At 71.3% G+C, this 114667-nt stretch carries 96 protein-coding genes, 1 tRNA gene and 1 pseudogene (1 of these 98 running past the window's edge); 40 read left to right on the top strand and 58 right to left on the bottom strand.

All coding sequences use genetic code 11. The features are described 5' to 3' along the window. Nucleotides 1-75: the beginning of a hypothetical protein gene (locus ACFYY1_RS14350; RefSeq protein WP_388584567.1), read on the bottom strand. 204 nt of this gene lie to the left of the window's left edge; only the first 75 of its 279 coding nucleotides appear in the window; the start codon lies at nt 73-75; its stop codon lies off the left edge, out of view. Between the two features lie 105 nt (nt 76-180). On the opposite strand from ACFYY1_RS14350, the gene ACFYY1_RS14345 reads away from it, so the two are divergent. Continuing rightward, a complete protein-coding gene (locus tag ACFYY1_RS14345) occupies nt 181-1281 on the top strand; it encodes a DUF5937 family protein (protein ID WP_388584726.1) in 1101 nt (366 codons plus the stop codon). Between the two features lie 27 nt (nt 1282-1308). Here the strand turns inward: ACFYY1_RS14345 and ACFYY1_RS14340 are convergent, their stop codons facing one another. After that, nucleotides 1309-1983, bottom strand: coding sequence for a response regulator (locus tag ACFYY1_RS14340; protein WP_388584566.1), 675 nt, complete (start codon nt 1981-1983; stop codon nt 1309-1311). 70 nt (nt 1984-2053) lie between these two features. Beyond that, entirely contained in the window at nt 2054-3256 is a 1203-nt protein-coding gene (locus tag ACFYY1_RS14335) for a sensor histidine kinase (protein ID WP_388584563.1), read from the bottom strand. 96 nt (nt 3257-3352) lie between these two features. Between ACFYY1_RS14335 and ACFYY1_RS14330 the strand changes: the two genes are divergently transcribed. Both ACFYY1_RS14330 and ACFYY1_RS14325 read left to right on the top strand, forming a co-directional pair. Beyond that, the gene (locus tag ACFYY1_RS14330) at nt 3353-4336 is read left to right on the top strand and encodes an SAM-dependent methyltransferase (RefSeq protein ID WP_388584561.1); all 984 of its coding nucleotides are present in this window, start codon (nt 3353-3355) and stop codon (nt 4334-4336) included. A gap of 140 nt (nt 4337-4476) precedes the next feature. Then, nucleotides 4477-5619: an NADH-quinone oxidoreductase subunit D gene (locus ACFYY1_RS14325; RefSeq protein ID WP_388584559.1), complete on the top strand. Its 1143-nt coding sequence runs from the start codon at nt 4477-4479 to the stop codon at nt 5617-5619. 42 nt (nt 5620-5661) lie between these two features. Here ACFYY1_RS14325 and ACFYY1_RS14320 read toward each other — a convergent pair whose 3' ends face one another. The 4 genes from ACFYY1_RS14320 to ACFYY1_RS14305 all read right to left on the bottom strand — a co-directional run bounded on the left by ACFYY1_RS14320 (nt 5662) and on the right by ACFYY1_RS14305 (nt 9245). After that, nucleotides 5662-6678: a hypothetical protein gene (locus tag ACFYY1_RS14320; protein ID WP_388584556.1), complete on the bottom strand. Its 1017-nt coding sequence runs from the start codon at nt 6676-6678 to the stop codon at nt 5662-5664. A gap of 94 nt (nt 6679-6772) precedes the next feature. Then, entirely contained in the window at nt 6773-7762 is a 990-nt protein-coding gene (locus ACFYY1_RS14315) for an ABC transporter substrate-binding protein (RefSeq protein ID WP_388584554.1), read from the bottom strand. A 94-nt stretch (nt 7763-7856) separates the two neighbouring features. Beyond that, nucleotides 7857-8531 (bottom strand): ABC transporter permease, encoded by a 675-nt coding sequence (locus tag ACFYY1_RS14310; protein ID WP_388584552.1) that lies wholly within the window; start codon nt 8529-8531, stop codon nt 7857-7859. 3 nt (nt 8532-8534) lie between these two features. Further along, entirely contained in the window at nt 8535-9245 is a 711-nt protein-coding gene (locus ACFYY1_RS14305) for an ABC transporter permease (protein WP_388584550.1), read from the bottom strand. A gap of 130 nt (nt 9246-9375) precedes the next feature. On the opposite strand from ACFYY1_RS14305, the gene ACFYY1_RS14300 reads away from it, so the two are divergent. Further along, on the top strand, nt 9376-10590 hold the full coding sequence (locus ACFYY1_RS14300; RefSeq protein ID WP_388584548.1) for an ABC transporter ATP-binding protein: 1215 nt from the start codon (nt 9376-9378) through the stop codon (nt 10588-10590). A gap of 20 nt (nt 10591-10610) precedes the next feature. Here the strand turns inward: ACFYY1_RS14300 and ACFYY1_RS14295 are convergent, their stop codons facing one another. After that, nucleotides 10611-11735, bottom strand: a complete 1125-nt coding sequence (locus tag ACFYY1_RS14295) for an alpha/beta hydrolase (protein ID WP_388584545.1) — start codon at nt 11733-11735, stop codon at nt 10611-10613. Nucleotides 11736-11872: 137 nt separating this feature from the next. Between ACFYY1_RS14295 and ACFYY1_RS14290 the strand changes: the two genes are divergently transcribed. The 6 genes from ACFYY1_RS14290 (at nt 11873) to ACFYY1_RS14265 (ending at nt 16818) form a co-directional block, all read left to right on the top strand. Further along, nucleotides 11873-13744 carry a phosphatidylglycerol lysyltransferase domain-containing protein gene (locus ACFYY1_RS14290; protein WP_388584542.1) on the top strand — a complete coding sequence of 624 codons (1872 nt, stop codon included), beginning with the start codon at nt 11873-11875 and terminating at the stop codon, nt 13742-13744. Between the two features lie 94 nt (nt 13745-13838). Beyond that, nucleotides 13839-14636, top strand: coding sequence for a dihydropteroate synthase (gene folP, locus ACFYY1_RS14285; protein ID WP_388584724.1), 798 nt, complete (start codon nt 13839-13841; stop codon nt 14634-14636). Then, on the top strand, nt 14633-15115 hold the full coding sequence (locus tag ACFYY1_RS14280) for a nuclear transport factor 2 family protein (protein ID WP_388584539.1): 483 nt from the start codon (nt 14633-14635) through the stop codon (nt 15113-15115). Before folP ends, ACFYY1_RS14280 begins: the two co-directional genes overlap by 4 nt. 201 nt (nt 15116-15316) lie before the next feature. Continuing rightward, entirely contained in the window at nt 15317-15676 is a 360-nt protein-coding gene (gene folB / locus ACFYY1_RS14275) for a dihydroneopterin aldolase (protein WP_266731883.1), read from the top strand. Next, nucleotides 15673-16284: a 2-amino-4-hydroxy-6-hydroxymethyldihydropteridine diphosphokinase gene (gene folK / locus ACFYY1_RS14270; RefSeq protein ID WP_388584536.1), complete on the top strand. Its 612-nt coding sequence runs from the start codon at nt 15673-15675 to the stop codon at nt 16282-16284. Before folB ends, folK begins: the two co-directional genes overlap by 4 nt. A 51-nt stretch (nt 16285-16335) precedes the next feature. Then, the gene (locus ACFYY1_RS14265) at nt 16336-16818 is read left to right on the top strand and encodes a DUF3180 domain-containing protein (protein WP_388584533.1); all 483 of its coding nucleotides are present in this window, start codon (nt 16336-16338) and stop codon (nt 16816-16818) included. Nucleotides 16819-16862: 44 nt separating this feature from the next. On the opposite strand, the gene folE is transcribed toward ACFYY1_RS14265, so the two are convergent. The 6 genes from folE to dacB form a co-directional block, all read right to left on the bottom strand. Then, nucleotides 16863-17468: a GTP cyclohydrolase I FolE gene (gene folE, locus ACFYY1_RS14260; RefSeq protein WP_388584530.1), complete on the bottom strand. Its 606-nt coding sequence runs from the start codon at nt 17466-17468 to the stop codon at nt 16863-16865. A 152-nt stretch (nt 17469-17620) separates the two neighbouring features. Further along, nucleotides 17621-19651, bottom strand: a complete 2031-nt coding sequence (gene ftsH, locus ACFYY1_RS14255; RefSeq protein ID WP_388584527.1) for an ATP-dependent zinc metalloprotease FtsH — start codon at nt 19649-19651, stop codon at nt 17621-17623. Nucleotides 19652-19879: 228 nt separating this feature from the next. Next, on the bottom strand, nt 19880-20419 hold the full coding sequence (hpt, locus tag ACFYY1_RS14250) for a hypoxanthine phosphoribosyltransferase (RefSeq protein WP_072487175.1): 540 nt from the start codon (nt 20417-20419) through the stop codon (nt 19880-19882). Nucleotides 20420-20519: 100 nt separating this feature from the next. Continuing rightward, nucleotides 20520-21602, bottom strand: coding sequence for a tRNA lysidine(34) synthetase TilS (gene tilS / locus ACFYY1_RS14245; RefSeq protein ID WP_388584524.1), 1083 nt, complete (start codon nt 21600-21602; stop codon nt 20520-20522). A gap of 199 nt (nt 21603-21801) precedes the next feature. Further along, nucleotides 21802-22935, bottom strand: a complete 1134-nt coding sequence (locus tag ACFYY1_RS14240) for a zinc-dependent metalloprotease (RefSeq protein ID WP_388584521.1) — start codon at nt 22933-22935, stop codon at nt 21802-21804. 49 nt (nt 22936-22984) lie between these two features. Continuing rightward, the gene (dacB, locus tag ACFYY1_RS14235; protein ID WP_388584518.1) at nt 22985-24490 is read right to left on the bottom strand and encodes a D-alanyl-D-alanine carboxypeptidase/D-alanyl-D-alanine-endopeptidase; all 1506 of its coding nucleotides are present in this window, start codon (nt 24488-24490) and stop codon (nt 22985-22987) included. 86 nt (nt 24491-24576) lie between these two features. On the opposite strand from dacB, the gene ACFYY1_RS14230 reads away from it, so the two are divergent. Continuing rightward, the gene (locus tag ACFYY1_RS14230; protein ID WP_031090989.1) at nt 24577-25071 is read left to right on the top strand and encodes an inorganic diphosphatase; all 495 of its coding nucleotides are present in this window, start codon (nt 24577-24579) and stop codon (nt 25069-25071) included. A 286-nt stretch (nt 25072-25357) separates the two neighbouring features. Then, a complete protein-coding gene (locus ACFYY1_RS14225; RefSeq protein ID WP_388584516.1) occupies nt 25358-27067 on the top strand; it encodes a threonine/serine exporter ThrE family protein in 1710 nt (569 codons plus the stop codon). 27 nt (nt 27068-27094) lie between these two features. Here the strand turns inward: ACFYY1_RS14225 and ACFYY1_RS14220 are convergent, their stop codons facing one another. Next, nucleotides 27095-27808, bottom strand: a complete 714-nt coding sequence (locus ACFYY1_RS14220; protein WP_388584513.1) for a DedA family protein — start codon at nt 27806-27808, stop codon at nt 27095-27097. A gap of 171 nt (nt 27809-27979) precedes the next feature. Between ACFYY1_RS14220 and ACFYY1_RS14215 the strand changes: the two genes are divergently transcribed. Continuing rightward, on the top strand, nt 27980-28345 hold the full coding sequence (locus tag ACFYY1_RS14215; RefSeq protein ID WP_383712496.1) for a YbjQ family protein: 366 nt from the start codon (nt 27980-27982) through the stop codon (nt 28343-28345). A 48-nt stretch (nt 28346-28393) separates the two neighbouring features. On the opposite strand, the gene ACFYY1_RS14210 is transcribed toward ACFYY1_RS14215, so the two are convergent. Further along, entirely contained in the window at nt 28394-29152 is a 759-nt protein-coding gene (locus tag ACFYY1_RS14210) for a MerR family transcriptional regulator (RefSeq protein ID WP_388584510.1), read from the bottom strand. 136 nt (nt 29153-29288) lie between these two features. On the opposite strand from ACFYY1_RS14210, the gene ACFYY1_RS14205 reads away from it, so the two are divergent. The 3 genes from ACFYY1_RS14205 (at nt 29289) to ACFYY1_RS14195 (ending at nt 32954) form a co-directional block, all read left to right on the top strand. After that, nucleotides 29289-30575, top strand: coding sequence for an ion channel protein (locus ACFYY1_RS14205; RefSeq protein ID WP_388584507.1), 1287 nt, complete (start codon nt 29289-29291; stop codon nt 30573-30575). Nucleotides 30576-30729: 154 nt separating this feature from the next. Beyond that, entirely contained in the window at nt 30730-31347 is a 618-nt protein-coding gene (gene wrbA / locus ACFYY1_RS14200; protein WP_388584505.1) for an NAD(P)H:quinone oxidoreductase, read from the top strand. Between the two features lie 182 nt (nt 31348-31529). Then, nucleotides 31530-32954 carry a glutamate decarboxylase gene (locus ACFYY1_RS14195; RefSeq protein ID WP_388584502.1) on the top strand — a complete coding sequence of 475 codons (1425 nt, stop codon included), beginning with the start codon at nt 31530-31532 and terminating at the stop codon, nt 32952-32954. A 73-nt stretch (nt 32955-33027) separates the two neighbouring features. On the opposite strand, the gene ACFYY1_RS14190 is transcribed toward ACFYY1_RS14195, so the two are convergent. The 4 genes from ACFYY1_RS14190 to ACFYY1_RS14175 all read right to left on the bottom strand — a co-directional run bounded on the left by ACFYY1_RS14190 (nt 33028) and on the right by ACFYY1_RS14175 (nt 36743). Then, a complete protein-coding gene (locus ACFYY1_RS14190) occupies nt 33028-33648 on the bottom strand; it encodes a PadR family transcriptional regulator (RefSeq protein WP_388584500.1) in 621 nt (206 codons plus the stop codon). A gap of 16 nt (nt 33649-33664) precedes the next feature. Further along, complete coding sequence (locus tag ACFYY1_RS14185; protein WP_388584497.1) at nt 33665-34216, bottom strand: DinB family protein; 552 nt, start codon at nt 34214-34216, stop codon at nt 33665-33667. Nucleotides 34217-34348: 132 nt separating this feature from the next. Then, a complete protein-coding gene (locus ACFYY1_RS14180) occupies nt 34349-35806 on the bottom strand; it encodes an aldehyde dehydrogenase family protein (protein ID WP_388584495.1) in 1458 nt (485 codons plus the stop codon). Between the two features lie 55 nt (nt 35807-35861). Continuing rightward, on the bottom strand, nt 35862-36743 hold the full coding sequence (locus tag ACFYY1_RS14175) for a helix-turn-helix domain-containing protein (protein ID WP_388584492.1): 882 nt from the start codon (nt 36741-36743) through the stop codon (nt 35862-35864). 326 nt (nt 36744-37069) lie between these two features. Between ACFYY1_RS14175 and ACFYY1_RS14170 the strand changes: the two genes are divergently transcribed. Continuing rightward, entirely contained in the window at nt 37070-37567 is a 498-nt protein-coding gene (locus ACFYY1_RS14170) for an ATP-binding protein (RefSeq protein WP_388584490.1), read from the top strand. 324 nt (nt 37568-37891) lie between these two features. On the opposite strand, the gene ACFYY1_RS14165 is transcribed toward ACFYY1_RS14170, so the two are convergent. Continuing rightward, the gene (locus ACFYY1_RS14165; protein WP_266690134.1) at nt 37892-38134 is read right to left on the bottom strand and encodes a DUF397 domain-containing protein; all 243 of its coding nucleotides are present in this window, start codon (nt 38132-38134) and stop codon (nt 37892-37894) included. Between the two features lie 265 nt (nt 38135-38399). Here ACFYY1_RS14165 and ACFYY1_RS14160 point away from each other — a divergent pair, with 265 nt between their 5' ends. Continuing rightward, the gene (locus ACFYY1_RS14160) at nt 38400-38888 is read left to right on the top strand and encodes a hypothetical protein (protein WP_388584487.1); all 489 of its coding nucleotides are present in this window, start codon (nt 38400-38402) and stop codon (nt 38886-38888) included. Nucleotides 38889-38904: 16 nt separating this feature from the next. Here the strand turns inward: ACFYY1_RS14160 and ACFYY1_RS14155 are convergent, their stop codons facing one another. Continuing rightward, nucleotides 38905-41082, bottom strand: a complete 2178-nt coding sequence (locus tag ACFYY1_RS14155; protein WP_388584485.1) for an FUSC family protein — start codon at nt 41080-41082, stop codon at nt 38905-38907. Between the two features lie 146 nt (nt 41083-41228). Continuing rightward, complete coding sequence (locus tag ACFYY1_RS14150; protein ID WP_388584482.1) at nt 41229-42419, bottom strand: DUF2786 domain-containing protein; 1191 nt, start codon at nt 42417-42419, stop codon at nt 41229-41231. 105 nt (nt 42420-42524) lie between these two features. Between ACFYY1_RS14150 and ACFYY1_RS14145 the strand changes: the two genes are divergently transcribed. The 6 genes from ACFYY1_RS14145 (at nt 42525) to ACFYY1_RS14120 (ending at nt 51566) form a co-directional block, all read left to right on the top strand. Further along, nucleotides 42525-43337, top strand: a complete 813-nt coding sequence (locus tag ACFYY1_RS14145) for an ABC transporter ATP-binding protein (protein WP_388584480.1) — start codon at nt 42525-42527, stop codon at nt 43335-43337. Further along, a complete protein-coding gene (locus tag ACFYY1_RS14140; RefSeq protein ID WP_388584477.1) occupies nt 43331-45490 on the top strand; it encodes an FtsX-like permease family protein in 2160 nt (719 codons plus the stop codon). Before ACFYY1_RS14145 ends, ACFYY1_RS14140 begins: the two co-directional genes overlap by 7 nt. A 220-nt stretch (nt 45491-45710) precedes the next feature. Further along, a complete protein-coding gene (locus ACFYY1_RS14135) occupies nt 45711-46715 on the top strand; it encodes a DUF1259 domain-containing protein (RefSeq protein WP_388584476.1) in 1005 nt (334 codons plus the stop codon). 210 nt (nt 46716-46925) lie between these two features. Beyond that, on the top strand, nt 46926-48131 hold the full coding sequence (locus ACFYY1_RS14130; RefSeq protein WP_388584474.1) for a cytochrome P450: 1206 nt from the start codon (nt 46926-46928) through the stop codon (nt 48129-48131). Nucleotides 48132-48701: 570 nt separating this feature from the next. Next, nucleotides 48702-49760: a type III polyketide synthase gene (locus ACFYY1_RS14125; RefSeq protein ID WP_388584472.1), complete on the top strand. Its 1059-nt coding sequence runs from the start codon at nt 48702-48704 to the stop codon at nt 49758-49760. A 108-nt stretch (nt 49761-49868) separates the two neighbouring features. Continuing rightward, complete coding sequence (locus tag ACFYY1_RS14120) at nt 49869-51566, top strand: bifunctional 3'-5' exonuclease/DNA polymerase (RefSeq protein WP_388584469.1); 1698 nt, start codon at nt 49869-49871, stop codon at nt 51564-51566. Here ACFYY1_RS14120 and ACFYY1_RS14115 read toward each other — a convergent pair. The 3 genes from ACFYY1_RS14115 to ACFYY1_RS14105 all read right to left on the bottom strand — a co-directional run bounded on the left by ACFYY1_RS14115 (nt 51529) and on the right by ACFYY1_RS14105 (nt 54305). Beyond that, a complete protein-coding gene (locus ACFYY1_RS14115; protein WP_388584466.1) occupies nt 51529-51741 on the bottom strand; it encodes a hypothetical protein in 213 nt (70 codons plus the stop codon). The two genes, ACFYY1_RS14120 and ACFYY1_RS14115, sit on opposite strands and share 38 nt — an antisense overlap. A 170-nt stretch (nt 51742-51911) precedes the next feature. Further along, a complete protein-coding gene (locus ACFYY1_RS14110; protein ID WP_388584463.1) occupies nt 51912-52745 on the bottom strand; it encodes a carbohydrate-binding protein in 834 nt (277 codons plus the stop codon). Between the two features lie 198 nt (nt 52746-52943). Continuing rightward, a complete protein-coding gene (locus ACFYY1_RS14105; protein ID WP_388584721.1) occupies nt 52944-54305 on the bottom strand; it encodes an alpha-lytic protease prodomain-containing protein in 1362 nt (453 codons plus the stop codon). 185 nt (nt 54306-54490) lie between these two features. Between ACFYY1_RS14105 and ACFYY1_RS14100 the strand changes: the two genes are divergently transcribed. After that, complete coding sequence (locus tag ACFYY1_RS14100; RefSeq protein ID WP_388584460.1) at nt 54491-55171, top strand: phosphotransferase; 681 nt, start codon at nt 54491-54493, stop codon at nt 55169-55171. 77 nt (nt 55172-55248) lie between these two features. Here the strand turns inward: ACFYY1_RS14100 and ACFYY1_RS14095 are convergent, their stop codons facing one another. The 3 genes from ACFYY1_RS14095 to ACFYY1_RS14085 all read right to left on the bottom strand — a co-directional run bounded on the left by ACFYY1_RS14095 (nt 55249) and on the right by ACFYY1_RS14085 (nt 58738). After that, the gene (locus ACFYY1_RS14095; protein ID WP_388584457.1) at nt 55249-56469 is read right to left on the bottom strand and encodes a serine hydrolase domain-containing protein; all 1221 of its coding nucleotides are present in this window, start codon (nt 56467-56469) and stop codon (nt 55249-55251) included. A 104-nt stretch (nt 56470-56573) separates the two neighbouring features. Then, a complete protein-coding gene (locus ACFYY1_RS14090) occupies nt 56574-57752 on the bottom strand; it encodes a winged helix DNA-binding domain-containing protein (protein ID WP_388584454.1) in 1179 nt (392 codons plus the stop codon). Next, nucleotides 57749-58738 carry a zinc-binding dehydrogenase gene (locus ACFYY1_RS14085; protein WP_388584452.1) on the bottom strand — a complete coding sequence of 330 codons (990 nt, stop codon included), beginning with the start codon at nt 58736-58738 and terminating at the stop codon, nt 57749-57751. Before ACFYY1_RS14085 ends, ACFYY1_RS14090 begins: the two co-directional genes overlap by 4 nt. A 96-nt stretch (nt 58739-58834) precedes the next feature. Between ACFYY1_RS14085 and ACFYY1_RS14080 the strand changes: the two genes are divergently transcribed. After that, nucleotides 58835-59791 (top strand): helix-turn-helix transcriptional regulator, encoded by a 957-nt coding sequence (locus ACFYY1_RS14080; RefSeq protein ID WP_388584450.1) that lies wholly within the window; start codon nt 58835-58837, stop codon nt 59789-59791. A 107-nt stretch (nt 59792-59898) separates the two neighbouring features. On the opposite strand, the gene ACFYY1_RS14075 is transcribed toward ACFYY1_RS14080, so the two are convergent. After that, a complete protein-coding gene (locus ACFYY1_RS14075) occupies nt 59899-60837 on the bottom strand; it encodes a helix-turn-helix transcriptional regulator (RefSeq protein WP_388584448.1) in 939 nt (312 codons plus the stop codon). Between the two features lie 127 nt (nt 60838-60964). On the opposite strand from ACFYY1_RS14075, the gene ACFYY1_RS14070 reads away from it, so the two are divergent. Beyond that, a complete protein-coding gene (locus ACFYY1_RS14070) occupies nt 60965-62449 on the top strand; it encodes an MFS transporter (RefSeq protein WP_388584445.1) in 1485 nt (494 codons plus the stop codon). A 176-nt stretch (nt 62450-62625) separates the two neighbouring features. Here ACFYY1_RS14070 and ACFYY1_RS14065 read toward each other — a convergent pair. The 11 genes from ACFYY1_RS14065 to ACFYY1_RS14015 all read right to left on the bottom strand — a co-directional run bounded on the left by ACFYY1_RS14065 (nt 62626) and on the right by ACFYY1_RS14015 (nt 79928). Then, a tRNA-Thr gene (locus ACFYY1_RS14065) sits at nt 62626-62702 on the bottom strand. Between the two features lie 130 nt (nt 62703-62832). After that, a complete protein-coding gene (locus ACFYY1_RS14060) occupies nt 62833-64377 on the bottom strand; it encodes an alpha/beta hydrolase (protein WP_388584442.1) in 1545 nt (514 codons plus the stop codon). Between the two features lie 170 nt (nt 64378-64547). After that, nucleotides 64548-65753 (bottom strand): DNA polymerase III subunit delta', encoded by a 1206-nt coding sequence (locus tag ACFYY1_RS14055; protein WP_388584439.1) that lies wholly within the window; start codon nt 65751-65753, stop codon nt 64548-64550. A 213-nt stretch (nt 65754-65966) separates the two neighbouring features. Beyond that, nucleotides 65967-69095 carry a dTMP kinase gene (gene tmk, locus ACFYY1_RS14050; RefSeq protein ID WP_388584437.1) on the bottom strand — a complete coding sequence of 1043 codons (3129 nt, stop codon included), beginning with the start codon at nt 69093-69095 and terminating at the stop codon, nt 65967-65969. 156 nt (nt 69096-69251) lie between these two features. Beyond that, complete coding sequence (gene topA / locus ACFYY1_RS14045) at nt 69252-72119, bottom strand: type I DNA topoisomerase (protein ID WP_388584433.1); 2868 nt, start codon at nt 72117-72119, stop codon at nt 69252-69254. A gap of 330 nt (nt 72120-72449) precedes the next feature. Beyond that, a complete protein-coding gene (locus tag ACFYY1_RS14040; protein WP_266731806.1) occupies nt 72450-72647 on the bottom strand; it encodes a hypothetical protein in 198 nt (65 codons plus the stop codon). 420 nt (nt 72648-73067) lie between these two features. Further along, a complete protein-coding gene (locus tag ACFYY1_RS14035) occupies nt 73068-74582 on the bottom strand; it encodes a methyltransferase (protein ID WP_388584430.1) in 1515 nt (504 codons plus the stop codon). A 99-nt stretch (nt 74583-74681) separates the two neighbouring features. Then, nucleotides 74682-75299 (bottom strand): small secreted protein, encoded by a 618-nt coding sequence (locus ACFYY1_RS14030; RefSeq protein WP_388584428.1) that lies wholly within the window; start codon nt 75297-75299, stop codon nt 74682-74684. 323 nt (nt 75300-75622) lie between these two features. Further along, nucleotides 75623-78088 (bottom strand): sodium-translocating pyrophosphatase, encoded by a 2466-nt coding sequence (locus ACFYY1_RS14025; RefSeq protein ID WP_388584425.1) that lies wholly within the window; start codon nt 78086-78088, stop codon nt 75623-75625. A gap of 367 nt (nt 78089-78455) precedes the next feature. Beyond that, complete coding sequence (locus ACFYY1_RS14020; protein WP_388584423.1) at nt 78456-78938, bottom strand: ATP-binding protein; 483 nt, start codon at nt 78936-78938, stop codon at nt 78456-78458. Nucleotides 78939-79574: 636 nt separating this feature from the next. Further along, the gene (locus tag ACFYY1_RS14015; protein WP_003967428.1) at nt 79575-79928 is read right to left on the bottom strand and encodes an STAS domain-containing protein; all 354 of its coding nucleotides are present in this window, start codon (nt 79926-79928) and stop codon (nt 79575-79577) included. Nucleotides 79929-80006: 78 nt separating this feature from the next. On the opposite strand from ACFYY1_RS14015, the gene ACFYY1_RS14010 reads away from it, so the two are divergent. Then, complete coding sequence (locus ACFYY1_RS14010; RefSeq protein WP_388584421.1) at nt 80007-82628, top strand: DEAD/DEAH box helicase; 2622 nt, start codon at nt 80007-80009, stop codon at nt 82626-82628. Nucleotides 82629-82668: 40 nt separating this feature from the next. On the opposite strand, the pseudogene ACFYY1_RS14005 reads toward ACFYY1_RS14010, so the two are convergent. The 7 genes and pseudogenes from ACFYY1_RS14005 to ssd form a co-directional block, all read right to left on the bottom strand. Next, nucleotides 82669-82890, bottom strand: a pseudogene (locus ACFYY1_RS14005) (Rv3654c family TadE-like protein); the annotation flags it as partial. Nucleotides 82891-83009: 119 nt separating this feature from the next. Continuing rightward, nucleotides 83010-83435, bottom strand: coding sequence for a TadE family type IV pilus minor pilin (locus ACFYY1_RS14000; RefSeq protein WP_388584420.1), 426 nt, complete (start codon nt 83433-83435; stop codon nt 83010-83012). Further along, nucleotides 83422-83622 (bottom strand): DUF4244 domain-containing protein, encoded by a 201-nt coding sequence (locus ACFYY1_RS13995; RefSeq protein ID WP_388584418.1) that lies wholly within the window; start codon nt 83620-83622, stop codon nt 83422-83424. Before ACFYY1_RS13995 ends, ACFYY1_RS14000 begins: the two co-directional genes overlap by 14 nt. Before the next feature lie 58 nt (nt 83623-83680). Beyond that, entirely contained in the window at nt 83681-84457 is a 777-nt protein-coding gene (locus tag ACFYY1_RS13990; protein ID WP_388584719.1) for a type II secretion system F family protein, read from the bottom strand. Nucleotides 84458-84501: 44 nt separating this feature from the next. Beyond that, nucleotides 84502-85365 (bottom strand): type II secretion system F family protein, encoded by an 864-nt coding sequence (locus ACFYY1_RS13985; RefSeq protein ID WP_388584417.1) that lies wholly within the window; start codon nt 85363-85365, stop codon nt 84502-84504. Between the two features lie 14 nt (nt 85366-85379). Continuing rightward, nucleotides 85380-86528 (bottom strand): TadA family conjugal transfer-associated ATPase, encoded by a 1149-nt coding sequence (locus tag ACFYY1_RS13980; RefSeq protein WP_388584415.1) that lies wholly within the window; start codon nt 86526-86528, stop codon nt 85380-85382. Further along, entirely contained in the window at nt 86525-87652 is a 1128-nt protein-coding gene (ssd, locus tag ACFYY1_RS13975; protein WP_388584412.1) for a septum site-determining protein Ssd, read from the bottom strand. Before ssd ends, ACFYY1_RS13980 begins: the two co-directional genes overlap by 4 nt. Before the next feature lie 499 nt (nt 87653-88151). Between ssd and ACFYY1_RS13970 the strand changes: the two genes are divergently transcribed. Beyond that, the gene (locus tag ACFYY1_RS13970) at nt 88152-88988 is read left to right on the top strand and encodes an HAD family hydrolase (protein ID WP_388584410.1); all 837 of its coding nucleotides are present in this window, start codon (nt 88152-88154) and stop codon (nt 88986-88988) included. 648 nt (nt 88989-89636) lie between these two features. Here ACFYY1_RS13970 and ACFYY1_RS13965 read toward each other — a convergent pair. Next, nucleotides 89637-90461, bottom strand: a complete 825-nt coding sequence (locus tag ACFYY1_RS13965) for an oxidoreductase (RefSeq protein ID WP_388584408.1) — start codon at nt 90459-90461, stop codon at nt 89637-89639. 102 nt (nt 90462-90563) lie between these two features. Between ACFYY1_RS13965 and ACFYY1_RS13960 the strand changes: the two genes are divergently transcribed. Continuing rightward, nucleotides 90564-91559, top strand: a complete 996-nt coding sequence (locus tag ACFYY1_RS13960; RefSeq protein ID WP_388584407.1) for an ATP-binding protein — start codon at nt 90564-90566, stop codon at nt 91557-91559. Between the two features lie 182 nt (nt 91560-91741). On the opposite strand, the gene ACFYY1_RS13955 is transcribed toward ACFYY1_RS13960, so the two are convergent. Continuing rightward, a complete protein-coding gene (locus ACFYY1_RS13955; RefSeq protein WP_388584406.1) occupies nt 91742-93184 on the bottom strand; it encodes a hypothetical protein in 1443 nt (480 codons plus the stop codon). Between the two features lie 285 nt (nt 93185-93469). Here ACFYY1_RS13955 and ACFYY1_RS13950 point away from each other — a divergent pair, with 285 nt between their 5' ends. The 6 genes from ACFYY1_RS13950 (at nt 93470) to ACFYY1_RS13925 (ending at nt 102197) form a co-directional block, all read left to right on the top strand. Then, nucleotides 93470-96283, top strand: a complete 2814-nt coding sequence (locus ACFYY1_RS13950) for a SulP family inorganic anion transporter (RefSeq protein ID WP_388584404.1) — start codon at nt 93470-93472, stop codon at nt 96281-96283. Nucleotides 96284-96492: 209 nt separating this feature from the next. Next, a complete protein-coding gene (gene acs, locus ACFYY1_RS13945; RefSeq protein ID WP_388584401.1) occupies nt 96493-98490 on the top strand; it encodes an acetate--CoA ligase in 1998 nt (665 codons plus the stop codon). A 231-nt stretch (nt 98491-98721) separates the two neighbouring features. Beyond that, nucleotides 98722-100128, top strand: coding sequence for a Na+/H+ antiporter NhaA (gene nhaA / locus ACFYY1_RS13940; RefSeq protein ID WP_388584399.1), 1407 nt, complete (start codon nt 98722-98724; stop codon nt 100126-100128). A 47-nt stretch (nt 100129-100175) separates the two neighbouring features. Continuing rightward, nucleotides 100176-100709 (top strand): phage holin family protein, encoded by a 534-nt coding sequence (locus ACFYY1_RS13935; RefSeq protein ID WP_388584397.1) that lies wholly within the window; start codon nt 100176-100178, stop codon nt 100707-100709. Next, nucleotides 100706-101887, top strand: a complete 1182-nt coding sequence (locus tag ACFYY1_RS13930; RefSeq protein WP_388584394.1) for an alpha/beta fold hydrolase — start codon at nt 100706-100708, stop codon at nt 101885-101887. The genes ACFYY1_RS13935 and ACFYY1_RS13930 overlap by 4 nt, the downstream gene beginning before the upstream one ends. A 106-nt stretch (nt 101888-101993) precedes the next feature. Beyond that, nucleotides 101994-102197, top strand: coding sequence for a hypothetical protein (locus tag ACFYY1_RS13925; protein WP_266915029.1), 204 nt, complete (start codon nt 101994-101996; stop codon nt 102195-102197). 66 nt (nt 102198-102263) lie between these two features. On the opposite strand, the gene ACFYY1_RS13920 is transcribed toward ACFYY1_RS13925, so the two are convergent. The 3 genes from ACFYY1_RS13920 to nth form a co-directional block, all read right to left on the bottom strand. Further along, on the bottom strand, nt 102264-103469 hold the full coding sequence (locus ACFYY1_RS13920; protein WP_388584391.1) for a MarP family serine protease: 1206 nt from the start codon (nt 103467-103469) through the stop codon (nt 102264-102266). An 88-nt stretch (nt 103470-103557) separates the two neighbouring features. Beyond that, nucleotides 103558-104361 carry an NUDIX hydrolase gene (locus ACFYY1_RS13915; protein ID WP_388584389.1) on the bottom strand — a complete coding sequence of 268 codons (804 nt, stop codon included), beginning with the start codon at nt 104359-104361 and terminating at the stop codon, nt 103558-103560. A gap of 107 nt (nt 104362-104468) precedes the next feature. Further along, nucleotides 104469-105323: an endonuclease III gene (gene nth / locus ACFYY1_RS13910; protein ID WP_388584717.1), complete on the bottom strand. Its 855-nt coding sequence runs from the start codon at nt 105321-105323 to the stop codon at nt 104469-104471. Between the two features lie 361 nt (nt 105324-105684). Between nth and ACFYY1_RS13905 the strand changes: the two genes are divergently transcribed. Then, complete coding sequence (locus ACFYY1_RS13905; protein ID WP_014046869.1) at nt 105685-106359, top strand: Crp/Fnr family transcriptional regulator; 675 nt, start codon at nt 105685-105687, stop codon at nt 106357-106359. A 69-nt stretch (nt 106360-106428) separates the two neighbouring features. On the opposite strand, the gene ACFYY1_RS13900 is transcribed toward ACFYY1_RS13905, so the two are convergent. From ACFYY1_RS13900 to ACFYY1_RS13885, 4 genes are all read right to left on the bottom strand, one after another. Continuing rightward, on the bottom strand, nt 106429-107259 hold the full coding sequence (locus tag ACFYY1_RS13900) for an MBL fold metallo-hydrolase (RefSeq protein WP_388584386.1): 831 nt from the start codon (nt 107257-107259) through the stop codon (nt 106429-106431). Continuing rightward, a complete protein-coding gene (locus ACFYY1_RS13895; RefSeq protein ID WP_388584384.1) occupies nt 107256-108230 on the bottom strand; it encodes an NUDIX hydrolase in 975 nt (324 codons plus the stop codon). The genes ACFYY1_RS13900 and ACFYY1_RS13895 overlap by 4 nt, the downstream gene beginning before the upstream one ends. Before the next feature lie 160 nt (nt 108231-108390). Then, nucleotides 108391-108861, bottom strand: a complete 471-nt coding sequence (locus ACFYY1_RS13890) for a RidA family protein (protein WP_114245273.1) — start codon at nt 108859-108861, stop codon at nt 108391-108393. Then, complete coding sequence (locus ACFYY1_RS13885) at nt 108861-109019, bottom strand: DUF4177 domain-containing protein (protein WP_003967454.1); 159 nt, start codon at nt 109017-109019, stop codon at nt 108861-108863. Before ACFYY1_RS13885 ends, ACFYY1_RS13890 begins: the two co-directional genes overlap by 1 nt. An 83-nt stretch (nt 109020-109102) precedes the next feature. Here ACFYY1_RS13885 and ACFYY1_RS13880 point away from each other — a divergent pair, with 83 nt between their 5' ends. Both ACFYY1_RS13880 and ACFYY1_RS13875 read left to right on the top strand, forming a co-directional pair. Further along, nucleotides 109103-110125, top strand: a complete 1023-nt coding sequence (locus tag ACFYY1_RS13880) for an ArsA family ATPase (protein ID WP_388584381.1) — start codon at nt 109103-109105, stop codon at nt 110123-110125. Beyond that, nucleotides 110122-111525 carry an ArsA family ATPase gene (locus tag ACFYY1_RS13875; RefSeq protein ID WP_388584379.1) on the top strand — a complete coding sequence of 468 codons (1404 nt, stop codon included), beginning with the start codon at nt 110122-110124 and terminating at the stop codon, nt 111523-111525. The genes ACFYY1_RS13880 and ACFYY1_RS13875 overlap by 4 nt, the downstream gene beginning before the upstream one ends. A 13-nt stretch (nt 111526-111538) precedes the next feature. On the opposite strand, the gene ACFYY1_RS13870 is transcribed toward ACFYY1_RS13875, so the two are convergent. Then, entirely contained in the window at nt 111539-111889 is a 351-nt protein-coding gene (locus ACFYY1_RS13870) for a WhiB family transcriptional regulator (RefSeq protein ID WP_176740522.1), read from the bottom strand. Between the two features lie 386 nt (nt 111890-112275). On the opposite strand from ACFYY1_RS13870, the gene ACFYY1_RS13865 reads away from it, so the two are divergent. Further along, nucleotides 112276-114522, top strand: a complete 2247-nt coding sequence (locus ACFYY1_RS13865; RefSeq protein WP_388584376.1) for a transglycosylase domain-containing protein — start codon at nt 112276-112278, stop codon at nt 114520-114522. Nucleotides 114523-114667 lie beyond the last annotated feature (145 nt).

Genomic DNA, 114667 nt, shown 5'->3' with positions numbered 1-114667 from the left:
CGGCAGCGGCGGCGGCACCTCGCCCCGCTGGGCCGCGCGATAGCTGTCGATCATGTGCTGCTGAATGGCGTCCATGGCCTCAGCGTGGGCCGCTCCCGGCGCCGCCCGCCCGCCGATTGACGACCACCGTCAAATGGCGCGATGCCTTTCGCGGGCACCCCGCACCATGGAGGGGTGAGCGTGCACATCGACATCGCCGGGCTGGCGCCCGACCGCATCGTCTTCGAGACGTCCCCCCTCGCCGAGCTGGGGCTGGCCCTGCATGCCCTCTCCGAGCCGGGGCACCACCCCGGCCTGCACGGCTGGGCGACGGCGACCGCCAGCGCACTGGAGCCGGACCTCGCCGACCGGCTGCACGAGGCCGACTTCCTGTGGCGCCACACCTTCTCGGACGTCTTCATGCCGTTCGCCGGAGTCCGCGGCGGCGACGGCAGGACGGGGTCCTGCCTCGCCGAGGACCTCGACATCCTCGACCGGCTCGACGACGAGCGGTTCGTCGCCGCCGCCCTGGAGTTCACCTGCACCAGCCTGTACGGGCTCGGCGCGCCCTCCCCGCTCACCGATCCGACGATGCGCACCCGGACCCTGGACATGGCGGCGGCGCGCGGCCCCCGGCAGGTGGATTTCGCCCAGCGGCTGCTGGCCGACCCGGCCCCGGTGCGGGCCTGGATACGGCGCCTGTTCGAGGACTGCGAGCGGGCGTTCTTCGCGGACACCTGGCGCCGGGTCCAGGTCCAGCTGGCCGCCGACGCCCGGCACAAGAACGACCTGCTGCGGCGCAAGGGGCTCGGCGAGGCGATGGCCGCGGTGTCCACGGCGCTGACCGTCGACGAGGCCGGGACCAGGATCAGCGCCGACAAGCTCACCGAGGGCCGCACCAGCGCCGTCGGCCCCGGGCTCACGCTCATCCCGTCCACCTTCGGCTGGCCCCACCTCAACCTGCTGCACGCACCGGGCTGGCGCCCGGTGATCCACTACCCGGTGCACCATCCCGAGCTGCCCTCCCCCGCCTCCGTGGAACTGCTCCAGCTGCGCATGGAGGCGCTGGCCCACCCGATGCGGATGCGGCTCTGCCGCCATCTCGCCCGCTCCCCGCACACCACCGGCCAGCTCGCCGACACGCACGGCATCACCGCGCCCGAGGTCTCCCGGCATCTCGCGGTGCTGAAGAAGGCGGGCCTGGTCACCACCCGGCGGCGCGGCCGGTACGTACTGCACCAGCTGGACCTGACCTCGGTGGCACGGCTCGGCAGCGACTTCCTGGAAGGCATCCTGCGCTGACCCGCCGCCGGGCCGCCCGGCCAGGGCTCAGACCGGCCCGCCGCCGGCCCGGACCAGCCCCGTCTCGTACGCGAGGACCACGACCTGTACCCGGTCGCGCAGGCTCAGCTTGGTGAGGATGCGGCCCACGTGCGTCTTCACGGTCGCCTCGGAGAGCACCAGGCGCGCCGCGATCTCCCCGTTCGACAGCCCCTGGGCGACCAGCAGCATCACCTCGCGTTCGCGTTCGGTGAGCCTGGCGATGTCCTTGTGCTGCGGTTCGCTCGTGCCGCTCGGCAGCATCGGGGAGAAGCGGTCGAGCAGCCTGCGGGTGGTGGACGGTGCGACGACGGCGTCGCCGCTGTGCACGGAGCGGATGGCGGCGAGCAGCTCGCCGGGCGGCACGTCCTTGAGCATGAAGCCGCTGGCCCCGGCCTTCAGCCCGGAGAAGGCGTACTCGTCGAGGTCGAACGTGGTCAGGATCAGCACCTTGGGCGCGTCCGGCTGCGCGCAGATGCGCCGGGTGGCCTCGACCCCGTCCAGCCTCGGCATCCGTACGTCCATCAGCACCACGTCGACGGCGGTGGAGCGGAGGTTCTCGATCGCCTCCGCGCCATCGCCCGCCTCGGCCACGACCTCCATGTCCGGCTGGGCGGCGAGCACCATCCGGAAGCCGGTGCGCAGCAGCATCTGGTCGTCGACGAGCATCACGCGGATGGCCATGAAATGTCCTGTTCTCCTGTCTAATCCGAACTACTGTCCGATCCGAACGGTCTGATCCGAACGAAAGGCCCTAGTGGGCCGGCTTGAGCGGCAGCAGCGCGCTGATCCGGAAGCCGCCGCCGGGACGCGGCCCGGCGTCCAGCGTGCCGCCGACCATGCCGACCCGCTCACGCATCCCGATCATTCCGTGGCCCGCGCCGTCGGCGCCGCCGTCCTCGTACAGTTCGTGCGCCGCGCCCCGCCCGTCGTCCTCGATCAGCAGTCCGAGCCCGTCGTCGAAGTAGACCAGACGCACGCTGGCCCCCGCGTCCGGACCGCCGTGCTTGCGGGTGTTGGTCAGGGCCTCCTGCACGATGCGGTACGCGGTCAGCTCGACCCCGCTGGGCAGCGGGCGCGGGGTGCCCTCGATCTTGAAGTCGACGGCCAGGCCGGCCTGCCTGACCTGGTCGATCAGGTCCTCGATCTGGTCCACGTCCGGCTGCGGGACGTACTCCCCGCTCTCCTGCGCGTCGCCCGTCCGCAGCACCCCGAGCAGCCGCCGCATCTCGGCGAGCGCCTGCCTGCCGGTGCTGGAGATGGTCTCCAGGGCCTGCTTGGCCTGGTCGGGGGCGGCGTCCATGACGTACGCCGCACCGTCGGCCTGCACCACCATCACCGACACGTTGTGCGCGACGACATCGTGGAGTTCACGTGCGATCCGGGCCCGCTCGGCCGCCACGGCCACCTTCGACTGCGCCTCGCGCTCCCGCTCCAGCCGGGCGGCGCGCTCCTCCAGCTGACTGAAGTAGGCGCGCCTGGTCCGCATCGAGTCGCCCAGCACCCAGGCCAGCACGAACGGCACGGTCAGCACGATGACGACGAAGGTCTGCTGGGCCCAGCCGCCCTGCGGCGCCTCCTCCTGCCAGCGCAGCTTGGACAGACCCGCCGCGCCCAGGCTGCAGACCAGCGCGAGCCGGGACGCCCAGCGCTCCCCGACGGTGGCCACGGTGAAGACGATCACCAGCATGGCGAAGTTCATGACACCGGGGCCGACCCCGGTGACCAGTTGCGCCACGCCCATCGCGATGGCGAGCAGCAGCATCTTCTCCGGCACGCGCCGGCGCAGCGCGACGACGACGCAGAGGCCGAGGGCGATCGGAACAGCGGCGGCGCGCCCCGCCCCGATGCCCGGGGCACCCACCATGGACATGCCGGAGAGCCCGAGGAGGACGACGGCCCAGAAGCAGTCGACGCCCGTCGGGTGTCTGCGGATGAAGTCGTAGAGGCGCTGCACGTAACCCAGCGTAGGGACAGGCGAGGGTCGCCCGGGTCAGCCGAAGGGCCGATCCGGCTCCGGGGACCGTACTCCCCAAGGTGGAGACTTGGACAGGTGACGGATGAGTGGCGTGGGTGGCAGGTGGCGGCAGAGACCGCTTTGTACGGGGACGGGGGGTTCTACCGGAGCCCCGAGGGGCCGGCGGGCCACTTCCGTACCTCTGTCCACGCGTCCCCGCTGTTCGCCGCCGCCGTCGCCCGGCTGCTGGTCGAAACGGCCCGGGAGCTGGACACCGGCTCGGTCGACCTGGTGGACGTGGGCGCCGGCCGGGGCGAGTTGCTGACGGGAGTGCTGGCGGCGCTGCCGGCCGCGGGCGGCGACGGCCTCGCCGTACGGGCGTACGCCGTGGAGCTCGCCGCCCGTCCGCCCGGTCTGGATTCCCGGATCGAGTGGTGCGCCGAGCCGCCGCCGCGCACGTACGGCCTGCTGTTCGCCAACGAGTGGCTGGACAACGTACCGACCGATGTCGCCGAGACCGATGCGGACGGCGTCGACCGGTACGTCCTGGTCCGGGACCGGGACGGTGCGGAGCGGCTGGGCGAGCCGGTGAGCGGGGCGGACGCCGAGTGGCTGCGCCGCTGGTGGCCGTCGGCCGGTCCGGGCGGCCGCGCGGAGATCGGCCGCCCCCGCGACGATGCCTGGGCGCGGGCGGTGGCCACGCTGGCCGGGGGGCTCGCCGTGGCGGTGGACTACGCCCATGTGCGCGACGCACGGCCCCCGTTCGGCACCCTGACCGGCTTCCGGGAAGGCCGCGAGGTCCGGCCGGTGCCGGACGGCAGCTGCGACCTCACCTCGCACGTGGCGCTGGACTCCTGCGCGGTGGCCGGGTCCTTCGCCGGTGCGCCGCCGCCCGAGCTGCTGAGCCAGCGCGAGGCGCTGCACCGCCTCGGCGTCGGCGGCGAACGCCCGCCCCTGGCCCTGGCGTCGACCGACCCGGCCGGCTACGTACGGGCGCTCGCCTCGGCGGGCGAGGCGGCGGAGCTGACGGCCCGCGGCGGCCTCGGCGACTTCGGCTGGCTGATGCAGCGAAGAGGCTGAGAACCGGCCGCCGGGCGACCGGGGACGGGGCCCGTGGACAGCCCGCCTGGCGACCAGGGGCGGAGTCCGGGGACAGCCCGCCGGGCGACGGGAGCGGGGTCCGGGGCCGGGCCCTGGTGCGTTCGCGCGATACTGGCCGCATGACGGAGACGACGGTCGGCATCGGCGGCGCGGCGGAGAGCACCGACATGGTGCTCAACATCGGCCCGCAGCACCCCTCCACCCACGGCGTGCTCCGACTGCGCATCGTCCTGGACGGCGAACGCATCCAGCACGCCGAGCCGGTCATCGGCTACATGCACCGGGGCGCCGAGAAACTGTTCGAGGCCCGCGACTACCGGCAGATCGTGATGCTCGCCAACCGCCACGACTGGCTCTCGGCGTTCTCCAACGAGCTGGGCGTCGTGATGGCCGTGGAGCGCATGCTCGGCATGGAGGTGCCGGAGCGCGCGGTCTGGACCCGCACCCTGCTCGCCGAGCTGAACCGGGTCCTGAACCATCTGATGTTCCTCGGTTCGTACCCGCTCGAACTCGGCGGGATCACCCCGGTGTTCTACGCCTTCCGCGAGCGCGAGGAGCTCCAGGCCGTGATGGAGGAGGTCTCCGGCGGCCGGATGCACTACATGTTCAATCGCGTCGGCGGCCTCAAGGAGGACCTTCCGGCCGGATGGCTCGGACGGGCCCGGGACGCCATCGCCTCGGTCCGGTCCCGGATGGACGTCTACGACGACCTGGTGCTCGGCAACGAGATCTTCCGGGGCCGCACCCGCGGCGTGGGCGTGCTGTCCGCCGGGACCGTGCACGCGTACGGGGTGTCCGGGCCGATCGCCCGCGCCTCGGGCGTCGATTTCGATCTGCGGCGCGACGAGCCGTATCTCGCGTACGGGGAACTCCAGGACACCCTGAAGGTGGTCACCCGCACCGAGGGCGACTGCCTGGCCCGCTTCGAGTGCCTGCTGGAGCAGACGCACAACGCCCTGGACCTCGCGGACACCTGCCTGGACCGGATGGCCGGCCTGGCCCCCGGCCCGATCAACCAGCGGCTGCCCAAGGTCCTGAAGGCCCCCGAGGGCCACACCTACGCCTGGACCGAGAACCCGCTCGGCATCAACGGCTACTACCTGGTGTCCAAGGGCGAGAAGACCCCGTACCGGCTGAAGCTCCGCTCCGCCTCGTACAACAACATCCAGGCGCTCACCGAGCTGCTGCCGGGCACGCTGGTCGCCGACATGGTCGCGATCCTGGGCTCGCTCTTCTTCGTCGTCGGCGACATCGACAAGTAGCCGGCGGGCGGCCCCCGGGGGGCCCCGGGGGCCGCCGCCTGCCTACGAGATCGCGCTGCGCAGCTCCACCATGTCCAGCTGCTCGGTGTCGTCGTGCGCGGTCAGGTCGATGACCTCGCCGACGGCCCGGTTCTCGGCCTTGCCCGTGCGGTGCGCGGCCAGTGCCTCCTCGCCCACCACGTCGGCGAGGTCCTCGTTCTGCACGGACTCGATCGCGGCGCGCGCCGCCTTCTGCGTCCCGAAGAAGTCGAAACTGCCCTGCGGCACCGGTTGGCGGCGGGAGGCCGTGTACGGGGCGACGGCGGTGGCGGCCGGTGCGGTGCGTGCCGGGGGCAGCGCGGCGGACGGGCGGGGCGCGGGCAGCGGGGTCGGCGGGCGCAGGTGCTGCGCGCCGGTCCGGTCCTCGGCCGCGGCGTGCCTGCCCCGCTGGTCCTCCGCCTCCTGGGACCGCTCGGCGAGATCACGCTTCCTGGCCTGCTCGGCGGTGCGCCGCGCCTCCTGGAGCGCCCCGTTGCGGGAGAGGTCCTCCAGCGCCTGGGCGGCCCGCAGATAGGCGGCGGGCGTCGGGGTGCTGCGCGCGGCGGGCAGTTCCCGGGGTGTGGCGGCGGCTTCGAGCGCGAGCTGCCTGCGGCCCTCCAGCGCGCTGGCCCGCTCGGTCTCGGCGGTGGCGTACCGGCGCAGCAGCGCGGCGTGCTCGCCGCGCAGGTTGGCGAGCTCCACGCGCTTGCGGCGCAGCTTCGTCTCCAGCCGGGTGCGCAGCTCCCGCGACTCCTCCAGGTCGGACTCCAGCTCGGCGATCCGCTCCTCGGCCCGCCACTCGTCGCCGGCGCGGGCCCGTGTCAGCTCCGCGACCCGGCGGCCGGCTTCCCGGTCCCAGCTGCGCATCAGATACGCACCGGTCACGGCGGCGGCTGCCGCGGCGGCCGCCAGACCGCGCAGGACCAGGGGTTCGGCGAGCAGCCAGGTGCTTCCGGCACAGAGGACCGAGACTCCGACGACTGCCGACGGCGGAAGGATTCTGTGCAGAGGTGGCGAATGGCGATGACGTCCACGTGGCATGGCCTGAAATTTACCGTGTGTACGGGGCACTTGGGGGGCCGCCCGGCAATCTGTTCCCTCCCGGTTACCTGACGGCCCCCATTCCCCCCGATTCCTACTTCTCGATGAGGCTCTTCGAGCGCAGATAGTCCTTGGCCACATCCGCGGGCTTTGCGCGCTCCGCGTCGACCTTGCGGTTCAGTTCCGCCAGATCTTCGGTGGTGAGCGCCTTGGTGAGCTTGCCGAGCGCGTCGGCAATGTCCTGCGAACCGGCGTCCTCGGCATTGACGACCGGCAGCACGTTGTCGGCGTTCTGGAGCTTCTTGTCGTCCTCCAGGAACACCAGGCCATAGCTGTCCAGCACCGCGTCCGTGGTGGTGGTGAGGACCAGCTGGTCCTTGCCGTCCTTGACCGCCTGCTTGGACTGCGGCGTACCGACTCCCTTGGGGTCGATTCCGGTGACGTCGATGCCGTACGTCTTCTTCAGACCGGGTGCGCAGAACGGCCGCACCTCGCACTCGTCACCCGCCGCGATCTTCACCGCGACCTTCGACCTGCCGAGGTCCGAAAGGGTCTTGAGCTTGTTCTTCGCGGCGAATTCCTTCGTCACCGCGAAGGCGTTCTGGTCGACGGCCGCACCCGCCGGGAGCACCTTCAGTCCGCGCGGAGCGGCGAGCTTCTCCAGCGCGGCGACCGTGGCCGCCGCGTCACCGGAGGCGACCGGCGCCTTCTCGGCCTTCTTCGCGCCGTTCACCTTGGCATTGAGGAATTCGGCGATCGTCGCGGCGTATTCGGGGACGACATCGATCTCGCCCTTCTCCAGGGACGGCTCGTACAGTTCCCGGTTCGCCACCGTGGTGATCGAGGTGCGGTATCCGGCGTCGCCCAGGACCTGCGCGTACAGCTCCGCGAGCACCTTGGACTCGGTGAAGGAGGCCGCGCCGACGACGAGCGACCCCTTCTTGCCGGAGCCCGAGCCGCCGGCGGATGCCGAGCCCGCCCTGTCCTTGTCCTTCTCCAGGCTGTCGCCGCCGCAGGCGGCGAGCGAGCCGGCCAGCGCGACCATGCCGATGACCGCGCCGGCCATACGCGAGGTCTTGCTCATTGTTGTTCTCCGTCCACAGCAACAGGTCTGAAATCTGAATGGGATGGGATCCGGGAATCGGGGACCGGAGGCTCCGCCCGGCCGTCACGCGCCGTCAGGCCGTCCGGCGGCGGCGCAGCGGTGACAGCAGCCGGTCCAGGCCCACCAGCACCGCCTCCACCAGCAGCGCGAGCACGGCGACCAGCACCGCCCCCGCGACCACCTGCGGTGTGTCGTACGTGTTGAACCCGGCGGTGATGATCCGGCCGAGGCCGCCCTGGCCGACCATCGCGGCGATCGTCGCCGTGGCGACCACCTGGACCGCGGCGGAGCGCAGCCCGGTCATGATCATCGGGTAGGCCAGCGGCAGCTCGACCCGCACGAAGAGCTGCCGGCCGGACATCCCCATGCCGCGCGCCGCCTCCGTCACCGACCGGTCGACCTCCGTCATCCCGACGTAGGCGTTGGTCAGCAGCGGCGGCACGGCGAACAGCACCAGCGCGATGACCGTCGGCACGTATCCGGCGTTGCGCAGCGGCGAGACCATGAAGAGGGCCAGCACCGCGAAGACCGGGACCGCCCGCCCCACGTTGGAGAGGTTGACCGCCAGCGCGCCCCCCTTCCCGATGTGACCGAGGTACAGCGCGACCGGCAGCGCGATCGCGCACGCCAGGGCGAGCGCGACGCCGCTGACGTACAGATGCTCGGCCAGCCGGTGGGCCGCCCCGCTCTCCCCCGACCAGTTCGCGCCGGTGGTGAGCCAGGTCCAGGCCTCGCCGAGAACTCCCATGGGTCAGACCGCCTTCGCCACGGTGTCCACGCCCGGATGCGCGGCGCGTATGCGGGTCCAGGGGGTCAACAGCCGCTGCACACCGAGCAGCAGCAGATCCGCGACGACCGCGAGCAGCACGCACAGGACCGAGGCCGTGAGCACCTGGGCCTTGAAGAAGCTGGGGAGCGCGTCGCCTATGAGATTGCCGAGGCCGCCCCTGCCGATGATCGAGCCGACCGTCGTCAGCGCGATCGTCGACACCGTGGCGATCCGCACGCCCGCCATCAACGCGGGCATCGCCAGCGGCAGTTCGACCTCCCACAGCAGCCGGACCGGCCCGTACCCCATCCCCTTCGCGGCTTCCTTCGCCTCCCGGGGAACGGCTTCGAGGCCCGCCAGGATGTTCCGCACGAGGATGGTCAGCGAATACAGCACCAGACCGGTGACCACCAGCGCGGCGGAGAGCCCGAACAGCGGCAGCAGCAGCGAGAACATGGCGAGCGAGGGCACGGTGTAGAGCACCGTGGTCAGCCCGAGCACCGGCCCGGCGAACCGGCGGCCGCGGCGTGCGAGCAGCGCCAGCGGAAAGGCCACCAGGAGTCCGATCACCACCGATACCGCGGTGATCCAGATGTGCTGGACCGTCGCATCGGTCAACTCCTGGCTGCGGGAACGCAGATACTCCCCGCAGATCCAGTCGTTCGTCACCAGGCAGTTCTGTCCCGCGGCCATCCGTCCCCACCTCCCGGTCAGCGTCTCGTACGTATGTATGGGCGACCCTATCCTCGACCACTGACAATCGCGGGGGCCGTTGTATTTCAGCAACACGTCCTTCACAGAACACGCGTCACAATGGGGAACCATGATCCGTTTCGAGCACGTCACCAAGCGGTACGCGGACGGCACCACCGCCGTCGACGACCTTTCCTTCGAGGTCGCCGAGGGTGAACTGGTCACGCTCGTCGGACCGTCGGGGTGCGGCAAGACGACCACCATGAAGATGGTGAACCGGCTGATCGAACCGACCGAGGGGCGGATATTCCTCGACGGGGACGACATATCCGCCATCGACCCCGTCCGACTGCGCCGCCGTATCGGATATGTGATCCAGCAGGTGGGGCTCTTCCCGCACCGTACGGTCCTGGAGAACACCGCGACCGTTCCTCATCTCCTGGGCTGGAAACGGGGAAAGGGGCGTGAACGCGCGGCGGAACTCCTCGACCTTGTCGGACTTGATCCTTCCGTTTATGGCGACCGCTATCCGGAACAGCTCTCCGGCGGTCAGCGCCAACGCGTCGGGGTGGCAAGGGCACTTGCCGCGGACCCGCCGGTCCTGCTGATGGACGAGCCTTTCGGCGCGGTCGACCCGGTCGTCCGTGAACGGCTGCAGAACGAATTCCTGAAACTTCAGGAACAGGTCCGTAAAACCGTCCTGTTCGTCACGCACGACATCGAGGAGGCCGTCCGGCTCGGCGACCGGATCGCCGTCTACGGGCAGGGCTCCATCGAGCAGTTCGACTCCCCGGCCACCGTGCTCGGCGCGCCCGCCACCCCGTACGTCGCGGACTTCGTCGGCGCCGACCGCGGCCTCAAGCGGCTCTCCGTCACCCCCGTCGAGGAGGGCGACCTCGACCAGCCGCCCGTCGTCCACCTCGACGACTCCCTGGCCGCGGCGACCGAGCGGCTGCGGGCCGAAGGCGCGCGCTGGGCCGTCGTGCTGGACGGCCAGGACAATCTGCACGGCTGGATCCCGGCCGGCGGATCCGGAGCCGGAGCCGAGGCCGGATCCGGAGCCCGCGCCGGCGGCACGGTGCGCGCGCACGCCCGCCGGATGGAGGCGTGGCTGCCCGTCGGCGCCCCGCTCAAGCAGGCGTTCGCCACCATGCTCCAGCACGACGCGGGCTGGATCGCCGTCATCGACGCAGAGTCCACCGGCCGGTTCCTCGGCGTGCTCACCCCGGCCCGGCTGCACGAGGCGCTGCGCCGCTCGATCGACGCGGACGCCCAGGACGTACCGCGCACCGAGGCGGCGGTCGAGACCGTGGCGAGCGTCGACAGGACGACCACCACCGGGTAGGGCCCGCGGCGGGCCCCGGGTCAGTTCTCGCTGAGCCGGCTGCTCATCCAGTCCAGCGCCGAAGGGATCTCCCGCCGCCAGGTGTTGAAGTTGTGCCCGCCGCTGTCGAGCACGATCGAGGAGACCTGGGCGGGCGACTTCACCTTGGAGATGAACCGCTGCGTGGAGCGGTAGTTCCCCTCGCCCTGCCGGGACGTCGTGACCAGGAAGGACGCGTCGGGCTGTTTCGGCAGGTGGTCCAGGGTCCACATCAGATCGGCCCGGTTGCGGGCCTGCTGGTCGCCCTGGAACAGGTCACCGGTCGTCGGGTCCTCGGCCGCCTCGTAGTACGCGGAGAGCCCGACGCTCGCGGTGAACCGGTCCGGGTGGTGGAGGCCGATCTTCAACGCGCAGTAACCGCCGGTCGAATTGCCCATGATCCCCCAGTTGTGGGCCAGTCTGCCGACCCGGTACACGTCCGAGACCACGTCCGGCAGATCCTCCGCGAGGAACGTCTCGGTCTGCGGCCCGCCCTTGATGTCCACGCACTCGGTGTCCCGCGGCGGCGCCAGCGTCGGCCGCAGCATCACCAGGATCATCGGCTGCGCCTTGCCCGCCTTCACCCGGTCGTGCGCCGTCCGCGGATAGTCGAGGCCCTTCAGGAGGTTCTCCGGGATGCCCGGGTAGCCGGTGAGGACCACCACGGCGGGGAACTTCCGGTGCGCGAACGCCGGCTGGAAGTACTCGGGCGGGAGGTACACGTACGCCGAGCTCTCGATCCCCGAGCGCCGGCCCGAGATCACGACCTTGTCGATCCGCCCGCTCTTCGCCGGCCGCGAGGCGCCCGGCACGTCCGGCAGCTGCATCCCGACCCGGACGATGTTCTTGGCCGCCAGCGTCCCGGCCGCGTGGTCCGTGACGACGCCCAGGTCCTGCTTCCGGCCGAACAGGTCGGCCCACGACCCGTAGAAGAGGAAGGAGTTGTTGGCCAGCAGACCGACCGAGGAGAAGACCATCACCTGGGTCACCAGCAGCAGGCCGACCCTGCCCAGCACCGCGCGCACGCTGCGACGGGCCAGCCGGGGCCAGAGCCAGATCGTGGCGGCGAAGGACACCACGGCCAGCCCGATGACCAGGCCCAGGAACACATTGCCGGTAAGGCCCATGGGGTGAGCTTTCTTGTCTGGAAATTTCCGGTTCTCGGGTGAACCCCGGCTCCGGAAGCCTCGTCCTACAGGGCGCACATCGTCCGGAGGGCCACGGCCGAAGGACTCAAGAATCTCTCGCGGAACCACGGGAAGCGATGTCTGTCACGCTAGATGGGGATAATTCGGGATCGGTTCCGGGCCCTGTACGCAAGTTCGCGCGCGGTCCGAGCACCGTACGCAAGCTGGTACGCGGCCCGCGCCCCGAATCCGTGCCGACGCTGGTCGGTACCGCCTGCACCGTCGTCGGTCTGATCGATGTCGCCGCAGGCGTCTTCCCGCGCTTCCGGCACAGCCGGATGCACACCCTCGCCGAGGTACTGCCCGGCGCCCTCGGGCCGTTCGCCGCCGCGCTCTCGCTGAGCGCGGGCGTCCTGCTGCTGCTGCTCGCCCACGGCCTCAAGCGGCGCAAGCGGCGGGCCTGGCGGGCCGCCGTCGTCCTGCTGCCGGCCGGTGCGCTGGCGCAGTTCACCTACCGGCACTCGGTCATCGGCACACTCGTCTCGCTGGTGCTCTGCCTGCTGCTGGTCCGCAACCGCGGCGAGTTCGCCGCCCTCCCCGATCCCAGGAGCCGCTGGCGGGCGCTGGCCAACTTCGTGCTCCTCGGCGCGGGTTCGCTGGCCCTCGGACTCGTCGTCGTCAGCGCGCACCCCGGCCGGGTGGTCGGGAGCCCCAGCATCGCCGACCGGCTCCAGCACGTGCTGTACGGAATGCTCGGCTTCGAGGGGCCCGTCGAGTACGCCGGCGACACCTCCTGGACCGTGGCGTACTCCCTCGGCGCCCTCGGTCTGCTCACCGCCGTCACCACCATCTACCTCGCCTTCCGCCCCGAGCACCCGGCGGCCCGCCTCACCGAGGACGACGAGGTCCGGCTGCGCGCCCTGCTGGAGAAGCACGGCGGCCGCGACTCGCTCGGCCACTTCGCGCTCCGCCGCGACAAGGGCGTCGTCTTCTCCCCCAGCGGCAAGGCCGCCGTCTGCTACCGCGTGGTGTCCGGGGTGATGCTGGCCAGCGGCGACCCGATCGGCGACGTGGAGGCATGGCCGGGCGCCATCGAACGGTTCATGGACGAGGCCAGGGCCCACTCCTGGACCCCGGCCGTGATGGGCTGCAGCGAGACCGGCGGCGAGGTCTGGACCCGCGAGACCGGGCTCGACGCCCTGGAACTGGGCGACGAGGCGGTGGTGGACGTCGCGGATTTCTCGCTCGCCGGGCGCGCGATGCGCAACGTACGCCAGATGGTGAAGCGCATTGAACGGCTCGGCTACGAGACCCGGGTCCGGCGCGTGAGCGAGATCGGCGAAGCCGAACTGGCCCGCATCCGCCGCGCCGCCGACGACTGGCGCGGCACCGACAACGAGCGCGGCTTCTCCATGGCGCTGGGCCGGATCGGCGACCCGGCCGACGGGGACTGCGTCGTCGCCACCGCCCACAAGGCCGACGAGCACGCCGACGACTCCCCCTACGGCGACCTGAAGGCCGTGCTCCACTTCGTCCCGTGGGGCCACGACGGCATGTCCCTCGACCTGATGCGCCGCGACCGCTCCGCCGACCCCGGCATGAACGAACTGCTGATCGTCGCCGCCCTCCAGGCGGCCCCCCGGCTCTGCGTCGAGCGCGTCTCGCTGAACTTCGCGATGTTCCGCTCGGCACTCGCCCGGGGCGAGAAGCTGGGCGCCGGACCGGTGCTGCGGACCTGGCGCGGGCTGCTGATCTTCCTCTCGCGCTGGTTCCAGATCGAGTCGCTGTACAAGTTCAACGCCAAGTTCCGCCCCCGCTGGGAGCCCCGCTTCGTCGTCTACCGCACCGCCCGCGACCTGCCCCGCATCTCCCTCGCCGCCATGCAGGCGGAGGGCTTCGTGAGCCTGGCGCTCCCCCGCCCCTTCGCCCGCCGCTTCCCGGCCCCCCGGCCCCGCCCCTGCGCCCACACCGGGGCGCCGGGCGGGGAGCGGCACGCGCGCGCGGCGTAGCTCCGCTCCGTACGGGGCCTACGCTGGTCGCATGAGTACGTTGCGCGGACGAGGTACGGTCCAGGGCCTTCCGGAGTGGGACCGCTGCGCGGTCATGGGTGTCGTGAACGTGACCCCGGACTCCTTCTCCGACGGAGGCCGCTGGTTCGACACCACGGCCGCGGTCAAACACGGCCTCGACCTGGTGGCCCGGGGCGCCGACCTGATCGACGTCGGCGGCGAGTCGACCCGCCCCGGCGCCAGCCGGGTGGACGCGTCGGAGGAGCTGCGGCGCGTGGTCCCGGTGGTCAAGGGCCTGGCCTCCGAAGGGGTCACGGTCTCCGTGGACACCATGCGGGCCCGGGTCGCCGAGGAGGCGGTCGCGGCCGGAGCCGTCCTGGTCAACGACGTGAGCGGCGGCCTCGCCGACCCCGACATGGTCCGGGTCGTCGCCGCGGCCGACGCCCCCTTCGTGGTGATGCACTGGCGCGGCTTCAGCGAGTCCATGAACAGCCGGGCGGTGTACGGGGACGTCGTCGCCGAGGTCGTCGCCGAACTGAGGGAACGGATGGACGCCGTGGTCGCGGGCGGCATCGCCCCGGAACGGATCGTGATCGACCCCGGTCTCGGCTTCGCCAAGGACGCCGCCCACGACCTCGCCCTGGTCGCCCACCTCGACGAGCTGCGCTCCCTGGGCCGCCCGCTGCTGGTCGCCGCCTCCCGCAAGCGCTTCCTCGGCCACGTACTGGCCGGCGAGGGCGCCGCACCGCCGCCCGCCCGCGAACGCGACGCCGCCACCGCGGCGATCTCCGCCCTCTCCGCCCACGCGGGCGCCTGGGCCGTCCGGGTCCACGAGGTACGGGCCACGGCCGACGCCGTACGGGTCGCCCGCGCCGTCGAGGGAGCCGCGTGAGCGGGCCCCGCGACGAACACGCGGAGGCGGCCGCCGACATCGCGGCCGTCGAGCAGGCCAACACGGCCTTCTACGAGGCGATGGAACGCGGCGACCTGGAGGAGCTCTCGGGGCTCTGGCTGCCGGGCGAGGACCTCACCGTCTCCTGCGTCCACCCGGGCTGGCCGGTGCTGACCGGCCGCGGGGAGGTGCTGCGCAGTTACGCGCTGATCATGGCGAACACCGAGTACATCCAGTTCTTCCTGACCGACGTCGGGGTCTCGATGACCGGTGACACGGCCCTGGTGACCTGCACGGAGAACATCCTCAGCGGCGGCCCGGCACAGGACGGCAACGCGCTCGGCCCGCTGGTCGGCCAACTCGTCGTGGCCACCAATGTGTTCCGGCGCACACCCGACGGCTGGAAGCTCTGGTCCCACCACGGCTCGCCCGTACTGACCGAAACCGGTGACGAAGAGGACGAAGAGACCCCCTCCTGACCTGCCGACCGGGCGGTCGCGCCCCCGGACGGGGTTGGAACGGGGCGATGCGGGTATACGCGGCTACCAGTCCGTGAGGCCGCGTCCACGGCCCCCGCGGGCGAGCACTGTCGGTGCTCGCAGGTAGATTCGAAAGAGAGCACCTCGCCGTCCGCACGCGGCCCCGTGTCTCTACGACCAACGACAGCAGGAGTGATTCGCGTGGATCGTGTCGCGCTGCGCGGCCTCAAGGCCCGTGGGCACCATGGCGTCTTTCCCAAGGAACGGGAAGAGGGCCAGACCTTCATCGTGGACCTGGTGCTCGGCCTGGACACCCGCCCCGCGGCAGCCTCCGACGACCTGACGAAGACCGTGCACTACGGCGTCGTCGCGGAGGAAGTCGTCGAAGTGGTGCAGGGCGACCCCGTCGACCTGATCGAGACGCTCGCGGAGCGCATCGCCCAGCAGTGCCTCAAGCACGAAGGAGTCCAGGAGGTGGAGGTCGTGGTGCACAAGCCGGATGCGCCGATCACCGTCCCCTTCGACGATGTGACCATCACCATCACCCGGAGCCGAGTATGACCGCATTTTCCACCGAAGGGCAGAGCGACCCGACCGTCCAGCCGGTGCCCGCCTCCGTGGTCGAGCAGGTCGACGCCGCGGACGTCACCCTCTCCAACCCCAAGCGTGCCGTGATCTCCCTGGGATCCAACCTCGGCAACCGCCTGGAGACCCTCCAGGGCGCCATCGACGCGCTGGAGGACACCCCCGGCCTGCGGGTCAAGGCCGTCTCCCCGGTGTACGAGACGGAGCCCTGGGGCGTCGCCCCCGGCTCCCAGCCCTCGTACTTCAACGCGGTGATCGTCGTGAAGACGACACTCCCCCCGTCCTCCCTCCTGGAGCGCGGCCAGGCCGTCGAGGAGGCCTTCGACCGGGTCCGCGAGGAGCGCTGGGGCCCGCGCACCATAGACGTCGACATCGTGGCGTACGCGGACGTCGTCTCCGACGACCCGGTGCTCACCCTCCCCCACCCCAGGGCCCATGAGCGGTCCTTCGTCCTCGCCCCGTGGCACGACGTCGACCCCGGGGCCCAGCTGCCCGGCGCCGGTCCCGTCGCGGAGCTGCTGGCCGGAGTCGGCCGGGACGGCGTGCTGCTCCGCCCCGATCTGGAACTCCGCCTGCCCGAGTAGTCGTTAGGCTCGACGGAAACTGACCACTGGCGGCGAAGGGCGGATCACTCGGTGAAGCAACTCAGGCTCGGGGTACTGGCCGGCCTCTTCGCCGCTGCCGGGGTGCTCTCCTGGGGCGGCGCCCGCCTCTGGGACTCCCTGGGCAGCCTGCCGAGCGTGCCCCTCGCCGCGCCGATCGTGCTCGCGGTGATCGCCGTCATCCTGCTGGCGACGGCGCTCTCCGTCCGTTCCCGGCTGCGCGCCCAGCGCGAGCGCCGGCCGGGAGCCAAGGGCATCGAGCCGCTGATGGCGGCCCGTGCGGTCGTCTTCGGCCAGGCCAGCGCCCTGGTCGTCTCCCTGGTCGCCGGCATGTACGGCGGCATCGGCGTCTTCCTGCTCGGCTCCCTCGACATCCCGGCCCGCCGCGACCAGGCCATCTACGCGGGCTTCGCCGTCCTGGCAGGCATCGCCGTGGTCGCCGCGGCCCTCTGGCTGGAGCGCATCTGCAAGCTCCCGGACGACGAGGACAACGACAGGAGCTCGGCGGCCGCGTAGGGCCACCGAGCTCCTGTGGTGAGGCTGCTTCCGGCCCGGTCCGGTCAGCGCGCCATGATCAGGCTCATCGCCTCGGCACGCGTCGCCGAGTCACGGAGCTGTCCGCGCACCGCCGAGGTCAGCGTCTTGGCCCCGGGCTTGCGGATCCCGCGCATCGACATGCACATGTGCTCGCACTCGATGACCACGATGACCCCGCGCGGCTCCAGGATCTCCATCAGGGACTCGGCGATCTGCGTGGTCAGCCGCTCCTGGACCTGCGGGCGGCGGGCGTAGACGTCGACCAGCCGGGCCAGCTTGGAAAGACCGGTGATCTTGCCGGTGGTCGCCGGGATGTACCCGACGTGCGCGACGCCCCTGAACGGCACCAGGTGATGTTCACAGGTGCTGAACACTTCGATGTCCTTGACCAGCACCATCTCGTCGTGACCGAGGTCGAACGTGGTCGTCAGGACATCCTCGGGCTCCTGGTGGAGGCCGGCGAATATCTCCTTGTACGCCCGTGCCACCCGCCCCGGCGTCTCGCGCAGTCCCTCGCGGTCCGGGTCCTCGCCCACCGCGATGAGGAGTTCGCGTACGGCGGCCTCGGCCCGCTTCTCGTCGAAGTCGCCGATCGGCCCCTGGCCGTCCAGCGTCACCGGGTCGGTCATCTGTGCCTCGTTCCTCTGAGCTGTCACCCGCGCCATACCTCCGCACGGGCGTACGAAAAAGCCGCGCCCCCACAGGCTAGAACCTGTGGGGGCGCGGCTTCCATTCCGGGCCCGGCACGACCCCGTGAAAGGGGCCACACCGGGGAACGGCATCAGCTCTCGGGCTGGTCCTCCGGGACGACCTCGGTGGCCGGGACGGTGTCCGTGGGGACGGCCGTTCCGTTCGCCGTGGTGGCGCCGTTGGTGAGGGCGAGCTCCTTCGGCGAGAGCACCGGGGGCCGCGTCGAAGGCGTGCGCCGGGCCGAACCGGTCCACGCCGGACGGGACGGGCGCTTCACGATCGGGGCGAAGATCTCGGCGATCTCCTCCTTGCCGAGCGTCTCCTTCTCCAGGAGCTGGAGCACCAGGTTGTCCAGGACGTCGCGGTTCTCGACGAGGATCTCCCACGCGTCGTTGTGGGCGGTCTCGATGAGCTTCTTGACCTCCTCGTCGACCAGGGCCGCGACCTCTTCCGAGTAGTCGCGCTGGTGGCCCATCTCCCGGCCCACGAAGGGCTCGGTGTTGTCGCCGCCGAACTTGATCGCGCCGAGCCGCTCCGTCATGCCGTACTGCGTGACCATCGCGCGGGCCGTTGCGGTGGCCTTCTCGATGTCGTTGGCGGCGCCGGTGGTCGGGTCGTGGAAGACCAGCTCCTCGGCCGCGCGCCCGCCCAGCATGTAGGCCAGCTGGTCGAGCATCTCGTTGCGCGTCGTGGAGTACTTGTCCTCCTCCGGGAGCACCATCGTGTAACCGAGGGCGCGGCCGCGGGAGAGGATCGTGATCTTGTGGACCGGGTCCGCCTGGGGGGAAGCCGCCGCGACCAGGGCGTGTCCGCCCTCGTGGTACGCGGTGATCTTCTTCTCCTTCTCGGACATGATCCGGGTCCGCTTCTGCGGGCCCGCCACGACGCGGTCGATGGCCTCGTCGAGCATCTTGTTGTCGATCAGCTTCAGATTGCCGCGCGCCGTGAGGAGCGCCGCTTCGTTCAGCACGTTCGACAGGTCGGCACCGGTGAAGCCGGGCGTACGACGGGCGACGGCGCCGAGATCGACGTCCTTCGCGACCGGCTTGCCCTTCTGGTGCACCTTGAGGATCTCCAGGCGGCCCTGCATGTCCGGCCGGTCGACCGCGATCTGCCGGTCGAAGCGGCCCGGACGCAGCAGCGCCGGGTCGAGGATGTCCGGCCGGTTCGTGGCGGCGATCAGGATGACGCCGCCCTTCACGTCGAAGCCGTCCATCTCGACGAGCAGCTGGTTCAGCGTCTGCTCGCGCTCGTCGTGCCCGCCGCCCATTCCGGCACCGCGGTGCCGGCCGACGGCGTCGATCTCGTCGACGAAGACGATCGCCGGGGCGTTCGCCTTGGCCTGCTCGAAGAGGTCACGGACCCGGCTGGCACCGACACCGACGAACATCTCGACGAAGTCGGAACCGGAGATCGAGTAGAACGGGACGCCCGCCTCGCCGGCGACGGCGCGCGCGAGCAGCGTCTTGCCCGTACCGGGAGGCCCGTACAGCAGGACGCCCTTGGGAATCTTCGCGCCGACGGCCTGGAACTTCGCCGGCTCCTGGAGGAACTCCTTGATCTCCTGGAGCTCCTCGACGGCCTCGTCCGACCCCGCCACATCGGCGAACGTCGTCTTCGGCGTGTCCTTGGTGATCAGCTTGGCCTTGGACTTCCCGAACTGCATGACCCGGGAGCCGCCGCCCTGCATCTGATTCATCAGGAACAGGAAGACGACCACGATCAGGACGAACGGCAGCAGCGAGAGGAGGATCGAGATGAACGGGGACTGCTTGGACGGCGAGACCGTGTAGCCCTCGTCGATCTTGCCGCTCTCGAACTTCTGCTGCAGCGTGTCCGCGATCTGGACACCCTGGTTGCCGATGTAGCTCGCCTGGAACTTGGTGCCGGACTCGCCCGAGAGCTTCTGGCCCTTCTTCAACTCGATCTTGATGATCTGTTCGTCACCGGTGGTCAGCTTGGCCTGCGCCACCTGGTCCTTGCTGATCGCCTGGATCACCTTGCCGGTGTCCACCGATTTGTAGCCGCCCGACGAGCCGACGACTGTCATCAACACGACCACGGCGAGGACGGCCAGCACGATCCACATGACCGGCCCACGGAAGTATCGCTTCACGTCCATCCATACGGGGCGAATCCGCCCCGTCCCTCCTGCCCGTAGGTAAATGCTGCTGTGAGAAAAGACTGTTCTTCGGACGGTACCCCAGCATTGTCACCCGCGACTGCCGGGGACGTCTGTCAAAACCCGCCTTCGAAGGCTCAACGGCGGGAATCCCGTGAAAGGTTCCCGCCGTCGGCTCCGGTCGGTACGGGCACCGCCGGGGCCGGGCGAAAGGGCGCCGGGCGGAGGTCAGCCCCCGTAGACGTGCGGGGCGAGGGTGCCGACGAAGGGGAGGTTGCGGTACTTCTCGGCGTAGTCGAGCCCGTAGCCGACGACGAATTCGTTGGGGATGTCGAAACCGACCCACTTGCAGTCGAGCGCGACCTTGGCCGCGTCCGGCTTGCGCAGGAGGGTGCAGATCTCCAGGGAGGCGGGCTCGCGCGAGCCGAGGTTCGACATGAGCCACGACAGCGTCAGGCCCGAGTCGATGATGTCCTCGACGATCAGGACGTGCTTGCCCTTGATGTCGGTGTCCAGGTCCTTCAGGATCCGGACCACTCCGGAGGACTGGGTGCCGGCGCCGTACGACGAGACGGCCATCCAGTCCATGGTGACGGGGGTGGACAGCGCGCGCGCCAGGTCCGCCATCACCATCACTGCACCCTTGAGGACGCCGACGATGAGCAGGTCCTTGCCCGCGTACTCCGCGTCGATCTTCGCGGCCAGCTCGACGAGCTTCGCGTCGATCTCTTCCTTGGTGAGGAGCACCGACTGAAGGTCGGTGCCCATGTCCTTCTCGTTCACCCGCGTCTCTTTCTCTGCCTGCCGGGTCCGGGGTGTTGCCCCCGCACCTGCGCGGCCGCTCGCCTGCGTGTCAGCCGCTTGTGCTTCAGCTCTGCCGAATGACCAGTCTGCCACCCTGCCGCATGGCTTCGACGCGTCCGGGCAGGTTGATGGCGCGCTGGCCGCGCCATCCGGTGATCAGACGGTCGACTTCCTCGATGTGCCGGGCGAAGAGCGAACCGGCTGGGGAACCGGCCTCCATGGCGGCCCGGCGCAGGACCCGGCGGCGTACGGCGGGCGGCAGCGCGAACAGCTTGGCGCACTCCAGACGGCCCGCGTCGTCCCGCGCGGCGCGGTCGGCCTCGGCGGCCCAGGTGTCCAGCGCGTCGGCGTCGTCGCGGGAGAGCTGGGCGGTACGGGCCAGGGCCTCGACGACCCCTTTGCCCAGCGCCTTCTCCAGGGCGGGCAGGCCCTCGTGGCGCAGCCGGGAGCGGGTGTAGGCGGGGTCGATGTTGTGCGGGTCGTCCCAGACGGGCAGCGACTGGACGAGGCACGCCTTGCGGGCGGTCTGCCGGTCGAGCTGGAGGAAGGGGCGGCGGTAGCGGCCGGCCGGTCCGGACGCGGCGGCCATGCCGGAGAGCGAGCGGATGCCGGAGCCGCGGGCGAGGCCTAGCAGCACCGTCTCCGCCTGGTCGTCACGGGTGTGCCCGAGCAGGACGGCGGCGGCGCCGTGCCGCTCCGCCGCCGCGTCCAGGGCGGCGTAGCGGGCGTCCCGGGCCGCGGCCTCGGGGCCGCCTTCGTGGCCGACCCGCACGGCGACGGACTCGACCGGGTCGAGGTGCAGGTCGGTGAGGCGGTCCACGACCTCGGCGGCCCGGATGTCGGAGCCGTCCTGGAGGCCGTGGTCGACGGTGATTCCGCCGGCCCGGACGGCGAGTTTGCGGGCCTCGAAGGCGAGGGCCGAGGCGAGGGCCATGGAGTCGGCGCCGCCGGAGCAGGCCACCAGCACCAGTGGGGTGTCGGGGCGCTCGGGGAGTGCGGCGCGCTGCCTGCCCGCACCGGCTTCGGCGAGCTCGGGGTGCGGGGTGCGCCGGGAGAGGTCGGCGCTTCGGATGTGATCGGTGAGTACGTCGTGGAGTACGCGGCGGACCGCCAGGCGTATCGCCGCGACCGCAGGATGGGGACCCATGTCCGGTGCCCTTCATGGAGTTCGGTGAGGTGCCTCGGAGCGGCGGACGGGAAAGTGTGCCGTCACTCAGAGTGCGTCGATGGTGACAGAGGCAAGCCGTCCATCGAGCATTGCACGCCTTCCCATGCCCCTACGGTCCCTCGGATGGGTGATTACCGGCGCGTTCTCATCCTGCCGTCCGCCGTCGGACTGCCCATGATCAGGACTCTGCCCTACGGTGCACCCTCGCGATCCAGTCCGCGGGCTTCGCGATCTCCGCCTTGGTGGGCAGGGTGTTCGGCGAGGTCCAGACCCGGTTGAAGCCGTCCATGCCGACCTCGTCGACCACGGCCCGGACGAACCGTTCGCCGTCGCGGTACTGGCGCAGTTTGGCGTCGAGGCCGAGGAGCTTGCGCAGCGCCTGGTCGAGGCGGCCGGCGCCGCGCGCCCTGCGCTGCTGGAACTTCTCGCGGATCTCGCCGACGGAGGAGACCACCTCGGGGCCGACGCCGTCCATCACGTAGTCGGCGTGGCCTTCGAGCAGGGACATCACGGCGGTGAGCCGGCCGAGGATCTCGCGCTGGGAAGGCGTCTGGACGAGTTCGACCAGGCTGCGGCCGCCGTCCTCGCCCTCCTCGCCCTCGGGGCGCCCCCCGGCCAGGGACTGGGCGGCCTCGCGGAGCCGTTCCAGCACGGTCATCGGGTCGACGTCGGTCTCGTCGAGGAATGACTGGATCTCGCCCTGGAGGTGGTCGCGGAGCCAGGGCACACCGGTGAACTGGGTGCGGTGGGTCTCCTCGTGGAGCGCGACCCAGAGCCGGAAGTCGTGCGGGTCGACCTCCAGTTCACGCTCGACGTGGACGATGTTCGGGGCGACGAGCAGCAGCCTGCCGCCGCCGTCGGCCGAGGCCGGGAGCTCGCGGGTGGCCGGGGCGAACGTCTCGTACTGGCCGAGGACCCGGGAGGCCAGGAACGACAGCAGCATCCCGACCTCGACGCCGGTGACCTTGCCGCCGACGGCGCCGAGCACCGCGCCGCCGGGGCCGCCCGGGCGCCGGTCCTGCATCTTCCCGAGCAGCGGGCGGAGCAGTTCGCGGAAGCCCGCGACATTGGCCTTGATCCAGCCGGCCCGGTCCACGACCAGGACCGGGGTGTCCTCCGGCCGGGTCCCCTCCGGGATCATCCGGGTGAAGGAACGGACGTGCTCCTCCGCGGCCTTGGCATGCCGGCGCAGCTCCGCGACGACTTCGCGGGCCTCCTCGCGGCTGATCTCCGGCCCCGGCCGCACAAGTCGGGTCGCGGTCGCGACCGCGAGATTCCAGTCGACCATCTCGGCACCACCGATGCTCGTCATGCGTCAACCGTACGTGCTCGGGTCGGTCCGCGGTGTGGTGTTGACCGGCTCAGCGGGGGACGGTGCTCAGGGCTGTGGCAAGGGTGTCGAGGGCGGACTGGGCTTCGGACGGGGAGGTCGTGCCGGAGGCCAGGAAGGCGAAGGCAAGCAGCCGGCCCTGGCGGTCGACGACCGTTCCCGCGAGGGTGTTCACGCCGGTGAGGGTGCCGGTCTTGGCGCGGATCAGGCCGGTGCCCGCGGACTTCCCGGCGAAGCGGTCGCTGAGCGTGCCGCTGAAACCGGCGACCGGGAGGCCGGTGAGGACCGGGCGGAGTTCGGGGTGGTCGGGGTCGGCCGCGCGGGCGAGGAGGCCGGCCAGCAGTCCGGCGGTGACCTTGTCCTTGCGGTTCAGTCCGCTGCCGTCGGCGAGGTCGGCGCCCTTCAGCGGCAGGCCGAGCTTCTTGAGCTGTGCGGTGACGGCCCGTCGGCCGCCCGCGAAGTCGGCCGGTTCGCCGGCGGCGAGGGCGGTCTGCCTGGCGAGTGCTTCGGCGATGTCGTTGTCACTGTTGGTCAGGGCCCGTTCGACCAGAGCGGAGAGCGGGACGGAGCGGTGTTCGGCGACCTTCCGGGACCCGGCGGCCGGGCGGCCGTGCTTCGGCTTCGCCGCGGTGTCGATCCCGGCGTCGTGGAGCAGCCTCGCGAAGGTGCGGGCGGTGTCCCCGGCCGGGTCGTCGCTGCGCGGGGCGGGTCCGCTGTCGGAGTCGTCGAGCCTGCCCTCGTCGGTCATCAGGGCGCTGACGGGCGCGATGTTCTCGTTGGGGCCGATCGGGTGCCTGGCCGGCCCGGAGTAGCGGGAGGTGTCGTACGTGAGGCGGGCCTTGCCGATGCCGTGGTCCTTCAGGGCGCGGGCGGTGTCGGTGGCCAGCCGGCGCAGGGCGGCCTTGTCGAGGGTGGGGTCGCCGCCGCCGACCAGGGTGATGGACCGGAGGTCGGCGGACGCCCGGACCTCGGTGGCGATGCGGTGGTCGGGGCCGAGGGCGCCGAGGGCAGCGACCGCGGTGGCGATCTTGACGGTGGAGGCGGGCGTCATGGGGGTGCCGGCGCCCTGGCCGTACAGCCGCTCGCCGCTGGCGGTGTCGATGACGACGGCGGCGCGCCGGTCGCCCAGTGCGGAGTCCTTCAGCAGCGGGCCGAGGGTGGCGCGGAGGGCGCCGGCCGCGCCGTTCGGGGTGGTGCGGGCGTCCGGGGCGGCGTTGTCGACGGCGGCGGAGAGGGCGGCCAGAACGGCCGGGGCGCTGGGCGCGGGGGCCGGTCCGGCCGGTGCGGCGGGCTCGTGATGTGCGCCACCTGTACGGTTCCGGGCGGCGGCCCAGTCGATCTCGGCCTTACGCTGACCCGAGTCCCAGGGGCCGGCGGCGAGGACGGCGCCGGCTGCGAGCGCCAGGCCGAGGCCGGCGGAGACGACGGTGAACTGTCGGTCGTTCAGTCCCTTCAACCTGATCACGGCGGCCCGCAGGGCGCGCCTGCTCAGCTTGTCCAGCGGGTTGACCGACGGTCTTTTCACCGGCTCGTCCACCGTTGACCAGCCCCTTTCGCGAGCACACATCTGCGTGGGGGACACTTAATCACCAGTCGTATGTGTTGATCATGGAGGAGCCACCCGTGGAGTTCGACGTCGTTATCGAGATCCCGAAGGGTTCGCGGAACAAGTACGAGGTGGACCACGAGACCGGTCGGATCCGCCTGGACCGTCGACTCTTCACCTCGACCAGCTACCCGGCGGACTACGGCTTCGTCGAGAACACCCTCGGCGAGGACGGCGACCCGCTGGACGCGCTGGTCATCCTGGAGGAGCCGACCTTCCCCGGCTGCCTCATCAAGTGCCGCGCCATCGGCATGTTCCGGATGACGGACGAGGCCGGCGGCGACGACAAGCTGCTGTGCGTGCCGGCCTCCGACCCCCGGGTGGAGCACCTGCGCGACATCCACCACGTGTCGGAGTTCGACCGCCTGGAGATCCAGCACTTCTTCGAGGTCTACAAGGACCTGGAGCCCGGCAAGTCGGTCGAGGGCGCCGACTGGGTCGGCCGCGCCGAGGCCGAGGCCGAGATCGAGGCCTCCTACAAGCGCCTTGAGGCGCAGGGCGGCGCGCACTGACCCGAGGGTCGTGGCCGGATTCCGGCCGAGGTACGTGACACGGTTCCGTTTCCACGGTTCCGGGCCGGGAACGGGCGGTACTCCTCATCGCGGAGTGCCGCCCGTTCCGCGTGTCCGCCGCAGTCCGTGCGGCGCCTGCTCCGCGTCTCCACCGCGATCCGTGCGGCGCCCGTTCCGCGTGTCCGCCGCGATCCGTGCGGAGCCCTCCTGGCGTCCGGGCCGCCTCCCGTGGCCATACTGGGCACAGGTGCGGCCGACGGCGCGCAGCCGAGAGGAGCGAGGTCGAGTGGTGGCGGAACAGGGCGGTCCGGAGGACCAGAAGCCCCAGTCCGACGAGGCGCGCAGCGCCTTCACCCCGCCGGCCGGGGTGGACCGGCGCGCGTCCGCGCCCGACGACGACCACCCGACGTCGGAATTCGCCGTTCCGGCCGGCCTGACGACCGAGCCCCAGGGGTCGGGAACGGGTTCCGCTTCGGGCTCCGCCCCGGGGTCCGGTTCGGGTTCGGAGACGATCGGTTCGGCCTTCGCCCCGCCGCGCACCTACAGCGCCCAGCACTCGCCGCCCGCCTTCACCCCGGCCCACGGCAGCCCGATGATCCGGCTGACCAAGGAAGCCCCCTGGCAGGACCGGATGCGCACGATGCTGCGGATGCCGGTCGCCGAGCGCCCGGCGCCCGAGACGGTGCAGAAGGCCGACGAGGTGGGGCCCGCGGTACCCCGCGTGCTCGACCTGACGCTGCGTATCGGGGAGCTGCTGCTGGCGGGCGGCGAGGGCGCCGAGGACGTCGAGGCGGCCATGTTCGCGGTGACCCGCAGCTACGGCCTGGACCGCTGCGAGCCCACGGTCACCTTCACCCTGCTGTCCATCTCGCACCAGCCGTCGCTGGTCGACGACCCGGTGACGTCGAGCCGTACCGTACGCCGCCGCGCCACCGACTACACCCGGCTGGCCGCCGTCTTCCGGCTCATAGACGACATCACCACCGAGGACGTCGAGGTCTCGCTGGAGGAGGCCTACCGGCGGCTGGCGGAGATCCGGCGCAACCGCCATCCGTACTCCGGCTGGGTGCTGACGCTGGCCGCCGGCGGGCTCGCCGGGGCGGCGTCGGTGCTGCTCGGCGGCGGTGCGCTGGTGTTCGTGGTGGCGGCGGTCGGCGCGATGCTCGGCGACCGGCTCGCCTGGCTCTGTGCCGGGCGTGGGCTGCCGGAGTTCTACCAGTTCGTGGCCGCGGCGATGCCGCCGGCCGCGCTGGGGGTGGCGCTGACCCTGACCCACTGGTCGGACCTGCAGCCGTCCGCGGTCATCACCGGTGGGCTGTTCGCGCTGCTGCCGGGGCGGGCCCTGGTGGCGGGGGTGCAGGACGGGCTGACCGGTTTCTACATCACCGCGGCCGCGCGGCTGCTCGAAGTCATGTACCTGTTCATCGGCATCGTCGTCGGTGTGCTGCTGGTGCTCTATCTGGGGCTCCAGCTGGGCGCCCAGCTGAACCCCGAGGCCAGGTTCGTCGCCCCTGACCGGCCGGTGGTGCAGATCCTGGCGTCGATGGCGCTCTGTTTCGCCTTCGCGATCCTGCTCCAGCAGGACCGGTCCACGGTGCTGGCGGTGACCCTCAACGGCGGTGTGGCCTGGGTGATCTACGGGGCGATGGCCCGCACCGGCAACATCTCGCCGGTGGCGGCGACGGCGACGGCGGCCGGTCTGGTGGGGCTGTTCGGGCAGCTGCTCTCGCGCTACCGGTACACCTCGTCGCTGCCGTTCATCACGGCGGCGATCGGCCCGCTGCTGCCCGGTTCTGCCACGTACTTCGGTCTGCTGGCCGTGGCGCAGGGGCGGGTGAACGCCGGGCTCGCCTCGCTGTCGACCGCGGTGGCCACGGCGCTGGCCATCGCGATCGGGGTGAACCTGGGGAGCGAGATCTCCCGGCTGTTCATGCGGGTGCCGGGTGCGGTCGGCGGGGCGGGCCGCCGCGCGGCCAAACGGACGCGCGGCTTCTGATCCCCTGCCCCGCGGCCGGGGCGGGCGTCAGCGCTTGGCGTGCCGGCCGCGCTGGCCCTGGGACGGGGTGCCCCCGGCGGACGGGCCGTGGCCCTCGCCGCTGCCGGACGCCGCTTCCTTCTTCGACTTGGAGCGGGCCCGCAGGAACTCGATCGCGATCGGCAGCACCGAGATGAGCACGATCAGGATGAGCATCGCCTCGATGTTCTCGTGGACGAAGTCGATCTTGCCGAGGGCCGAGCCGAGCAGCGTGACACCGACGCCCCAGAGGATTCCGCCGACGATGTTGAACACGATGAACGAGCGGTAGTTCATCCGGCTCACACCGGCGATGATCGGCGTGAACGTACGCACCACGGGCACGAAGCGGGCCAGGATCAGCGACTTCGGGCCGTACTTCTCGAAGAAGTCGTGCGCCTTCTCGACGTTCTCCTGCTTGAACAGGCGGGAGTCGGGGCGATTGAAGAGCGAGGGGCCGACCTTGCGGCCGAAGAGATAGCCCACCTGGTCGCCGATGATCGCCGCCAGCGCCACCAGGAGGCAGACCAGCCAGAGCGGGGTCTTCAGCTGGCCGGTGGTCACCAGCAGACCTGTGGTGAACAGGAGCGAGTCGCCGGGGAGGAAGAAGCCGATCAGCAGTCCGGACTCGGCGAACACGATGAGGAGGACGCCGGGAAGCCCGAAGGTGTTGATCAGATAATCCGGGTCCAGCCAGCTCGGGCCGAGCGCAAGCGTATTCAAGGGTCCGGGGCTCCTGGATCGATCGATGGCGGCTGCGTGGCCGCCCCAAGCTATCAACGCAGGATGACGCCCCCGGGTTCCAGATGGCCCCCACGAGGACAACCACCGGCCCGGCCGGGGATGCACACCGGGCCAACCGGGACAAAGCTGACCCCCAGGAGGTGCCACACGATGGGCATTGAGGATTACGGCGGCGGGCAGACGGAACGGTCGGACGTGCTGATCGTCACGACGAACGACGTACCGGGCCACCAGGTGACGCAGGTGATCGGGGAGGTGTTCGGCCTCACCGTGCGATCCCGCCATCTGGGCAGCCAGATCGGCGCCGGGCTGAAGTCCATGATCGGCGGCGAGCTGAAGGGGCTGACCAAGACGCTCGTCGAGACCCGCAACCAGGCGATGGAGCGGCTCGTCGAGCAGGCGAAGGCCCGGGGCGCCAACGCGGTGCTGATGATGCGCTTCGACGTGACCGAGGCGGCCGACGTGGGCACGGAGGTGTGCGCGTACGGAACCGCGGTCGTGATCAGCCGGAGCTGAGCGGGCACGGCACGGGGCGGGGCACCTCCGCCCCGTGCCGCGTGGCGGTCACCCCAGGCGCCGGGCGTTGGCCTCGATCGCGTCCCGCAGGTGCTCGGCCAGGCCCGGCCGCATCGAGTCGTAGTACGCGCGGAACCGCTCGTCGGACACGTACATCTCGCCGAGCCCCCGGTGCATCTCGGCGGAGCACTCGTAGAACCACTTGCCGATGTGGCGCCGGTGGGCCTCGGCCAGCTCCATCGCCCGCTCACCGGTGGCCGGCTCCCCGGCCTCCATCAGCGCTTGGTACGCGGCGGTCCATTCGGCGACCTCCGCCTGCATCCGCTTCCAGTCGTCCTTGGTGTAGCGGGCGGCCCGGCGCTGCGACTCGGCGTACAGGTCGGTGCCGCCCCAGCGGCGTTCGGCCTCCTCGGCGTGCGCCTCGGGGTCCTTGCCCCCGAAGACCTCGAACTTCTCCTCGGGCGTGAGGTTGATGCCCATCTTCCGTGCCTCCATTGCTGTTTCGACGGCGTCGGCCATCCTTCTCAGCTCGGCGATCCGATCGGAGAGCAGCCGGTGCCGGCGCCGCAGGTGCTCCTGCGGGTCCGCCCGCGGATCGTCGAGCAGTACCGCGATCTCGTCGAGCGGGAAGCCGAGTTCCCGGTAGAACAGGATCTGCTGGAGCCGGTCGAGATCGCCGTCGTCGTAGCGGCGGTGCCCGGCCCGGCTGCGCGCGCTGGGCGAGAGCAGTCCGATGCCGTCGTAGTGGTGCAGGGTGCGCACCGTGACTCCGGCGAATCCGGCGACCTGTCCCACGGAGTAGTCCATGGCTCCTTCGTTCCCTTCTCCGATCGGGTACGTCCCGAGCCTGGGTCCTGACGTGACGTGAGGTGCAAGCCCGAATTGCCGCCACTCCGGCACCACCAGAAGGGTTATGTAACTTTTACGCCGTTATGGTGATCCGGTGGCCACCGAATCCTCCACCCTCGCCGGATCCGCCCCCGAACCCACCCCCGTACAGCGGCTGCTGCCCGTCATCGTGCCCGCACTGGCCGTCGGCATCCTCTCCGCCCTCGTCCTGCTCGGCATCAGCCTGCTCGCCGAGAAGCTTCAGGGCGTGCTCTGGGAGACGCTCCCCGACGCGCTCTCCGTCGGCCGCTACTCCGCGCTCTGGATGATCGTGATGCTCACCGCGAGCGGGCTGGCGGTCGGCCTGCTCGTCCGGGCGGTACCCGGTCACGCGGGCCCCGATCCGGCGACCACCGGGCTGGTCGATCCGCCGCTGCCGCCGCTCGTGGTGCCGGGGCTGCTGCTCGTCACGGCCCTCACCCTGGCGGGCGGGGTCAGCCTCGGTCCGGAGAATCCGATCACGGCCGCCAACATCGCGCTGGCCTGCTGGCTCGGCCGCCGTCTCATGCCCGGCACACCGGTGGCACTCTGGCTCTCGCTCGCCGCGGCCGGCACCATCGGGGCGCTCTTCGGCACCCCGGTCGCCGCCGCGCTGATCCTCACCGAGACCCTCGCCTCGCGCGCCGAACCGGGCGCGCTCTGGGACCGACTCTTCGGCCCGCTCGCGGCGGGCACCGCGGGCGCGCTCACCATGACGCTGCTGGCCCACCCCAGCTTCGACCTGGCGCTGCCGGACTACGCCCGGCCGCACTGGAGCGACCTGCTCCCCTCCGTCGTCATCGCCCTGGCGGGGGCGGTGCTCGGCATGCTGATGGTGTACGCGTTCCCGTACGCGCACCGGCTCTTCAGGGCCCTGCGGCACCCGGTCCTGGCGCTGACCGCGGGCGGGCTGCTGCTCGGCCTGCTGGGTGCGCTGGGCGGCCCTCTCACCCTGTTCAAGGGGCTCGACGAGGTGAAGGAGCTCGCCGCCGACCCGGGTGGCCGGTCGGCCTGGCAGTTCGCGCTCATGGCCCTGGTGAAGGCGGCCGCGCTGGTGATCGCGGCGAGCTGCGGCTTCCGGGGCGGGCGGATCTTCCCCGCCGTCTTCGTGGGCGTCGCGCTGGGGCTCTGCGCCCACGCCCTGGTCACCTCGGTGCCGGTGGCGCTGGCGGTGACCTGCGGGGTGCTGGGGGTGCTGCTGGCGATCACCCGGCAGGGCTGGCTGAGCCTGTTCACCGCCGCGGTACTGGTCGGCGACGCGGCCGTGCTGCCGATCCTGTGCATCGCCTCGCTGCCGGCCTGGCTGCTGGTGACCGGGCGGCCGCAGATGCAGCTGCACGAGGACGGCACGCCGCTGAAGTGAGCCGTCGGCGGCGAGGCGGACCACGGGGTGCGCGCCCGAAGCGCCGAATGCCCGTCTCTTCCGTATCGTCACCTCCGTACGCATTCGCCCCGCAGGGCCCCTGCCCGCAGGGTCCGTACGGATGCGTCCCGTCAGCTTGCCGGAGGTTCGCGCAATGCCCACGCCCGTCAACGTCGCCGTCATCTACTACTCGGCGACCGGAACCGTCGCCACGATCGCCAAGGCCATCGCGCAGTACGCCGAGAAGGCCGGTGCCGAGGTGCGGCTGCGCAAGGCCGGTGAGCTCGCCCCGCAGGCGGCCATCGACTCCAACCCGGCCTGGGCGGCCAACGCGAAGGCCACCGCCGACATCGCCCAGGTCTCGCCCGACGACGTGATCTGGGCGGACGCCGTGATCCTCGGTACGCCGACCCGGTTCGGCAACGTGAGCGCCCAGCTCAAGCAGTTCCTCGACACCCTCGGCGGCCACTGGCAGGCGGGTCACCTCGCGGACAAGGTCTACAGCGGCTTCACCTCCACCAGCACCACGCACGGCGGCCAGGAGTCCACGCTGCTCGCGCTCTACAACACGGTCCACCACTTCGGCGGCATCCTGGTCGCCCCCGGCTACACGGACCCGTCGAAGTTCGTCGACGGCAACCCGTACGGCACCTCGCACGTGGCCGGCCAGGGCGACATCCCGGTCGGCGAGCAGACCCTGACCGCCGCCCGGGTCCAGGCCGAACGGGTCGTGAAGTTCACCCGGGCCATCAAGGACGGCCTCGCCTCCTAGGGCCTCTCGTTCGGATCATGCCGGGCTCGCGGGGTCTGGCACGCCCGCTCGCCGCGTTGTCGTCACTCGCCGACGCGCCGCGTCGACTCCCTCCTCCGCCTTGCGATCGCACGCACCAGACCCCGCTCCCTGATCCGGCCTGATCCAAACGAAAGACCCGAGAGCTGAAAGGGCTGCCGCCGATGCCTCTCCACAAGGGCTCGTCCCAGAAGACGGAACCGTCCGAAGCACGCCGAAAACTCGCCCTCAACCCGTTCTACGGCGAAGCCGACCCGGTCGCCGGCATGGAGTCGGCGCCGCCCCGGCACCGGCTGCCCGACGGGCCGATGCCGCCGTCGACCGCGTACGGCCTGGTCCACGACGAGCTGATGCTCGACGGCAACTCACGGCTCAACCTCGCCACGTTCGTCACCACCTGGATGGAGCCCCAGGCCGGGGTGCTGATGGGCGAGTGCCGCGACAAGAACATGATCGACAAGGACGAGTACCCGCGCACGGCCGAGCTGGAGCGGCGCTGCGTGGCGATGCTCGCCGATCTCTGGAACGCCCCCGATCCCGCGGCGGTCGTGGGCTGTTCGACGACCGGCTCCAGCGAGGCCTGCATGCTCGCCGGGCTGGCGCTGAAGCGCCGCTGGGCGGCCCGGAACTCCGACCGCTATCCGGCGTCCGCCCGGCCGAACCTGGTCATGGGCATCAATGTGCAGGTCTGCTGGGACAAGTTCTGCAACTTCTGGGAGGTCGAACCCCGGCTGGTCCCGATGGAGGGCGAGCGCTTCCACCTCGACCCGCAGGCCGCGGCCGACCTCTGCGACGAGAACACCATCGGCGTCGTCGGCATCCTCGGCTCCACCTTCGACGGTTCGTACGAGCCGATCGCGGAGCTGTGCGCGGCACTGGACGCCCTCCAGGAACGCACCGGCCTCGACATCCCCGTCCACGTGGACGGGGCCTCCGGGGCGATGGTGGCACCGTTCCTGGACGAGGACCTGGTGTGGGACTTCCGGCAGCCGAGGGTGGCATCCGTCAACACCTCCGGGCACAAGTACGGCCTGGTCTACCCGGGCGTCGGCTGGGTGCTGTGGCGCACGCCCGCCGACCTGCCCGAGGAGCTGGTCTTCCGGGTCAACTACCTGGGCGGCGACATGCCGACCTTCGCGCTGAACTTCTCCCGGCCGGGTGCGCAGGTGGTGGCGCAGTACTACACCTTCCTGCGGCTGGGCCGGGAGGGCTACCGGGCCGTCCAGCAGGCGTCCCGGGACGTGGCCTGCGGGCTCGCGAAACGGATCGAGGAGATCGGCGACTTCCGGCTCCTCACCCGGGGCGACCAGCTGCCCGTCCTCGCGCTGACGACCGCACCGGACGTGGATGCCTTCGACGTCTTCGACGTGTCGCGGCGGCTGCGCGAACAGGGCTGGCGGGTACCGGCGTACACGTTCCCGGCCAACCGGCAGGACCTGTCGGTGCTGCGGGTGGTGTGCCGCAACGGTTTCTCGTCGGACCTCGCCGAACTGCTGCTGGAGGACCTCGGACTGATCCTTCCCGACCTGCGCCGCCAGGCGCATCCGATGAGCCGCGACCGGCAGATGGCGACCTCGTTCCACCACTGAGACGCCACCGCGCCGCCGGGCGGGGTCGGTGCCCGCTCGCCGGGCGGGGTCGGTCCCCGGTCGCCGGGCGGGGTCAGCGGCCCGTCGCGTAAGGGTTCTCCTGCCCTTCGGCGAGCACCCCGACGAAGGGCTCGCCCTCCCCCGCGAAGGTGTACGCCCCGCCCTCGATACGGGCGATCAGCCCGCGCGTCCACTCGGCCCCGGCGTCCGCCGAGTGGACCCACATGTTCATGATCTCGCCGATGTGGCCGATCGACTCGGGCCCCGCCTCCGGCGTGTAGTACTCCGTGACCGTGGCCCGCCACGCCTCAAGGCCGGCCACCCGCTCCCTGAGCAGCGCGACCGCCTCGGCCCGCTCCAGGTCGACCATGCCGCCGAGGGCCGCCGACAGCACGTCCGGCTTCTGGTCGTACGAGGTCAGCGCCGCGCGCAGCAGCGTGAAGTACTCCTCGTGGCCCCGCTCCGTGATCTCGTACTCGGTACGGGGCGGGCCGCCCGCCGTGCTCGGCGCGGTCTCGTGGGCGAGCAGCAGCCCCTGCTTCGCCATCTGCTTCAGCGCGTGGTAGACCGAGCCGGGCTTGGCGTTGGACCACTCGTGCGCGCCCCAGTACTCCAGGTCGTTGCGGACCTGGTAGCCGTGCGCCCGGCCGTGCTGGCGCACGGCGCACAGGACCAGCAGCCGGATCGCGGACATCTCACGCCCCTTCTACTCAACTTTGATTAGAGTAGCCCCCCGCCTCGGCGACCAGCGCCAGCGCGGTGCGGCCGTCCAGCGACTCCCGGATGATGTCGGCGTGCCCGGCGTGCCGGGCGATCTCCTCCACGAGATGGGCCAGCACCCACCGCATCGAGACCTGCCCGTCCTTCGGGAACCAGGGCGCCTCGGGCAGCGGGAAGGTGTCGCCCAGGTCGGGCACCGAGCGGATGAACTTCTCGGTCTCGGCCGCGACGCCGTCCCAGAACTCCAGCATCTGCTCCACCGTCTCGTCGCCGACGAGCCGGAAGCTGTCCGCCCAGGTCTCCTGGGTGCGGGCGTTCTCGTTCGGCCGCTGCTGGGCCATCCGCAGCCAGTTCAGCTCGGTCTCGGCGACATGCTTGAGCAGCCCGGACAGGGAGAGTTCGCTGGCGCTGGGGCGGCTCGCCGCCTGCTCCTCGGTCAGCCCGAGCAGCGAGCGCCGGACCGCACCGCGCTGGGCCTCGACGAAGGAGAGGAGCATGCCGCGCTCGTCGCCGGGAGCTTCTGCGGGAACGTGAGTGACCATGGTGTCCGCCTCGATGATCCGTGCCGGTTTCTTCCTGACACCGACCAAGCTACGGACCCTTGCGGTCAACTACGGTCCTCAACCCGCAGCGTTCAGAGGCGGTATCTCGGAGGCGGCATTCAGAGGCGGTATTCAGAAGGGGAACTCGCTCCGGCCGTGCTGGATCGAGATCCACTTCTGGGTGGTGAAGGCGTCGACGGTCGCCTCGCCGTTCAGCCGGCCGAGCCCGGAGGACTTCTCGCCGCCGAACGCCACCAGCGGATCGTCCTGGATGGTCGAGTCGTTGACGTGGAACATCCCGCTGACGACGCGCCGCGCGAACCGCACCCCGCGTTCGGTGCTGCGGGTGTGCACGGCGCCGCTCAGCCCGTACGGGGTGTCGTTGGCGATGCGTACGGCCTCGTCCTCGCCGTCGAACGCCATCAGCAGCGCCACCGGGCCGAATATCTCCTGGGACAGCAGCGGGGAGCCGTCGGGGAGCCCGGCGAGCACGGTCGGCTCCACGAGGTTGCCCCGGGTGCGGCCCCGGACCAATGCGGTGGCCCCTTCGGCGATCGCCTGGTCGACCAGGGCGGTCAGGGCGTCGGCCTGGAAGGTGTTGATGACCGGGCCGATCCGGGTCTCCGGTTCACGCGGGTCACCGGTCCTCAGCGCGGCCACCGCGGCGGTGAACCTCTCCGTGAACTCCCGCTCGACGCGGCGGTCCACCAGGATCCGGTTGGCGGCCATGCAGACCTGCCCCTGGTAGACGAAGCGGCTGTGCACGGCGGCCTCGACCGCGTAGTCGATGTCCGCGTCCTCCAGCACCACCAGGGCGCTGTTGCCGCTGAGTTCGAGGATCGTCCGTTTGAAGTGCCCGGCCGCGACGGCGCCGACATGGCGGCCGACCCGGTCCGAGCCCGCGAAGGAGATCACCTTGGGCACGGGGTGCTCGATGAACGCGTCACCGATCTCGGCGACATCGGTGATCACGACGTTCAGCAGTCCGGCGGGCAGTCCGGCGTCCTCGAAGATCTTCGCGATCAGCGTGCCGCCGACGACCGGGGCGTTCTGGTTGGGCTTGACGACGACCGCGTTGCCGAGCGCGAGGGCCGGTGCGACGGACTTCATCGCCACCAGGAAGGGGAAGTTGAAGGGGCTGATCACGCCGACGACGCCGACGGGCAGGCGGTAGAGGCGGTTCTCCTTGCCGTCCGCCAGGGCGGACAGCAGGGTGCCCGGCGGACGCAGCGCCCGGCGGATCGCGTCGCGCAGAAATTCCTCGGCGACCCGGACCTCGTACTCCGCCTTGACCCGGGTGCCACCGAGTTCGTCGATGATCGCGTCGACTATTTCCTCGTGCAGTTCGCCGGTGATGCGCAGCGCGCGTTCCAGGATTTCGCGGCGCTCGTACGGTCCGGTGGTGGCCCAGGTCCGCTGGGCGCGCTCCGCGGCGCGGTAGGCCAGATCGATCTCCTGCGCGGTGGCAATGGTGATCGCGGCGAGTTTCTCCCCGTTGTAGGGGTTGAAATCGATGATGTCCCACGAGCCGGTTCCGGTCCGCCACTCACCGTCGATGTATTGGTCGGCCAGCTCGTAGAAGAAGGACATGCAGATCCCTTGATTCAGGTGCAGACTCCCGTCGAACCGTCATCGTACTGACAAGTCAGGTGAGTTGGAGTAGACCACGGAGCAGATCGCGGCTCTCCTCGGGCCCCGGGCTGTCCTCGTGGAGCCGCGCCATGGCCTTTTCGTACTGCGCGACTTCTTCGGCCTTGTCCAGATAGAGCGCACTTGTCAGCTGCTCCAAATAGACAATGTCCGACAGATCGGATTCCGGGAATCGCAGCATCGTAAAAGAACCGCTCTCGCCGGCATGCCCGCCAAAACTGAAGGGCATCACTTGGAGAGTGACGTTGGGCTGCTCCGACATTTCGATCAGATGCCGCAATTGCCCACGCATCACTTCGCGGTCACCGTAGGGCCGGCGCAGCGCGGCCTCGTCCAGTACGGCATGGAGATGGGGTGCGCGTTCGGAGACGAGGGCCTTCTGGCGTTCCAGCCGCAGCGCGACCCGGCGGTCGATCTCGACGGCGGGCGCGGCGCCCATGCCCCGGGTGACGACCGCGTGCGCGTACGCCTCGGTCTGCAACAGGCCGTGGACGAACTGGACTTCGTACACCCGGATGAGTGAGGCCGCTCCCTCCAGTCCGATGTACGTCTGGAACCAGCCGGGCAGCACATCTCCGTAACTGTGCCACCAGCCCGCCACGTTGGCCTCCCGGGCCAGACCGAGCAGAGCGTCCCGCTCCGCCTCGTCCGTGACTCCGTAGAGCGTGAGCAGGTCCTCGACATCCCTGGCCTTGAAGCTCACCCGTCCCAACTCCATGCGGCTGATCTTCGATTCGGAGGCCCGGATGGAGTAGCCGGCCGCCTCACGGGTGATGCCGCGCGAGTCGCGCAGCCGCCTGAGCTGCGAGCCCAGCAGGATGCGCCGCACCACAGATCCACTCGACTCGCCTGCCGCCACTGGCCCGGTCCTCCCCATCGCTTCCCTGGCATCGGGGCTCCCCCCGACCCCAAGTGCCGGATTCTGCCATCAAAACGCTTCAGCCCGTACTCATTCGATTACGGAAATGAGAAGCCTTCCAGAGAGCTGTGAAAATACATGCAGGAAGAAATGACCAAGAACCGGCACGGGGTCGGACAGGTCAGGCGCGTGCACGTGCATCTGCCCTTGCATCCGCCCGACGCATTGGGAACCATGGGGCTCGCGCACCTGCGTGCTCGTTCGTGTTGTGCCGCTGTACCCCCGCAGTACTGATACAGCCGCGAATCCCGGGAGTGCCTCGCATGGGGACGAATGGATCGACGATGCTCGAGCCGTTACGGCAGGGGCTTCCCCCCATCGATCCCTCAGCCGTCTCCGGTTCGGCCACCTGCACACTGCCCGCCCGCTACGAAGCCGTGGGCGGGGCAAGGCGGTTCACCCGGACGACACTGAACGGATGGGGCCTGGCCGAGCGTTTCGACGACGTCGCGCTGGTGGTCTCCGAACTCGTCACCAACGCCCTGCGCCACGCCCTGCCTTCGGACAGCTCCGCACCGGAGCCCCAGGACCCGCCGGTACGGCTGCACTTGATGCGCTGGAGCTCGCGGCTGGTGTGCGCGGTGCGCGATCCCAGCCGGGAGAGTCCGGTCGCCTCCGAGGCGCCGGACTGCGCGGAATCCGGCCGCGGGCTCTTCCTCGTGGAGTCCTTCAGCGACTCCTGGGGCTGGCACCCCACCCCGGAGCCGGAGAACCCGAACGCCCCGGCGGCATCGCGCGGCAAGGTGGTCTGGGCGATGTTCCGGCTCACCGACGGCATGTGACCCGCCCGGCCGCGAGCAGCGGCCGGCGGTCCGGGCCGGACACCGGCCTGCGGGAAGCGGTCAGCCGCCCGCCGCGAGGCGGTCGGTCACGCGCTGCGCGCTGGAGGGTCACCCGCTGCGAGGCGGTTGGCCGCCTGCCGCAAGGTGACCGGCTGCCTGTCGCAAGGCGGTCGGCTGCCTGACGCGAGGTGACCGGTCGCCTGCCGCAAGGTGACCGGCTGTCTGTCGCAAGGCGGTTGGCCGTCTGTCGCAAGGTGATCGGCTGTCTGTCGCAAGGCGGTCGGCTGCCTGACGCGAGGTGGCCGGTCGCCTGCTGCGAGGTGATCAGCCGCCCGCTACGAGGTGGTCGAACTCCCCGTCCTTCACCCCGAGCAGCAGTGCCTCTATCTCGGCCGGCGTATAGACCAGCGCCGGCCCGTCGGGGTGGCGAGAATTCCGCATCGCCACATCTCCGTCGGGCAGTTTCGCGAACTCCACGCAGGAACCCTGGGAGTTGCTGTGTCTGCTCTTCTGCCAGACGACTCCGCGGAGCTCTGTGGCCGCCATGCCGTTGTACACGTGGTGCACAGGACGCTCCCCGAGTTGCAAGGTGCAAGTGTCAACTGTCTCGGATCATAGCTCTGTTCAAATATCCCTGCATGCGCAGATGCATGTGCGGATGCACGTGCACGCGGGGTGTTCTCGCGATTACAGCTTTACTCCGATCCTTACTCCGTATGGACAGACGCACGGAACGCCGTTTCGGCTCCGTCTACCCCCGGTCGAGCTCTCCATCCCGGCGGAACGCGCTGATAACTTGGCCCGGTCTTTCGTCGACAAGGGGGAATTGCAGATGCGTGGAGTCGTACGGACCGGTGCGGTGGTCGCCGCCGGAATCCTCTGCACCGCGGCACTGACCGGCTGCGGCAGCGACAGCGAGAAGAGCGACGAGCGGGGCGGCTCCACCGCCTCGGACCAGCCCGGCCGCCAGGCCGACGACGACAGCGGGGCCGCGACCGACGCCGCCGCACTGGAAGGCGGTTGGGCCGGAAAGACCGACGGCAAGGCGGTCGTCCTGTCGGTGTCGTCGGGGAAGGCCGCGCTGGTCACCGAACAGCATGCCTGCACGGGCACCGTGCAGGACGCGGGCAAGGTGACGCTCACGCTGAAGTGCGTCGACGGCGGCGACGACCGCACCTCGGGGTCCGTCGACTCCAACGACGGCAAGACCGTCGTGGTGTCCTGGGACAGCGGGGTCAAGGACACCCTGGCCAAGACCGACCCGGGTGCCCTGCCGTCCGGCCTGCCGGACCTGGCCGACCTGCCGACCACGGCCCCCTGACGGCCGCCGGCCGGCCTCAATCCGCCTTGCCTCCAGGCGATTTCGGCTTCGGCCCGGACCCGGACCTGCCGTCCAGCCCCCGGGAGAACTCCTCCAGGGCTTCGAGGAGCAGGTGGGCCCCTTCCCGTACGAAGGGGTCCGCCTCGCCCTCGTCCGTGCGCTGCCTCGCGTCCCACTCCGCCAGCGCCTCGCGCACCTCGGTCCAGTCCGGCACCCGCCGCTCCCGCACCGCCTTCGCCCCCTGTTCGGTGGCCCGGCGGAGCGCCTCGGCCAGGCGTGCCGCGTCCGGTACGGGGGTGGCTCCGCCGCCCGGGAGGTGGGCCTCCAGCAGCATCGCGGCCCGGCCCAGCTGGGTGAGCGCGTGCTGGGTTTCGTCGGCTGCGGAGCGCGAGAGGCCGCGGTTGCGCACCGGTTCGTGCTGGGCGGTGGTCAGCGCCTCCTGCCAGGCGACCCGGGCCTCACGGGTGTCGAGCAGCGCGGTTCGCACGTCGTCGTGGCCGCGCTCGGCCGGTTCGGCGTACTGGTCGACGACCGAGGCGGCGTAACGCCCGTCCGCCTTCAGCCAGTCGCCGAGCCTGCCGCGGAGCCTCGGGGTCTCCCAGGCCGGATAGAGGGCGTACGAGGTCATCGCGAGGAGGCCGCCCGCGAGGGTGAGGACGACGCGTTCGAGCACGGTCTGCGACCAGTCGTCGCCCGCCATGCCGAGCAGGAAGACGACGTACGCCGAGACGCAGGCCTGGCCGACCACGTACCCCGTGCCCATCAGCAGGTACATCAGCAGGGCGCAGAGCACGGAGAGCACCGCGGCCGTGGTCACCCCGGGGTGGGCGGTCTGCACGATCGCGGTGGCGAGCGAGACGCCGACGATCGTGCCGCCGAACCGGGCCACGGACCGCGCGTACGTCTGGGAGAACTCCGGCCGCATGACCATGACGGCGGCCATCGGCGCCCAGTAGCCGTGGCCGAACGGCAGCACGGTGCCGATGAGATAGCCGCCGGCCGCGACGACGGAGACCCGGACGGCGTGCCGCAGGATCGGTGAACCCGGGCGCAGCTCCGCGCGCATCGCGGCCAGGACGGCGGGGACCAGCCGGAGCAGGGTGGGACGGCGGCGGTGCGGGGCGACGGGAGTAGGGGCGGGGGTTCCGTCCGCGGGTGCCTTGATGGCCTCGGCGGCCTCCTCGGCCTTGGCGTCCTGCTCCTTCGTGCCTTCGCCCTCGGCCGTCTCGATGACGTCGGAGAGCAGTACGCCGAGCCGGTCGGCGGCGCGGAGCGGTGGGCCGGTGAGGAGCGTTCCGGTGTCCGGGGTCTTCAGCGCGGCGACGGCGGACGGGGCGAGCTCGACCGGGTTGCCGTGGCGGATCGCGCGGGCCGCCGAGTCGAGCACCGATCCGGCGGCGGCGAGCAGCTCGCGGACGCGCTCCCGTTCCGGCCCCTCGGACGGCACCCCCAGGGACGGGTCGGCGAGCGAGGCGAGCACCGGCCTGATCCGTTCGGCGACCCCTCGGGAGCCCCGCAGCTCGGGCGGCCGGCGGCGGGCCTGGCGCGGGGTGACCGCGGCCGCGTTGCGGGCCGTCATCAACGGCACCGGGTCGAACGGGGCGAGCGGGTCGTGGCGCAGCCGGCGGGCGTAGTCGGCCTCGGCGGCCAGCGCGTCGGCGAGGGCGTCACGCTGGGCGCCCCATCTGCGTACCGGGAACAGGACGATCAGCGCCGCCTGCACGATCCCGCCGAACAGGATCATCACGGCGTGCACGGCCGAGTTGGCGACGGAGGTGGGCAGGGTGACCGTGACCAGCATGATCGCCACGTTCGACGCCGCGATGATGCCGGCGGTCGGGCCCGCCGCCCAGGCCAGGCCCGCGACGAAGGTCCAGAGCACCAGCAGGGCGAGGAACAGCACGAGCCGGGAGCCGGTGAGATAGCCGAGGAACGTCGACACGGCGAGGCTCGCCCCGGAGACCAGGGCGAGGACGGGCCGGGGGCGCCAGCTGCGCTGGAAGGTGGCGATGGCCGCCTGGAACGCGCCGAACGCGGAGCTCGCGGCGACCACCGGCCCGAAGAGCGCGAGGCTGATCCCGATGACGAGGGCGAGACCGGCCGCGCCCCGGATCGCGATGAGCGGTTCGAGACGCCGCCGCTCGATCGACAGCCCCGAGCGGGCGGTCTCCTTCAGCGCCCGGAGCCAGCTCATGCCCAGAGCCTAGCCGGAATTACCGTTTCGCCCGAGTTGTCTTGAAGTTGGCTCACGAGGTGCCGTCTGCCGCCGCCCGCGTCCGCCGGGGCGGCGCCGGCCACCGGTGTCCGCGTCCGCGTCCACGTCCGCCGGAGGGGAGTCTCCTACCGCCCCCCGTTTCCGCCGCGCAGCTCCGGACCCTTCCCGCCCATCCGTGCCCGGTCCGCCGCGGCCGTGCCATGGGTCCAGCCGTCCAGGTCGGTGGCGCCCCGGACCCGGGTGGTCGTGGTCTCGGGGAACATCCGCTCGGCGGTGTCCGTGACGGCCATGTCGCGGGCGGCGAGGACCGGGAGGAGATCCGGGCCGCCGGCCCCCTCCGGTCCGGCCCCGGTGCCGGTACCGGCCTCGGCGGTGACCCGGGCGGTGTCGGCGGCGAGCCTGCTGCCCAGCCGCTGGGCGTACGCCATCAGGAAGGACTGCCGGAACGTCTTGGTCCGCTTGCGTCCGCCGGCCCGCTGGCCCGCCTCCGCCTTCGTCATCGCCACCGTGCCCTGGACCAGCAGGGAGGTGTACAGCAGTTCCACCGCGTCCAGGTCCGGCTCGAACCCGACCACCGTGGAGAAGCCGAGGTCGCTGTTCCACACCGCACGGCAGCGGTTCGCGGCGGCGACCGCGTCGAGCAGGATCGCCTTCGCCGTCTCGTACGGCGCGTCGACCCCGATCCGGCACGCCCCCGGCGCCTCCTTGCTGTGCGTACGGGCGGCGAGCAGGGCCTCGTCGATGGAGTGCCGGGCCATCAGCTCCTGCGCCTTGGTGGTGAGGGCCTCCGCCTCCTCGGGAAAACCGGTCGCCTCCGCCTTGGCGAGCAGGGCGCGGATCCGGGTCAGCATCCGGGGTTCGTCGTGCGCCGGCGGCAGGTGGAGGCCGTGCGGGGAGGCGCCGGGCGGGGGCCCGACCGGTTCGATCGCGGGGAGCCGGAGCAGCAGCCGGTACAGGCCGAGGACGGCGGACGCGTAGGAGAAACGGTCCGGACGGTTACGGGGCGGGGCGTCCGGGAGCCCGTCGAGCTGGGCACGCCAGCGCGGCGGCAGCCGCTCGTACCGCGCGGTCTCCGAGACGATCAGCCCGGCGGCCAGGCAGGCCGCCGTCTCGTCGAGCTCGTGGCGGACCAGACGTACGACATCGGCGGGCTGCCAGCCGCGCTCCCAGGCCCGGCGGACGAACTCCTCGCCGCGCCGGAACAGTTCCGCGTCGGCCGCCGGATCGGCGGCGAGGAGGGAGGCGCCGGCGTCGAGACCGGCGTCGCCGTCCGAGTAGAGGGCTGCCGCGAATGCCTGGTCGGTCACCGGTTCCATGAGGTCAGGGTAGGCAGGGCGGTGCGGCGGGGTATGCCTGGCCCTACCCCGTGGACGGGCTCTGGTGGTCGTGATCGCGGGGTGCGGAAACGGTTCGATCGACGTATGACTTCCTCCCGTGCATCCGTCGCTCCCGCCGCTGCCGCGAGTGCGAGTGCCGCCGACGCCGTACGGCTCCGCTCCGTGCGCCGCGCCTACGGTGCGGCCGACGCCCTCGGCCCCGTCGACCTCGGCGTCCGCACCGGCACCTTCACCGCCGTCATGGGCCCGTCCGGTTCCGGCAAGTCCACGCTGCTGCACTGCGCGGCCGGGCTCGACCGGCCGACGTCCGGCACCGTCGAGGTGGGCGGGGTGGAGCTGACCGGGCTGAGCGAGCGCCGGCTGACGCTGCTGCGCCGGGACCGGATCGGCTTCGTCTTCCAGGCGTTCAATCTGCTCCCCTCGCTGACCGCCGCCCAGAACGTCGCGCTGCCGCTGCGGCTCGCGGGCCGACGCCCCTCCCGTACCGAGGTACGGGACGCCCTGGCCCGGGTCGGTCTCGCGGACCGGGCGGGGCACCGGCCCGCCGAGCTGTCCGGCGGCCAGCAGCAGCGGGTGGCCCTGGCACGGGCCCTGATCACCCGGCCCGCGGTGCTCTTCGGCGACGAGCCGACCGGCGCGCTGGACACCGCGACGAGCCAGGAGGTGATGGGGATGCTGCGGGAACTGGTGGACCTGGCGGGGCAGACGATCGTGATGGTCACCCATGACCCGGTGGCCGCGGCGTACGCGGACCGGGTGGTCTTCCTGGTCGACGGGCGGGTGGCGGACGATCTGACCGGCCTCGACGCCGGGCGGATCGCGGCCCGGATGGCGGCGGGGCACCGCGCCGCCGGTGGACGGACCGTCGCGGCCCACGTCCGGGAGGCGTCGTGCTGACCGTCGCCCTGGCCTCCCTGCGCACCCGCTGGACCGCGCTGACCGGCACCTTCGTCGCACTCGCGCTGGGCGTGGGGCTGGTCGCGGCCATGGGCCTCGGCCTCGCCTCGACCTTCGGCGCCCCGGACCGGCCACCGCAGCGCTTCGCCGCGTCACCGGTGGTGGTGAGGGGCGACGACACCCTGACCGTGCCGGTGCGGCGCGGACCGTCCACAGGCAGCGCGAGCCGGAAGCTCGCCCATCCACACCCTGTGGATATCGAACTCCTGCGCGAGCTCCGGGCGCTCGGCCCGGTGACCCGGGACGACGGGAAAGAAGCCGTAGACGCTGGGCGCGGACCCGACGCCGTGGGGGTGGACGCGCCCGTCGCCGAGGTGCGCCGGGTGGTCGGCGACCGCGCCCTGGTCCTCACCGGGGACGACCGGCGCCGGGCCGACCCGGCCACCGAGCGGGACGCCGAGGGGCTGCTGACCGCGAACGTGCTGCTCGGCACCGCGGGCGGCCTCACCGCCTTCGTCTCGGTCTTCGTCGTCGCGTCGACGTTCGCCTTCGCGGTGGCGCTGCGCCGGCGCGAGTTCGGTCTGCTGCGCATGGCGGGCGCCACGCCGGGCCAGTTGCGGCGGCTGCTGCTGACGGAGGCCGCCGTGGTCGGCACCCTGGCCTCCGCCGCCGGGTGCGCGCTGGGCGGTCTGGGCGCACCGCTGCTCGCCGGGCTGCTCGTCGACGAGGGGATGGCGCCGTCCTGGTTCGTCGTCCGCCCGGCCGCCTGGCCGCTGCACACCGCCTTCTGGACCGGGCAGGCGGTGTCCCTCGCCGGGGTCTGGGCCGCCTCGCGGCGGGCGGGCCGGACCGGCCCCGCCGAGGCGCTGCGCGAGGCCGATGTGGACACGGGGGTGCTCCCGCCGGTCCGCCGGCTGCTGGGCTTCGCCCTGCTCGCGGTGGCCGCGTTCCTGATGGCGCGGGCCCTCGCCACCGACCCGTCCGCACTGCTGAAGCGGAAGACGTACATCACGCAGCCGATGGTCCTGATCACGGCCGTCGCCCTGCTCTCGCCGCTGCTCCTGCGCCTGCCGGCCCGGCTGGTCCGGCTGCCGGGGGCGACCGGGATGCTGGTGGCCGCGAACACCTCGGCGGCGCTGCGGCGTACGGCGGCGGTGGCCGCTCCGGTGCTGATCACCGTGGCACTGGCGGGTGCGGTGGCCGGCTCCGCGATGACGGGTCCGGCGGCGAAGGCGGCGGAGGCGCGCGAGCACACCCGGGCCGATCTGGTCGTGACGGGCGAGGAGCTGAGGCCCCGTCCGGTACCCGGCGCCACGCTGTCCGCCTCCGCCCCGACCGCCGTGTACACGCTTGAGGAGGGCACCGCCCTCGTCGCCTCGGAGGCCCGTGCGGTGGACGACGCGAGGGCGCTGGCCCGGGTCGGGCGGCTGCCGGTGGTGGCGGGCGACATCGCGGACCTGGACGACGGCTCGATCGTGGTGAACGAGGAGTGGGCCCAGCACACGGTGGGCTCGACGGTACGGGTGTGGCTCGGCGACGGGCGCCCCGCCTCCTTGCGGATCGCGGCAGTGCTGGCCCTCGGCACGGGGAACAACGGCGCCTATGTGACCAGGGCGAACGCCCCGGCGGCGGCCGTGGACCGGATCGACGTACGGCTCTCGCCGGGCGCCGACCGGGCGTTCGTCGAGGCACGGTTGCGCGGAACGGGCGGCACGGTGCGGTCCACGGAGCAGTGGCTGGACGCGACGTATCCGGGCGCCGGTCCGCAGACCAGGACCGGGCTGGTCGTGATCCTGGGGATCGCGCTGGTCTACACCCTGATCGCGCTGGCAAACACCCTGCTGATGGCGGGGTCCGTACGGTCCTCGGAGCTTGACGCGCTCCGGCTGGCCGGCGCCACCCGGCCGCGGGTCCTCGCGGTGGTGGCCGGGGAGACCCTGTTCGCGGTCGGGCTCGGGGCGCTGCTCGGCCTGGCCGTGGCCGGGGTGCACCTGGCGGGCCTGGCCGCCGCGCTGGCCTCGGTGTCGGCGCCGGTCGTGGTGTCGGTGCCGTGGGCGCTGATGGGCGGTGCGGCGGGGGCGTGCGCGCTGGTCGCGGTGGGGGCGGCGCTGCTGCCGGAGGCGGTGCGGCGCCGCTCGCCGAGGACGGGCTGAGGCGGTGGGGAGGTCGCGGTGGGGTGCGGTGCGGCCCGGCTCGCCGGGGTGGGCTGAGGCGCGGGGCGCTCGTGGTGCCCGGCCGCCTGCTCCGGGCCCGTCCGGACACCGCGTCTAGTCCATCCAGCCCCACCCGCTGACGATGTATCCGTTTTCATCCTTTCATCATGATTTCGCATGCTTTCATCTCGCCATGAAAGCGACCGATGGAGGCGATCGGATGATGACCGGAGACCGACAGCAGGGCCCGGACGCACGGGCCGTCACGTCACGGCGGCGCCTGCTGGCAGCCGTCGCGCTCGCGCCGGTACTGACCGCGGCGACCCCGGGCGTGGCCCGCGCCCTGCCCGCCGGAACGACCTGGCCGGGGCACGGACGGCGGATCAGGCCGGTACCGACCGCCCTGGACGACTGGGCGGACGTGGCGAAGGCGCTGGGCCGGGGCGGCAACATGCTGCGCGACACGACGTACCACACGGGCTTCCCCCGGCGGGATCTCCTGGTGGTCTCCGACGGCGTCGTCGTCACCCCCGGGCTGGCGCTGGGCACCCACGTGGCCTTCGTCCGCTACGCCGACGGCTCCACGATGGTCATGGGCGACGTGGTGGTCACCGAGGACGAGCTCCAGCACGTGACCGACGCGTGGCAGGCGCACGGGATCGAGCAGACCGCGCTCCACAAGCACCTGCTCTCCCAGACCCCCGACCTCTGGTGGACCCATGTCCACGGCCACGGCCACGACGCGGTGGCCCTGGCCCGCGGGCTGCGCGCCGGGTTCGACCGCACCGGCACCCCGCCCCCGGAGCAGCCGCTGCCGCCGGCCCCGGTCGACCTGGACATCGCCGGGATGGAGGCGGTGCTGGGCGCCAAGGGGTCCACCGAGGACGGGCTCTACAAGGTCCTCTTCGTCCGCCGCGAGACCATCGCGGACGGCCATCTGATCCTGCCGCCCGGCCTGGGGTCGACCAGCGCATTCAACTTCCAGCCGCTGGGCGGCGGCCGGGCCGCGCTCAGCGGCGACTGCGCCATGCGCGCCGACGAGGTTCCGCACGTACTGAAGGCGCTGCGGCGCGGCGGGATCAAGCTCGTCGAACTGCACAACCACCATCTGTCGGAGGACCCCCGCCTGTTCTTCACCCACTTCTGGGCGGTGGGCGACGGCGTCGCGCTCGCCCGCGCGCTGCGCTCCGCGGTGGACGCCACCGACGTCGTACCGGGCGGCTGACACCGGCCGCGATCCGGTCCGGCCACCGCCCCTTCCGCCGGTCGCCGGACCGGATTGCGCCGGTCCAGCGACCGGCGTCGTCCGATCCGTTCTGCATATGGACCAATCGGACCGGAGCGGCGCGTGGCCCGGCGGGCGACCGGGCACCCATGTCCCGTCCAAGCCCGCGATCGCGTGGACCACCCGTCAGATCCCCGTCTGGAGCTCCGCATGGAACCAGTAGCCGGCGCACGGCACTGCCCGTTCGACTACGCCGAGGCCCTCGAATTCGACCCGGTGCTCAGGCACTTGATGACCGAAGAGCCCGTCTCCCGCATCCGTCTCCCGCACGGCGACGGCGATGCGTGGCTCGTCACCGGCTACGACGACGTGCGTACGGTGACCACCGACCGACGCTTCAGCCGCTCCGCCATCATCGGCCGGAACTTCCCGCGCATGACCCCCGAACCGATCGTCCAGGACGAGGCGATCAACGTCATGGACCCGCCGGGCAGCAGCCGTCTGCGCAGCCTGATCTCCAAGGGCTTCGCCCCCCGCCACCTGGAGCGCATGCGGGTACGCACGCAGCATGTGGTCGACGAGCTGCTGGACCGCATGGAGGAGCACGGCGCCCCGGCCGACCTGTTCGAGCATCTGGCCGCGCCGCTGCCCCTGATCACCATCTGCGAGGTCCTCGACATCCCGGACGCCGACCAGGCACAACTGCGCGCCCACGCCCGGACGATGATGGACACCACCGTCGACAACAAGGACGCGGCGATCCGGTCCAAGGCCGAACTCCGCGGCTACTTCGAAGAGTTGACCGCCGAACGGCGCGCCAACCCGGGCGACGACCTGATCAGCGCGCTGGCCACCGCCCGCGACGGGGACGAGCTCCTCGACGACCAGGAACTGGCCGTCATGGCCATGGTCCTGCTGATCACCGGCCAGGACACCACCACGTACGAGATCGGGAACATCGCCTACACGCTGCTCACCAGGCCCGACGAGCTCGCCATGGTGCGCGACCGTCCCGAGATGCTCCCGCAGGCCATCGAGGAGCTGCTGCGCTTCATCCCCTTCCGCAAGGGCGTCGGCATCCCCCGGGTCGCCCTGGAGGACGTGGAGCTGAGCGGCGTACGGATCCGGGAAGGGGACATCGTGCACGTCTCCTATCTGACGGCCAACCGCGACGGCCGGAAGTTCGACCGCCCCGACGAGCTGGACCTGGAGCGCCAGGGGCCGTCCCACATGACCTTCGGGTGGGGCGGGCACCACTGCCTCGGTGCCCCGCTCGCGGCCACCGAGCTCCAGATCGCCATCGGGACGCTGCTGAAGCGCTTCCCCGCGCTGAAACTGGCGGCTCCGGCCGAGGAGGTGCGCTGGAACAGGACGTCGATCTGGCGCTATCCCCTCGAACTGCCCGTCACCTGGTGAGCGGGCGCCCCGGTAGCCGTCATCGATGATGCGTCGGCCCCCGGCGGGCGGCAACCCGGACAGTTCCGGGGCCCGCCCGGGGGCGACCCGTACGACTCCGGGGATCCGGGACTCCGGGGGCTCCGGCGTACGCCCCCGCCCGCTCTCCGTCCACAGGCACCGCGCCCACCCGCCGCACGGCCCTCGCCCACCCGACGCCAGGCCCTTGCCCACTCCTCCGCAGAGCCCCGGCCCACTCCTCCGCACGGCCCTCGCCCACTCCTCCGCAGGGCCCGCGCGGCGCTTCGGCGTGCGCTCGGCGTGCGGCCCCGATCCACCTGCCGTAGCGTGTTCCCGACGGCCACCCAAGCCGTGGCGGATCCGCTTCCGCCCACGAACGGCTAGAACGTCAGTCTTCGACGGTCGGCCCGTCCGCGCCCGTTCCAGGGGTACCTGACCCGGCGCCGGATCACCCGTGTCCGCATCCGCGCGACGCCGCGCGTGCGGCACCGTGGTGGCCGCCTCCGGCCGGGATGCCCCGGAACCCTTCGGGCCCGGCCGTGTTGGACCATGCCCGCTAGGAGGAGTTCCATGGCGGTTCTCTGCAAGCCGGCCATCGCGGTTCCCGAGTACGTCATCACCAACGAGGAAACCCTTGAGCTGGCACAACGGTTGCACGGCGACCACCCGCAGATCGACCTGGTCCTTCGTCTGATCGAACACACCGGGGTGCAGAAACGGCATCTGATCCAGCCGATCGACAAGGTGCTGCAGCACCCGGGCTTCGACGCCCGCAGCATCACCTACGAGGAACACACCAAGGCCCGCGTTCCGGCAGTGGTGCGCCAGGCGCTCGAACAGGCCGAACTGGAGCCGCAGCAGATCGACTTGATCGTCTACGTCTCCTGCACCGGCTTCATGATGCCGCCGCCGACCGCGTGGCTCATCGGCGAGCTGGGCTTCCGTCCGGAGACCCGGCAGCTGCCGATCGCCCAGCTCGGCTGCGCCGCGGGCGGCGCGGCGGTCAACCGGGCCCATGACTTCTGCACGGCGTACCCCGACGCCAATGTGCTGATCGTGGCCTGCGAGTTCTGCTCGCTCTGCTACCAGCCCACCGACCTGGGCGTGGGATCGCTGCTGTCCAACGGGCTGTTCGGCGACGGCATAGCCGCCGTCGTGCTCCGCGGCAACGGGGGCACCGGGGTCCGCCTGGAGCGCAACGGCTCGTTCGTCATCCCGGCCACCGAGGACTGGATCTCCTACGCGGTCCGGTCCACCGGGTTCCACTTCCAGCTCGACAAGCGGGTGCCCGGAACCATGGAGCCCCTCGCACCGGCCCTGGAAGCGGTCGCCGAGGAGCACCAGTGGAACGCGGGCAAGATGGACTTCTACATCATCCACGCGGGCGGCCCGCGCATCCTGGACGACCTGAGCCACTTCCTGGACGTGCCGCCCGAGGCGTTCCGCTTCAGCCGCGCCACGCTCACCGAGTACGGCAACATAGCCAGCGCCGTGGTGCTCGACGCCCTCGGCCGCATGTTCGACGAGGCATCGACCCTCGACGGGCAGCGCGGTCTGATGGCCGGCTTCGGCCCCGGCATCACCGCCGAGATCTCGTTGGGCACCTGGACCAGCGAGTCCGAGTCCTGACGCCGTCCGTTCCCCCGGTCCCGGTGCCGTTCCCGGCACCCGCGGACCGGGGGACACGCACCGTCCGCCGACCGTCCGTTGTCAGTGCCCGGTGCCAGAATCGAAGGCATGACCGAACGGTGGGCTCTGGCCATGACGGAGACCGGCGGCGCCCTCCTCGCCCCGCTGGCCCCCACCGGCCTGCCCGCCGGCCCGGTCGTGGCCGAACCCGACCTGGTGGCGGCGGTCCGCTCCCGCCCGGACGTCACCCGCTGGGTGTGGCGGTCCACCGCCGAGATCTACCCGCGGCTGCTCGCGGCCGGCGTCCCCGTGGACCGTTGTTACGACATCGAGGTCGCCGAATCCCTCCTCCTCGCCCATGAGGGCCGGCTCGGCGAGCCCCGCTCCGCGGCCGCCGCCCACGCCCGCCTGCGGGGCGCCCCCGTGCCACCCGATCCCCCGGCCCGCTCCGCGGAGCCCGGCTCGCAGTCCTCGCTCTTCGAGCCCCGCTCCGGCACACAGCTCCCCTTCGAGGACCTGCTCCAGGTGTACGCCGACCAGCTCCGCCGGCACGACGCCACCTCGCACCCGGGCAGGATGCGCCTGCTCACGGCCGCCGAGTCGGCCGGCATGCTGGTCGCCGCGGAGATGAACCGGTCCGGCCTCCCCTGGCGCGCCGACGTCCACCGCGAGGTGCTGGACGAACTGCTCGGCGAGCGTTACGCGGGCGGCGGCGAGCCCCGCAGACTGGCCGAGCTGACCGACGAGGTGTCGGCCGCCTTCGGCAGAAGGGTCCGCCCCGATCTCCCCGCCGATGTGGTCAAGGCGTTCGCGCAGGCCGGGATCAAGGTGAAGTCCACCCGCCGCTGGGAGCTGGAGGGGCTGGACCACCCGGCGGTGGAGCCCCTCATCCAGTACAAGAAGCTGTACCGGATCTGGACGGCGCACGGCTGGAGCTGGCTCCAGGACTGGGTGCGCGACGGCCGCTTCCGCCCCGAGTACCTGCCGGGCGGCACGGTCAGCGGCCGCTGGACGACCAACGGCGGCGGGGCGCTCCAGATCCCCAAGGTGATCCGCCGGGCGGTCGTCGCCGACGAGGGCTGGCGCCTGGTCGTCGCGGACGCCGACCAGATGGAGCCCCGGGTGCTCGCCGCGATCTCCCGCGACCGCGGTCTGATGGAGGTGGCCGGCCATGACGGCGACCTGTACACGGCGCTGTCGGACCGGGCGTTCCACGGCGACCGGGACCACGCCAAGCTCGCGCTGCTGGGCGCGGTCTACGGCCAGACCTCGGGCGACGGCCTGAAGAACCTGGCCGCCCTGCGCCGGAGGTTCCCGCTGGCCGTGGCCTATGTCGACGATGCCGCGAAGGCGGGCGAGGAAGGCCGCCTCGTACGGACGTGGCTGGGCCGGACCAGTCCTCCCGCGGCCGGGAGCGGGGCGGACGAGGAGGCCGGCATCCCGCAGGAGAGCCCCGACCCGCCCCCCGCCGACGGCGGCGGGTTCACCCCTGGTTACGCGTCGTCGAACGCCCGCGCCCGGGGCCGCTTCACCCGCAACTTCGTGGTGCAGGGCAGCGCCGCCGACTGGGCTCTGCTGCTCCTGGCCGCCCTGCGCCGGTCGCTCGCCTCGGCCGGTCTCCGGGCGGAGCTGGTCTTCTTCCAGCACGACGAGGTGATCGTGCACTGCCCGCGGGAGGAGGCCCGGACGGTGGTGGAGGCGATCCGGGCGGCCGGTGAGCTGGCCGGACGGACCGCCTTCGGTGAGACACCGGTGCGTTTCCCTTTCACTACGGCGGTGGTGGAGCGCTATTCGGACGCGAAGTAGTACCGGGGCCGGTACCGCGAGCCGGGCCGGGGCCCTCGTCGAAGCCTGCCAGCCCGCCGTCGTAGTGCGCCGGACGCAGATGCTGACGCCGGTGCCGGGCATTGAGCAGATGGATGACGAACGCTGCGATCGCGATCATCGCGAGAACGACGACGACGGTGACCAGGGTTTCCATACGTTACCGGCCCCCTTCGATGCGCAGGCCGACCCGAACGGCTCACCGGGAGCCGTACGCATCCAGGCTACTCCGCCACGCGGAACGCGCCCACGGGGAAGAACCCCCGGGGGCGCGCCCGCGCGGCGGCGTACGTCCGCCGTGCCGCGTGTCCGCCTGCGTTCGCGTGTCTACCCGCGTTCCCACAGCGCGGGGACGTTCGGCGGTTCCCAGCCGGCCATCGCCGAGTGCGCCTGCAGACAGCGGTACGCGACCCCGCCGTACGTGACGCGGTCTCCCGCGCTGTAGAGCGTTCCGGCCGCCCAGGTGGAGCCGGGCGGGTCGGTCGGCGGATCGGTGGGCGGATCGGTCGGGCCCTGGTCGACGTCGAGGACGAAGTCGAACGTGCCCTCCCGCCCCGAGCCGATCTCCCGGACGTTCATCAGGAGCGCCGGGTCGAAGATCGAGTCGGTGTTGTTGCGCGGTTCGTCGGGGAAGTACAGCTGCGTGGTCAGGATGCCCGAGCCGGGCGCCTGGACCTTGACGTGGATGTGGCGCGTGCGCCCCGGGTACAGCCCCGGCACGATCGTGGTCAGGCTGAAGGCCCCCGACTGGTCGGTGAACTGGTGCCCGCGGAAGGCGAATCCGCTCATGTCGTACGCGCCGTTGGTGTCGGCCTGCCAGAAGTCCAGCAGCGTTCCGGGGATGGGCTTGCAGGCCCGCCCGAAGACATAGCCGCTCACGGTCAGCGGCACGCCGGGCGTGCTGCCGGTCACCAGGCTGGTGCGGAGCGGGGAGTTGGGCTTGAAGTAGGGCCCCTCGATCTGCTCGTGGGTCGGGCCGTCGCCGTCGTCGCAGTTCGGTGTGAGGGCCGGCGGCCGGCCACCGGAGCCGGCGTCGCGGGCCAGCGCGACGCCGCCGCCCGCGAGCAGCGGAACGGTCCCGGCGACGAGCGCCGCCTTGAGCAGGGTCTTGCGGCTCATCCGGCGGTCGCCGCCGGGGCCTTCGGTCGGTTCTGGGGTCATGGCTGATTCCTCGGGGTGGGGGAAGGGCACGTGCATGACACGGAGCGGGGGCGGGAGACGCGCGCCGCCCGGCCGGGAGGCGTGGAGTTGAGGCCGGGCGGGCGCGGTATGCGTGGCGGCCCCGCCGGAGCCGCCGGGCCGGCCGTGGATCACGGACCTGCCGGGATCACGGGACGGCCGGGGCTGCGCGGAGGGCTGTCAGACGCGCTGCCAGAGAGCCGGCACGTTCGGCGGCGTCCAGCCGGGCTGCGCCTGATGCGGCTGGAGGCAGCGGTAGCTGTCGGAGCCGTACGTCACGACATCGCCCGCCGCGTACGTCGTACCGGCCGCCCAGGTGCCGCCCGGCTCGGTCGGCGGATCGGTGGGCGGGTCGGTCGGGGTGCCGCTGGTGACCAGGGTGAGTCCGTACGCCTGGAGCGCCGGGTTCACCGGCTGGAAGTACGTCGTACCGCCCTGGGAGCAGTTGCCGGAGCCGCCGGAGGTGACGCCCTGCGCCTGGCTGCCCGAGATGAACGAACCGCCGGAGTCACCGGGTTCGGCGCACACGTTGGTGCGGGTGACACCGGAGACGGTGCCCTCCTGGTAGGTGACGCTGGTGTTGCGCTGCTGGACCGTCCCGCAGTGCCAGCCGGTCGTCGAGCCGGAGCGGCAGACCGACGAACCCTCCAGCGCCTCGGTGGATCCCGTGACCGTCACATCGCCGTTGCCGTACCCGTTCACCAGGGCGCGCGGCGTCCAGCTGGTGTTGGTGGCGACCCAGGAGTAGTCGCGACCGGGGAAGGTGGAGCCCTGGAAGGAGCCCTGCGCCTGCTGGTTGTACCCGCTGGTGCTGACCCCGGGCGTTCCGCAGTGGCCGGCGCTGACGAAGCCGGACTGGCTGCTGCCGCGCTTGACGGGGAAACCTATGGAGCAGCGCCCCGAACCGTTCATGTAGTAGGCGTCACCGCCCCGGAGATCGGCGAACGTACGGGGCCGCTCAGCCGACTGACGCACCGTCACTACATCGCGTGACACCCCCGCGTCCGCGAGGAACCGGTCGGCGGCGGCGGTACGGGCGGCCTGCACGACGACCCGGTTGGTGGCCACGTCGACGTACCAGACGGGCACGCCTGTGGGGGCCTTGCGCAGCGCCACCCGGTCCAACGCGACCTTGGCGGCGTCGAGTTCGGCCTGGCCGTGCTCGACGATCACCGGCCGGGCACCGGCCTCGCGGATCCGGGCGGCGTCCGCGGCGTCGGTGGTGGCCACGGTCAGGGCCGCGTCGGCACCGCTCACCCTGGCCCCGGCGAAGTCCGCGCCGAGGGAGTGCCGCAGCCCGGCGGCGACGGCCGCCGCCCGGCTCTCGTGACCGATCCGGTCGCGCGCCTCGTCGGCGGTCAGTCCGAGGTCGCGCTGCATGGCCTTCAGCAGACCGGGCGAGAGCTGCCCGGTCCACGTGGCGGTGGGGGTGCGGAGCTGAGGGGCCGGATCGGCGGACGCGCTGCCGGTCAGACCGGCCAGCGCGAGCGCGCCGACGGCCACGGTGGCGGTACACGCGGCCAGGGCACGTCTGCGGAGCATGGAGCTCTCCACGGAACTCTCCTTGACTTCGGGGGAATTGACGTCAAGGTAGCCGCGTACACGTCATCCCCAGGAGATCCCGTCCGCCCCCTCACTTCGCGTTATGGGGCCCCTGACCGGCGCTGTCGGCCCCGTATCGCCCACCGCGCCCCCACACCAGGCGTCCGCCCCCGTAGGTTCGCCTCATGCGAATTGGTGAGCTACTGGGTGCGGGACGGTCCGCCGATGTGTACGCACTCGACGAGAAGTGGGTCCTGCGCCGTTACCGCGACGGCATGGACGCCACCCACGAGTGGATGGTCATGTCCTACCTGGGCGCGCACGGCTTCCCGGTCCCCCGCCTGGGCCCCCGGAACGCGAAGACGCCCCCCTGCGACCTGATGCTGCAACGCCTCACCGGCCCGACGATGCTGGACTCCATGCTGGCCGGTGAGCTGCCGACGGCCGAGGCGGCGGCCATGCTGGCCGGCCTCCTCGCCGAACTCCACACCGTCCCGGCCCGGCTCTCCCCGGACCCCGAGGACCGGATCCTCCACCTGGACCTGCACCCCGACAACGTGATGCTGACGGACCGGGGTCCGGTGGTGATCGACTGGGGCAACACCCAGGAGGGCGTCCCGGCCGCGGACCGGGCCATGTCGTCCCTGATCCTGGCCCAGGTGGCGGTCGACCCCCGCTCCCCCGCGTCGGCCGACGCCCGCTCCCTGCTGGAAGCCCTGCTGCCGCACCTCTCCGCGTCCGGCGGCATCCCGGCCCGCCACCTGGCCGAGGCCGCCTCGCGACGCACCGCCAACCCGACGATGAGCCCGCACGAGGTGGCCCTCATCGGCGCGGCCACCACCCTGATCACGGAGCTGACGGCCTGAGAACCGCCCCCGCCGCCCGGCTCACTTCGCCCGCCTCACTCCGCCCGGCTCACTTCGCCCGGCCTGCTTCGCCCGGCCTATTTCGCGGCGGGCTGGGCCGGCAGCGAATAGACGTGCTGCGGGGTCACGACACGGGTGATCGCCTCACCGAAGAGGGTGCTCGGCTCCGAACCCCGGTGATCGGTGTCCGTGTTGAGGAGCACGACCAGGGTCGCCTTCGCCTCCGGCAGGTAGACGACCAGGGCTTCGTACCCCGGCAGCGAGCCGTTGTGCCCGATCCAGCCGTGGGCGTCGAAGATGCCCAGGCCGTAGCCGGTGTCCGGCAGACCGCTGGGGGCCGTCCGCAGCCGCTCGGCCTGGGTGGCCGGGCTGAGCAGCGTGCCGGTGGCGAGCACCCGGGCCCAGATCCGCAGGTCCCGCTGGTCGGAGATCGCGCCTCCGGCGGCCCAGGCCCAGGAGGGGTCCCAGTACGTGGCGTTCTCGGTCCTGCCGGTCGCCGTCTGGTCGGTGTACCCCTGGGCGTGCGGGGCGGGGAACGCCGCGGTCCGGGGCAGGAACGTGTGGTTCATGCCCGCCGGTTCGAAGACGTTCCGTTCGAGATAGTCCGCCAGCGAGCGGCCGCTCACCTTCTCCACCACGAGCCCCAGCAGAATCGCGTTGGTGTTGGAGTACTCGAACTTCTCGCCCGGCTGGAACTGCAAGGGGTGCCTGAAGGAGTAGTCCAGCAGCTCCTGCGGTGTGAAGTGCCGTTGCGGATCGCTCGTCAGCGCCTTGAAGAAGCCGGGATCCATGGAGTAGTTGAAGAGCCCGCTGCGCATCCCCGCCAGCTCGCGCAAGGTGATCCGGTCCCCGCCGGGGACCCCCTTCACGTACTTCCCGATCGGATCGTCCAGCCCGACCTCGCCCCGGTCGACCAGGGTGAGTAGCGCCGTCACCGTGAACGTCTTGGTCACGCTGCCGACCCGCATGTTGAGGCCGGTCGACATGGGTGCCCCCGAACTCTTGTCGGCGACCCCGAAGGCCCGGACGTAGCTCCCCTTCCCCGGAACCCACAGCCCGACCGAGACACCGGGCACCCGCGCATCGCGCATGACCTGCTGGACCGCCCGGTCCAGCTGCCCGGCCACGGCGGGGGTGAGCGGCGGAAATTCCTCGGAGGGCGACGCGGACGACACGGACACGGAGGGTGACGGAGTCTCCTCCGGCCAGGCACTCCCCACCGGCACCGTGACAACCAGCAACCCTGCCGCCACCACGGCTGCGGCCCCCCTGCGCGGTCGGACGTGCGAACGCGTCATGGGCCGACTCCCGTCACGAGAGAACAGAACTCCACAAGCAGCGTAGGCCCGCGGCGGCGGGGACGCACGGACGGAGGCCACCGCCACCGCATCGCAGGCGCGTCTCAGGACGACCGGCTCCCCACCGCCTCGCCGCAGTGCACCGCCGTGCCTCCCACGAACGGCAGCAGCCGCTCCGCCTCCTCCTCCAGGGCCGCCCGGTCGGTCGCGGACAGCGGCCGGAGCGGAGCGAGCCGCAGCGTGCCCGCGTCGAGGGACCACGTTCCGTGCACCCGGCCATCGACCAGGAAGGCCGGCCGCACCCGCGCCTGGCCGGGCATCACATGTGCGCGGTCCTCGTCGCCGATGACCCGGGTGCGGTCGGCATGGCCGAGCAGGACGTTGTCGAAGGCCGGCAGCAGCCGCACCGGGGCGGGGGTTTCGGGGTCGGGCAGCTCCGCGTCGGCCAGATCGAACAGCTCCCGGCCGTCGGGGTCCCGGTGACGGCGTAGTTCGCCGTCCATCTCCGCGACGACCTCGCCCAGGCGGGTCAGCCCGCACCATGCCTGTACGTCCTTCACCCCGGCCGGGCCGAAGCCGGCCAGATAGCGGCGGATCAGCCCCTTCGCCGCTTCCCGGGCGGAAGTGGCGGAAGCCTCAGAAGCCTCAGAAGCCGCGGAAGCCGCCGTCGCCGTGGCCACCGGCGTCGCCACGGCCACCATCGGCCGGCCCAGCCAGACCTCGGCGGGCGTGACGGAGACCGCCGACCGGTTGCCCCAGGAGCCCCACGCGCCGGTGGCCGCGCCATGGACGAGCGGGGTGCTCAGCTCCACCTGCCCGGCCAGGATCCGCCCGTCGCGGCCCGGATGGCGTTCGGCCAGCCGCCGGGCCAGCTCCTTGCGCGACAGGGTTCCGCCCGCCAGCAGGCCGAGCGCCTCGGCCACCAGGGACGCCGGGTCCAGGCCGGAGCTGTTCCGGGTGAAGTGCGGCGAGGCGGCGGTGCGGTCGAGCACGGGCTGCAGCAGCGGCCGCAGCCGACGGAAGTCTTCGGCCGTGGCGAGGTGCTGGGTGGAGCGGAGCAGTCCGGAGCGGACCACCTGCCGGTCCTCCAGCAACGCGGTGAGCTGCGGCTGCGTGAAGCCGTGGATCCTGCTCCACAGCCCCACGTAGGCCCAGTTGGGCTCCTGCGCCTGGAGCGCGACCAGCCGTCCGATCACCTCCAGCACGGTGCGATCGGTACGGGCCAGCAGGAACTGGCGGTCCATCAACGCCCGGTTCAGGGCCCGGAGGGAGAGCGTGGTCACGACAGCCGCACCGACACATTGCCCCGGTAGGCACCCTGGAGCAGGGCCAGGAACGCCGCCGGCACGTCCTCGATCCCGCCCTCGACCACCGTCTGCGGGTAGACGAACCGGCCCGCGTCCAGCCAGGTACGGAAGTGCTCCCGCCAGGCCGCGATCTGATCGGGCGTGTGGTGGCAGGAGAACGGCAGCAGCTCCACGCCCCTGGCCTCGGCCGCCGCGCCGTCCGGCTTCGGGAAGCGCTCCGCCGCGTCACCGAGCTGGCTCGACAGCGAGCCGCACAGCGCGAACCGCGCCCCGGGCCGGGCCGCCCGCAACGCGGCGTCGTACTGCTCGCCGCCCACGACGTCGAAGAACACCGTGATGCCGTCGGGCGCGAGCTCCCTCAGCCGGTCCGCCGGGGAGCCGTCGTGGTAGTCGAACGCCGCGTCGTAACCGAGCTCGTTCACCAGGTAGTCGGCCTTCTCCGGGCTCCCGGCGCTGCCGATCACCCGCGCCGCCCCGAGACACCTGGCGATCTGCCCGGCCAGCGAGCCGACCCCGCCCGCCGCCCCGGAGACGAACACCACGTCGCCCTCGCCCACGCCCGCCACGTCGGCCATCCCGTAGTACGCGGTCGGCCCCTGGCCGAGGTGGTGGCCGGGGTCGGGGAAGAGCCCGCGGTCGAGCTTGACGTACCCGGCGGCCGGACCCGCCGAGTACTCGCTCCAGCCGGTCATCGACTGGACCAGGTCACCGACCGCGAGCTCGGGGCTGTCGGACCGGACGACCGTGCCGATGGCGGCGACCCCCACCCGCCGGCCGGGCTCCCAGGCGGGCACCGGGATGGTGCAGTCGGCCCGCATCAGCTCCAGATACGTCGCGGCGAGCCCCACCTGATCGGTCCGCACCAGGACCTCGCCGTCCACCTCCGTCTTGGCGACGGTGAAGTGCCCGGCGTTGGGGGCGCCGGTGATCTGAGCTGTCAGCTGGATCTCACGGGTGATCATTTCCTGGTCCTCACGTCGGTCCGGTTCGGCCTTCGGAATCGACCCTAGAAACCCTTCCGGCCACTTTCCGTCCTGAACCCGGGAGAGGATCCCGGCATGGCGAACACCAGCTCACGGACGCTCAGACTGCTCTCGCTGCTGCAGACCCACCGCCACTGGCCCGGCCTCGAACTGGCCGGCCGGCTCGGGGTGTCCGAGCGGACCCTGCGCCGCGACATCGACCGGCTGCGCGAGCTCGGCTACCCGGTCAGCGCCGCCCGGGGCACGGACGGCGGCTACCAGCTCGCCCCCGGCGCCGTACTGCCGCCGCTGCTGCTGGACGACGAGGAGGCGGTGGCTCTCGCCGTCGGCATCGGCGACGCCGCACGGAGCGGGATCGCGGGGATGGAGGAGGCGTCCCTGCGGGCGCTGACCAAGGTGGTACGGGTCCTGCCGCCCCGGCTGCGGGCCAGGGTGGACGCCCTGGGAGCGATGACCGTCTCCGCCTCCGCGCCCGGTCCGGTCGTCGCGGCAGGGGTGCTCACCACGATCGCCCAGGCCTGCCGGGACGAGGAACGACTGCGGTTCGGTTATACGGCCAGAGGCTCGGCACCGACCGAACGCGAGGTCGAGCCGCACCGCGTAGTCGCCGACGCCGGCCGCTGGTACCTGGTCGCCTACGACCTGCACCGGCACGACTGGCGCAGCTTCCGCCTCGACCGGCTGACCGGCCCGACGGCGACCGGCACCCGCTTCCGGCCCCGCCCGCTCCCGGCCGATGACGCCGCGGCCTTCGTCCGGACGACGAACGGCGCCCCCGCCCCGTACCGGGTCGAGGTCCTGGTCCACGCGCCCGCCGAACGGATCCGGCGGACGGTAGGGCAGTGGGGCACGATCGAGCCGCTCGACGACACCAGTTGCCGCCTCACCCTGTCCTCCACCTCCCTCGACTGGCCGGCCCAGGCCCTGGGCAACATGGGAGCCGAGTTCGAGGTCCTCGGGCCACCGGAGTTCATCGCACACGTCCACGAATGGGGCGCCCGCTTCCTCCGGGCCACCCACCCGCGCCCGTAGGCCGGGGCGGTGTCCGGGGAACGCCCGCGGACCCCGCACTCGGCGGCGCGGGCCCCGTCGGCCTGCGAGATCATCTCGGCCGGAGCCGGACGGTGCCGCCGAGGGCGTCAACGAGCGGGCTGCCGGCCGCCACCGGTGCGAGCGCCTCGCCTCAGCATTTCCGCGGGGCCCAGTTCCCTGTAGCGTGCGACGAGTTCGCCGAGACGTCGCTCGGTGGTTTCGTCCACGGGCGTATGAACGCACATCCTGGTGTCGGGCGCGGCCGCCACCGCAAACGCGGTCGCTGTCACTCCGAGCAGGTCGCCGTCGACCGTCCAGAACGACTTGCGGCGGGTGTCCGATGCGGCGACCTCGTGTCTGGCCCACATCTCCGCGAAGCGTGAACTGGCCGCGGAGAGCTGCTGGACGAAGCCGGTCCAGTGCGGGTCGCCCAGTCGGCGGCCCGACTCGGCCCGCAGCTGAGCGACCATGAACGCGGTCTCCTGCTCCCATGCGACGAGCGGTTGCAAATGCTCGTCGACAGTGAACAGATGCCACAGGATGTTCCGTTCCTGCGGGGGCCTCAGCACGATCGCCGGATCGAGCGCGGCGTACGCCTCGTTGAAGGCGACCACGTCATAGCGAGCACTCACGATGCTCGCCGGAAACGGGGTCAAGGCATCCAGGATGATCTGATTCTCCGGCGTCCGAAGATGCCTGGCCGATGAATCCACGGGCACCCCGGGGACGTCGGCCAGCCGATACAGATGCTCTCGCTCCGTCCGGTCGAGCCGCAGTGTGCGGGCAATGGCGCCGAGCACCTGGACGCTGGGGTTGATCCGTCGTCCTTGCTCCAGCCAGGTGTACCAGGCGACCCCGATCCCGGACAGCTGTGCAACCTCCTCACGGCGCAACCCCGGTGTGCGGCGCCGGGTTCCGGGGTCGAGACCCACGTCATCAGGGGTGATGCGTTCGCGACGGAGTCTGAGGAAGGCGCCCAGTTCGGCGCGCCGTCGAACCTCGCTGCCACTGGGGTCGTCGCCGACGCCACTGCCGGGACTGTTCACGGGGTGAGGGTCTCGGGGAGTCACCGCCTCAGTCTGGCGGAGGCCCTCGCGACGTAGCCGGATACCCCCAGTACCGGGACAACTGGATATCTGGTACCCCGACAGGGCTGCCGAAACCATGGGCCGCATGAGTGAGACGACAGAGAACCGGCCGGTCACCGCGCCACCGACCGCGACCGTCCCGAAGGCCGCGGAGCCCGCGGAGCCCACGGAGCCCGCTGCGGAGCGGCGCCACAACAACCTGATCCTGGTGGTCATGCTGGGCGCGGTCTTCATGGCTCTGCTCGACTCGACCATCGTCAACGTCGCGACCCCGACCATCCGCGCCGACCTCGACACCACCGGCTCGGCGCTCCAGCTGATCGTCGCCGGCTACACGATCGCGTATGCAACGCTTCTGGTGACCGGCGCCCGTTTCGGTGCGCGCAACGGGTATCGGACTGTCTTTCTGTTCGGGTTGCTCACCTTCACCGCGGCCTCGCTCGCCTGCGGTCTGGCGCCCGGCTCGGCGGTGCTGATCTGTGCCCGAGTGGTGCAGGGCGTCGGCGCCGCGATGCTGATGCCACAGATCTACAGCCTGATTCAGCTCAGGTTCCAGGGAGCCGCCCGAGCCCGGGCGCTGAGCCTGTACGCGGCGACCATCGGCCTCGGTGTGGTGGTCGGTCAGGTCGCCGGCGGACTGTTGGTCAGCGCGGACCTGTTCGGCAGCGGCTGGCGCCCGGTGTTCCTGATCAATGTGCCGATCGGTGTGGTGCTGATGTCCGCCGGGTTGCGGCTGCTGCCGCAGGGCAAACCGACAACCCCCAAGGGCTTGGACGTCCCCGGCCTGATCACGCTCAGCGCGACGCTGCTCCTGCTGGTCGTGCCCTTGGTCATGGGACACGACCAGCACTGGCCGCTGTGGACGCGGATCTCCCTCGTGGCGTCGGTCCCGATGCTCCTCGTGTTCGCCCGGGTCGAGCGCGCGGCCGCCGCCCGCGGCGGCGCGCCCTTGGTGCCCGGCAGGGTGTTGAAGACGCCCGGTCTGCTGCCCGGGGCCTCCTCCCTGTTCTTCGCGATGGCCGGTTACGCGGGTTTCCTCTTCTCCTTCTCCCAGCACATGCAGTCGGGGCTCGGTGAGTCCGCGACACGTACCGGCCTGACCTTCGCGCCGCTGGCCATCGGTGTCGCAACCGGCAGCCTCACCTGGCAGAAGGTGCCGGAGCGGCTGCACCGGACGATGATCGCCACCGCCTGCGTGGTCGCGGCCGTCGGGCATATGGGCATCGGCTTCACCATGCGCTCCGGCGGGCATGACGGCGTCGTGCTGTCGGTGCTGCAGCTCGTCGTCGGCATCGGCATGGGATACGTCACCAGCCCGCTGCTGACGGTGTCCTTGGCCAAGGTCGCCCCGGCGGACGCGGCGGACGCCAGCGGAGTGATGACCACCGCAGCCCAGATCGCCCAGGTGCTCGGCATCGCCGCCTACGGCAGTGTGTATCTGAGCGCCGCCGACAACAGCACGACGAACCCGTCGGCACACGCCTTCTTCGTGACCGCGATGCTCGTGGTGACCGGGGCCTTGATCAGCGGCCTCGCCGCACTGAAGCTGCCGCGCACACAGCGCACCTGACGGCCGTCGAGATCCGGAAACCGGCTCGCCCAGCGCCCCGGGACGACCAGCTCCGTACGTCCCCCGGCGGGGCTGGTCCCTTCGTCAGAGGCGGTTCGCCAAGCCCACGCCGCACACGCCCCAAGGCCAGGAAAACAAAGAAACCGCAGGTCGGATAATCGACCTGCGGTTTCCCATGGAGCCGCCTTCGGGATTCGAACCCGAGACCTACGCATTACGAGTGCGTTGCTCTGGCCAACTGAGCTAAGGCGGCGCGCCCTGTCGCACCATGGTGCGATCAGCAGCGTCGCCAAGTCTACACAGTTTCCGGGGGTGCTCCGTACCAGCCTCTCCCTGAGCCGTTTTCGCAGGTCAGTGGCGGGGCCGGGGGCGAGGTGGGGTGGTCAGGAGCACTTCTTGTCCTCGGCGGGCGGGGTGCCTTCCAGGAGATAGGTGTTGATCGCGGTGTCGATGCAGCCGCTGCCGCGGCCGTACGCCGTGTGGCCGTCGCCCTGATAGGTGAGAAGGGTGCCGGAGGAGAGCTGGTCGGCGAGGGACTCGGCCCACTTGTACGGGGTGGCGGGGTCGCGGGTCGTGCCGACCACGACGATCGGGGCGGCGCCCTTCGCCTCGATGCGGTGGGGGGTGCCGGTGGGCGGGACCGGCCAGTCGGCGCAGTTCAGGGCGGCCCAGGCGAAGGCCTTGCCGAAGACCGGGGAAGCCTTCTCGAAGCTGGGAACGGCCCGGGTGACGGCCTCGGCGTCGGCGAAGGCGGGCGGCTGGTCCAGGCAGTTCACGGCGGCGTTGGCGAACATGAGGTTGGCGTACGTGCCGTTCGGCTGGCGCTCGTAGTAGCTGTCCGACAGGGCCAGGAGGCCGGATCCGTCGCCCTTCTGGGCGCCGGCGAGGGCCTCGCGGAGCTGGGGCCAGGCCGACTCGTCGTACATGGCGGCGATGACCCCGGTGGTGCCCAGGGATTCGGTGAGCCTGCGGGAGTCACCGGTGGCGATGGGCCGGGCGTCGAGGTCCGCGAAGAGCCGCTTCAGGCGGGTGGCCGCATCTGCGGTCGAGGTGGTGCCGAGCGGGCAGTCCGCCTTCTTCACGCAGTCGGCGGCGAAGGCCTGGAACGCGGTCTCGAAGCCCGCGGTCTGGTCGCGGTTCAGCTCGACGGCGTCCAGCGAGGGGTCCATCGCACCGTCGAGGACCAGACGGCCGACCCGGGCGGGGAAGAGCCCCGCGTACGTCGCTCCGAGGAAGGTGCCGTACGACGCCCCGACGTAGTTCAACTTCTCGTCGCCGAGCAGGGCTCGCAGCATGTCCATGTCGCGGGCGGTCTCGACGGTGGAGACATGGGGCAAAATCTCGCCGGAGCGCTCCTCGCAGCCGCTCGCGAACTGCTGGAACGCGCCGCCCAGCTCGGTGACCTCGGCCGCGTCGTCCGGGGTCTGGTCGACCTGGGTGTAGTTGTCCATCTGCGGACCGGTGAGGCATACGACGGGCTCGCTGCGGGCCACCCCGCGCGGGTCGATGGCGACCATGTCGTACCGGGCCCGGACCTGGGCCGGGTAGCCGACGCCCGCGTAACTCTGCAGGTATTCGATCGCGGAACCGCCGGGTCCGCCCGGGTTCACCAGGAGAGAACCGATCCGCTCACCGGGGCCGGTGGCCTTCTTGCGGGAGACGGCCAGCCTGATGTCGCCACTGTCCGGATTCCTGTAGTCCAGCGGGGCCGTCATCGTGGTGCACTGGAAGCCCTCGACGCCGCAGTCCCGCCACTTCAGCTGCTGCGCGTAGTACGGCTTGAGCGCTTCGGGGACGGCCGACGCGGACGCCGCGGGCGCTGTGGACGGCGAGGCGCTCGTCGAACTGCCGCTGGTGCAGCCGGAGATGAGAAGGCCGGCCGCGCCGAGCGTGGTGGCGAGGATACGGAGCGAGCGCCTGGTGTTCATCCTCGGAGCGTAGCCGTCCTGTGCCGACTCGCCCGATTCGCTCCCCGGACGAGTGAACGCACGATCATGAATGAGCGATCGTGAACGAAGGATGGGGCCGGTGGGTGCGGATGCGTTCGGGCGGACCGGGGCGGCGCCCATGGGTGGGCAGCCGCGCCCCCGCCATGGCGTCAGCCCGCGCGCAGGGCCATCGTCATCGCCTCCACCGCGAGCAGCGGCGCCACATTGCGGTCCAGCGCCCGGCGGCAGGCGATCACCGCCTCTATCCGGCGCAGGGTGCGCTCGGGTGTGGAGGAGCGGGCGATCCGGTCGAGCGCGTCCTCCGCGTCCGCGTTGGCGATGGCGATCCGCGAGCCCAGCTGGATGGCCAGGACGTCGCGGTAGAAGCCGGTCAGATCGGTGAGCGCCAGATCGAGGCTGTCGCGCTGCGTACGCGTCTTGCGGCGCTTCTGCCGGTCCTCCAGCTCCTTCATCACCCCTGCGGTGCCACGCGGCAGCCGTCCTCCGGCGGCGGCGCCGAGCGCGGCCTTCATCTCTTCCGTCTCCTTGGCGTCGACCTCCTCGGAGACCTGCTTGGCGTCGTCGGTGGCGGTGTCGATCAGCTCCTGGGCGGCCTTGAGGCAGCCCCCGATGTCCTCGACCCGCAACGGGAGCTTGAGCACGGCGGCACGGCGCGAGCGGGCCCGCTCGTCGGTGGCGAGGCGGCGGGCCCTGCCGATGTGGCCCTGCGTGGCCCGGGCGGCGGACGCGGCCCGCTCCGGGTCGATGCCGTCGCGTCTGATCAGTACGTCGGCGACCGCGTCGACCGGGGGCGTACGCAGCGTGAGGTGACGGCAGCGGGAGCGGATGGTGGGCAGCACGTCTTCGAGGGAGGGCGCGCAGAGCAGCCACACCGTACGGGGCGCGGGCTCCTCGACCGCCTTCAGCAGCACGTTCCCCGCGCCTTCGGTGAGGCGGTCGGCGTCCTCCAGGACGATGACCTGCCAGCGGCCGACGGCCGGGGAGAGCTGGGCGCGGCGGACCAGCTCGCGGGTCTCCTTCACACCGATGGAGAGCAGATCCGTACGGACCACCTCGACGTCGGCGTGCGTACCGATGAGGCTGGTGTGGCAGCCGTCGCAGAAGCCGCAGCCTGGTGCTCCGCCCAGGGCGCGATCGGGGCTGGTGCACTGGAGGGCGGCGGCGAAGGCCCTGGCGGCGGTGGAACGGCCCGAGCCCGGGGGCCCCGTGAACAGCCAGGCGTGGGTCATCTTCGACCCCGGGGGGACCGGCTCCCCCGCCGCCTGGGCGGTGACCAGCTCATCGGCGTCGCGGGCGGCGGCGCCGAGCTGCTCCTGCACCCGGTCCTGGCCGACCAGGTCGTCCCATACGGTCATGCGTCACCGCCCTTCCTGCTCGTCGCTGCTTGTTGTCGCCGGCCGCTTCGTTGCCGGTGGCTCTGGTGCCGGTGGCTTTGGTGCCGGTCGCTGCTCGTCGATCCGGATTCCACGATCGACTCCCATTGTGGGGGACGGGTCTGACAATCCCGGCAACAAGGCATCCCGGCCGCCGGGACGGGGCACGACACCCCGCCCGGCGGCCGGCCCGGATCAGCGGCGCGGGCGGCGTCCCCGGCCCGAGCGGCCCGGGCCCTCGTCGTCCTGCTGGTCGCGGTGATCGCCCAGCAGCTCGTCCGCCAGCGTCGGCAGATCGTCCAGCGGGGTCTCCTCGGCCCAGTCGGGACGAGGACGCCGGCCGGAGCGCTCCCGGTGCTCCGGGGGCTGCTGGTCCTCCCAGCCGCCGACCTGCGGGAGCTCGCGGGTGCGCTCGTTCTCGCTCTCCGGCGCGGAGCCCGCCGGGCGCTCGTCACGGAAGATGCCCCGCGGAATACGGTCCGCCGGATTCGTCTCCCGTACCGGGGGAAGAACCGTCGTCTCGTCGGCGGCACCCGCCGCGCCGGGACGGTCGGAACGGCCCGGACGGTCGTGGACCTTGGGGATCATCGCCGTCTCGGCCTCGTCCGAAGAGGAGGACGAGCTGTCCGGAGCGGGCACCTGCTGCGTCACGTCGTTCGGGTTGACGATCGGCGTCGGCACCGTGATCTCGTTCTCCGGCACGGACGCCGCAGCGGCCGCCTCCGCACGGGCCTTCTCCGCCGCCGCGGCGGCCTCGGCCTCCGCACGCCTGCGGGCCTCCTCGGCACGCAGCAGCGCCTCTTCGGCCTTGCGCTGCTTCTCCAGCCGCAGCGCCTCTGCCTCCTTGCGCAGCCGCGCCTCCTCCTCGGCCTGCCTGCGCAGCCTGGCCTGCTCGGCCTCGCGGGCGGCTTCCTCGGCCTCCCGCCGGACCCGCTCCTCCTCGGCCACCCGGCGCGCTTCCTCGGCCCGCTGCCGGGCCTCCTCCGCCTGGCGTTCGGCCTCGCGCCGGCGTGCTTCCTCCAGCTCGCGGGCCTTGCGCTCCTCCTCCTCGGCACGGAGCTTGGCGAGCTGTTCCTGCCGCTCGCGCTCCAGCCGCTCCTCCTCGGCCTTGCGGGCCGCCTCTTCCTCGGCCTTGCGCCTGGCCTCCTCCTCGGCGGCCTTGCGCGCCTCCTCCTGGGCCTTGATCTCGGCCTCGGAGAGCGGAAGGAGCCGGTCGAGCCGGTGCCGTACGACCGTGGTGATCGACTCCGGGTCCTGGCCCGCGTCCACGACCAGGTAGCGGGTCGGGTCGGCCGCGGCCAGGGTCAGGAAGCCGGACCGGACCCGGGCGTGGAACTCCGGCGGCTCGGACTCCAGCCGGTCGGGGGCCTCGGTGAACCGTTCCCGCGCGGTCTCCGGGTCGACGTCCAGCAGCACCGTCAGGTGCGGGACGAGGCCGCTCGTCGCCCAGCGCGAGATCCGGGCGATCTCGGTCGGGGAGAGGTCGCGGCCCGCGCCCTGGTAGGCGACGGACGAGTCGATGTAGCGGTCGGAGATGACGATCGCACCCCGCTCCAGCGCCGGGCGGACGACCGAGTCGACGTGCTCGGCGCGGTCGGCGGCGTACAGCAGCGCCTCGGCCCGGTTGGACAGCCCGGCCGACGAGACGTCGAGCAGGATCGAGCGCAGCCGCTTGCCGACCGGCGTCGCGCCCGGCTCGCGGGTGACGACGACCTCGTGGCCCTTGGCGCGGATCCAGTCGGCGAGCGCCTCGACCTGGGTGGACTTGCCCGCGCCGTCGCCGCCCTCCAGGGCGATGAAGAAGCCGGTCGCGGCGGGGGCGACCGCCGGGTCGCCGCCGCGCAGCGCCTCGCGCAGATCGCGGCGCAGCGGCACCCCGGAGCGGTCGTCCGTCTTCGCGAGGACGATCACGGCGACCGGCAGCAGCAGCGCGCCGATCAGCATCAGCGTGAAGGCCGCTCCACCGTGCTCGAAGACGAAGTCGCCCGAGCCCACCCGGTGGGCGCCGATCGCGGCGGCCAGCAGCGGGCCCGCGAGCGCGCCGAGCGCGATGAGGACCCGTACGACGGCCTGGAGGTGCTCGGTGGTCCTGGCCCGGCGGAACTCCTCGGTCTCCTGGTCGACCAGGACATGACCGGTGTGAGCGGCGACGCCCGCGGCGTAACCGGCGAGCACCGCGATCATCAGCACGGTCGCCGTGTCCGGCACGAGGCCCATGGCGAGCAGTGCGAGGCCGGTGACGGCGGTGGCCAGCGAGAGCAGCCGGCGCCGCGACAGGGTGGGCAGCACCTTCTCCGCGGTCCGGATGCCGACCCCGGTGGCGCCGGTCAGGCCGAGGATCAGCAGTGCGAAGGTGGCGGGTCCGCCGCCCAGGTCGGCGGCGTGCAGCACCGAGACGGCGGCGGCCGCGGCGATGGCCCCGGCGACGGCGGCCGACGCTGCGACGACCAGCGGGACGGATCCGGTGCGGCCCTTGTCGGGTCCGCTGCCGGTCGACGGCCGTCGCAGGCCCTCCAGCGGCGAGCGCGGGCGCGGGGTCTGCGTACCGGGCAGTGCCAGGAAGTACAGGGTGGAGATCGACGCCGAGAAGAGCCCGGCCGCGACGTACGAGCCGAGGGCCGCCTGGTGGATCGAGAACCATTCCAGGCCCGAGCCCAGCAGGTTGCCGACGAGGGTGGCGATCAGCAGGACGGCCGCCGCCAGCGGGATCGCGGCGAAGTCGGTACGGACGGAGAGCCGGCGCAGTGTGTCGAGGTGGTCGGGCAGCGGGCGTACCGCCGCGCCCTCGGGGGGCGGGGCGGGCAGCAGCGCGGGGGCGGCGCCGTCCTTGGCGACCGTCCACAGGCGCTCGGCCGCGCCGACGACGAAGACGGTGATGAGGATCATCATGAGTGCCTTGTCGGGCATCCAGTCGATCCACAGCGGCGCGACGACCAGCAGCGCGAGCCGCAGCCCGTCCGTCCCGATCATCAGCCACCGCCGGTCCAGCGGTCCGCCGGGCGCGGTGAGCGTCGTCAGCGGCCCCAGGAGTACGGCTCCGAAAAGCAGGGTGGCAAGGATCCGGGCACCGAACACCGCGGCGACGGCAAAGGCCGCCCCTCGGTACCCGGTCCCGAATGAGCCCTCAAGGACCGCCGCTTGCAGCGACATCAGCACCAGCACGAGAAGGGCGAGTGCATCGCCGGTACTGCCGACGAGCTGCGCGCTCCACAACCGCTTCAGCGGGGGAACACGCAACAGGGCTCGTACGGCGCGCTCGCGTGAGTCTGCGGCAAGTGTGTCGGAGGTGGGGCTCACGACCGTTGGCTGCTCGGCTCGCGTCATCCGCCCAGCCTATCCGGAGCGGCGGGGTCCCCGGGGGCCCCGTCCGAACATATGGGCGCCCGAGCCGTTCCGGTGCTTCCGGCCCACCCCACCGGGAACCCGTGCGAACGCCGAAGGGGCCGGACGATCCGGCCCCCAGGCGTACGACAGGAGCGCTCAGTCCTCCACGGACGCCGCGGCCGTCTTCTTCGCCGTGGTCGTCTTCTTGGCGGTCGTCGTCTTCGCCGCCGTCGTCTTCTTCGCCGCGGTCTTCTTGGCGGTCGCCGTGGTCTTCTTGGCGGCCGTCTTCTTCGCGGTCGCCTTCTTGGCCGGGGCCTTCTTGGCGGGGGCCTTCTTCGCCGTCTTCTTCTTGGCGGGTCCCTTGGCGCGCTTCTCGGCGAGCAGCTCGTAGCCGCGCTCCGGCGTGATGTCCTCGACGCTGTCGGCGGTGCGCAGTGTCGCGTTGGTCTCGCCGTCGGTCACGTACGCGCCGAAGCGGCCGTCCTTGACCACGACCGGAGCCCCGCTCACCGGGTCCGTGCCCAGCTCCTTCAGCGGCGGCTTGGCCGCGGCCCGGCCGCGCTGCTTGGGCTGGGCGTAGATCGCGAGGGCCTCTTCGAGCGTGATGTCGAAGAGCTGGTCCTCGGAGGTGAGCGAACGCGAGTCCGTGCCCTTCTTCAGGTACGGGCCGTAGCGGCCGTTCTGCGCGGTGATCTCGACGCCCTCGGCGTCCTCGCCGACGACGCGCGGCAGCGACATCAGCTTGAGCGCGTCGGCCAGCGTCACCGTGTCCAGGGACATGGACTTGAAGAGCGAGGCGGTCCGCGGCTTCACCGCGTTCTTGCCGGTCTTCGGGGTGCCCTCGGGCAGCACCTCGGTGACGTACGGGCCGTAGCGCCCGTCCTTGGCGATGATCTGGTGCCCGGTGACCGGGTCCGCGCCGAGCTCGAAGTCGCCGCTCGGCTTGGCCAGCAGCTCCTCCGCGTACGCGACGGACAGCTCGTCGGGCGCCAGGTCCTCCGGCACGTCCGCGCGCTGGTGGCCCTCGGCGTCCTTCTCACCGCGCTCGATGTACGGGCCGTAGCGGCCCACCCGGAGCTTGATGTCGTTGCCGACGGGGAACGAGGAGATCTCGCGGGCGTCGATCGCACCGAGGTCGGTGACGAGCTCCTTGAGACCGCCGAGGTGGTCGCCGTCGCCGTTGCCCGCGTCGGAGGCCGCGCCCGCACCGGCCGTGTCGTCGCCCGCGCCGAAGTAGAAACGCTTCAGCCACGGCACGGACTGGGCCTCACCGCGCGCGATGCGGTCGAGGTCATCCTCCATCTTCGCGGTGAAGTCGTAGTCGACGAGCCGGCCGAAGTGCTTCTCCAGCAGGTTGACCACGGCGAAGGAGAGGAACGACGGGACGAGCGCCGTGCCCTTCTTGAAGACGTATCCGCGGTCCAGGATCGTGCCGATGATCGACGCGTACGTCGACGGGCGGCCGATCTCGCGCTCTTCGAGCTCCTTGACCAGCGAGGCCTCGGTGTAACGGGCCGGCGGCTTGGTGGCGTGGCCGTCGACCGAGATCTCCTCGGCGGACAGCGCGTCGCCCTCGGCGACCTGCGGGAGGCGCCGCTCACGGTCGTCGAGCTCGGCGTTCGGGTCGTCGGCGCCCTCGACGTACGCCTTCATGAAGCCGTGGAAGGTGATCGTCTTGCCGGACGCGGAGAACTCGGCGTCCCGGCCGTCGCTCGCCCGGCCGCCGATCTTGACGGTGACGGAGTTGCCGACCGCGTCCTTCATCTGGGAGGCGACGGTCCGCTTCCAGATCAGCTCGTAGAGCCGGAACTGGTCGCCGGTGAGGCCGGTCTCGGCGGGGGTGCGGAAGCGATCGCCGGAGGGGCGGATGGCCTCGTGCGCCTCCTGCGCGTTCTTGACCTTGCCGGCGTACGTGCGCGGCTTGTCCGGCAGGTAGTCGGCGCCGTAGAGCTGGGTGACCTGCGCCCGTGCCGCGGAGACCGCGGTGTCCGAGAGGGTCGTGGAGTCGGTACGCATATAGGTGATGAAGCCGTTCTCGTACAGCTTCTGCGCGACCTGCATGGTGGCCTTGGCCCCGAAGCCCAGCTTGCGGCTCGCCTCCTGCTGGAGGGTCGTCGTACGGAACGGGGCGTACGGGGAGCGGCGGTACGGCTTCGACTCGACGGACCGGACGGCGAACGAGGAGTCGGCGAGCGCGGCGGCCAGGGCGCGGGCGTTCGTCTCGTCCAGGTGCAGCACCTGGCCGGCGGCGGACTTCAGCTGCCCGTCCGGACCGAAGTCGCGGCCCTGGGCGATACGGCGGCCGTCCACCGCGCTGAGGCGGGCAGTGAGGTTCGACGGGTCGGAGGCATCACCGGTGCGGCCGGTGGCGAAGGTGCCGGTGAGGTCCCAGTACTCGGCGGAGCGGAAGGCGATGCGCTCGCGCTCCCGCTCGACGACGAGACGGGTCGCCACGGACTGGACACGGCCGGCCGACAGGCGCGGCATGACCTTCTTCCACAGGACCGGCGAGACCTCGTAGCCGTAGAGACGGTCGAGGATGCGGCGGGTCTCCTGGGCGTCGACCATGCGCTGGTTGAGCTCGCGCGGGTTGGCGACGGCGGCCCGGATCGCGTCCTTGGTGATCTCGTGAAACACCATCCGGTGGACCGGGACCTTGGGCTTCAGGACTTCCTGCAGGTGCCACGCGATGGCTTCGCCCTCGCGGTCCTCATCGGTGGCGAGGAAGAGTTCGTCGGACTCGGCCAGCAGCTGCTTGAGCTTCCTGACCTGGGCCTTCTTGTCCGCGTTGACGACATAGACGGGCTGGAAGTCGTGCTCGACGTCGACGCCGAGCCGACGGACCTCGCCGGTGTACTCGTCCGGTACCTCTGCGGCGCCGTTCGGCAGGTCGCGGATGTGCCCGACGCTCGCCTCGACGACGTATCCGGGGCCGAGGTAGCCCTTGATCGTCTTCGCCTTGGCAGGCGACTCGACGATGACGAGTCGGCGGCCGCCCTGTGCGGTCTCGCTGGTCGGGGACAACTTCGCTCTTCTCTCCGGTCGACGCTCGGTGGGCATCCGGGCAGCGCGATGACGCTGCCGATGGTGCTGTCGCTGCGGAGTGTGACGGTACAACCCGCCCCCGTGTCAAACGGCAAAAGCCCGCAACGGCCACTCGAACGGTAACCCGACTTCCGCCATTCCTGCCGCCCGGACCGCCCGGTCCGCCGTGTGCGTGGTCACTGCCTGCGGGTTTCCGGGTGCTGTGGCGGCGTCGCTGACGTCGGCGGCGGGCCGCCCGCGGTCCGGGCGTGTTCCCCGCCACTGCCTGCCGTGCGCTGCGGGTTTCCGGCCGGGCCGGTGGGCGGTGGATCAGATGCGGGTGAAGCACCACACGCCGAGGACGAGAAAAAGTACGCCGAACACAGTGGCGAGCGCGGCGGAGGCGACGGGGCTCACGCCGTGCGCCACCGGTGCGCGGTGCAGCACGCGCGCCCCCGTCCACAGCAGCAGCGCGGCGCCGAACAGCGCGAATGCCGATCCGGCGAAGACCGCGGGTCCGCTCTCCATGCCGTACGCCTCCCTGTCCCGGCCCGGGCCGGGGCGTGTGCCGTCCGGCCAGGGGGGAGGCTGCCACCCCGGGGCGTCGGCCATGCGAACCCCGGGTGAATGGCCGGTTCCACCCGCATCCGCCTCGGCCCCACGACCGCAGGACGGACGCCCCGGCGGGGTGCCGGGTGAGGCCCCGGCGGGGTGCCGGGTGAGGCCCCGCCCGGCACCCGATCCGGAATCCGCCCCCTCCGCGACGCACCAGCGTCGGCGAACCCCGAACCCGCTGATCGCGGGGCTCTTCCTTGCGTACGGCGGCACGCGGCCGGGAGGGAACGGAGCCCCGGGAAGACCCTCAGCACGACCGGCGCACGACCGGCGCACCACCGAGCCTTCCAGACCGGCCCCGCGCACCGGACCCGCCGGACCGGCCCGGCGCGATCAGCTCTCCGAACGAACCGGCTCCAGGAAGCCCTCCTCGACCAGCAGCCGGATCGCCTGCGGCGTCCGGTCACGCAGCAGCACCGGGTCCTCGTTCATCAGCTGGGCGATCGCGTCCAGGATCCGGCCCGCCGGCAGCGTGCCGTCGCACACCCCCGCGAAGCCGGCACCCACGGCGTCGACCTTCGTCGCACGTCGCATGCCCCGGTTCTGACGGAGCACCACGTGCTCCGGGTCCTCCGCGCCCGGCAGGCCGACCTGCTCCTGCACGACCTCGGCGGCCAGGGTGAAGTGCCCGGCCAGGAGCGCCGCGTCGTCCTGCTCGCGGAGGTAGTCCTGACGGGCGAAATGGGCCTCGACGGCCGGTCCGAGCGGCTGCTCCACCGCGTGCGGCCACTCCTCGATCACGACGGACGGATTGCCGGCGGCGGCCGCGGCGGACTTGCGCAGGGTGATCCAGCCGAAGCCGACGCCCTTGGTCTTGCGGGCCTCGAACTCGTCCAGCCAGGCGTCGTACCGCGCGGCGTACTCGGCGGGGTCCGTACGGTGGTCGCCGCTGTCGCGCAGCCACAGCTCCGCGTACTGCGTGACGTCCTGGACCTCGCGCTGCACGATCCAGGCGTCGCAGCCGTACGGAACCCAGGAACTCAGCCGGCTCTGCCACTCCTCGCCCTCGACGTGCTGCCAGTTGGCGAGGAAGTGGGCGTATCCGCCCTCGTTCAGCCGGTCGCCGGTCTGCTGCACCAGGGTCCGGCAGAGATCGTCACCGCCCATGCCGCCGTCGCGGTAGGTGAGGCGGGCACCGGGCGAGATGACGAACGGGGGGTTGGAGACGATCAGGTCGTACGTCTCGGCGCCGACCGGTTCGTACAACGAGCCCTGGCGCAGCTCGGCCGGGGCGACTCCGGACAGCGCGAGCGTCAGCCGGGTGAAGTCCAGCGCACGGGGGTTGAGGTCGGTGGCCGTGACCCGGGTGGCGTGCTGCGAGGCGTGCAGCGCCTGGATGCCGGAGCCCGTGCCGATGTCGAGCGCGGAGGCGACAGGCGTACGGACGGTGATCCCGGCGAGCGTGGTGGACGCCCCGCCGACGCCCAGGACCACGCCCTCCTCGCGCGAGCCGATGCCGCCCGCGCCGCCGACGGCACAGCCCAGGTCGGAGACGATGTACCAGTCCTGCCCCTCGGGCCCGCTGTACGGACGTACGTCGACGGCGGCCCGGACCTCGTCGCCGACGTGGGTCACCCAGCCGTCCTCGACGCACTCGCTCAGCGGGAGCGCAGCGCGGGCCCGCTCGTACGGCACCGGGTGCTGGAGCAGGAAGAGCCGCACCAGCGTGTCCAGCGGAGCGTCGCCCCGGGTGGCGCGCAGCGCCGGGACCGTCTCGCTGCGGGCGAGCGCGGCGTAGGCGGGCGCACCGAGCAGGTCGAGGAGCCCGTCGGCGGTGAAGGCGGCGGCGAGCAGGGCTTCGCGGAGCCGGGGCGAACGGTCGGGCACGGGGAGGCTGGTCGTACTCACCCACCCATTGTGGCCGCTCCCACTGACAACGGCAGCGGCCCGGCGCCCATCGGGGCGGCCGGGCCGTCCGTCACGACGCCTCGTCCGGCTGCCGCCGGGTCACGCCTTCTTGCTGGGCGAGGCGGACGGCGCCTCGGACGGCGACGTGTCGGCCTTCGGCGGCACCGAGGCGGTCGGCTTCTGGCAGCCCTTCTGCTTCGCCATGGCGGTGCCGACCTCGCCGGACTGAAGCTTCTTCAACGCCTCGTCACCACTGGTGCTGATCTTGTTCAGCTCGTCCGCGATGCCCTTGAGGCCGTCGGCGAACTTCGCCTGGTCCTTCGTCTCCAGGGCGTCGACCTTCTTCTGCAGGTTCGCGTACGCCGCGGAGGATGCTTCGAGCTCCTTCACGGCTTCCTTCTGCGTGGTCTCGCCGCCGTCGACCGGCGGCGGACCCGCGGATTCGACTGCCGCGCCCAGTGCCTTGTACGCCTGCGAGATCTGCTGGAAGGCGGCCGAGTCGGTCTTCTGGACGTCGGCGGGCTTGCTGTTGTCCGCGGTCTGCTGCTGGATGGCGGCGTTGGCGTTCGCGATCTTCTGGAGCTGGGGCTGGACCTGGTCGCAGACCTTCTTGGCCCAGTCGTTCACCTTGTCGCTGTTGTCGTCGCTGCTGCAGCCCGACAGCGTAAGTACCAGTACCGCGCCGCCGGACAGCGCGGCCGCAAGCTTCTTGTTCACCGGATCGGTCCCTTCCAAGGCTCTCGGCCCCGGAACTTACACGGCGAGCGCACTCCATCCGGATGCCGGGCGTCCGATGAGTGACCTTTTGTAGCCATTTGCACCAAGGGAAACAGGGGAGATACAACTCACCCGCACAGCCCTCGCCGTTCGGGAACACACGCACGAGCAAGCGCACGGAAGGCGTACGGATCGGATGGATCGGCCGAAGACGGGCACCGGGCCCGGGATGCGAGCGGGCGGACGGCGCATCAGAATGCGCCGTCCGCCCGGTCATTGGGCCGAGGCCGGCCACGTGCCACCGCTCGGCCCCGGCCATCGGCTCACGAAACGGCCGCCTGGCCGGGCGACTTGGCGGGCCTGTTCCCGTCTCCGTCCCTGTCGCTGTCGCTGTCGCTGTCGCTCGGATCCTCGTCGCCCACGGCGATCCCGCGCCGCTTGGAGACATAGACGGCGCCGACGATGACCCCGACGGCGAGCGCCGCCACCAGCGCCCGCACTCCCACGCTCGCGTCCTGCCCGTAGCTGAACTGCACCACCGCCGGGGCGATGAGCAGGGCGACCAGGTTCATCACCTTGAGCAGGGGGTTGATCGCCGGCCCCGCCGTGTCCTTGAACGGGTCGCCGACCGTGTCGCCGATGACGGTCGCGGCATGGGCCTCGCTGCCCTTGCCGCCGTGATGGCCGTCCTCGACGAGCTTCTTGGCGTTGTCCCACGCGCCACCGGAGTTGGCGAGGAAGACCGCCATCAGGGTGCCGGTCCCGATGGCACCCGCGAGATACGAACCGAGCGCTCCTACACCGAGCGTGAAGCCGACGGCGATCGGCGCCAGAACGGCCAGCAGACCGGGTGTGGCGAGCTCGCGCAGGGCATCCTTGGTGCAGATGTCGACGACGCGCCCGTACTCCGGCTTCTCGCTGTGGTCCATGATCCCGGGGTGCTCGCGGAACTGCCGCCGCACCTCGTAGACCACGGACCCCGCGGACCGCGACACCGCGTTGATCGCGAGCCCGGAGAAGAGGAAGACGACCGCGGCACCGAGGATCAGGCCCACCAGGTTGTTGGGCTGCGAGATGTCCAGGCTGAGCGTCATCGCACCGGCCTTGGCCCCCACGTCGTCGACCGCCGTGGCGATCGCGTCGCGGTACGAACCGAAGAGCGCCGACGCCGCCAGAACGGCGGTGGCGATGGCGATGCCCTTGGTGATGGCCTTGGTGGTGTTGCCGACGGCGTCCAGGTCGGTGAGGACCTGTGCGCCGGCGCCCGTGACGTCGCCGGACATCTCGGCGATGCCCTGCGCGTTGTCCGAGACCGGGCCGAAGGTGTCCATGGCGACGATGACACCGACGGTGGTGAGCAGCCCGGTCCCCGCCAGGGCCACTGCGAAGAGTGCCAGCATGATGGACGTACCGCCGAGCAGGAACGCCCCGTAGACGCCCAGGCCGATCAGCAGCGCCGTGTAGACGGCGGACTCCAGACCGATGGAGATACCGGCGAGTACGACGGTGGCGGGACCGGTCAGCGAGGACTTGCCGATGTCCCGGACGGGGCGCCGGCCGGTCTCGGTGAAGTAGCCGGTCAGCTGCTGGATCAGGGCGGCCAGCACGATGCCGATGGCGACGGCGACCAGGGCGAAGATCCGCGGGTCGCCACCGTGCGAGGTGATCGCGCTGTCGGTCACACCGTCCAGCTCGGCGTACGAGGACGGCAGGTAGAGGAAGACGCCCACGGCCACCAGCACCAGCGAGATCACCGCGGAGATGAAGAATCCGCGGTTGATCGCGGTCATTCCGCTGCGGTCGGCGCGGCGCGGGGCCACCGCGAAGATCCCGATCATCGCGGTGATCACGCCGATCGCCGGAACGATCAGCGGGAAGGCCAGTCCGGCGTCACCGAAGGCGGCCTTGCCGAGGATGAGCGCGGCGACGAGTGTCACGGCGTACGACTCGAAGAGGTCGGCCGCCATGCCGGCGCAGTCACCGACGTTGTCGCCCACGTTGTCGGCGATGGTGGCGGCGTTGCGCGGGTCGTCCTCCGGGATGCCCTGCTCGACCTTGCCGACGAGGTCGGCGCCGACGTCCGCGGCCTTGGTGAAGATGCCACCACCGACCCTCATGAACATGGCGATCAGCGCGGCCCCGAGGCCGAAGCCCTCCAGCACCTTCGGGGCGTCCGCGGCATAGACGAGCACGACACAGGACGCGCCGAGCAGGCCGAGACCCACGGTGATCATGCCGACCACACCACCGGTACGGAAAGCGATCTTCATCGCCTTGTGCGAAACATCGGTGAGATCCTTCTGCGGCTCGCCTTCCGCGGGAGTCGCCTCTCGCGCAGCAGCGGCCACACGGACATTACTGCGTACCGCGAGCCGCATCCCGATGTATCCGGTGGCCGCCGAGAAAAGCGCACCCACCAGGAAGAACAACGAACGGCCCGCGCGCTGCGACCAGTTGTCGGCCGGTAGCAGCAGAAGAAGGAAGAAGACCACGACGGCAAAGATGCCGACGGTGCGCAGCTGCCGGGCCAGATAGGCATTCGCGCCTTCCTGGACGGCGGCCGCGATCTCCTTCATGCGGTCGGTGCCCTCGCCGGCCGCCAGCACCTGGCGCACCAGCAGTCTGGCGACGACCAGGGCGGCGACGGCAACGACCGCGACGACGATCACGATGACGCGGTTGTCATCGGTGAGAACCGCGGCCGCCAGAGAAGTGGACCGGCCGGAGGGTGCGGAAAATGCGGAATTTTGCGCGGGTCCTGCCAGTGGGGTGTTGAAGAACTCCGCCATACGTCCTCCTCGACGCTCAGCGCTCAAGACGTGGACGGATTGTAGGGAGCGAGAGCTGATCAAAACAGTGCGCCGTAAATGTAATTGACCTTCACCCGTCGATCGATAAATGATCGCCCTCTTACAGAGATCCGAATGCAGTAATGGGGCAGGCACATTTTCCGCAGATCATTGATCACATTTAAATGAAAAAGGCCCTGCTCAGCAGGGCCTCAAAAGACGGATCAAGAAAGGGACCGGGGAAGACGTTCGACCGGACCGGGGCGGGCGGATCGGGGCGGGCGGATCGGGACGGCGGGCCGCCCACGAGCGCGCGTCGCCCGTGGTACCTCAGGGGAACAGCGTCATGGCAGCACGGCCGGGGACATCAGGGCAGCACGGTCGCGGGCGTCTTCGGCCAGCTCATGCGGATCACTCCGCCCTTGGCTCCCGATCTGACTTCCACATCATCGACGAGGCCACTGATGACCGCGAGGCCCATCTCGTCCTCGCCATCGGCGTCGCTCTCGTGATCCGGCTCATCGAGTCCCCCGCCGGGCGTGGCGCCGCGTGTCGCGGAGGCTCCGACGGGCCCGCCGAGAGCGGGATCGGCCCCGGGGCCGGGCACCTCGTCGGCCACCTCGACGGAGAAGGACTTCTCCTCCTCGATCAGGGCGACGGAGACGGGAGCGGTGATGTCATGGCTGCGGTGCAGCCCGACTGCACGGCTGCAGGCTTCACCGACGGCGAGTCTGACCTCGTCGAGCACGGCTTCGTCGACCCCTGCCCGGCGCGCCACGGCGGCCGCCACGAGGCGGGCCGTCCTGACGTGTTCGGGCTGGGCGCTGAAGCGGAGTTCAACAGTGGCCATGCGATCCCCCTCAGACGTACGGGCGTGCATCCCAGGGGCCCGGGCGCGCTGCCCGGCGTCCCTGCTCTTATTCGCTTTTTTGCTCTTCTTCGCGCTGCTTCTCGGAGCCGACGACCCGCGGGTTCGCCGATCTCGCCGGATCTCGCCGATCGCGTCGTCGGCCACCGGACGCCGTCGGAAGCGGCGTACGGTCCGTCGGCCGACGGACCGGCAGACATCCGTCCGGAAGCCGGGCCGCTCGCAGGCGAGCGGTCACCGAGCGAACCGGACGAGCCGAATGCTCGGAACCGGCCGGCAGCCGGTCGAACAACAGCCCTCCGGCCGACCGCCAAACGGCTCACGCCGACCGGCCGAACGCCGACCGGCCCGGTCGTCCGAGCACCCGGCCTACCGGAGCACCGGTCACCCGGAGCACCGGTCACCCGGCTTCCCGACCGGTCATCCGGCCGCCGGACCACCCGACCGCCCGGCCACCGGGCGACGAACCCGACCATGCGATCGATCGGTCCGCCTCGCGGCAGTCGGCCGTCAGGCACGCCCGCGCCGCACCGGCCGCCTGGCGGGCCGCCGGTGCGTCGGCTGCGTACCGGACCGGCCTGGGCCGGCCCGACCGGCGGACCGGCCACGGGCCGACTGTCAGTCGGTGGCCGCGACGGCCTCGTCGACCGTGGTGTGAATCGGGAACACCTTGGTCAGGCCGGTGATCCGGAAGATCTTGAGAATGCGCTCCTGGTTGCAGACCAGGCGCAGCGAGCCCTCATGGGCCCGGACACGCTTCAGGCCACCCACGAGCACGCCGAGGCCGGTGGAGTCGAGGAAGTCGACGCCTTCCATGTCGACAACCAGGTGGTAGCTGCCGTCATTCACCAACTCGACCAACTGCTCGCGCAGCTTGGGCGCGGTATACACATCAATCTCGCCACCGACCTCGACGACCGTACGGTCGCCACCAGGGCCGGACACATTGCGAGTCGACAAGGACAGGTCCACGGATCCTCCAGCACCTTGCTATCGAGCGGTCGCCCCTCGGTCTCCCCGGCGGAGCCAGGGAACGGATCGCCAGCCGCGATGGCATTCAATCACTTACCAGCAGCCATGCACGACGGCTTGGGGCCATTGTCCGTCACGCCAGTGACACACTCGGTGCCGATGGCCAAGAATCACCGCCCCAGTCGACCACCCGGGAACAGCGACACCAGTCACTCTCCCGCCATGGTCCTCGACCGGCTCGCCGCAGTGGCGGGCCGGTCCGCGCGCATCACTCATACGGAGCACTTGCCCCCGCGTGCGGGAACCCATGCCATCTGGCCCGATCGCATCCGGCCGGAAGTAGTCGCCGCGATCCAGCGGGCCGGAATCGAACATCCGTGGGCGCACCAGGCGGCCGCCGCCGAGCACGCCCTGGACGGCGAATCCGTGGTCATCGCCACCGGAACCGCGTCCGGCAAGTCGCTCGCCTACCTCGCCCCGGTCCTCAGCGCCCTGCTGGACGGCTCCGAGGCCCCGAACGGCCGCGGCGCCACCGCCCTGTACCTGGCGCCCACCAAGGCTCTGGCCGCCGACCAGAGGCGTTCCGTGAAACAGCTCGCGGCACCGCTCGGCAACGCCGTCAGGCCCGCGGTCTACGACGGCGACACCCCCGTCGAGGAACGCGAGTGGGTGCGCCAGTACGCCAACTACGTCCTGACCAACCCCGACATGCTGCACCGCGGGATACTCCCGTCCCACCCCCGCTGGTCCTCCTTCCTTCGCGCCCTGCGCTTCGTCGTCATCGACGAGTGCCACACCTACCGCGGCGTCTTCGGCTCCCACGTCGCCCAGGTCGTACGCCGGCTCCGCCGCCTGTGCGCCCGTTACGGAGCCGACCCGGTCTTCCTCCTCGCCTCCGCCACCGCGGCGGAACCCTCCGTCGCGGCCGGCCACCTCACCGGTCTCCCGGTCAAGGAGGTCGCCGACGACTCCTCACCCCGCGGCGAGCTGGTCTTCGCGCTGTGGGAGCCGCCCCTGACCGACCTGCACGGCGAGAAGGGCGCCCCCGTCCGCCGCACCGCCACCGCGGAGACCGCCGACCTGCTCACCGATCTCACCGTCCAGGGCGTCCGCTCGGTCGCCTTCGTACGTTCCCGGCGCGGCGCCGAGCTGATCTCCGTCATCGCGAAGGAGCGCCTCGCCGAGGTGGACCGCACCTTGCCGGCCCGGGTCGCCGCCTACCGCGGGGGCTACCTCCCCGAGGAACGCCGCGCCCTGGAGCGCGCCCTGCACTCCGGGGAACTGCTCGGGCTGGCCGCCACCACCGCCCTCGAACTGGGCATCGACGTCTCCGGCCTGGATGCCGTCGTGATCGCCGGCTATCCCGGCACCAGGGCGTCGCTGTGGCAGCAGGCGGGCCGGGCCGGACGCTCCGGCCAGGGCGCCCTGGCCATCCTGGTGGCCCGCGACGACCCGCTGGACACCTTCCTCGTCCACCATCCCGAGGCGCTGTTCCAGCAGCCCGTGGAGTCGACCGTCCTCGACCCGGACAATCCGTACGTCCTGGCCCCCCATCTGTGCGCCGCCGCCGCGGAGCTCCCCCTCACCGGGCCCGACCTGGAGCTCTTCGGCCCGGCCGTGCCCGAACTGCTGCCGCAGCTGGAGGCCGCGAAGCTCCTGCGCAAGCGGCCGTCGGGCTGGCACTGGACCCGCCGGGAACGAGCCGCGGACCTCACCGACATCCGTGGCGAGGGCGGCCGCCCCGTCCAGATCGTCGAGGAGGGCACCGGCCGGCTGCTGGGCACCGTCGACGAATCGGCCGCGCACACCGCCGTCCACGAGGGCGCCGTCCACCTCCACCAGGGCCGCACCTACCTGGTCCGGAAGCTGGACCTGGAGGACTCGGTGGCCCTGGTCGAGGAGGCCGTCCCGCCGTACTCGACCACCGCCCGCGACACCACCTCCATCGCCGTCCTGGAGACCGACACCGAGATCCCGTGGGGTGACGGACGGCTCTGCTACGGCTCCGTGGAGGTCACCAGCCAGGTCGTCTCCTTCCTGCGTCGCAAGCTGATCACCGGCGAGGTCCTCGGCGAGACCAAGCTGGATCTGCCGCCCCGCACCCTGCGCACCCGAGCCGTCTGGTGGACGGTCACCGAGGACCAGCTCGACGCCGCCCGCATCAATCCGGAGATCCTGGGCGGCACCCTGCACGCCGCGGAGCACGCGTCGATCGGGATGCTGCCGCTCTTCGCCACCTGCGACCGGTGGGACATCGGCGGCGTCTCCGTGCCGCTGCACCCGGACACCCTGTTGCCCACGGTCTTCGTGTACGACGGCCACCCGGGCGGTGCCGGATTCGCCGAGCGGGCCTTCCACACCGCCCGTGCCTGGCTGACCGCGACCCGCCAGGCGATCGCGTCCTGCGAGTGCGAGGCCGGCTGCCCGTCCTGCGTCCAGTCCCCCAAGTGCGGCAACGGCAATGAACCGCTGCACAAGCGTGGCGCCGTGCGCCTCCTCACCGAACTCCTGCGATACGCGCCCCCGCCCTCCGAGGAGCCGGATCCCGAGGAGCTGTCGGAACCGAACCCCGCGCAGCCGCCGGAGGCGGATCCGAAGCCGGGGGCGAAGTCGGGGCCGGGGTCGGGGTCGGCTCCAGCACGGGAGGGGGAAGCGCCGGAGAGGCGGGAGCAGCCGCCGGAGGGCCGGCCCGGGACCTGACCGCCGGTTCGTACGGCCCGAAATCCACCCGGGCCGTCACATCGGCGATCTCCCCGCGCACCGCACACCGGACGACCACGGCCCCCTGCGCCGCGGCCACCTTCTCAGCGGCCCCGCAGGCCTCCCCAGGACCTTGCAGGGCCCGGTCGGCCGCGGCCAGCGCCGCCAGATCCGCCGCACCGCCCGCCCGGTGCCGAACGGCCACCACCTGCCCGAGGGCCAGCACGACCGCGAACACCGCACACAACGTGGCCGTGGTCATCGCCACCCACACCGTGGCCAGCCCCCTGTCCTCGCTCCGCCCGAACCTGCCCGGCCGCGCGGGGACGGCCGCCCGCAGCCGCGCGAGCGCAGCCGCCCGCCACCTCCCTCCCGTCCGGTTCATTGCGTCACCCCCACCGTGTCCTCGGCCAGTGCGGCAGCCTCCGCGTGCAGCGTCAGGGCCAGCGGGCCCGGCCCCGGCATCGAAGCCGCCACCCGCACCCGCCACAGCTCCCCGGCCCGTTCCATCGCGACTTCGGCTCCGCCGGGTGCCGCCGAACGGGTCACCTCAAGCACCTGTGCCTCCGGCTCGGAACGGGCGGCCGCCCTCGCCCCGGCCCTCGCCGCGTCCACGCACCGGATCTGGGCGGAGGCGGCCATCAGCGCCCAGACCAGTGCCAAAGCGAACATCGCCAGCACCGGAACCGCCATGGCCGCTTCCGCGGTCACCGCGCCCCGGTCCGACGCCCGGCCACCCGGTCCCCCGCCCTCGATACGGGAACGGCTGCCGCCGCACTCTCCGGGTCCGTTCTCAGAACTTCGCATCGAGCGCGTCCTTCAGCAGTGCCTGCAATGCGGACATCACCGGCTGGCTGGTGACCACCTTGTAGAGCACCGCCGCGAACGCACAGGCCGCGATCGTCCCCACCGCGTATTCGGATGTCGTCATTCCGCTGTCCGACCGGGCCCGGGATGCCATACCGCGCACCCAGTCCCTGATTCGCTGACCCATTTCAACCCCCGTGAAATCTTCAATTCGTATCGAATGGATTCTTACTTGCACTATTCGGTCATGTGGTCTCAAGCAGTCCGGTCGCCAGACCGATCACCACCGGCGCCACCCCGACCATCAGGAAAGCGGGCAGAAAGCAGAGCCCGACGGGACCGGTGATCAGCACGCCCGCCCGCTGGGCGCGCGCCACGGCCGCACTCGCGCGTTCGGCCCGCATCGCCTCGGCCAGCCGTGCCACCGGCTCCGCCGCCGGAGCCCCGGTCGACCCCGCCCGCTCCAGACAGCGGGCCAGCGCACTCGCACCCGGTATCTCCCCGAACCGCCCCCAGGCCGCCGCGGGTTCACCACCGAGCCGGATCTCCGCGGCCGTCCGCGCCAGGCACCTGCCGACGGGTCCGCCCAGCGACTCCCCCACCGCCTCGGCCGCCTCCCGGGGGCCGGCCCCGGCAAAGATGCAGGCCGCCAACAGGTCGGCCGCCAGCGGGAGCCGGCGTGCGGCCTCCGCCATCTCCGCGAGTCCGGCCCCCGGTTCGATGCCGCGCCGGCCCCGCTGCCACCGCCAGGCTCCGTACGCCCCGAGCAGCCCCGCCGCGCAACCCGGCAGACCGCCGACCAGAACCCAGCCCACCGCCACAGCGCCCAGCGGCGCGATCCACTCCTTCACCCGGGCGCCGAACGCCGCTTGTCCGCGCGCGTCCCTGTGCCCACCCCTGCGCTCGCGCCGTCGTTCCGGCCCGGCGATCGCCAGCAGTGCCGCGCCCCGGCGGCGCACCGCCCGCCTCCGCCCGAGCCCTGCCAGGGCAAAGGCCGGACAAGCGACCGCGCTCAGCACCATGCACACCGCCGCCACCCGGGGGACGGCTTCGTCGGCGACCCCGCTCACCCCGCCTCCCCCGCCCGTACGATCCGGGCCGCCCAGCAGAGTCCGGCCGCCTCCAGCAGTCCGCCCGTCACCAGACAGACCAGCCCGGCCGGGGTGTGCAGCAGCACCCGCAACGGATCGGCCCCGAGCGCCGCCCCCAGCCCCAGCCCCAGCACCGGGAGCAGCGCCAGCACAGCCACCGTCGACCAGGCACCCGCCAGTTGGGCCCGCAGTTCCTCCCGGCTGCGCCGCTCGGCCCGCAACGTGCCCTCCAGGCGGTCCAGCCCCGCCGCGAGCCCGGCCCCGCCGTCGACCGCCACCCGCCAGCAGGCCGCCACCCCGGCGAGTCCGTCCAGCCCCGGCTCCCGCGCCGCCTGAGCGAGCGCCCCCGGTACGTCGCCACCGAATCGCGCCGCAGCGGACACACCCGCCTCAGCCGCCCCCATCACCCCGTTGCTCCGGAGAGCGACGAGCAGCGCCTGCCCGGGTTCGTGTCCGGCCCGCAGCTCACCCACGGCCGCGCCGCACAGTGCCACCACCCCGGCTTCCCGGCGCTCCCGCTCCTTGCCCAGGGCCCGCCTGCGCAGCCACCGCCGCACCAGCGGCACGGCCGCCGCCCCGCCCAGCAGCGGCAGCACGGACTCCCCCAGCACGGCGACGACCAGCGCCACCGGGAGGCACAGCCACTCACGCCGTTCCCTCGACCGCTCCAGCAACCATGCCCCGGCCCGCTCCCAGCGCACTCGCAGGGGCGGCCGGACCTCCCCGTCGGCAAACAGCACCCGGGCCCTCCGCCGGCCATGGTCCTGCGCCGCCACCAGCCAGGCGGCCATCCCGGCGCACAGGGCCACCGCGCCGCTCACGCCCACCGACAGCCCCATCGGCGCAACCCCCGTCACAGCGCACCCCCGATCAACGACAGCAGCCGCTCCCAGCCCCGCTCCCGCACGAATCCATCGGCGCCCCAGCGCAGCGCGGGCACGGTCACCACCAGCCCCGCCGCGTCCCGCTCCAGCACCTGCACCTCGGCGATCCGCCGCTGCCCGGCCCGGTCCCGTACGAGATGGACCACCACCGACAGCGCGGCCGCCAACTGGCTGTGCAGCGCCGTCCGGTCAAGCCCCGCCGCCGTCCCCAGCGCCTCAAGACGGGCCGGTACGTGCTCGGCCGCATTGGCGTGGACCGTCCCCGAGCCGCCCTCGTGTCCGGTGTTCAGGGCGGCAAGGAGCTCGGTGACCTCCGCGCCGCGCACCTCTCCGACCACCAGCCGGTCGGGCCGCATCCGCAGGGCCTGCCTGACCAGATCCCGCAGGGTCACCCGGCCCGCCCCCTCCTGGTTGGCGGGGCGCGACTCCAGGCGCACCACATGCGGATGGTCCGGCCGCAGCTCCGCCGAGTCCTCGGCGAGCACGATTCGCTCACGCTCCCCGACCGCGCCCAGCAGACTCGACAGAAGAGTCGTCTTCCCGGCCCCCGTCCCTCCGCTGATCAGGTACGAGACCCGGGCCTCCACCAGAGCCCGCAGGACCCGGTCACCGCCCGGCGGCACCGTCCCCGCCGCGACCAGCTCCGCCAGCGAAAAGGCCCTGGGCCGAACCACCCGCAGCGACAGGCACGTCGAGCCGACGGCCACCGGCGGCAGCACGGCATGCATCCGGGTGCCGTCCGGCAGCCTCGCGTCCACCCAGGGGCGGGCGTCGTCCAACCGCCGCCCCGCCACGGCGGCCAGCCGCTGTGCCAACCTGCGCACCGCGGCCGCGTCCTTGAAGGTCACCCCGGTGAGTTCGAGACCACCGCCCCGGTCCACCCACACCAGGTCCGGCGCGGAGACCAGCACATCCGTCACCAGCGGATCTGCGAGCAGCGGCTCCAGAACTCCGGCCCCGACCAACTCGCCCCGCAACTCATCGGCCGCACCGAGCACTTCGGCGTCCCCGAGCAGCCGGCCCTGAGCCCGCAGCGCAGCCGCGACCCCGGCCGGCGTCGGCGCGGTGCCGCTCTGTGCGAGCCGCTGCCGTACGGCATCGAGCAGTGTCTGGGTCATGACGCACCCCCACCCGCTCGTCCACCCGCGCTCTCCGGGGCGAACGCCCGCTCCCAGAACGCCGCGCAGAACCGGGCCAGCGGACCGCGCGCACTGCCACCCGGCGGCGCGCCGCCGTCCTGAGCGGCGGGCAGCCCGGCGTCGAGCGGGAGTTCACCGACGAGCGGCAGCCCCAGCGCCTGTGCCACCCACCGCTCGTCGAGGCCCGCCGCGTACGGTCCGCGGGACACCACTCGAAGGTCGTCCAGGATCATCCCGGCCATCGACGCCACACGTTTCGCCGCCGCGACCGCGCGAAGTTCCCCCGGGACCACCAACAGCCCGAGATCCAGCTGCGCGAGCGCCTCGGCCACCGATTCGTCGACCCGGCGCGGCAGATCGACGACCACCACCCCGCCGAGCCTGCGCGCGGCGGCCAGCACGGCCTGTATGGCCTGCGGCGGGATGACCGTGCAGTCGTCGCGGCCCCAGCTGAGCACCCGCAGCCCATGCAGCGCCGGCAGTGACTCCTCCAGCGCACCCCCGCCGACCCGCCCCTTGGAATGGGCGAAATCCGGCCATCGCATTCCCTCGGCCCGTTCGCCACCGAGCAGCACGTCGATGCCACCGCCGAGCGGGTCGCCGTCGATCAGCATCGTCCGCCGCCCAGCCCTGGCCGCGGCCACCGCCAGGGCGCAGGCCAGTGTGGACGCGCCCGAGCCGCCCCGGCCGCCGATCACCCCCACGGTGAGCGCCGGCCGGCCCACCCCCTCCGCCGCGTTGGCGATCTGGTCGACGAGCCAGCTCTCCGAATCGGGCAGCCTCAGCACATATTCGGCCCCGATCTCCACGGCTCGGCGCCAGACGTCCGGGGCGTCCTGTTCCCTGCCGACGAGCATCACGCCCCGCCTGCGCACCACCCCTCGGCAGCGCCGGGCGGCGTCGTCGCCCACGAGAACCATCGGAGCCTGTTCCCAGCTGCCCCTGTTCTCGGGTGGCGAGTGATGAACTTCCGGTTCCGCTCCGGCGGCCGCACACAGCCGCAGCAGATCGTCGAGCAGTTCCGCATCCTCGGTCACGATCAGCGGTCCGCCCTGCCGCCCTCCGGCGGCTTGCAGAGGATCCCGCGCGATGGACTCGGCCACGATCTCCGCCCCCTTCTCACTGCACCTTCATCGCGGTTCGCGGTGATCTCGGAGCGTTCCGGGATCGGCGATTCCACAACCCGCGGACTTCGCGGCTGGAATCACCGTGCAGCGCTTCGGAAAATCGTGTGGATCTTGCTCGAAAACTGTGGACAACTCCACCGTTGTGAATATCTCCGTCGCTCATACCGGCGACTTCCGGAGTGCAGCCCTTCCGCTACGCACCGTGACGAGTCATGGTGGTGAGGGCAGGCCGAGAAGCCGGCCACAGCGACCGAAATGGAGGCGGAATGCTTGATTCCGAACGACAGAATCGTGTCCGGACATGCGACGACCCCCGCCGGGGGGGAGAGCGGGGGTCGTCCCCACGGCCGACTCGGGGGGGGAGGAGCCGGACCGGGTTAGCACGGTCGCGAACGATCCGTGACTTCCATGGTGTACCCGAGAGCCTTCTCAGGCAAACCCACGCGCCGGAGTTTACGCCGAATGATGTCCCCCTATGCTCTGCCTTGTGGAAAACCGCTTCTTGCCGCGCACAGCCGCCTTCTTTGACCTGGACAAGACGGTCATTGCGAAGTCTTCGACGCTGACCTTCAGCAAGTCCTTCTACCAAGGCGGACTGATCAACCGCCGCGCTGTACTGCGCACTGCGTACGCACAGTTCGTGTTCCTTGCCGGGGGTGCAGATCACGACCAGATGGAGCGGATGCGGGAATATCTCTCCGCACTCTGCAAGGGCTGGAACGTCCAGCAGGTGAAGGAAATCGTCGCCGAGACCCTGCACCAGCTGATCGACCCCATCATCTACGACGAAGCGGCGACGCTCATCGAGGAGCATCACACCGCCGGACGCGATGTGGTGATCGTTTCGACCTCGGGCGCCGAGGTCGTCGAACCGATCGGCGAGCTGCTCGGTGCCGACCGGGTCGTCGCCACCCGAATGGTCGTCGGTGACGACGGCTGCTTCACCGGCGAGGTCGAGTACTACGCCTACGGACCGACGAAGGCCGAGGCGATCAGGGCCCTCGCGGTGTCGGAGGGGTACGACCTCTCACGCTGCTACGCGTACAGCGACTCGGCCACGGATGTACCGATGCTGGAGTCGGTCGGCCATCCGCACGCGGTCAATCCGGATCGCGCGCTGCGACGCGAGGCGACCCTCCGCGAGTGGCCGATTCTCGTCTTCGACCGGCCGGTCCGGCTCAAGCAGCGACTGCCCGCGTTCTCACTGCCGCCACGTCCGGCACTGGTCGCGGCGGCAGCGGTGGGCGCGGCCGCCGTCACGGCGGGACTGGTCTGGTACTCCTCGCGCCGCCGCGCCGCGACCTCCGCCTGACACACCCCCTGAGCGACGACCGGCGTGACCCCGGGCGACGGCCCGGCGCGCCGACTCGACGGCCGGCGCGAAATATCCAACTCGCCCGTAATTGAACCTAAAAGTAAAGAAGTGGGGCCAGCACTACCGCTCACCCCGGCTCTGGAGTACAAATGACTCAACGGCCCGCGAGACCAAGGACATCCGAGAGGATTACCTGTAACGCAGAGACGGCCCCACGGACCGAGCATGAAAACCGAGCACCCACGCGACGTCGACCCGTCGATTACGGGCCAGCCGCACCAGGGAACGGGCAAAGCATCCCGACCTGATGGGCATATATCGAGGACGCATGGTAACTGGGTAGACATGCCAGCGGCGGTACCGAGGACGGTACCGCCGCAACCCTTTTCCGGTCAGTGATGTCGACTCGACAAGTCGACATGGCGAAGACAATTCGCGAGTTACCGCGATGAAGTTACTTCGGTGGTTTTATCGCGACGCACACCACGAAACCGGCACCCGACGGATTCGCGACCTCGGGCCGAAATCCAGCCGCTTCCCCATTGCGCGACTTCCACGCACCTTCCACACGACGCCTTGCTCGACGTCTCACTCGGCTGCCATACGGCTTCTCGCTCGGCTGCCGTGCGGCTTCTCGCGCGGCTCCTACGCGGCCCCGCGCTGGAGCGCCTCGCACACCGCCGTCGACTCCCTGACGCCCAGCTCCACGGAGCGTCCGCAGTGCGCGATCCAGGCCGCCATGCCCTCCGGCGTCCCCGACAGATAGCCCTCGAACGCCGCGACGTACGCCGCCCGCCCCTGCTCGGCGTGACCCACCTCTGCGGGGCAGATCGATTTGGGGTCGAGCCCGCTCCCGATCAGTACGATCCGTTCGGCGGTCCGCGCGACGAGACCGTTGTACGAGCCGAAGGGGCGCAGGGCCAGCAGTTCGCCGTGCACTACCGCCGCCGTGACGAGCGCGGGCGCCGAAGTGCCGGAAAGAATCAGCCCGGAGAGCCCCTCCAGCCGCCCGGCCACCTCGTCGGCATCCGGCAACGGCGCCTCGATCAGCGGCTCGTCCACGGGCTCGCCCACCAGCCTCGGCCGGCCGACGGCGTCGTCGGGTACCGCCCCGCCGGCCGCGACCAGATGCAGCCGCGCCAGCACCCGCAGCGGTGACTGCCGCCAGATGGAGAGCAGTTGGCCCGCTTCGGCGGTCAGCCGCAGGGCCGCCCCGATCACGTGCGCCTCGCCGTCACCGCTGAAGTCGGTACGCCGGCGCACCTCCTCCAGGTTCCAGTCGGCGCCCGACAGCGCCGCCGAACCACGGGCGCCGCGCAGCGCCGCTTCCGCGGTGACCTCATTGCTGCGACGCCGCATGACGCGGTGACCGTAGACCCGGTCGACGGCCTTGCGTACGGAGTCCACCGCGTCGGCGACCCCCGGCAGGGCACCCAGGGCGGCGAGCGGATCAGGGGCAGGCGTACTCATAGGTAACGAGGCTACGCGTCCGCTGCGCCGTTGCCGCCCGGGAGTGGCCTTCTTCACGAAGTGCGACAGCAGAACGCGATCGCGCCGCTACCCTAGGTGAACATGAAGATCGCTTTCGTAGGGAAGGGCGGCAGCGGCAAGACGACGCTGTCCTCGCTCTTCATCCGCCACCTCGCCGCCAATGAAGCCCATGTCGTCGCGGTGGACGCCGACATCAACCAGCACCTCGGGGCCGCGCTCGGCCTCGACGACCAGGAGGCCGCCGCACTGCCCGCCATGGGAGCGCACCTGCCTCTGATCAAGGAGTATCTGCGCGGCACCAACCCCCGCATCGCTTCCGGCGAGACGATGATCAAGACGACCCCGCCCGGCGAGGGCTCCCGACTGCTGCGGGTCCGCGAGGACAACCCGATCTACGACGCGTGCGCGCGTACGGTCCGGCTGGACGACGGGGAGATCCGGCTGATGGCCACCGGGCCGTTCACCGAGTCGGATCTGGGTGTGGCCTGCTACCACTCCAAGGTCGGCGCGGTCGAACTCTGCCTGAACCATCTCGTCGACGGCCCCGACGACTATGTCGTCGTCGACATGACGGCGGGGTCGGACTCCTTCGCCTCCGGGATGTTCACCCGCTTCGACATGACGTTCCTGGTCGCGGAGCCGACCCGTAAGGGCGTCTCGGTCTACCGCCAGTACAAGGAGTACGCGCGGGACTTCGGGGTCGCCCTGAAGGTCATCGGCAACAAGGTGCAGGGCGAGGACGATCTGGAGTTCCTGCACGCCGAGGTGGGCGACGACCTGCTGGTCAGCGTCGGGCACTCCGACTGGGTACGGGCGATGGAGAAGGGCCGCCCCGCTCGATTCGAGCTGCTGGAGGCGGACAACCGGATGGCTCTGCAGGCGCTGCAGAACGCCGCCGAGGACTCGTACGAGCAGCGGGACTGGGGGCGCTACACGCGCCAGATGGTCCATTTCCATCTGAAGAACGCGGAGAGCTGGGGCAACGAGAAGACGGGCGCCGATCTGGCCGCCCAGGTCGACCCCGCCTTTGTTCTCGATGAACGGTACGCCCAGGACGGCGCCGCTCAGCCCGCCTGAAACCTCGGCACCCCGCCGGCCTGATTCGCCCACCCCGCATGGCGGAAGGCGTCATATTCACAGAGCGCCGGACAGGATCGGATCCCCGGCCGGTCCTGTCCGGCGCTCGGCGCACGGCCCCGCCGCACGGCCGGCCCGGCGCACGACGCGTCGGCCACGGCCACGGCCTCGGGCCACGCGGCTCAGCGGCCGGACTCGTCCTCGCCCGGTCCTGCGTGAGTCTCGCCGGCGCCCGCTGCCCGGCCGGCTTCGGAAGTCCCCGCTCCGTCGAGGAACGCGGACCAGCCCTTCTCAGGTGCCTGGCCGACATCGAGTGTGCCGAGCTTGGCCAGCGTCGCCGGGTCCTGCGCGTCCAGCCAGTCGACCAGCTGCCGGAAGGAGACGCAGCGGACGCCTTCCTTGGTGCAGACCATCGCGATGGTGTCCTCGACGGCGCGCATGTAGGTGCCGCCGTTCCAGGACTCGAAGTGGTTGCCGATGATCAGCGGGGCGCGGTTTCCGTCGTACGAGCGGTCGAAGGCCCGGAGCAGGCCGTCGCGCATCTGGTTGCCCCAGAACTCGTGCATGCCCGGGTCGCCCTGTGTCTCAGTACCGGACTGGTTGACCATGAAGTTGTAGTCCATCGACAGGGTCTCGAACTTATGGCCCGGCATGGGGACGAGTTGCAGCGAGAGGTCCCAGACGCCGTCCTTCTTCTTCGGCCAGACCTGGTTGTCGACCCCGCTGGAGTCGTAGCGGAAGCCCATCGTCCGTGCCGCCGCCACCATGTTCTTCTGTCCCTCCAGGCAGGGGGTGCGGCCGCCGATGAGCTCCTTGTCGTAGTCGAAGGGAAGCGGCTTCTCCGCTTCGAGGCCCGGGTCGTTGGTCTTCCAGTTCTTCACGAAGGACTTGGCCTGGCTGATCTCGCTCTTCCACTGGTCGACGGACCAGGTCCCGACACCGCCCTCGGGGCCGCAGAAGTGCCCGTTGAAGTGGGTGCCGATCTCATCGCCGTCCTCCCAGGCCCCGCGCACCTGGGTGAGAGTGTTCCGGATTCCCTCGGTGTCGTTGAAGCCGATGTCGGAGCTGCCCGCGTTGTGCTTCGGCGGGTCGTAGAGCTCCCGCTTGTCCTGCGGCAGCATGTACACGCCGCTGAGGAAGTACGTCATGTTCGCGTGGTACTTCTTGCCGACCTCGCGGAAGTGGGAGAAGAGCTTCTGGCTGTCCTCGCCCGCGCCGTCCCACGAGAACACCACGAACTGCGGCGGCTTCTGGCCGGGAGCCAGACGCTCGACCACGGGCTGTTTCGGCTGGCTGCCGGTGAACGCGGTGGACCCGTCACCGATGAGCCGGAAAACGCTGTTGGGCGCGGCCGGGGCGTCGGGGGCCTTCTTCTCCACCTCGGGAGCTTTCCTCGCTTCGGGAGCTTTCCTCGCCTCGGGCGCCTTCTTCGCCTCGGGTGCCTTCTTCGCCGGCCCCGGGCCGGCGGCTCCGGTGTCGTCGCCGGAGCCGGAGGAGCACCCGGCCACTCCCGCGGTGAGCGCGACGGCCACGACACCCAGGGCAACCCGCCCGGCGGCCGCCGTCTTCGTGGCGGCCCTCCGCGTAACGACTCCTTTCGCGGCAACTCTCGTCGTGGCAGCCATCATTCGCCCACCTCTTCCTTGCGGGATGTTCGCGTCGAAAGGCCGACACGGCGCGGTCAAGTTCGCACGCGACCAGTCGAGATCAGCACGACATACCGAATGAAAAGATGCTTATTCACTTGAATGGGTGATCGACTGGCTCATTCGATCACAAGTGTGGACACAGATCTTTACTCTCCATTACGATCTGTTTACTGAGAGTTGAGAAATCCCGCCGCTGCACGCCGTGACCCAAGGCCGCGTCCCTACATTCCGCGACCGCGCTGCCCCGGAGGAGACGGGAAAATGTCTGCTTGCGTCCCCACTCGTCACAACCGCACATCCCGTAGTTCGCGTCCATCACGCGCCTCGGGAGTCAAGCGACCACACAGCCCGCCGCCACCGCGCGGTGGTCGATTCCGTATCACGGGCGCCGATCTGTCCGCATCGATCACGGTTTTCCTGCTCGCCGTCCCCATGTCGCTCGGCCTTGCCGTCGCCATGGACGCCCCGCTGGAAGCCGGCCTCATCTCCGCCGCGATCGGCGGCATCGTCGCCGGACTGCTCGGCGGCACCCCGCTCCAGGTCAGCGGCCCGTCCGCCGGACTGACCGTGGTCACAGCCGAGTTGATCCAGATCTACGGCTGGCGCACCACCTGCGCAATCACCATCGGCGCCGGACTGCTCCAGATCCTGCTCGGCTCGCTGCGGGCGGCGCGCAGCGCCCTCGCCGTCAGCCCCGCCATCGTCCACGGCACCCTCGCCGGAATCGGCGTGGCCATCGCGCTCGCCCAGCTGCACATCGTGCTCGGCGGCTCGCCGCAGAGTTCGGCCGTCGCCAACGCGCTCTCGCTCCCCGACCAGTTGGGCCGGGTGAGCCCGGCCGCCCCGCTCATCGGCGTACTGACCATCACCATCCTGATCCTTTGGCCACGGATTCCGGGCGGGATCGGCAGAGCCGTACGGCGGATTCCGGCCGCCCTCGCCGCGGTGGTGACCGCTACGGCGGTGGCCGCGATCGTCGCGCCCGGGATCGCCCGGGTCGATCTGCCGTCCTGGCGCTCGCACGCCCTGCCGGAGATGCCGCACGGCCCCGTACTCGCCCTGGCCACTGCCGTGTTCACGGTGATGCTGGTGGCCAGTCTGGAATCGCTTCTCGCCGCGGTGGCAGTGGACAAGCTGTCGGCCGACCGCGCCGCCGAGAGAACGGCCGCCCGGCCCGGGGTGGGTGCGGTGTCGGCGCCCGCCCCGGCGGCAGCCCCGACCGGGGCATCCGCACCCGCGCACACACTCGCGCACGCACTCGCGCCCTCGACATCTGCGCCGCCCTCGACGTCCGCGTCGGCTGCGCCCCTAGCGCTGCCCTCCAGGCGCTCCGATCTCGACCGCGAACTACGCGCCCAGGGCATCGCCAACACGCTGTCCGGGCTGGTGGGAGGGCTGGCCGTGTCCGGTGGCGCGGTGCGCAGTTCGGCGAACGTACGCGCCGGGGCGACCGGACGCGCCTCCACCGTGCTGCACGGCGTCTGGGTGCTGCTCGCCACCGGACTGCTGGTCACCGTGCTGGAGTGGATCCCGCTGGCCGCGCTCGCCGCGCTGGTGATGATGGTCGGGATCCAGATGGTGAGCTTCGCCCACATCCGCAACGTCCATAAGCACCGCGAATTCCTGGTGTACGGGGCGACGATCAGCGGCGTGGTCCTCTTCGGTGTGCTCAAGGGCGTGGTGATCGGCATCGCGGTGGCAGTGGCGGTCGCCCTGCACCGGCTGGCCCGGACCCGGATCACGGTCACCGACCAGGGCGGACAGCATCTGGTCGTCGTGCGCGGCCAGTTGACGTTCCTCGCGGTGCCCCGGCTCAGCCGCACTCTCGGCCAGCTGCCCCAGGGCGGGGATGCCGTCGTCGAGCTGGACGGCTTCTTCATGGACCATGCGGCGTACGAGGCCATCCAGGACTGGAGCACGGCCCAGACCGCCCATGGCGGCAGGATCGTGTTCACCGGCAGGTCCGGCAGCCGGATCGCCGAGCCCGCCTCGGCTGCGCACTCCTGCTGCCGCCCCTGGACACCGTGGCGCAACCATCACTGCCACGACGAACCCGGCCGCATGCCCGGAGCGGACCACGGCCCCGGCGAACCGTCCACCGTCGCCCGCCCCGGCAGCGCCCACGACATCGGCAGCACCAGCAATACCGCCGGTATCGGCGATACCAGCAATACCGGCGGTCTCGCCGATGTCGTCACCGCCGGCCACATCGGCCCCAGCGACCCCCGCACCTCCCACGACACGCCCCACGACGCACCTCGCGAGACGGCCGTTCCCGGCGCCCCGGACAACACCCACACCGGCGCCGCCGCCCCCGCCCCAGGTCGTGAGCCGACCACCGCAGCCCCCCGCCCGAGCGGCGGCAACCGACTGATCAGCGGTCTGAGTTCGTTCCAGCGCAACACCGCTCCGCTGGTGCGCGACGAGCTGGCCCGGCTGGCCGTCGAGGGGCAGCGCCCGTCCCAGCTCTTCATCACCTGCGCGGACTCCCGCCTCGTCACCAGCATGATCACAGCGAGTGGCCCGGGCGATCTGTTCACCGTGCGGAACATCGGCAATCTGGTCCCCCTGCCGAACGCCGAGTCGGGGGACCACTCGGTGGGTGCGGCGATCGAGTACGCGGTGGACGTGCTGAAGGTGGAGTCCATCACCGTCTGCGGGCACTCCGGCTGCGGAGCGATGCAGGCACTGCTCGGCGCCGAACCGGACCAGGAGACTCCGTCCACGTCCCTGTGGCGGTGGCTGAGACATGGGCTGCCGAGCCTGGAGCGGATGGCGTCCCGGCACCACGCCTGGGCCCGGATCTCCGGACGACTGCCGACCGACGCGCTCGAACAGCTCTGCCTCACCAATGTGGTCCAGCAGTTGGACCATCTGCGGGCACACGAATCGGTGGCTCGGCGACTCGCCGAGGGCACGATCCGGCTGCACGGCATGTACTTCCACGTGGGCGAGGCACAGGCCTATCTGCTGACCGAGGCGGCCAGCAGCGGACTGGAGCTCGACGAGGTCTTCGACCGGGTGGACCCCGGCGACGCCCCCGGTTCCGGCGAGTTGGAACGCACGAGCGTCTGAACCGTAATCGCCCCGGGTCCGTGAGACCTTGTGGTCCTGCCTCCGCACCGCTCCGAGTCGCGCCGCGGCGCATTGCACAGCTCCCCTCCGCACTGCGCCGTACCGCGTCGCACCGCACGTGGATGCGGGACCGTGTCTCCATACACGAGACACAGGTCTAAACCAATTCCGGGCAGACACTTGTCACCCGGCCTTTGGCCTGATGAGCTATGCCCCGGGACACAACGGACACCCTGGGAATGGGAGATGTCGTGAGCAACGAAAGCTTGGCCAATCTGCTTCGTGAGGAGCGGCGGTTCGCACCGCCTGCCGATCTGGCCGCGAACGCCAACGTCAAGGCGGAGGCGTACGAGCAGGCCGAGGCGGACCGGCTGGGCTTCTGGGCAGAGCAGGCCCGTCGCCTGACCTGGGCCACGGAGCCGACCGAGACGCTCGACTGGAGCAACCCGCCCTTCGCGAAGTGGTTCGCGGACGGCAAGCTCAACGTCGCGTACAACTGCGTGGACCGCCACGTCGAGGCCGGCAATGGCGACCGGGTCGCCATCCACTTCGAGGGCGAGCCCGGCGACAGCCGCGCCATCACCTACGCACAGCTCAAGGACGAGGTCTCCCGCGCCGCCAACGCCCTCATCGAGCTCGGTGTCGGCAAGGGCGACCGGGTCGCCGTCTATCTGCCGATGATCCCCGAGGCCGCCATCGCGATGCTGGCCTGCGCCCGCATCGGCGCCGCCCACTCGGTGGTCTTCGGCGGCTTCTCCGCCGACGCCATCGCCACCCGCATCCAGGACGCGGACGCCAAGGTCGTCATCACCGCCGACGGCGGCTACCGTCGCGGCAAGCCGTCCGCGCTCAAGCCCGCCGTGGACGACGCCGTCTCCCGTATCGACAGCGTCGAGCACGTCCTCGTGGTCCGGCGCACCGGGCAGGACACCGCGTGGACCGAGGGCCGCGACGTCTGGTGGCACGAGATCACCGGCCGGCAGTCCGCCGAGCACACCCCCGAGGCCTTCGAGGCGGAGCAGCCGCTCTTCATCCTCTACACCTCCGGCACGACGGGTAAGCCGAAGGGCATCCTGCACACCTCCGGCGGCTACCTCACGCAGGCGGCATACACCCACAACGCGGTCTTCGACCTCAAGCCGGAGACCGATGTCTTCTGGTGCACCGCCGACATCGGCTGGGTGACCGGCCACTCGTACATCGTCTACGGCCCGCTGGCCAACGGCGCGACGCAGGTCATGTACGAGGGCACGCCCGACTCCCCGCACCAGGGGCGCTTCTGGGAGATCGTGCAGAAGTACGGCGTCACGATCCTCTACACCGCGCCGACCGCGATCCGTACGTTCATGAAGTGGGGTGACGACATCCCCGCCAAGTTCGACCTGAGCAGTCTCCGGGTCCTCGGTTCGGTCGGTGAGCCGATCAACCCCGAGGCGTGGATGTGGTATCGCAAGCACATCGGCGCCGACAAGTGCCCGATCGTGGACACCTGGTGGCAGACCGAGACCGGCGCGATGATGATCGCGCCGCTGCCGGGCGTGACGGAGACCAAGCCGGGCAGCGCCCAGCGCGCCCTGCCCGGCATCTCGGCCACCGTCGTCGACGACGAGGCCAACGAGGTTCCGAACGGCGGGGGCGGCTACCTCGTCCTCACCGAGCCGTGGCCGTCGATGCTCCGCACCATCTGGGGCGACGACCAGCGCTTCATCGACACCTACTGGTCGCGCTTCGAGGGCAAGTACTTCGCGGGCGACGGCGCCAAGAAGGACGAGGACGGCGACATCTGGCTGCTCGGCCGGGTCGACGACGTGATGCTGGTGTCCGGGCACAACATCTCGACCACCGAGGTCGAGTCGGCGCTCGTGTCGCACCCCTCGGTCGCCGAGGCGGCCGTGGTCGGTGCCGCCGACGCGACGACCGGCCAGTCCATCGTCGCGTTCGTGATCCTGCGCGGTACGGCCGACGCCTCCGACGAGCTGGTCGCGGAGCTGCGCAACCACGTCGGTGCCACGCTCGGCCCGATCGCCAAGCCGAAGCGGATCCTGCCGGTCGCCGAGCTGCCGAAGACCCGATCCGGCAAGATCATGCGGCGTCTGCTGCGTGACGTCGCCGAGAACCGCGAGGTGGGCGACGTCACCACGCTGAGCGACTCCTCGGTGATGGACCTGATCCAGGCCCAGCTGCCGTCGTCCTCCTCCGAGGACTGACCACGGCGGACAGAACAGAGCAGTACGTCCCCGAGGGGCATCCGGCAACGCGCCGGGTGCCCCTCGGGCATCTAAGGTGAAGATCACCGGATACAACCCCGCGCACCACGGGTACAGTGGCAGTTGCGTAAATAAGGCAATAAGAAATCTCCACAGGGTGTGCCGGGAAGTCTGGTCGGCAAGTGCATCAGCCATGCCATCGCTGCCGTACCGACCCGGAGGTCTCCCCTCGTGGCCGCGCCCACCCCCGCACCCCCGTCGCCCCGCCGCACCCTGCTCGGACGGCTGTCCCTCCCCGAGCGGAACTACCTCGCGGAGGCCCTGCGCACCGAGACCGTCGGCGGCATGATCCTGCTGGTCGCCGCAATAGCCGCCCTGGTGTGGGCGAACACCTTCGGTTCCAGTTACGCGTCCGTCAGCGACTTCCACTTCGGCCCCGCGTCGCTGGGCCTCAACCTCTCCGTGGAGCACTGGGCGGCGGACGGGCTGCTCGCGATCTTCTTCTTCGTCGCGGGCGTCGAGCTCAAGCGGGAACTGGTCGCGGGCGAGCTCCGCGACCCGAAGGCAGCCGCCCTCCCGGTCGTCGCCGCACTCTGCGGAATGGCGATCCCGGCCCTCGTCTACACGCTGGTCAACGTGGTCGGCGGAGGTTCTACGGGCGGCTGGGCCGTCCCGACCGCCACCGATATCGCCTTCGCGCTCGCCGTCCTCGCGGTCATCGGCACCTCGCTGCCGAACGCGCTGCGCGCCTTCCTGCTGACCCTCGCCGTCGTCGACGACCTCTTCGCGATCCTGATCATCGCGGTCTTCTTCACCGAGAAAATCGACTTCATGGCGCTGGCCGGCGCCTTCATCGGCCTGGCCGTCTTCTACCTGCTGCTGCGCAAGAACGTACGTGGCTGGTACATCTACGTACCGCTCGCCCTGGTCATCTGGGGCCTGATGTACAACAGCGGCGTCCACGCGACGATCGCCGGTGTCGCGATGGGGCTGATGCTGCGCTGCACCCGGCGGGACGGCGAGACCCACTCGCCCGGCGAGCACATCGAGCACCTGGTCCGCCCGCTGTCGGCCGGTCTCGCCGTACCGCTGTTCGCCCTCTTCTCGGCCGGTGTCTCCCTCTCCGGCGACGCACTGGCGGACGTCTTCACCCGGCCCGAGACCCTCGGTGTCGTCCTGGGCCTCGTCGTCGGCAAGACCGTGGGCATCTTCGGCGGTACGTGGCTGGCCACCCGTTTCACCAAGGCGGAGCTGAACAAGGAGCTGGCCTGGGCGGACGTCCTCGCGGTCGCCTCACTCGCCGGCATCGGCTTCACCGTCTCGCTGCTCATCGGCGAGCTGGCCTTCGCCGGCGACGAGGGCACGATCAACGAGATCAAGGCCGCCGTACTGATCGGCTCCCTGACGGCCGCCGTGTTCTCCGGTGCACTGATCAGACTCCGGGTGCGCAGATACCGGGCGCTGCACGACGCCGAGGAGCTCGACGAGGACGAGGACGGGGTGCCGGACATCTACGAACAGGGCGACCCGGCGTACCACCTGCGGATGGCCGCGATCCACGAGCGGAAGGCGGCCGAGCACCGTCGCCTTGCCCAACTGGCGGGGGCAGCGAGCAACGAGCCGGACAGTCCGGCATGATCTGACACCAGATGTGTTGAGCAGCAGGACTGGAGAGGGAGTCAGGGATGAGCGACCCCGGCAACAACGCGGGCAGCGCCGACCGCAGTCTCGGGCAGCTGGTCGCCGCGGCGACGGCCGAGATGTCCGCACTGGTGCACGACGAGATCGCCCTGGCCAAGGCAGAGGTGCGGCAGGACGTCAAGCGCGGGGCGATCGGCAGTGTGGCGTTGATCGTCGCGGCCGTGCTGCTTCTGTTCATGATGCCGATGCTGAGCTTCGCGGCCGCCTACGGGATCCACAACCTGGGTCTGGGTCTGGCGTGGTCGTTCCTGATCGTGGCCGGCGGGTTCTTCCTCCTGGCCGTCCTGCTGGGGCTGATCGGCTGGCTCAAGTTCAAGAAGGTCAAGCCGCCGGAGAAGTCCATCGCTTCGGCGAAGCAGACGGCGGCCGTGCTGCAGGGCGTCAAGCCGCACCCGCGGCCCGCCGTCACGGCGAGGGCGAGTCTTCCGACCGCCTCGGGCAGCACGCTGGCGGGCAAGGGCGCGGAGAAGGCTCCGGTCCAGGAAAAGGGCTCCTCTGTGGCACGCTCGTCCACATGACGGTCCCCGATTCCAGCGCATTCGACCCGGTAGGCCCCGTAGGCCCGGAAGGTCAGGCCGCCCCTGCGGACAGGGACGGCCGGACAGGCTCGGGCAGCCGGGCAGGCTCGGGCGGCACCTCAGCCCCTGCAAGCTCTTCGGGCTCTACGGGCTCTGCAAGTTCTACGGGCTCTACGGGCCCTGCAAGCTCAACCGGCTCAACGGCCTCGGTCGGCCCGGCCGCCCCAGCCTCCCCAACCCGCTCCCCCGCCCCGGCCGGCTCCGGCGGTCCCGTGCGGATCGACGGGCCGTGGACCCACCGGGACGTCGCGGCGAACGGCGCGCGTTTCCACATCGCCGAGCTCGGCGAGGGCCCGCTGGTGCTGCTGCTGCACGGCTTCCCGCAGTTCTGGTGGACCTGGCGCCACCAGCTCACCGCCCTGGCCGACGCCGGTTTCCGGGCCGTCGCGATGGACCTGCGCGGGGTCGGCGGCAGCGACCGCACGCCCCGGGGTTACGACCCCGCCAACCTGGCGCTCGACATCACCGGTGTGATCCGCTCGCTCGGCGAACCGGACGCGGCCCTGGTCGGCCATGACATGGGCGGCTACCTCGCCTGGACCGCCGCGGTGATGCGTCCGAAGCTGGTGCGCCGCCTCGTGGTCTCCTCGATGCCGCATCCGCGCCGCTGGCGCTCCTCGATGCTCTCCGACTTCGCGCAGTCCCGGGCCGGCTCGTACGTCTGGGGTTTCCAGCGCCCGTGGGTACCGGAACGTCAGCTCGTCGCGGACGACGCGGCGTTGGTCGGCCGGCTGATCCACGAATGGGCCGGCCCCCGGACCCCTGACTTCCCCGACGACGCGACGGTGGACGTCTACCGCCGCGCGATGTGCATCCCGTCGACGGCGCACTGCTCGATCGAGCCGTACCGCTGGATGGTGCGTTCCCTCGCCCGTCCTGACGGAATCCAGTTCAACCGGCGGATGAAGCTGCCGGTGCGGGTACCGACGCTGCACCTGCACGGTTCACTCGATCCGGCGATCCGCACCCGGAGCGCGGCAGGCTCCGGCGAGTACGTCGAAGCGCCCTACCGTTGGCGACTTTTCGACGGTCTGGGGCACTTCCCCCACGAGGAGGACCCGGCCGGGTTCTCGGCCGAACTCATCAGCTGGCTCAAGGATCCGGAGCCCGATCGGTAGCCGTAGGGGCACGGTTGTCCGTCGAATGGCCAATTGCCCGGCGCATAGGCCAATTGGCTGACGGATGGGCGGTTACCGACCATGAGGCACGGGCAGACGTCCCGGTATGGGCTGGACGCACGACTTCGGTGACGCAGCACGCAACCGCCGCTCGACCGCCACGGCGAGTCCGAGCACTCATGAGGGGGGCGGCCCCCAGGGCCGGGTGCACGATATGCGGGTTCTGCACGACCCCCGACTCGGTATTCCGCGCATTCTGCGCCGTCGGGCCCGCTGGGTCTCGGCGCGGCTGCGCCATCCACGCGGATGATGTCTGCCCCGGTCGGCCGGTGAGAGTTCACCGGCCGGGCGGGACTTCATCACACTTCCAAGGCGCTCAGAGCGCGCACGCCTGACTGTCGACCTGCTGGTTTGCGGTGCGGCCGCGCGCGATGTCCTGCCGGATCTCGTCGGCCGTCAGCGCGTAACCGGTGTCGGGGTCGTCGAGCGACTTGGCGAACACGACGCCGTACACCTCGCCCGCGGGGGTCAGCAGCGGTCCGCCGGAGTTGCCCTGACGGACCGTCGCGTAGAGCGAGTACACGTCGCGGTGGACGGTGCCCCGGCGGTAGATGTCCGGGCCGCCGGCTTCGATACGGCCCCGGACCCGCGCCGCCCGTACGTCGTACGAGCCGTTCTCCGGGAACCCCGCGACGATGGCGCTGTTCCCCGTCCGGGCGTCTTGGTCGGTGTCGGCGAACCGCAGCGGCTTCGCGTCGAGGTCCGGTACGTCGAGCACGGCGATGTCGCGCCGCCAGTCGTACAGGACGACCTTCGCGTCGTACAGCCGTCCCTGGCCGCCGATCTGGACGGTCGGCTCGTCGACCCCGCCGACGACATGGGCGTTGGTCATCACCCGGCGGTCGGAGAAGACGAAGCCGGTGCCTTCGAGGACCTTGCCGCAGCTCGGGGCCGTGCCGACGACCTTGACGATGGACTGCTTGGCGCGGGCCGCGACGGGGCTGCCCACCAGCGCCGGGTCCGGAGCCTTGACCTCGGTGATCGGCTCGTTGGCGAACGGGCTGAAGACCTGCGGGAAGCCGTTCTGCGCGAGGACCGAGGAGAAGTCCGTGAACCAGGTGGAGGCCTGGGTGGGCATCACCCGGGAGATGCCCAGCAGGACCGAGGAGCTGCGGACCTCCTTGCCCACCGTCGGCAGCGTGGTGCCGGCCAGCGCGGAGCCGATGAGCCAGGCGACCAGCAGCATCGCGACGACGTTGACCAGGGCGCCGCCGGTGGCGTCGAGGGCGCGCGCGGGCGACCAGGTGATGTACCGGCGGAGCTTGTTGCCCAGGTGGGTGGTGAAGGCCTGGCCCACCGAGGCGCAGACGATCACGATGACGACGGCGACGACGGCTGCCGTCGACGAGACCTCGGAGCCGTCCGTCAACTGGTCCCACAGGACCGGCAGCAGATAGACGGCGACGAGGCCGCCGCCCAGGAATCCGATCACCGACAGGATGCCGACGACGAACCCCTGTCGGTAGCCGACGACCGCGAACCACACGGCGGCGGCCAGCAGCAGGATGTCCAGCACGTTCACCGTCTATAGCCTCGCAGATTCGTCGCCGGGCCCGTTCCTTCTGCTGGTTCCGGGCGGGGCCGGACAGCACAGCACGGGAGTCAGCCTGTCATGCGCGCCAGTCGAGCGGCACCTGCTTGGCCCTGTCCCAGGGGCGCTCCCAGCCCGCGAAGTGCAGAATTCGGTCGATCACTCCGGCCGTGAAACCCCAGACCAGAGCGGATTCGACCAGAAATGCCGGGCCCCGGTGACCGCTGGGGTGGACCGTGGTCGCGCGGTTGGCCGGATCCGTGAGATCCGCCACGGGAACGGTGAAGACCCGGGCCGTCTCGCCCGGATCGACGACGCCGACGGGACTGGGCGAGCGCCACCAGCCGAGGACCGGTGTCACGACGAAGCCGCTCACGGGGATGTAGAGCCGGGGCAGCACGCCGAAGAGCTGAACTCCGCGCGGATCGAGACCGGTCTCTTCCCGGGCCTCCCGCAGAGCGGCCCTGAGCGGCCCTGTCGTCGCCTGGTCGCCGTCCTCCGGGTCCAGGGAGCCGCCGGGGAAGGAGGGCTGCCCGGCGTGGGAACGCAGGCTTCCGGATCTCTCCATGAGGAGCAGCTCGGGGCCGCGCTCCCCCTCGCCGAAGAGCACGAGCACGGCGGACTGCCGCCCCGCCCCGCTCTCCGGCGGGAGGAAGCGGCTGAGCTGGTCGGGCTCGATGGTGCGCGCGGCGCGGGCCACGGGGTCGAGCCAAGCGGGCAGCCCCTCGGTCGTGACGGTGATCGCGCCGTCCTCGCCGGCGCCCGCCGTGGCGGCGGCCGCCGCGACCGCCGCTGCGGGGCTGACCGCCGCGGGGCCGGCCGCTGCCGGGTTTCCCGCGGCGGAGGCGGCTGCCGTTTCCGTGCTCTGTTCGTGCGTCTTCATAGGCACCCCTCGTCTCACAACGCCTGTCATCACGCATTTCGTTCCGGCCGTTGCGGTCATCCGTGCCGTTCCGGCCACATCGGCCGTCCGGCAGCCGGTGCCGGGCGTCAGCCCGCTCCGAGAGCCGGTGCGGGCCTGCCGGGGTAGTCCGCGGGCGGGCTCAACCGCTGGCCCGGCTGTCCGCCCATCTCGTACTTCAGCAGCTTCCTGGCCTTCTCCGGATCCGTCTCGCCCTCGCCGTACGCCGGGCAGAGCGGGGCGATGGGACAGGCGCCGCAGGCGGGCTTACGGGCATGGCAGATGCGGCGGCCATGGAAGACGACCCGGTGCGAGAGCATCGTCCACTCGCTCTTGGGGAAGATCGTGGCGATCTCGGCCTCGACCTTCTCCGGGTCCTCCTGCTCCGTCCACTTCCAACGGCGGACCAGACGGCCGAAATGGGTGTCGACGGTGATCCCGGGGACGCCGAAGGCATTGCCCAGCACGACGTTGGCGGTCTTCCGGCCGACCCCCGGAAGCGTGACGAGATCGGCGAGCCGGCCCGGTACCTCACCGCCGAAGTTGTCCCTGAGCGCCACGGAGAGGCCTATCAGCGACTTGGTCTTGGCCCGGAAGAAGCCGGTCGGCCGGATCAGCTCCTCCATCTCCTCCGGGACGGCGGCGGCCATGTCCTCGGGGGTGGGGTAGGCGGCGAAGAGTGCGGGAGTGGTCTGGTTGACCCTCAGGTCGGTGGTCTGGGCGGAGAGGACCGTGGCGACCAGGAGCTCGAAGGGATTTCGGAAATCCAGCTCGGGATGGGCGTACGGATAGAGCTCGGCGAGCTCGCGGTTGATCTTGCGGGCCCGGCGCACCATCGCCAGCCGCGACTCCGGCTTCGTCGTCTTCGCCGTCGTCTTTGGCTTCGTCGTGGCCTTCACTGCGGCCGCCGTGCCCTTCGTCTTCGCCGTCGTCGTGGCCTTCACTGCGGCCGCCGTGCCCTTCGTCGTGGCCTTCGCAGCCGCCTTCCTCACCGACGCGCCGGTGGGGCGTTTTGTCGCTCTTTCCGGGCGAATGGCACCCTGTTCGCCCACAGCGGAATCACGGCCTCCCGACACCCCATCAGCCCCCTTGGCCTGCGCTCTCACCGGCGATTTGGACACCCGGCCAGCCTAGAGCCACGCACCGGCATCTGCCCCCGTCACCGTGCATCCGCCACCAATCGGCCCCCTGCCGCACGATTGGGCACGCCCGTGCGTCAAACTGGTTTGTGATTGATCGCACTGTTTTACCGTCCGGCATGATGGGGACCACGGTTCCCTGAACAGGCCGACAAGGAGAGAACTCGTGGACGACGTTCTGCGGCGCGCCCCGCTTTTCGCGGCGCTCGATGATGAGCAGGCCGCGGAGCTCCGCGCCTCGATGAGTGAGGTGACCCTCGCACGCGGCGACGCGCTCTTCCACGAGGGCGACCCGGGCGACCGCCTCTACGTGGTCACCGAGGGCAAGGTGAAGCTCCACCGCACCTCCCCCGACGGGCGCGAGAACATGCTGGCGGTCCTCGGCCCCGGTGAGCTGATCGGTGAGCTGTCGCTCTTCGACCCGGGCCCCCGCACGGCGACCGCGACCGCGCTGACCGAGGTCAAGCTCCTCGGCCTCGGCCACGGCGACCTCCAGCCCTGGCTGAACGCCCGCCCCGAGGTGGCCACGGCCCTGCTGCGCGCCGTCGCCCGCCGCCTGCGCAAGACCAACGACCAGATGTCCGACCTGGTCTTCTCCGATGTACCGGGCCGCGTCGCCCGCGCCCTCCTCGACCTGTCGCGCCGCTTCGGCGTGCAGTCGGAGGAAGGCATCCACGTCGTCCACGACCTGACCCAGGAAGAGCTGGCCCAGTTGGTCGGCGCCTCCCGCGAGACGGTCAACAAGGCGCTCGCCGACTTCGCCGGACGTGGCTGGCTGCGCCTGGAGGCGCGCGCCGTGATCCTGCTGGACGTGGAGCGCCTGGCGAAGCGGTCCCGCTAGCCGGACCCCTCACTGCACGACGTGGAAGGCCCCGCCGCCCGGTGGGGCCTTTCCGCGTTCCGCCGCAGGTCAGATCAGCCCGTGTTCGCCCAGGTACTCCAGCTGGGCCAGCACCGAGAGCTCCGCGGCGGGCCACAGGGATCGGTCCACGTCCGCGTACACCTGCGCCACCACCTCCGACGCCGTCCGGTGCCCGGCCTCGACCGCCGTCTCCACCTGGGCCAGCCGGTGCGCCCGGTGCGCGAGGTAGAACTCGACCGCGCCCTGTGCGTCGTCCAGCACCGGACCGTGCCCCGGCAGCACCGTGTGCACGCCGTCGTCGACGGTCAGCGAGCGCAGCCTGCGCAGCGAGTCGAGGTAGTCGCCGAGCCGCCCGTCCGGGTGCGCGACGACCGTGGTGCCGCGCCCGAGGATCGTGTCCCCCGTCAGCACCGCCCGGTCGGCGGGCAGATGGAAGCAGAGCGAGTCCGCGGTGTGCCCCGGGGTCGGCACGACCCGGAGTTCCAGGCCGCCGGTGGTGATCACGTCGCCCGCGGCCAGCCCCTCGTCGCCCAGCCGCAGCGCCGGGTCCAGGGCGCGCACCTTCGTACGGGTCAGCTCGGCGAACCGGGCCGCGCCCTCCGCGTGGTCGGGATGCCCGTGGGTGAGGAGGGTGAGCGCGATCCGGTGGCCGGCCCGCTCGGCGGTGTCGATGACGGCCCGCAGGTGTATGTCGTCCAGCGGGCCCGGGTCGATGACGACCGCGATATCGGAGCCGGGCTCGGCGACGATCCAGGTGTTGGTGCCGTCCAGCGTCATCGGCGAGGCGTTGGGGGCCAGGACATTGACGGCGCGGGCCGTGGCGGGGCCGGACAGGACCGCGCCGCGCGGCTGTCCGGGCAGCGCTGCCGCATTGCTCATACGGATTCGCCTCCCACGCCACCGGGACCGCCACCACGACCGCCGCCGGGGCCGCTGCCCGGCGCCTCGACGGAGCCACCAGCGGGAACGTCACCGGCCGGCCCGCTCGGGATGTGTTTGGTGAACTCGTCGTGTCCCGGCCAGCTCAGCACCAACTCGCCGCCCTCCAGCCTCGCCTGTGCCAGCACCGGCGTGAGGTCCTGGGAGTCCGCTGCCTTCAGTGCCTCGGCGGCCGTCCCGTACGGCCTCAGTGCCCGCAGCGTCGACACGGTCGGCGGCATCATCAGCAGCTCGCCCCGGTCGTATCCGTCGGCCGCCTCTCCGGGCCGGATCCATACCGTCCGGTCGGCCTCCGTGGAGGCGTTGCGGGTGCGCTGGCCCTCGGGGAGCGCGGCGACGAAGAACCAGGTGTCGTAGCGGCGCGGCTCGAACTCGGGCGTGATCCAGCGTGCCCACGCGCCCAGCAGGTCCGACCGCAGCACCAGACCCCGCCGGTCCAGGAACTCGGCGAAGGACAGCTCCCGGGCGACCAGTGCCTCGCGGTCGGCCTCCCAGTCGGCACCCGTGATGTCGCCGACCACCGTGCCGGCGCCCGGCCCCGCGAGCAGGACACCCGCCTCCTCGTACGTCTCCCGGACCGCCGCGCAGACGATGGCCTGGGCCTCGGCCGGAGTCCCGACGCCGAGCCGCTCGGCCCAGCTCTCCAGCGCGGGCCCGGCCCAGCCGACGAGCCGGTCGTCGTCGCGCGGGTCGACCCCGCCACCCGGATAGGCGTACGCCCCGCCGGCAAAAGCCATGGAGGTCCGGCGGCGCAGCATGTGGACGGCGGGACCGCCCTCGGTGTCAGCGGCGGAATCCCGGAGCAGCATCACGGTGGCGGCCCGCTTCGGCGTCGCGGCGCTCAGCTCACCTGCGGCGAGTGCCCGGATCCGGTCGGGCCATTCCGGTGGGTACCACTGACCATTGGACATGGCCGGAGGCTATCCGGAACCGCGCCGATGTTCGAGAGGTGCAGTGATCCGTACACGCCCCGGACATGCCTGCACCCCCATGGAAACGGATGATCCCGCCCGGTCGTCGCGACCGGACGGGATCAGAAAAGGGAATGCGGGATTGAAAAGAACGTACGGCTCAGGCCCCGACCAGCTCGACCTGGACCTCGACCTCGACCGGCGCGTCCAGCGGCAGCACCGCGACGCCCACCGCGCTGCGCGCGTGCACGCCCTTGTCGCCGAGCACCGCGCCCAGCAGCTCGCTGGCACCGTTGATCACGGCGGGCTGCCCGGTGAAGTCGGACGCCGAGGCGACGAAGCCCACGACCTTCACCACCCGCGCGATCCGGTCCAGGTCGCCCGCGACGGACTTCACGGCGGCCAGCGCGTTGAGCGCGCAGGTCTTCGCCAGCTCCTTGGCCTCGTCGGGCGTGACCTCCGCGCCGACCTTGCCGGTGACCGCGAGCTTGCCGTCCACCATCGGCAGCTGGCCGGAGGTGTACACGTACACCCCGGACTGCACGGCCGGCTGGTACGAGGCCAGCGGCGGCACGACGTCCGGCAACGTCAGCCCGAGCTCGGCGAGCTTCGCCTCGACCGCGCCCGCCACTACGCCTTCTCCCGCTTCAGGTAGGCCACGAGCTGCTCGGGGTTGTTCGGGCCGGGAACGACCTGGACCAGCTCCCAGCCGTCCTCGCCCCAGGTGTCCAGAATCTGCTTGGTCGCGTGCACGAGAAGGGGCACGGTCGCGTATTCCCACTTGGTCATGGGCCCGACTGTAACGCCTGTGTAATCCCTGGCACGCGCAGCCTCGTGCGTAGCCTGCGGTGTGACTGGTTAGGCTCGAATACGTGAGCAGGTTCCAGGTCGTGAGCGGCAAGGGCGGTACCGGTAAGACCACGGTTGCCGCCGCCCTCGCGCTCGCCCTCGCGACCGAGGGCAGGCGCACCCTTCTCGTGGAGGTCGAGGGCAGGCAGGGCATCGCCCAGCTCTTCGAGACGGAGTCCCTTCCGTACGAGGAGCGCAAGATCGCCGTCGCGCCGGGCGGCGGCGAGGTGTACGCCCTCGCGATCGACGCCGAACGCGCCCTGCTCGACTACCTCCAGATGTTCTACAAGCTGGGCAGCGCGGGCCGGGCGCTCAAGAAGCTCGGCGCGATCGACTTCGCCACCACGATCGCCCCCGGTGTGCGGGACGTGCTGCTGACCGGCAAGGCCTGCGAAGCCGTACGCCGCAAGGACAAGCAGAACCGGTACGTCTACGACTACGTGATCATGGATGCCCCGCCCACCGGGCGCGTCACCCGCTTCCTCAACGTGAACGACGAGGTGGCGGGGCTGGCCAGGATCGGCCCGATACACAATCAGGCGCAGGCCGTGATGCGGGTGCTGAAGTCCCCCGAGACCGCGGTCCATCTGGTGACGCTGCTGGAGGAGATGCCGGTCCAGGAGACCGCGGACGGCATCGCCGAACTGCGCGCCGCCGAACTCCCGGTGGGCCGGGTCATCGTGAACATGGTGCGGCCCCATCTGCTGGACGAGGACACCCTGCGCACCGCCGCGGGCGGCCGCCGCAAGGAGATCGCCAAGACGCTGACCCGGGCGGGAGTGACCGGCTCCGCGGGGCTGGTGCGCCCGCTGGTCGAGCAGGCGGCCGAGCACGCCCAGCGGGTCGAGCTGGAGCGTGAACAGCGCGCCGTGCTCGCCGGACTGGAGCTGCCCGGGTACGAACTCCCGCTGATCGGCGAGGGAATGGACCCGGCCGGTCTCTACGACCTGGCGACCGAGCTGCGCAAGCAGGGCGTGGGCGAACCGGAGGACGAACCGGAGGACGAAGGGGCGGGACAAGGGGCGGGACAAGGGGTGGGTGCATGACACAGCGCACGGACGCGGCCACGACCGCGAGAACGGCCCCGGCCGCGTCGGTGGACGCGGCCGGCTCGACGGCCCCCGCGCTGGACACCGATGCGCTGCTCGACGATCCGGACATCCGGATCGTCGTCTGCTGCGGTTCGGGCGGCGTCGGCAAGACCACCACCGCGGCGGCCCTGGGCGTACGGGCGGCCGAGCGCGGCCGCAAGGTCGTCGTCCTCACCATCGACCCGGCCCGCAGACTCGCCCAGTCCATGGGCATCGACTCGCTGGACAACGTCCCGCGCCGGGTACCGGGCATCGACGGCGAGGGGGCCGGGGAGCTGCACGCCATGATGCTCGACATGAAGCGGACCTTCGACGAGATCGTCGAGGCGCACGCGGACGCCGAGCGGGCCCGCGCGATCCTGGAGAACCCCTTCTACCAGTCCCTGTCGGCCGGTTTCGCGGGCACGCAGGAGTACATGGCGATGGAGAAGCTCGGGCAGCTGCGCGCCCGCGACGAGTGGGACCTGATCATCGTCGACACCCCTCCGTCGCGCTCCGCGCTGGACTTCCTGGACGCGCCGAAGCGGCTCGGTTCGTTCCTGGACGGAAAGTTCATCAAGCTGCTGATGGCCCCGGCGAAGATGGGCGGCCGGGCCGGGATGAAGTTCCTGAACGTCGGCATGTCGATGATGACCGGCACGCTCGGCAAGCTGCTCGGCGGTCAGTTCCTGCGTGACGTACAGACTTTTGTCGCGGCGATGGACACCATGTTCGGCGGATTCCGTACCCGGGCCGACGCCACGTACAGATTGCTGCAGGCGCCCGGCACGGCGTTCCTCGTCGTCGCGACGCCGGAGCGGGACGCGCTGCGCGAGGCGGCGTACTTCGTGGAACGGCTGGCCGCGGAGGACATGCCGCTGGCCGGTCTGGTGCTCAACCGGGTCCATGGCAGCGATGCCGCCCGGCTCTCCGCGGAGCACGCCCTGGCCGCCGCAGAAAATCTTGACGGGGTCGGCATTGTGGATCAGACGGCCGGGAAGGCTGGACTTCGTGACCGGACCGACCGGTCGGCCACCTCTCCCGAGGCCGTTCCCACGCCCGACAACGCCGAGTACGAGTGCGAGGACACCGAAGACCGCGAGCCGACGCCGGGACACGTTCCCGATCCACCCGCTCCCGATACGTCCCGGGCCGCTTCCGTCGAGGAGCTGACCGCAGGTCTGTTGCGGCTGCATGCCGAACGGATGCAGGTGGTCGCGCGCGAGCAGCGCACACGTGACCGCTTCACCGCACTGCACCCCGAGGTCGCCGTGACCGAAGTGGCCGCGCTACCCGGTGATGTACACGATCTCGAAGGGCTCCGGGCCGTCGGAGACCGGCTCGCGACCGGTTCCGCCCCGGCCGGAGCTGCGTAACAACCCGCCGGTCCTATCCCACTGCGGCGTACCTCTCGTGCAGTTCGTCGTCGTCCAGCCCGATCGCCACGGGCAGGATGCCCGTCGACTGCTCGTACTCGCTGCGCGCGGTCTCCAGCAGCCGGCGCCAGGACGTGACGGTCGGTCGCCTGCGCAGCAGTGCGCGGCGCTCCCGCTCGGTCATTCCGCCCCACACGCCGAACTCGACGCGATTGTCCAGCGCATCGGCCAGGCACTCGGTCCGCACCGGACATCCGGTGCACACCGCCTTGGCCCTGTTCTGCGCTGCCCCTTGTACGAACAGTTCATCCGGATCGGTAGTGCGGCAGGCTGCCTGCGCACTCCAGTCGGTTACCCAGCCCATCACGGCGCCGTCCTCTCCCGAATCGAGGCTCCCCCACGGCGACAGCGGCATATTCACCGCTGCCAGTTGAGGACGTTACGGAAGGTGGCGACAGCACAACACCCCCTTCGGGCCCAATCTTGGATGGCCCGAACGGACTATGCGTATGCGGCAGATCACCCAGGGGAGTGATGCGAGGGCATACGCGACTATCCCGCCAGAATCGGGACAGTTCACCTGGATCACAACGGACGTTCAGTGACACACGAGGCGAATTCGGGAGCGCCTCAGCTTGTGGCCGGGTTGTGCACAGGGGTTGATGCGGAACCGGACTGCTGTGACAGTTGAGAGCAGCTTAGGCCAAGGCATATACGTGTGTCCGGCGAATGAGAACGTAGGCTGCCCCCATGCCAAAGAAGCGCTCGGGCGGGGGTCTCTCGACGACCCAGCAGGCCGCCAAGTTCCTCGGTGTCGCCGCGCTCTCCGGAGTCGTGCTCGCGGGCATCGCGCTGCCGGCCGCCGGAGCACTGGGCCTCGCCACCAAGGGAACGGTCGAGGGATTCGACGAGATCCCGGCCAATCTGAAGACTCCGCCGCTGAGCCAGCGCACCACGATCCTGGACAGCAAGGGCGGGCTGATCGCCTCGGTGTACTCGCGCGACCGCACGGTGGTCCCGCTGAAGGACATCTCGCCGTACATGCAGAAGGCGATCGTCGCGATCGAGGACGCCCGGTTCTACGAGCACGGGGCCATCGACCTCAAGGGCATCCTGCGCGCGCTGAACCGCAATGTGCAGGCGGGCGGGACCGCCGAGGGCGCGTCGACCCTGACCCAGCAGTACGTGAAGAACGTCTTCGTCGAGGAGGCGGGCGACGACCCGGACAAGGTCGCGCAGGCCACCCAGCAGACGATGGGCCGCAAGGTCCAGGAGCTGAAGTACGCGATCCAGGTCGAGGAAGAGCTCGGCAAGAAGAAGATCCTGGAGAACTACCTCAACATCACCTTCTTCGGGCAGCAGGCCTACGGCGTCGAGGCCGCCTCCCAGCGCTACTTCTCCAAGTCGGCCAAGGATCTGACGCTGGAGGAGTCCGCACTGCTGGCCGGCGTGGTGCAGTCGCCGAGCCGCTACGACCCGGTCAACGACACGGCCGAGGCCACCAAGCGCCGCAACATGGTGCTCCAGCGCATGGCGGACGTCGGGGACATCACGAAGGCCCAGGCCGAGAAGGCGAAGGCGACCCCGATCAGGCTGAAGGTCAAGAAGCCGCAGAACGGCTGCATCACGGCCGTCAGCGGCGCCGGCTTCTTCTGCGACTACGTACGCCACGTCTTCCTCACCGACCCGGTCTTCGGCAAGACGAAGGAGGACCGGGCCAAGATCTGGAACCGGGGCGGCCTGACGATCCGGACGACGCTCGACCCGCAGTCCCAGCAGTCGGTGCAGGCCTCGATCAAGAGCCATGTCTACAAGACGGACAAGGTCGCGACGGCCGTGACACTGGTCCAGCCGGGCACCGGCAAGATCATGGGCATGGGCCAGTCCAAGCCGTACGGCTTCGGGACCAACGAGACCCAGTACAACTACTCGGTCAACAAGTCCATGGGCGGCTCCAACTACGGCTTCCCGACCGGTTCGACGTTCAAGCCCTTCCTCGCGGCCGCGGCCATACAGGGCGGCAAGCCGGCCACGCAGGTCTATCCGTCCCCGTACGAGATGGACTACCCGGACACGGTGCGCTCCTGCGGGAAGCCGTGGGTCAACGACGGGGTGCCGAAGTATCACCTGGAGAACGAGAGCGAGACCGAGAAGGGCCCGTACGCGCTGCGGGAGGCGATGGAGATGTCGGTCAACACCTACTTCGTCCAGATGCTCCAGGACATCGGCATGTGCCCGGTCTCGCAGATGACCGACAAGCTCGGCGTGGTGCAGGGCGACGGCTCCAAGCTCCCGCAGAACCCGTCGACCCTGACCCTCGGCTCCAACGGTCTGTCGCCGCTGACGATGGCGAGCGCGTACGCCGCCTTCGCCAACCGCGGTACGTACTGCACGCCGATCGCCATGCAGTCGGTCAGCACGGCCGACGGCACTTCGCTGCCCGTGCCCAAGTCCTCCTGCTCGCAGGCGATGTCGCCGACCACCGCCGACACCATCAACACCCTGCTGCGCGGCGTGGTCGACTCCGGTACCGGCCAGGAGGCGGGTCTCCAGAACCGCGACAACGCGGGCAAGACCGGTACGACCGACGCCCGCAAGAACGCCTGGTTCGTCGGGTACACGCCGAACATGTCCGGCGCCGTCTGGGTCGGCAGCCCTTCCCAGAGCGTCGAGATGGAGGGCGTCACGATCGGTGGCGTGTACCAGGCCAAGGTGTACGGCGGACAGGTTCCCGGACCGATCTGGCGTGACGCGATGACGGGTGCCCTCAACGGGGTGGCCGCCCCCTCCTTCAACACCATCGACATCCCGGACCCGCCGAAGCACGACGATCGGGACAGGGACCGCGACCGCGGGGACGAAGGACGGCCCGGCGCCGGGGGCAAGAAGCCCGGCGACAAGAAACCGTTCCCCGGCATCACCATCCCGCCGAACCTGATCGGCGGGACCACCGGCGGCCACCGCGGCCAGACCAGCGGCGGCACGCAGGGCCCCTGAGCCGCACGGCTCATCCACATGAAGGTGGGGTGGGGGGGGGGGGGGGCCCCCCGCGCCCCCCCCCCCCAAGGGGTTTTGCGGGGGCCGGCCGGCCCCCCCGGCGGGGGGAGGTAGGACGGGGCCGCCCCCCCCCCGCGGCGCCGGC

The sequence above is a fragment of the Streptomyces sp. NPDC001890 genome (genome assembly GCF_042891445.1).
Taxonomy (GTDB): domain Bacteria; phylum Actinomycetota; class Actinomycetes; order Streptomycetales; family Streptomycetaceae; genus Streptomyces.
The sequence above is the reverse complement of the archived record's forward strand: the minus strand, read 5'-3'. Positions and strand labels throughout refer to the sequence as shown.

Bases quoted from the DNA above. Each gene is read 5' to 3' on its own strand.
- ACFYY1_RS13930 (WP_388584394.1), top strand. From the start codon at position 100,706: ATGACGGTCCCCGATTCCAGCGCATTCGACCCGGTAGGCCCCGTAGGC.
- ACFYY1_RS13915 (WP_388584389.1), bottom strand. From the start codon at position 104,361: ATGAAGACGCACGAACAGAGCACGGAAACGGCAGCCGCCTCCGCCGCG.
- ACFYY1_RS13925 (WP_266915029.1), top strand. From the start codon at position 101,994: ATGGGCTGGACGCACGACTTCGGTGACGCAGCACGCAACCGCCGCTCG.
- ACFYY1_RS13870 (WP_176740522.1), bottom strand. From the start codon at position 111,889: ATGGGCTGGGTAACCGACTGGAGTGCGCAGGCAGCCTGCCGCACTACC.
- ACFYY1_RS14100 (WP_388584460.1), top strand. From the start codon at position 54,491: ATGCGAATTGGTGAGCTACTGGGTGCGGGACGGTCCGCCGATGTGTAC.
- ACFYY1_RS13895 (WP_388584384.1), bottom strand. From the start codon at position 108,230: ATGTCCAATGGTCAGTGGTACCCACCGGAATGGCCCGACCGGATCCGG.
- ACFYY1_RS14185 (WP_388584497.1), bottom strand. From the start codon at position 34,216: ATGGTCACTCACGTTCCCGCAGAAGCTCCCGGCGACGAGCGCGGCATG.
- ACFYY1_RS14010 (WP_388584421.1), top strand. From the start codon at position 80,007: ATGGCATTCAATCACTTACCAGCAGCCATGCACGACGGCTTGGGGCCA.
- ACFYY1_RS14210 (WP_388584510.1), bottom strand. From the start codon at position 29,152: ATGGACTACTCCGTGGGACAGGTCGCCGGATTCGCCGGAGTCACGGTG.
- ACFYY1_RS14040 (WP_266731806.1), bottom strand. From the start codon at position 72,647: ATGGAGAGCGGACCCGCGGTCTTCGCCGGATCGGCATTCGCGCTGTTC.
- ACFYY1_RS14295 (WP_388584545.1), bottom strand. From the start codon at position 11,735: ATGGGCCTTACCGGCAATGTGTTCCTGGGCCTGGTCATCGGGCTGGCC.
- ACFYY1_RS13960 (WP_388584407.1), top strand. From the start codon at position 90,564: ATGAAGATCGCTTTCGTAGGGAAGGGCGGCAGCGGCAAGACGACGCTG.
- ACFYY1_RS13950 (WP_388584404.1), top strand. From the start codon at position 93,470: ATGTCTGCTTGCGTCCCCACTCGTCACAACCGCACATCCCGTAGTTCG.
- ACFYY1_RS14300 (WP_388584548.1), top strand. From the start codon at position 9,376: ATGATCCGTTTCGAGCACGTCACCAAGCGGTACGCGGACGGCACCACC.
- ACFYY1_RS13985 (WP_388584417.1), bottom strand. From the start codon at position 85,365: ATGGGGCTGTCGGTGGGCGTGAGCGGCGCGGTGGCCCTGTGCGCCGGG.
- acs (WP_388584401.1), top strand. From the start codon at position 96,493: ATGCCCCGGGACACAACGGACACCCTGGGAATGGGAGATGTCGTGAGC.
- ACFYY1_RS13865 (WP_388584376.1), top strand. From the start codon at position 112,276: ATGCCAAAGAAGCGCTCGGGCGGGGGTCTCTCGACGACCCAGCAGGCC.
- ACFYY1_RS13955 (WP_388584406.1), bottom strand. From the start codon at position 93,184: ATGGCTGCCACGACGAGAGTTGCCGCGAAAGGAGTCGTTACGCGGAGG.
- ACFYY1_RS13935 (WP_388584397.1), top strand. From the start codon at position 100,176: ATGAGCGACCCCGGCAACAACGCGGGCAGCGCCGACCGCAGTCTCGGG.
- ACFYY1_RS14170 (WP_388584490.1), top strand. From the start codon at position 37,070: ATGCTCGAGCCGTTACGGCAGGGGCTTCCCCCCATCGATCCCTCAGCC.
- ACFYY1_RS13965 (WP_388584408.1), bottom strand. From the start codon at position 90,461: ATGAGTACGCCTGCCCCTGATCCGCTCGCCGCCCTGGGTGCCCTGCCG.
- ACFYY1_RS14150 (WP_388584482.1), bottom strand. From the start codon at position 42,419: ATGGAACCGGTGACCGACCAGGCATTCGCGGCAGCCCTCTACTCGGAC.
- ACFYY1_RS13900 (WP_388584386.1), bottom strand. From the start codon at position 107,259: ATGAGCAATGCGGCAGCGCTGCCCGGACAGCCGCGCGGCGCGGTCCTG.
- ACFYY1_RS14055 (WP_388584439.1), bottom strand. From the start codon at position 65,753: ATGACCGTATGGGACGACCTGGTCGGCCAGGACCGGGTGCAGGAGCAG.
- ftsH (WP_388584527.1), bottom strand. From the start codon at position 19,651: ATGGACGTGAAGCGATACTTCCGTGGGCCGGTCATGTGGATCGTGCTG.
- ACFYY1_RS14080 (WP_388584450.1), top strand. From the start codon at position 58,835: ATGGCGAACACCAGCTCACGGACGCTCAGACTGCTCTCGCTGCTGCAG.
- ACFYY1_RS13875 (WP_388584379.1), top strand. From the start codon at position 110,122: ATGACACAGCGCACGGACGCGGCCACGACCGCGAGAACGGCCCCGGCC.
- ACFYY1_RS13980 (WP_388584415.1), bottom strand. From the start codon at position 86,528: ATGACCCAGACACTGCTCGATGCCGTACGGCAGCGGCTCGCACAGAGC.
- ACFYY1_RS14215 (WP_383712496.1), top strand. From the start codon at position 27,980: ATGGGCATTGAGGATTACGGCGGCGGGCAGACGGAACGGTCGGACGTG.
- ACFYY1_RS14105 (WP_388584721.1), bottom strand. From the start codon at position 54,305: ATGCTCCGCAGACGTGCCCTGGCCGCGTGTACCGCCACCGTGGCCGTC.
- ACFYY1_RS14155 (WP_388584485.1), bottom strand. From the start codon at position 41,082: ATGAGCTGGCTCCGGGCGCTGAAGGAGACCGCCCGCTCGGGGCTGTCG.
- ACFYY1_RS13970 (WP_388584410.1), top strand. From the start codon at position 88,152: ATGCTCTGCCTTGTGGAAAACCGCTTCTTGCCGCGCACAGCCGCCTTC.
- ACFYY1_RS14160 (WP_388584487.1), top strand. From the start codon at position 38,400: ATGCGTGGAGTCGTACGGACCGGTGCGGTGGTCGCCGCCGGAATCCTC.
- tilS (WP_388584524.1), bottom strand. From the start codon at position 21,602: ATGGGTCCCCATCCTGCGGTCGCGGCGATACGCCTGGCGGTCCGCCGC.
- ACFYY1_RS14145 (WP_388584480.1), top strand. From the start codon at position 42,525: ATGACTTCCTCCCGTGCATCCGTCGCTCCCGCCGCTGCCGCGAGTGCG.
- ACFYY1_RS14000 (WP_388584420.1), bottom strand. From the start codon at position 83,435: ATGCGAAGTTCTGAGAACGGACCCGGAGAGTGCGGCGGCAGCCGTTCC.
- ACFYY1_RS14340 (WP_388584566.1), bottom strand. From the start codon at position 1,983: ATGGCCATCCGCGTGATGCTCGTCGACGACCAGATGCTGCTGCGCACC.
- ACFYY1_RS14305 (WP_388584550.1), bottom strand. From the start codon at position 9,245: ATGGCCGCGGGACAGAACTGCCTGGTGACGAACGACTGGATCTGCGGG.
- ACFYY1_RS14125 (WP_388584472.1), top strand. From the start codon at position 48,702: ATGGCGGTTCTCTGCAAGCCGGCCATCGCGGTTCCCGAGTACGTCATC.
- ACFYY1_RS13885 (WP_003967454.1), bottom strand. From the start codon at position 109,019: ATGACCAAGTGGGAATACGCGACCGTGCCCCTTCTCGTGCACGCGACC.
- ACFYY1_RS14195 (WP_388584502.1), top strand. From the start codon at position 31,530: ATGCCTCTCCACAAGGGCTCGTCCCAGAAGACGGAACCGTCCGAAGCA.
- ACFYY1_RS14060 (WP_388584442.1), bottom strand. From the start codon at position 64,377: ATGAACACCAGGCGCTCGCTCCGTATCCTCGCCACCACGCTCGGCGCG.
- ACFYY1_RS14325 (WP_388584559.1), top strand. From the start codon at position 4,477: ATGACGGAGACGACGGTCGGCATCGGCGGCGCGGCGGAGAGCACCGAC.
- ACFYY1_RS14070 (WP_388584445.1), top strand. From the start codon at position 60,965: ATGAGTGAGACGACAGAGAACCGGCCGGTCACCGCGCCACCGACCGCG.
- ACFYY1_RS14240 (WP_388584521.1), bottom strand. From the start codon at position 22,935: ATGACGAGCATCGGTGGTGCCGAGATGGTCGACTGGAATCTCGCGGTC.
- ACFYY1_RS14115 (WP_388584466.1), bottom strand. From the start codon at position 51,741: ATGGAAACCCTGGTCACCGTCGTCGTCGTTCTCGCGATGATCGCGATC.
- ACFYY1_RS14110 (WP_388584463.1), bottom strand. From the start codon at position 52,745: ATGACCCCAGAACCGACCGAAGGCCCCGGCGGCGACCGCCGGATGAGC.
- ACFYY1_RS14310 (WP_388584552.1), bottom strand. From the start codon at position 8,531: ATGGGAGTTCTCGGCGAGGCCTGGACCTGGCTCACCACCGGCGCGAAC.
- ACFYY1_RS14180 (WP_388584495.1), bottom strand. From the start codon at position 35,806: ATGTCCTTCTTCTACGAGCTGGCCGACCAATACATCGACGGTGAGTGG.
- ACFYY1_RS14315 (WP_388584554.1), bottom strand. From the start codon at position 7,762: ATGAGCAAGACCTCGCGTATGGCCGGCGCGGTCATCGGCATGGTCGCG.
- ACFYY1_RS14320 (WP_388584556.1), bottom strand. From the start codon at position 6,678: ATGCCACGTGGACGTCATCGCCATTCGCCACCTCTGCACAGAATCCTT.
- ACFYY1_RS13990 (WP_388584719.1), bottom strand. From the start codon at position 84,457: ATGGTGCTGAGCGCGGTCGCTTGTCCGGCCTTTGCCCTGGCAGGGCTC.
- ACFYY1_RS14175 (WP_388584492.1), bottom strand. From the start codon at position 36,743: ATGGGGAGGACCGGGCCAGTGGCGGCAGGCGAGTCGAGTGGATCTGTG.
- wrbA (WP_388584505.1), top strand. From the start codon at position 30,730: ATGCCCACGCCCGTCAACGTCGCCGTCATCTACTACTCGGCGACCGGA.
- ACFYY1_RS14130 (WP_388584474.1), top strand. From the start codon at position 46,926: ATGGAACCAGTAGCCGGCGCACGGCACTGCCCGTTCGACTACGCCGAG.
- hpt (WP_072487175.1), bottom strand. From the start codon at position 20,419: ATGGGCACCGACCTTCAGTCGGTGCTCCTCACCAAGGAAGAGATCGAC.
- folE (WP_388584530.1), bottom strand. From the start codon at position 17,468: ATGACCGACCCGGTGACGCTGGACGGCCAGGGGCCGATCGGCGACTTC.
- ACFYY1_RS14120 (WP_388584469.1), top strand. From the start codon at position 49,869: ATGACCGAACGGTGGGCTCTGGCCATGACGGAGACCGGCGGCGCCCTC.
- ACFYY1_RS14135 (WP_388584476.1), top strand. From the start codon at position 45,711: ATGATGACCGGAGACCGACAGCAGGGCCCGGACGCACGGGCCGTCACG.
- folK (WP_388584536.1), top strand. From the start codon at position 15,673: ATGACCGCATTTTCCACCGAAGGGCAGAGCGACCCGACCGTCCAGCCG.
- ACFYY1_RS14290 (WP_388584542.1), top strand. From the start codon at position 11,873: ATGTCTGTCACGCTAGATGGGGATAATTCGGGATCGGTTCCGGGCCCT.
- folP (WP_388584724.1), top strand. From the start codon at position 13,839: ATGGGTGTCGTGAACGTGACCCCGGACTCCTTCTCCGACGGAGGCCGC.
- ACFYY1_RS14020 (WP_388584423.1), bottom strand. From the start codon at position 78,938: ATGGCCACTGTTGAACTCCGCTTCAGCGCCCAGCCCGAACACGTCAGG.
- ACFYY1_RS14190 (WP_388584500.1), bottom strand. From the start codon at position 33,648: ATGTCCGCGATCCGGCTGCTGGTCCTGTGCGCCGTGCGCCAGCACGGC.
- ACFYY1_RS13995 (WP_388584418.1), bottom strand. From the start codon at position 83,622: ATGGGTCAGCGAATCAGGGACTGGGTGCGCGGTATGGCATCCCGGGCC.
- ACFYY1_RS14095 (WP_388584457.1), bottom strand. From the start codon at position 56,469: ATGACGCGTTCGCACGTCCGACCGCGCAGGGGGGCCGCAGCCGTGGTG.
- ACFYY1_RS14085 (WP_388584452.1), bottom strand. From the start codon at position 58,738: ATGATCACCCGTGAGATCCAGCTGACAGCTCAGATCACCGGCGCCCCC.
- tmk (WP_388584437.1), bottom strand. From the start codon at position 69,095: ATGACGCGAGCCGAGCAGCCAACGGTCGTGAGCCCCACCTCCGACACA.
- ACFYY1_RS14025 (WP_388584425.1), bottom strand. From the start codon at position 78,088: ATGGCGGAGTTCTTCAACACCCCACTGGCAGGACCCGCGCAAAATTCC.